The 112,909-nt window shown below is 66.8% G+C and carries 125 protein-coding genes and 1 riboswitch (1 of these 126 cut by a window edge); of the genes, 49 read left to right on the top strand and 76 right to left on the bottom strand.

The window, feature by feature from the left end:
- From H977_RS33965 to H977_RS0126340, 5 genes are all read right to left on the bottom strand, one after another.
- Positions 1-420, bottom strand: a 420-nt coding sequence (locus H977_RS33965; RefSeq protein ID WP_029110788.1) for a DUF222 domain-containing protein, incomplete at its 3' end; no start/stop codon positions are given.
- Positions 421-479: 59 nt separating this feature from the next.
- Positions 480-962: a pyridoxamine 5'-phosphate oxidase family protein gene (locus H977_RS0126325; protein WP_029110660.1), complete on the bottom strand. Its 483-nt coding sequence runs from the start codon at positions 960-962 to the stop codon at positions 480-482.
- Between the two features lie 54 nt (positions 963-1,016).
- Positions 1,017-1,208 (bottom strand): hypothetical protein, encoded by a 192-nt coding sequence (locus H977_RS0126330; protein WP_029110661.1) that lies wholly within the window; start codon positions 1,206-1,208, stop codon positions 1,017-1,019.
- A gap of 62 nt (positions 1,209-1,270) precedes the next feature.
- The gene (locus tag H977_RS0126335; protein ID WP_029110662.1) at positions 1,271-1,873 is read right to left on the bottom strand and encodes a TetR/AcrR family transcriptional regulator; all 603 of its coding nucleotides are present in this window, start codon (positions 1,871-1,873) and stop codon (positions 1,271-1,273) included.
- Entirely contained in the window at positions 1,860-2,714 is an 855-nt protein-coding gene (locus H977_RS0126340; RefSeq protein ID WP_029110663.1) for an oxygenase MpaB family protein, read from the bottom strand. Before H977_RS0126340 ends, H977_RS0126335 begins: the two co-directional genes overlap by 14 nt.
- Before the next feature lie 132 nt (positions 2,715-2,846).
- Here H977_RS0126340 and H977_RS0126345 point away from each other — a divergent pair, with 132 nt between their 5' ends.
- Positions 2,847-3,710, top strand: coding sequence for an alpha/beta hydrolase (locus tag H977_RS0126345; RefSeq protein ID WP_029110664.1), 864 nt, complete (start codon positions 2,847-2,849; stop codon positions 3,708-3,710).
- A gap of 16 nt (positions 3,711-3,726) precedes the next feature.
- On the opposite strand, the gene H977_RS0126350 is transcribed toward H977_RS0126345, so the two are convergent.
- The 10 genes from H977_RS0126350 to H977_RS0126395 all read right to left on the bottom strand — a co-directional run bounded on the left by H977_RS0126350 (position 3,727) and on the right by H977_RS0126395 (position 11,562).
- Complete coding sequence (locus H977_RS0126350; RefSeq protein WP_029110665.1) at positions 3,727-4,491, bottom strand: APH(3'') family aminoglycoside O-phosphotransferase; 765 nt, start codon at positions 4,489-4,491, stop codon at positions 3,727-3,729.
- Between the two features lie 3 nt (positions 4,492-4,494).
- A complete protein-coding gene (locus H977_RS0126355) occupies positions 4,495-4,722 on the bottom strand; it encodes a hypothetical protein (protein WP_029110666.1) in 228 nt (75 codons plus the stop codon).
- Positions 4,719-5,204: a transport-regulating membrane protein Mce1N gene (gene mce1N / locus H977_RS0126360; protein ID WP_036477319.1), complete on the bottom strand. Its 486-nt coding sequence runs from the start codon at positions 5,202-5,204 to the stop codon at positions 4,719-4,721. The genes H977_RS0126355 and mce1N overlap by 4 nt, the downstream gene beginning before the upstream one ends.
- A complete protein-coding gene (locus H977_RS0126365; RefSeq protein ID WP_029110668.1) occupies positions 5,194-5,595 on the bottom strand; it encodes a hypothetical protein in 402 nt (133 codons plus the stop codon). Before H977_RS0126365 ends, mce1N begins: the two co-directional genes overlap by 11 nt.
- A 156-nt stretch (positions 5,596-5,751) precedes the next feature.
- Complete coding sequence (locus H977_RS0126370) at positions 5,752-6,186, bottom strand: hypothetical protein (RefSeq protein ID WP_051289109.1); 435 nt, start codon at positions 6,184-6,186, stop codon at positions 5,752-5,754.
- A complete protein-coding gene (gene hemB, locus H977_RS0126375) occupies positions 6,183-7,163 on the bottom strand; it encodes a porphobilinogen synthase (protein ID WP_029110670.1) in 981 nt (326 codons plus the stop codon). The genes H977_RS0126370 and hemB overlap by 4 nt, the downstream gene beginning before the upstream one ends.
- Before the next feature lie 84 nt (positions 7,164-7,247).
- Positions 7,248-8,939 (bottom strand): bifunctional uroporphyrinogen-III C-methyltransferase/uroporphyrinogen-III synthase, encoded by a 1,692-nt coding sequence (locus H977_RS0126380; protein ID WP_029110671.1) that lies wholly within the window; start codon positions 8,937-8,939, stop codon positions 7,248-7,250.
- Positions 8,936-9,892 (bottom strand): hydroxymethylbilane synthase, encoded by a 957-nt coding sequence (gene hemC, locus H977_RS0126385; protein ID WP_029110672.1) that lies wholly within the window; start codon positions 9,890-9,892, stop codon positions 8,936-8,938. The genes H977_RS0126380 and hemC overlap by 4 nt, the downstream gene beginning before the upstream one ends.
- A gap of 3 nt (positions 9,893-9,895) precedes the next feature.
- The gene (locus H977_RS0126390; RefSeq protein ID WP_029110673.1) at positions 9,896-11,251 is read right to left on the bottom strand and encodes a glutamyl-tRNA reductase; all 1,356 of its coding nucleotides are present in this window, start codon (positions 11,249-11,251) and stop codon (positions 9,896-9,898) included.
- Between the two features lie 65 nt (positions 11,252-11,316).
- Positions 11,317-11,562, bottom strand: coding sequence for a glutaredoxin family protein (locus H977_RS0126395; RefSeq protein WP_029110674.1), 246 nt, complete (start codon positions 11,560-11,562; stop codon positions 11,317-11,319).
- A gap of 101 nt (positions 11,563-11,663) precedes the next feature.
- Between H977_RS0126395 and H977_RS0126400 the strand changes: the two genes are divergently transcribed.
- Complete coding sequence (locus tag H977_RS0126400; protein WP_029110675.1) at positions 11,664-12,557, top strand: HAD family hydrolase; 894 nt, start codon at positions 11,664-11,666, stop codon at positions 12,555-12,557.
- A 132-nt stretch (positions 12,558-12,689) separates the two neighbouring features.
- The gene (locus tag H977_RS0126405) at positions 12,690-13,217 is read left to right on the top strand and encodes an FAS1-like dehydratase domain-containing protein (RefSeq protein ID WP_029110676.1); all 528 of its coding nucleotides are present in this window, start codon (positions 12,690-12,692) and stop codon (positions 13,215-13,217) included.
- A gap of 88 nt (positions 13,218-13,305) precedes the next feature.
- On the opposite strand, the gene H977_RS0126410 is transcribed toward H977_RS0126405, so the two are convergent.
- From H977_RS0126410 to H977_RS0126445, 9 genes are all read right to left on the bottom strand, one after another.
- Positions 13,306-14,373 carry a lysophospholipid acyltransferase family protein gene (locus H977_RS0126410; protein WP_029110677.1) on the bottom strand — a complete coding sequence of 356 codons (1,068 nt, stop codon included), beginning with the start codon at positions 14,371-14,373 and terminating at the stop codon, positions 13,306-13,308.
- 35 nt (positions 14,374-14,408) lie between these two features.
- Entirely contained in the window at positions 14,409-15,497 is a 1,089-nt protein-coding gene (locus H977_RS0126415; protein WP_502691213.1) for an SDR family oxidoreductase, read from the bottom strand.
- A gap of 86 nt (positions 15,498-15,583) precedes the next feature.
- Complete coding sequence (locus tag H977_RS35025) at positions 15,584-15,685, bottom strand: 30S ribosomal protein bS22 (protein WP_003402602.1); 102 nt, start codon at positions 15,683-15,685, stop codon at positions 15,584-15,586.
- 116 nt (positions 15,686-15,801) lie between these two features.
- Complete coding sequence (locus H977_RS0126420; RefSeq protein WP_029110679.1) at positions 15,802-16,029, bottom strand: cell division/environmental response transcriptional regulator; 228 nt, start codon at positions 16,027-16,029, stop codon at positions 15,802-15,804.
- Between the two features lie 138 nt (positions 16,030-16,167).
- Positions 16,168-17,028: a pyrroline-5-carboxylate reductase gene (gene proC, locus H977_RS0126425; RefSeq protein ID WP_155946844.1), complete on the bottom strand. Its 861-nt coding sequence runs from the start codon at positions 17,026-17,028 to the stop codon at positions 16,168-16,170.
- A gap of 69 nt (positions 17,029-17,097) precedes the next feature.
- Entirely contained in the window at positions 17,098-17,910 is an 813-nt protein-coding gene (locus H977_RS0126430) for a thioesterase family protein (protein ID WP_029110681.1), read from the bottom strand.
- 35 nt (positions 17,911-17,945) lie between these two features.
- Positions 17,946-18,791 (bottom strand): sugar phosphate isomerase/epimerase family protein, encoded by an 846-nt coding sequence (locus H977_RS0126435; RefSeq protein WP_029110682.1) that lies wholly within the window; start codon positions 18,789-18,791, stop codon positions 17,946-17,948.
- A 69-nt stretch (positions 18,792-18,860) separates the two neighbouring features.
- Complete coding sequence (locus tag H977_RS0126440; RefSeq protein ID WP_029110683.1) at positions 18,861-19,994, bottom strand: Rv0497 family membrane protein; 1,134 nt, start codon at positions 19,992-19,994, stop codon at positions 18,861-18,863.
- A gap of 19 nt (positions 19,995-20,013) precedes the next feature.
- The gene (locus H977_RS0126445; protein ID WP_029110684.1) at positions 20,014-20,997 is read right to left on the bottom strand and encodes a Ppx/GppA family phosphatase; all 984 of its coding nucleotides are present in this window, start codon (positions 20,995-20,997) and stop codon (positions 20,014-20,016) included.
- A gap of 149 nt (positions 20,998-21,146) precedes the next feature.
- Between H977_RS0126445 and H977_RS33970 the strand changes: the two genes are divergently transcribed.
- Entirely contained in the window at positions 21,147-21,983 is an 837-nt protein-coding gene (locus tag H977_RS33970; RefSeq protein WP_081681862.1) for a DUF3109 family protein, read from the top strand.
- On the opposite strand, the gene regX is transcribed toward H977_RS33970, so the two are convergent.
- The 6 genes from regX to H977_RS0126480 all read right to left on the bottom strand — a co-directional run bounded on the left by regX (position 21,965) and on the right by H977_RS0126480 (position 28,005).
- Complete coding sequence (gene regX / locus H977_RS0126455; RefSeq protein ID WP_029110685.1) at positions 21,965-22,651, bottom strand: two-component sensory transduction protein RegX; 687 nt, start codon at positions 22,649-22,651, stop codon at positions 21,965-21,967. The genes H977_RS33970 and regX overlap by 19 nt on opposite strands.
- A gap of 8 nt (positions 22,652-22,659) precedes the next feature.
- Positions 22,660-23,847 (bottom strand): sensor histidine kinase, encoded by a 1,188-nt coding sequence (locus H977_RS0126460; protein ID WP_029110686.1) that lies wholly within the window; start codon positions 23,845-23,847, stop codon positions 22,660-22,662.
- 143 nt (positions 23,848-23,990) lie between these two features.
- Entirely contained in the window at positions 23,991-24,734 is a 744-nt protein-coding gene (locus H977_RS0126465) for a phosphoglyceromutase (RefSeq protein ID WP_029110687.1), read from the bottom strand.
- 51 nt (positions 24,735-24,785) lie between these two features.
- Positions 24,786-25,283, bottom strand: coding sequence for a type III secretion system chaperone family protein (locus H977_RS0126470; RefSeq protein ID WP_029110688.1), 498 nt, complete (start codon positions 25,281-25,283; stop codon positions 24,786-24,788).
- Between the two features lie 126 nt (positions 25,284-25,409).
- Entirely contained in the window at positions 25,410-26,714 is a 1,305-nt protein-coding gene (mshA, locus tag H977_RS0126475; protein ID WP_029110689.1) for a D-inositol-3-phosphate glycosyltransferase, read from the bottom strand.
- A 10-nt stretch (positions 26,715-26,724) separates the two neighbouring features.
- Entirely contained in the window at positions 26,725-28,005 is a 1,281-nt protein-coding gene (locus H977_RS0126480; protein WP_155946852.1) for an ROK family protein, read from the bottom strand.
- A 259-nt stretch (positions 28,006-28,264) separates the two neighbouring features.
- Between H977_RS0126480 and H977_RS0126485 the strand changes: the two genes are divergently transcribed.
- The gene (locus H977_RS0126485) at positions 28,265-29,014 is read left to right on the top strand and encodes an SDR family NAD(P)-dependent oxidoreductase (RefSeq protein WP_029110691.1); all 750 of its coding nucleotides are present in this window, start codon (positions 28,265-28,267) and stop codon (positions 29,012-29,014) included.
- Positions 29,015-29,111: 97 nt separating this feature from the next.
- Here the strand turns inward: H977_RS0126485 and H977_RS0126490 are convergent, their stop codons facing one another.
- Both H977_RS0126490 and H977_RS0126495 read right to left on the bottom strand, forming a co-directional pair.
- The gene (locus H977_RS0126490) at positions 29,112-30,440 is read right to left on the bottom strand and encodes a L,D-transpeptidase (protein ID WP_029110692.1); all 1,329 of its coding nucleotides are present in this window, start codon (positions 30,438-30,440) and stop codon (positions 29,112-29,114) included.
- Positions 30,441-30,446: 6 nt separating this feature from the next.
- Positions 30,447-31,553 carry a UDP-N-acetylmuramate dehydrogenase gene (locus H977_RS0126495; RefSeq protein ID WP_029110693.1) on the bottom strand — a complete coding sequence of 369 codons (1,107 nt, stop codon included), beginning with the start codon at positions 31,551-31,553 and terminating at the stop codon, positions 30,447-30,449.
- A gap of 26 nt (positions 31,554-31,579) precedes the next feature.
- Here H977_RS0126495 and H977_RS0126500 point away from each other — a divergent pair, with 26 nt between their 5' ends.
- The 5 genes from H977_RS0126500 to H977_RS0126520 are packed head-to-tail and all read left to right on the top strand — an operon-like array spanning position 31,580 to position 35,132.
- The gene (locus H977_RS0126500) at positions 31,580-32,086 is read left to right on the top strand and encodes a DUF2505 domain-containing protein (RefSeq protein ID WP_029110694.1); all 507 of its coding nucleotides are present in this window, start codon (positions 31,580-31,582) and stop codon (positions 32,084-32,086) included.
- A gap of 23 nt (positions 32,087-32,109) precedes the next feature.
- A complete protein-coding gene (locus tag H977_RS0126505) occupies positions 32,110-32,622 on the top strand; it encodes a DUF2505 domain-containing protein (protein WP_029110695.1) in 513 nt (170 codons plus the stop codon).
- Positions 32,597-33,403 carry a class I SAM-dependent methyltransferase gene (locus H977_RS0126510; RefSeq protein WP_029110696.1) on the top strand — a complete coding sequence of 269 codons (807 nt, stop codon included), beginning with the start codon at positions 32,597-32,599 and terminating at the stop codon, positions 33,401-33,403. The genes H977_RS0126505 and H977_RS0126510 overlap by 26 nt, the downstream gene beginning before the upstream one ends.
- 5 nt (positions 33,404-33,408) lie before the next feature.
- A complete protein-coding gene (locus tag H977_RS0126515; protein WP_029110697.1) occupies positions 33,409-34,224 on the top strand; it encodes a carbon-nitrogen hydrolase family protein in 816 nt (271 codons plus the stop codon).
- Complete coding sequence (locus tag H977_RS0126520) at positions 34,221-35,132, top strand: LmeA family phospholipid-binding protein (protein WP_029110698.1); 912 nt, start codon at positions 34,221-34,223, stop codon at positions 35,130-35,132. The genes H977_RS0126515 and H977_RS0126520 overlap by 4 nt, the downstream gene beginning before the upstream one ends.
- A gap of 19 nt (positions 35,133-35,151) precedes the next feature.
- On the opposite strand, the gene deoC is transcribed toward H977_RS0126520, so the two are convergent.
- The 6 genes from deoC to H977_RS0126550 all read right to left on the bottom strand — a co-directional run bounded on the left by deoC (position 35,152) and on the right by H977_RS0126550 (position 39,156).
- Positions 35,152-35,832, bottom strand: a complete 681-nt coding sequence (deoC, locus tag H977_RS0126525) for a deoxyribose-phosphate aldolase (protein ID WP_029110699.1) — start codon at positions 35,830-35,832, stop codon at positions 35,152-35,154.
- Positions 35,832-36,260, bottom strand: coding sequence for a DUF2599 domain-containing protein (locus tag H977_RS0126530; protein ID WP_029110700.1), 429 nt, complete (start codon positions 36,258-36,260; stop codon positions 35,832-35,834). The genes deoC and H977_RS0126530 overlap by 1 nt, the downstream gene beginning before the upstream one ends.
- 4 nt (positions 36,261-36,264) lie before the next feature.
- Positions 36,265-36,549: a DUF2516 family protein gene (locus tag H977_RS0126535; protein WP_029110701.1), complete on the bottom strand. Its 285-nt coding sequence runs from the start codon at positions 36,547-36,549 to the stop codon at positions 36,265-36,267.
- 72 nt (positions 36,550-36,621) lie between these two features.
- Positions 36,622-37,266, bottom strand: coding sequence for a hypothetical protein (locus tag H977_RS0126540; RefSeq protein ID WP_029110702.1), 645 nt, complete (start codon positions 37,264-37,266; stop codon positions 36,622-36,624).
- 61 nt (positions 37,267-37,327) lie between these two features.
- Entirely contained in the window at positions 37,328-37,723 is a 396-nt protein-coding gene (locus H977_RS0126545; RefSeq protein WP_029110703.1) for a helix-turn-helix domain-containing protein, read from the bottom strand.
- A gap of 89 nt (positions 37,724-37,812) precedes the next feature.
- The gene (locus H977_RS0126550) at positions 37,813-39,156 is read right to left on the bottom strand and encodes a DUF445 domain-containing protein (protein ID WP_029110704.1); all 1,344 of its coding nucleotides are present in this window, start codon (positions 39,154-39,156) and stop codon (positions 37,813-37,815) included.
- A gap of 107 nt (positions 39,157-39,263) precedes the next feature.
- Here H977_RS0126550 and H977_RS0126555 point away from each other — a divergent pair, with 107 nt between their 5' ends.
- Entirely contained in the window at positions 39,264-39,965 is a 702-nt protein-coding gene (locus H977_RS0126555; RefSeq protein WP_029110705.1) for a TetR/AcrR family transcriptional regulator, read from the top strand.
- A 4-nt stretch (positions 39,966-39,969) separates the two neighbouring features.
- On the top strand, positions 39,970-40,839 hold the full coding sequence (locus H977_RS0126560) for a polyphosphate kinase 2 family protein (protein ID WP_029110706.1): 870 nt from the start codon (positions 39,970-39,972) through the stop codon (positions 40,837-40,839).
- Between the two features lie 253 nt (positions 40,840-41,092).
- Here the strand turns inward: H977_RS0126560 and H977_RS0126565 are convergent, their stop codons facing one another.
- From H977_RS0126565 to H977_RS0126580, 4 genes are all read right to left on the bottom strand, one after another.
- Positions 41,093-41,968 (bottom strand): cyclopropane mycolic acid synthase family methyltransferase, encoded by an 876-nt coding sequence (locus H977_RS0126565; RefSeq protein WP_029110707.1) that lies wholly within the window; start codon positions 41,966-41,968, stop codon positions 41,093-41,095.
- A 150-nt stretch (positions 41,969-42,118) separates the two neighbouring features.
- Positions 42,119-42,979: a 3-hydroxybutyryl-CoA dehydrogenase gene (locus H977_RS0126570; RefSeq protein ID WP_029110708.1), complete on the bottom strand. Its 861-nt coding sequence runs from the start codon at positions 42,977-42,979 to the stop codon at positions 42,119-42,121.
- 158 nt (positions 42,980-43,137) lie between these two features.
- Positions 43,138-44,424, bottom strand: coding sequence for an isocitrate lyase (gene aceA, locus H977_RS0126575; protein WP_029110709.1), 1,287 nt, complete (start codon positions 44,422-44,424; stop codon positions 43,138-43,140).
- Between the two features lie 278 nt (positions 44,425-44,702).
- A complete protein-coding gene (locus tag H977_RS0126580) occupies positions 44,703-45,524 on the bottom strand; it encodes an acyl-[acyl-carrier-protein] thioesterase (protein ID WP_029110710.1) in 822 nt (273 codons plus the stop codon).
- Between the two features lie 120 nt (positions 45,525-45,644).
- On the opposite strand from H977_RS0126580, the gene ramB reads away from it, so the two are divergent.
- The 4 genes from ramB to H977_RS0126600 all read left to right on the top strand — a co-directional run bounded on the left by ramB (position 45,645) and on the right by H977_RS0126600 (position 49,199).
- Positions 45,645-47,060 (top strand): acetate metabolism transcriptional regulator RamB, encoded by a 1,416-nt coding sequence (gene ramB / locus H977_RS0126585; RefSeq protein WP_029110711.1) that lies wholly within the window; start codon positions 45,645-45,647, stop codon positions 47,058-47,060.
- Between the two features lie 94 nt (positions 47,061-47,154).
- Positions 47,155-47,772: a TetR/AcrR family transcriptional regulator gene (locus H977_RS0126590; RefSeq protein ID WP_029110712.1), complete on the top strand. Its 618-nt coding sequence runs from the start codon at positions 47,155-47,157 to the stop codon at positions 47,770-47,772.
- Positions 47,769-48,569, top strand: coding sequence for an NAD(P)H-dependent oxidoreductase (locus tag H977_RS0126595; protein WP_029110713.1), 801 nt, complete (start codon positions 47,769-47,771; stop codon positions 48,567-48,569). The genes H977_RS0126590 and H977_RS0126595 overlap by 4 nt, the downstream gene beginning before the upstream one ends.
- Positions 48,570-48,647: 78 nt before the next feature.
- Complete coding sequence (locus tag H977_RS0126600) at positions 48,648-49,199, top strand: carboxymuconolactone decarboxylase family protein (protein WP_029110714.1); 552 nt, start codon at positions 48,648-48,650, stop codon at positions 49,197-49,199.
- A gap of 54 nt (positions 49,200-49,253) precedes the next feature.
- Here the strand turns inward: H977_RS0126600 and H977_RS0126605 are convergent, their stop codons facing one another.
- Genes H977_RS0126605 through H977_RS0126625 form a run of 5 tightly spaced genes read right to left on the bottom strand, consistent with a single transcriptional unit; the run spans position 49,254 to position 52,249 of the window.
- The gene (locus H977_RS0126605) at positions 49,254-49,523 is read right to left on the bottom strand and encodes a flagellar basal body-associated FliL family protein (RefSeq protein ID WP_029110715.1); all 270 of its coding nucleotides are present in this window, start codon (positions 49,521-49,523) and stop codon (positions 49,254-49,256) included.
- Positions 49,520-50,920, bottom strand: a complete 1,401-nt coding sequence (gene lpdA, locus H977_RS0126610) for a dihydrolipoyl dehydrogenase (RefSeq protein WP_029110716.1) — start codon at positions 50,918-50,920, stop codon at positions 49,520-49,522. Before lpdA ends, H977_RS0126605 begins: the two co-directional genes overlap by 4 nt.
- A 30-nt stretch (positions 50,921-50,950) precedes the next feature.
- Positions 50,951-51,448 (bottom strand): hypothetical protein, encoded by a 498-nt coding sequence (locus H977_RS33975; protein WP_051289113.1) that lies wholly within the window; start codon positions 51,446-51,448, stop codon positions 50,951-50,953.
- Complete coding sequence (locus tag H977_RS0126620; protein WP_029110717.1) at positions 51,441-51,719, bottom strand: putative holin; 279 nt, start codon at positions 51,717-51,719, stop codon at positions 51,441-51,443. The genes H977_RS33975 and H977_RS0126620 overlap by 8 nt, the downstream gene beginning before the upstream one ends.
- Positions 51,720-51,754: 35 nt before the next feature.
- Complete coding sequence (locus tag H977_RS0126625; RefSeq protein ID WP_029110718.1) at positions 51,755-52,249, bottom strand: DUF779 domain-containing protein; 495 nt, start codon at positions 52,247-52,249, stop codon at positions 51,755-51,757.
- A gap of 26 nt (positions 52,250-52,275) precedes the next feature.
- Between H977_RS0126625 and H977_RS0126630 the strand changes: the two genes are divergently transcribed.
- Complete coding sequence (locus H977_RS0126630) at positions 52,276-54,354, top strand: prolyl oligopeptidase family serine peptidase (RefSeq protein ID WP_286162753.1); 2,079 nt, start codon at positions 52,276-52,278, stop codon at positions 54,352-54,354.
- Positions 54,355-54,443: 89 nt separating this feature from the next.
- Here H977_RS0126630 and H977_RS0126635 read toward each other — a convergent pair whose 3' ends face one another.
- On the bottom strand, positions 54,444-55,289 hold the full coding sequence (locus H977_RS0126635) for a hypothetical protein (RefSeq protein ID WP_029110720.1): 846 nt from the start codon (positions 55,287-55,289) through the stop codon (positions 54,444-54,446).
- A 34-nt stretch (positions 55,290-55,323) separates the two neighbouring features.
- Positions 55,324-56,181, bottom strand: a complete 858-nt coding sequence (gene ppk2, locus H977_RS0126640; RefSeq protein ID WP_029110721.1) for a polyphosphate kinase 2 — start codon at positions 56,179-56,181, stop codon at positions 55,324-55,326.
- A 151-nt stretch (positions 56,182-56,332) separates the two neighbouring features.
- Between ppk2 and H977_RS0126645 the strand changes: the two genes are divergently transcribed.
- Positions 56,333-56,959, top strand: a complete 627-nt coding sequence (locus tag H977_RS0126645) for a hypothetical protein (protein ID WP_029110722.1) — start codon at positions 56,333-56,335, stop codon at positions 56,957-56,959.
- Between the two features lie 14 nt (positions 56,960-56,973).
- Here the strand turns inward: H977_RS0126645 and H977_RS0126650 are convergent, their stop codons facing one another.
- The 4 genes from H977_RS0126650 to H977_RS0126665 form a co-directional block, all read right to left on the bottom strand.
- Positions 56,974-58,503: an aldehyde dehydrogenase family protein gene (locus tag H977_RS0126650; RefSeq protein ID WP_029110723.1), complete on the bottom strand. Its 1,530-nt coding sequence runs from the start codon at positions 58,501-58,503 to the stop codon at positions 56,974-56,976.
- A gap of 201 nt (positions 58,504-58,704) precedes the next feature.
- Positions 58,705-59,895: a hypothetical protein gene (locus H977_RS0126655; RefSeq protein ID WP_029110724.1), complete on the bottom strand. Its 1,191-nt coding sequence runs from the start codon at positions 59,893-59,895 to the stop codon at positions 58,705-58,707.
- A gap of 405 nt (positions 59,896-60,300) precedes the next feature.
- The gene (locus H977_RS0126660) at positions 60,301-60,876 is read right to left on the bottom strand and encodes a phosphatase PAP2 family protein (RefSeq protein WP_036477332.1); all 576 of its coding nucleotides are present in this window, start codon (positions 60,874-60,876) and stop codon (positions 60,301-60,303) included.
- Entirely contained in the window at positions 60,873-61,391 is a 519-nt protein-coding gene (locus H977_RS0126665) for a mycothiol transferase (RefSeq protein WP_029110726.1), read from the bottom strand. The genes H977_RS0126660 and H977_RS0126665 overlap by 4 nt, the downstream gene beginning before the upstream one ends.
- Before the next feature lie 55 nt (positions 61,392-61,446).
- On the opposite strand from H977_RS0126665, the gene H977_RS0126670 reads away from it, so the two are divergent.
- Both H977_RS0126670 and H977_RS33980 read left to right on the top strand, forming a co-directional pair.
- A complete protein-coding gene (locus H977_RS0126670) occupies positions 61,447-62,967 on the top strand; it encodes a serine/threonine-protein kinase (RefSeq protein WP_029110727.1) in 1,521 nt (506 codons plus the stop codon).
- The gene (locus tag H977_RS33980) at positions 62,967-63,479 is read left to right on the top strand and encodes a hypothetical protein (protein WP_051289118.1); all 513 of its coding nucleotides are present in this window, start codon (positions 62,967-62,969) and stop codon (positions 63,477-63,479) included. Before H977_RS0126670 ends, H977_RS33980 begins: the two co-directional genes overlap by 1 nt.
- A gap of 3 nt (positions 63,480-63,482) precedes the next feature.
- On the opposite strand, the gene H977_RS0126680 is transcribed toward H977_RS33980, so the two are convergent.
- Complete coding sequence (locus tag H977_RS0126680) at positions 63,483-63,875, bottom strand: VOC family protein (RefSeq protein WP_029110728.1); 393 nt, start codon at positions 63,873-63,875, stop codon at positions 63,483-63,485.
- A gap of 89 nt (positions 63,876-63,964) precedes the next feature.
- Between H977_RS0126680 and H977_RS0126685 the strand changes: the two genes are divergently transcribed.
- The 3 genes from H977_RS0126685 to H977_RS0126695 all read left to right on the top strand — a co-directional run bounded on the left by H977_RS0126685 (position 63,965) and on the right by H977_RS0126695 (position 66,730).
- Complete coding sequence (locus tag H977_RS0126685; RefSeq protein WP_029110729.1) at positions 63,965-65,698, top strand: N-acyl-D-amino-acid deacylase family protein; 1,734 nt, start codon at positions 63,965-63,967, stop codon at positions 65,696-65,698.
- A 43-nt stretch (positions 65,699-65,741) separates the two neighbouring features.
- Positions 65,742-66,119, top strand: coding sequence for a hypothetical protein (locus tag H977_RS0126690; protein WP_029110730.1), 378 nt, complete (start codon positions 65,742-65,744; stop codon positions 66,117-66,119).
- Between the two features lie 62 nt (positions 66,120-66,181).
- Positions 66,182-66,730: a carboxymuconolactone decarboxylase family protein gene (locus tag H977_RS0126695; protein WP_029110731.1), complete on the top strand. Its 549-nt coding sequence runs from the start codon at positions 66,182-66,184 to the stop codon at positions 66,728-66,730.
- Here H977_RS0126695 and H977_RS0126700 read toward each other — a convergent pair.
- The 5 genes from H977_RS0126700 to H977_RS0126720 form a co-directional block, all read right to left on the bottom strand.
- The gene (locus H977_RS0126700) at positions 66,727-67,545 is read right to left on the bottom strand and encodes an SDR family NAD(P)-dependent oxidoreductase (RefSeq protein ID WP_029110732.1); all 819 of its coding nucleotides are present in this window, start codon (positions 67,543-67,545) and stop codon (positions 66,727-66,729) included. The two genes, H977_RS0126695 and H977_RS0126700, sit on opposite strands and share 4 nt — an antisense overlap.
- Before the next feature lie 89 nt (positions 67,546-67,634).
- The gene (gene groL, locus H977_RS0126705) at positions 67,635-69,260 is read right to left on the bottom strand and encodes a chaperonin GroEL (protein ID WP_029110733.1); all 1,626 of its coding nucleotides are present in this window, start codon (positions 69,258-69,260) and stop codon (positions 67,635-67,637) included.
- Positions 69,261-69,549: 289 nt separating this feature from the next.
- Positions 69,550-70,350: a polysaccharide deacetylase family protein gene (locus tag H977_RS0126710; protein ID WP_029110734.1), complete on the bottom strand. Its 801-nt coding sequence runs from the start codon at positions 70,348-70,350 to the stop codon at positions 69,550-69,552.
- Between the two features lie 155 nt (positions 70,351-70,505).
- A complete protein-coding gene (locus tag H977_RS0126715) occupies positions 70,506-71,342 on the bottom strand; it encodes an LLM class F420-dependent oxidoreductase (protein WP_029110735.1) in 837 nt (278 codons plus the stop codon).
- A complete protein-coding gene (locus H977_RS0126720) occupies positions 71,339-71,896 on the bottom strand; it encodes a TetR/AcrR family transcriptional regulator (RefSeq protein WP_029110736.1) in 558 nt (185 codons plus the stop codon). The genes H977_RS0126715 and H977_RS0126720 overlap by 4 nt, the downstream gene beginning before the upstream one ends.
- A gap of 114 nt (positions 71,897-72,010) precedes the next feature.
- Between H977_RS0126720 and H977_RS0126725 the strand changes: the two genes are divergently transcribed.
- The 4 genes from H977_RS0126725 to H977_RS0126745 all read left to right on the top strand — a co-directional run bounded on the left by H977_RS0126725 (position 72,011) and on the right by H977_RS0126745 (position 77,726).
- Positions 72,011-72,934: an SDR family NAD(P)-dependent oxidoreductase gene (locus tag H977_RS0126725; protein WP_029110737.1), complete on the top strand. Its 924-nt coding sequence runs from the start codon at positions 72,011-72,013 to the stop codon at positions 72,932-72,934.
- A gap of 112 nt (positions 72,935-73,046) precedes the next feature.
- A complete protein-coding gene (locus H977_RS0126735; protein WP_029110738.1) occupies positions 73,047-73,553 on the top strand; it encodes a cupin domain-containing protein in 507 nt (168 codons plus the stop codon).
- 83 nt (positions 73,554-73,636) lie between these two features.
- Complete coding sequence (locus H977_RS0126740; protein ID WP_029110739.1) at positions 73,637-75,343, top strand: DEAD/DEAH box helicase; 1,707 nt, start codon at positions 73,637-73,639, stop codon at positions 75,341-75,343.
- Between the two features lie 127 nt (positions 75,344-75,470).
- Positions 75,471-77,726 (top strand): DUF1214 domain-containing protein, encoded by a 2,256-nt coding sequence (locus H977_RS0126745; protein ID WP_029110740.1) that lies wholly within the window; start codon positions 75,471-75,473, stop codon positions 77,724-77,726.
- 75 nt (positions 77,727-77,801) lie between these two features.
- On the opposite strand, the gene H977_RS0126750 is transcribed toward H977_RS0126745, so the two are convergent.
- The 4 genes from H977_RS0126750 to H977_RS0126765 form a co-directional block, all read right to left on the bottom strand.
- Positions 77,802-78,617 carry an HAD-IIA family hydrolase gene (locus tag H977_RS0126750; protein WP_029110741.1) on the bottom strand — a complete coding sequence of 272 codons (816 nt, stop codon included), beginning with the start codon at positions 78,615-78,617 and terminating at the stop codon, positions 77,802-77,804.
- A gap of 25 nt (positions 78,618-78,642) precedes the next feature.
- Complete coding sequence (locus tag H977_RS0126755) at positions 78,643-80,058, bottom strand: PH domain-containing protein (protein WP_051289135.1); 1,416 nt, start codon at positions 80,056-80,058, stop codon at positions 78,643-78,645.
- Positions 80,059-80,138: 80 nt separating this feature from the next.
- Positions 80,139-80,633 (bottom strand): PH domain-containing protein, encoded by a 495-nt coding sequence (locus H977_RS0126760; RefSeq protein WP_029110743.1) that lies wholly within the window; start codon positions 80,631-80,633, stop codon positions 80,139-80,141.
- Positions 80,630-81,625, bottom strand: coding sequence for an HAD family hydrolase (locus tag H977_RS0126765; protein WP_029110744.1), 996 nt, complete (start codon positions 81,623-81,625; stop codon positions 80,630-80,632). The genes H977_RS0126760 and H977_RS0126765 overlap by 4 nt, the downstream gene beginning before the upstream one ends.
- A 63-nt stretch (positions 81,626-81,688) precedes the next feature.
- Between H977_RS0126765 and H977_RS0126770 the strand changes: the two genes are divergently transcribed.
- From H977_RS0126770 to H977_RS0126790, 5 genes are read left to right on the top strand one after another with little or no spacing between them, the layout of a single operon-like run.
- The gene (locus H977_RS0126770) at positions 81,689-82,612 is read left to right on the top strand and encodes an SDR family NAD(P)-dependent oxidoreductase (protein WP_029110745.1); all 924 of its coding nucleotides are present in this window, start codon (positions 81,689-81,691) and stop codon (positions 82,610-82,612) included.
- Positions 82,613-82,614: 2 nt separating this feature from the next.
- Positions 82,615-83,802 (top strand): molybdopterin molybdotransferase MoeA, encoded by a 1,188-nt coding sequence (gene moeA / locus H977_RS0126775; RefSeq protein ID WP_029110746.1) that lies wholly within the window; start codon positions 82,615-82,617, stop codon positions 83,800-83,802.
- Between the two features lie 35 nt (positions 83,803-83,837).
- Positions 83,838-84,536: a phosphatidylserine decarboxylase gene (locus H977_RS0126780; RefSeq protein WP_029110747.1), complete on the top strand. Its 699-nt coding sequence runs from the start codon at positions 83,838-83,840 to the stop codon at positions 84,534-84,536.
- Entirely contained in the window at positions 84,533-85,414 is an 882-nt protein-coding gene (pssA, locus tag H977_RS0126785; protein ID WP_036477340.1) for a CDP-diacylglycerol--serine O-phosphatidyltransferase, read from the top strand. Before H977_RS0126780 ends, pssA begins: the two co-directional genes overlap by 4 nt.
- A gap of 1 nt (position 85,415) precedes the next feature.
- The gene (locus tag H977_RS0126790) at positions 85,416-87,626 is read left to right on the top strand and encodes an AAA family ATPase (protein ID WP_029110749.1); all 2,211 of its coding nucleotides are present in this window, start codon (positions 85,416-85,418) and stop codon (positions 87,624-87,626) included.
- A 456-nt stretch (positions 87,627-88,082) separates the two neighbouring features.
- Here H977_RS0126790 and H977_RS0126795 read toward each other — a convergent pair whose 3' ends face one another.
- Positions 88,083-88,535, bottom strand: coding sequence for an SRPBCC family protein (locus H977_RS0126795; RefSeq protein ID WP_029110750.1), 453 nt, complete (start codon positions 88,533-88,535; stop codon positions 88,083-88,085).
- Between the two features lie 48 nt (positions 88,536-88,583).
- Here H977_RS0126795 and H977_RS35470 point away from each other — a divergent pair, with 48 nt between their 5' ends.
- The 3 genes from H977_RS35470 to H977_RS35925 all read left to right on the top strand — a co-directional run bounded on the left by H977_RS35470 (position 88,584) and on the right by H977_RS35925 (position 90,551).
- Complete coding sequence (locus H977_RS35470; RefSeq protein WP_036477343.1) at positions 88,584-89,297, top strand: hypothetical protein; 714 nt, start codon at positions 88,584-88,586, stop codon at positions 89,295-89,297.
- A 105-nt stretch (positions 89,298-89,402) separates the two neighbouring features.
- A complete protein-coding gene (locus tag H977_RS33990; protein WP_029110751.1) occupies positions 89,403-90,191 on the top strand; it encodes an EspA/EspE family type VII secretion system effector in 789 nt (262 codons plus the stop codon).
- Positions 90,192-90,233: 42 nt separating this feature from the next.
- Positions 90,234-90,551, top strand: coding sequence for an ESX-1 secretion-associated protein (locus H977_RS35925; protein WP_051289122.1), 318 nt, complete (start codon positions 90,234-90,236; stop codon positions 90,549-90,551).
- A 95-nt stretch (positions 90,552-90,646) separates the two neighbouring features.
- Here the strand turns inward: H977_RS35925 and H977_RS0126815 are convergent, their stop codons facing one another.
- Positions 90,647-91,231: a TetR/AcrR family transcriptional regulator gene (locus tag H977_RS0126815; RefSeq protein ID WP_029110753.1), complete on the bottom strand. Its 585-nt coding sequence runs from the start codon at positions 91,229-91,231 to the stop codon at positions 90,647-90,649.
- Between the two features lie 21 nt (positions 91,232-91,252).
- Here H977_RS0126815 and H977_RS0126820 point away from each other — a divergent pair, with 21 nt between their 5' ends.
- Genes H977_RS0126820 through H977_RS0126830 form a run of 3 tightly spaced genes read left to right on the top strand, consistent with a single transcriptional unit; the run spans position 91,253 to position 92,673 of the window.
- The gene (locus H977_RS0126820) at positions 91,253-91,642 is read left to right on the top strand and encodes a hypothetical protein (RefSeq protein ID WP_029110754.1); all 390 of its coding nucleotides are present in this window, start codon (positions 91,253-91,255) and stop codon (positions 91,640-91,642) included.
- Positions 91,639-92,136 carry a hypothetical protein gene (locus H977_RS0126825; RefSeq protein ID WP_029110755.1) on the top strand — a complete coding sequence of 166 codons (498 nt, stop codon included), beginning with the start codon at positions 91,639-91,641 and terminating at the stop codon, positions 92,134-92,136. Before H977_RS0126820 ends, H977_RS0126825 begins: the two co-directional genes overlap by 4 nt.
- A 60-nt stretch (positions 92,137-92,196) precedes the next feature.
- Positions 92,197-92,673 (top strand): DUF1707 domain-containing protein, encoded by a 477-nt coding sequence (locus H977_RS0126830; RefSeq protein ID WP_029110756.1) that lies wholly within the window; start codon positions 92,197-92,199, stop codon positions 92,671-92,673.
- Here H977_RS0126830 and H977_RS0126835 read toward each other — a convergent pair.
- Positions 92,645-94,069, bottom strand: a complete 1,425-nt coding sequence (locus tag H977_RS0126835) for an FAD-dependent monooxygenase (RefSeq protein ID WP_029110757.1) — start codon at positions 94,067-94,069, stop codon at positions 92,645-92,647. The two genes, H977_RS0126830 and H977_RS0126835, sit on opposite strands and share 29 nt — an antisense overlap.
- 158 nt (positions 94,070-94,227) lie before the next feature.
- Here H977_RS0126835 and H977_RS0126840 point away from each other — a divergent pair, with 158 nt between their 5' ends.
- The 7 genes from H977_RS0126840 (at position 94,228) to H977_RS33995 (ending at position 101,355) form a co-directional block, all read left to right on the top strand.
- Positions 94,228-97,110 (top strand): Na+/H+ antiporter subunit A, encoded by a 2,883-nt coding sequence (locus H977_RS0126840; RefSeq protein ID WP_029110758.1) that lies wholly within the window; start codon positions 94,228-94,230, stop codon positions 97,108-97,110.
- A complete protein-coding gene (locus H977_RS0126845; RefSeq protein ID WP_029110759.1) occupies positions 97,107-97,583 on the top strand; it encodes a Na(+)/H(+) antiporter subunit C in 477 nt (158 codons plus the stop codon). Before H977_RS0126840 ends, H977_RS0126845 begins: the two co-directional genes overlap by 4 nt.
- Positions 97,580-99,178, top strand: a complete 1,599-nt coding sequence (locus H977_RS0126850; RefSeq protein ID WP_029110760.1) for a Na+/H+ antiporter subunit D — start codon at positions 97,580-97,582, stop codon at positions 99,176-99,178. The genes H977_RS0126845 and H977_RS0126850 overlap by 4 nt, the downstream gene beginning before the upstream one ends.
- A 96-nt stretch (positions 99,179-99,274) precedes the next feature.
- Positions 99,275-99,814: a Na+/H+ antiporter subunit E gene (locus H977_RS0126855; protein ID WP_029110761.1), complete on the top strand. Its 540-nt coding sequence runs from the start codon at positions 99,275-99,277 to the stop codon at positions 99,812-99,814.
- Positions 99,811-100,104, top strand: a complete 294-nt coding sequence (locus H977_RS0126860; protein ID WP_029110762.1) for a monovalent cation/H+ antiporter complex subunit F — start codon at positions 99,811-99,813, stop codon at positions 100,102-100,104. Before H977_RS0126855 ends, H977_RS0126860 begins: the two co-directional genes overlap by 4 nt.
- On the top strand, positions 100,101-100,454 hold the full coding sequence (gene mnhG, locus H977_RS0126865; protein ID WP_029110763.1) for a monovalent cation/H(+) antiporter subunit G: 354 nt from the start codon (positions 100,101-100,103) through the stop codon (positions 100,452-100,454). The genes H977_RS0126860 and mnhG overlap by 4 nt, the downstream gene beginning before the upstream one ends.
- The gene (locus H977_RS33995) at positions 100,441-101,355 is read left to right on the top strand and encodes an SAM-dependent methyltransferase (RefSeq protein ID WP_036477347.1); all 915 of its coding nucleotides are present in this window, start codon (positions 100,441-100,443) and stop codon (positions 101,353-101,355) included. The genes mnhG and H977_RS33995 overlap by 14 nt, the downstream gene beginning before the upstream one ends.
- Before the next feature lie 28 nt (positions 101,356-101,383).
- On the opposite strand, the gene H977_RS0126875 is transcribed toward H977_RS33995, so the two are convergent.
- The 7 genes from H977_RS0126875 to napA all read right to left on the bottom strand — a co-directional run bounded on the left by H977_RS0126875 (position 101,384) and on the right by napA (position 106,025).
- Complete coding sequence (locus tag H977_RS0126875; protein ID WP_029110764.1) at positions 101,384-102,187, bottom strand: alpha/beta fold hydrolase; 804 nt, start codon at positions 102,185-102,187, stop codon at positions 101,384-101,386.
- 18 nt (positions 102,188-102,205) lie between these two features.
- On the bottom strand, positions 102,206-102,832 hold the full coding sequence (locus tag H977_RS0126880) for an LON peptidase substrate-binding domain-containing protein (protein WP_029110765.1): 627 nt from the start codon (positions 102,830-102,832) through the stop codon (positions 102,206-102,208).
- 90 nt (positions 102,833-102,922) lie between these two features.
- Positions 102,923-103,351, bottom strand: a complete 429-nt coding sequence (locus tag H977_RS0126885) for a hypothetical protein (protein WP_036477350.1) — start codon at positions 103,349-103,351, stop codon at positions 102,923-102,925.
- Positions 103,352-103,362: 11 nt separating this feature from the next.
- Positions 103,363-104,517: a glutamate--cysteine ligase gene (locus H977_RS0126890; RefSeq protein WP_196808332.1), complete on the bottom strand. Its 1,155-nt coding sequence runs from the start codon at positions 104,515-104,517 to the stop codon at positions 103,363-103,365.
- Positions 104,474-105,184 carry a superoxide dismutase[Cu-Zn] gene (gene sodC / locus H977_RS0126895; RefSeq protein WP_029110768.1) on the bottom strand — a complete coding sequence of 237 codons (711 nt, stop codon included), beginning with the start codon at positions 105,182-105,184 and terminating at the stop codon, positions 104,474-104,476. The genes H977_RS0126890 and sodC overlap by 44 nt, the downstream gene beginning before the upstream one ends.
- A gap of 10 nt (positions 105,185-105,194) precedes the next feature.
- Positions 105,195-105,665, bottom strand: coding sequence for a LytR C-terminal domain-containing protein (locus H977_RS0126900; RefSeq protein ID WP_029110769.1), 471 nt, complete (start codon positions 105,663-105,665; stop codon positions 105,195-105,197).
- Positions 105,666-105,713: 48 nt separating this feature from the next.
- Positions 105,714-106,025, bottom strand: a complete 312-nt coding sequence (gene napA, locus H977_RS0126905; RefSeq protein ID WP_029110770.1) for a nucleoid-associated protein NapA — start codon at positions 106,023-106,025, stop codon at positions 105,714-105,716.
- A gap of 138 nt (positions 106,026-106,163) precedes the next feature.
- On the opposite strand from napA, the gene H977_RS0126910 reads away from it, so the two are divergent.
- The 3 genes from H977_RS0126910 to H977_RS0126920 are packed head-to-tail and all read left to right on the top strand — an operon-like array spanning position 106,164 to position 108,511.
- The gene (locus tag H977_RS0126910; RefSeq protein ID WP_029110771.1) at positions 106,164-106,757 is read left to right on the top strand and encodes a peptide deformylase; all 594 of its coding nucleotides are present in this window, start codon (positions 106,164-106,166) and stop codon (positions 106,755-106,757) included.
- A 12-nt stretch (positions 106,758-106,769) separates the two neighbouring features.
- On the top strand, positions 106,770-107,681 hold the full coding sequence (locus H977_RS0126915) for an N-acetylglutamate synthase, CG3035 family (protein ID WP_029110772.1): 912 nt from the start codon (positions 106,770-106,772) through the stop codon (positions 107,679-107,681).
- A 17-nt stretch (positions 107,682-107,698) separates the two neighbouring features.
- Positions 107,699-108,511 (top strand): exodeoxyribonuclease III, encoded by an 813-nt coding sequence (locus H977_RS0126920; protein ID WP_029110773.1) that lies wholly within the window; start codon positions 107,699-107,701, stop codon positions 108,509-108,511.
- 94 nt (positions 108,512-108,605) lie between these two features.
- Here the strand turns inward: H977_RS0126920 and H977_RS0126925 are convergent, their stop codons facing one another.
- The 3 genes from H977_RS0126925 to H977_RS0126935 all read right to left on the bottom strand — a co-directional run bounded on the left by H977_RS0126925 (position 108,606) and on the right by H977_RS0126935 (position 111,823).
- Positions 108,606-109,343, bottom strand: a complete 738-nt coding sequence (locus tag H977_RS0126925; RefSeq protein ID WP_029110774.1) for an LOG family protein — start codon at positions 109,341-109,343, stop codon at positions 108,606-108,608.
- Positions 109,340-109,981: a class I SAM-dependent methyltransferase gene (locus H977_RS0126930; RefSeq protein WP_029110775.1), complete on the bottom strand. Its 642-nt coding sequence runs from the start codon at positions 109,979-109,981 to the stop codon at positions 109,340-109,342. The genes H977_RS0126925 and H977_RS0126930 overlap by 4 nt, the downstream gene beginning before the upstream one ends.
- An 84-nt stretch (positions 109,982-110,065) precedes the next feature.
- Positions 110,066-111,823: an MFS transporter gene (locus H977_RS0126935; protein WP_029110776.1), complete on the bottom strand. Its 1,758-nt coding sequence runs from the start codon at positions 111,821-111,823 to the stop codon at positions 110,066-110,068.
- A 229-nt stretch (positions 111,824-112,052) separates the two neighbouring features.
- A riboswitch (TPP riboswitch) is annotated at positions 112,053-112,161 on the top strand.
- Between H977_RS0126935 and thiC the strand changes: the two genes are divergently transcribed.
- Positions 112,152-112,909 carry the 5' end (the start) of a phosphomethylpyrimidine synthase ThiC gene (gene thiC, locus H977_RS0126940; RefSeq protein ID WP_029110777.1) on the top strand. Its footprint extends 874 nt past the window's final position, so the window shows 758 of its 1,632 coding nt (coding positions 1-758); the start codon lies at positions 112,152-112,154; its stop codon lies off the right edge, out of view. It overlaps the preceding riboswitch by 10 nt.

Here is a 112,909-nt window from a genome sequence, read left to right on the forward strand (position 1 = left end):
CCCGGGCAGATCGTCCACCGCGTCGCGCAGCACTTTGACGTGATCACCAGTGAGCAACCCAGCATTTTGGGCGGCAGCCACCACCGGCAACACCGGCGCCAACGGTTCCCCGGTCAGCGCACGCCGCGGCCCCAACACCGCCGCCTCGGCCAGGCGCCGCCCGGCCTCAGCAGACGACAGCCGCCACCTAATCCGCAGCACCGCGTTCCACGATTTGGCACCCAACTCCCGCGGCGTGGTCTCGGCTTGCAGCTGGGCCAGCAGCCGATGCAACGGCCCCGGCAACTGACACATCAAGGTCTCGTACTCGTCGAGCACCGCCAGCACCTCAGCGCGGGTCAACGCCCCGACATCACAGGCGGCAAAGGCGTCGAACGCGGCCCGCAACCCCGCCACCGCCTCGCCCACACCCGCCTCCATGAATCGAACATACATTCGACCACCGACAAGTTAGGCCGCTCACATACGAGGCCGGGACCTCACGCCCGCCAGTTCAACACCTCACCGGACCCGGCCGTCATCACCGTGCCCGGCATGACCCGCAGCCGGTAGGGCGTCAGTCGCAACGCGGCGAACTGATCGGACGTCGGCCCGTCACTCCACTGCGGAATGATGCGCGGGTCGTAACCCACCGGCGCGGGGCCGTTGGCGAAGCGGTCCCACACCTGGGCGCAGGTTTCGTCGTCGGTGTACCACTCCACAAGGCAGTCCGCGGCGCAGGTGTCGTGGTTGGTGGTCCAGTAACTGACCGAGATATGGGGATGGACCGCCAGATGTGCCCGTTTGACCGGACTGGGCACGGTGGCGATCCAGCCGAAGAGATCCGTGCCGTCCCACTCCCAGATCGGGTGCAGGATGCGGCTACGCGGTTGACCGTCGGCGTCGACGGTGGCCACCGAGGCCCACACGATCTCGTGGGCCATCGTCACGAAGGCAGGGGCAATCCGTTCCAGCGGGGTCACCGTCACAACAGCCACAGTAGGCAACTCATGGCCCGCGACGGCGCGGGTTCGCGGTTACTCGTCGTGCTCGGGCCGGCCGTAGATCGGGTTACCGTCATCGTCGACCCAGTCATTGACCGCGGTGCCGGAGACGGTGCCTCCGCTGCCGGGCAGGGTGACAGTGGGCCTGTCGTCGTCATAGGACTGCATGACGCGTTCGGCTTGCTTGTGGTGCTCTTCCGTGACGCGCGGCTTTTCGGTGGTCATACCTCACGGCTGCCCGAAAGTGTGAGCCACCAAACACCAGGCCGCGGTTTACGCCCGGTGGATCAGGCCGAAACCGTGCGAAGCGACATCGGCAGGCTCGGGAGGAAATGCCGGGTGGCGAAGGCCCGGATGTCCTCGGCGGTGTCGAGGGGTTCCACACTGGGCAGCAGCAGCACCATTCCGGCATAACGCAGGATGGTGTCGGCCAGGTCGTTGACCGCCGGTTCGCCGATCCGCTCGGCAAACCCGGCCGGAAAGATCACCTTCAGTGCCGCGGCCATCCGCTCGATCGCCGCGCCGTAGTGGGCATGCAGCATCTCCATGACCAGAGCCGGTTCATCGGCGATCATCTGGTTGAGCACATGGTGCCGACGGAACCGCAAGATCGAGAGCGTGAATGCCTCGACGTAGTAATTCGATTGCGGCCCTGCACTTTTCAGTTCATTGGCGATATCGGAGAACAACGCCACGTTCTCCCGCTCGATCACCGCCGCCACCAGCTCGTCGCGGTTGGCGAACCTGCGGTAGATCGTGGTGCGGCTGACCCCGGCCCGACGCGCGACGTCATCGAGCGCGACCCGGCGCAGGCCGTGCCGCTCGAATTCGACGAGGGCCGCGTCCAGGATCGCCGTCACAGAATCGGGCACCGAATCACGCCCGGGCATAGCCCTTTTGCGCGAACTTGTTGTAGCGCACGCTCATCGGTAGATGATCCCACACCCAGTTCACCGGGCGGGATCGCCAGAACGCCGCGAACCGCTGGTAGTTGCGCTCCTGGCGGTCACTCCACGGCAGGTCCAGCAGGTCACGGGCGCGTGGTGGCAGGCCGCCCGCGGTCAGGAAAGCCGCGGCGGGGTTGAACACTGTGGCGACCACACGCCACACCGCCGGATGCACGGCCTTGGGGCACGGGAAGCCCTTGGTGACATAGCCGACGCCGTAGCGGGCGGACTTGTGGGGCACGGCCACGTCGTTCAGCATCCGATCCCAGTACTGCTCGAACTCGGCGTAGGTGGCCGGCATGGGCCGATCGCTGACGCCGTAGCGGCGGTACCACGTCTTGGACTCCAGATAGATCTGTTCCTTCTCGGCGTCGCTCAGCCGTTTGACGAAGGTGTCGGCGAAGTAGAGGACCTGCTCGACGAACGTCGCGTGCGCCCAGAAGTAGGTGTCGGGATCCAGCGCGTGGTAGCGCGATCCATCCGGCATATCGCCCTTGACGTGATGGTGGAAGTCGCGCACCTGGGTGCCCGCATTCTCGTCCTCGGTGCCGTAGACGGTCCGGAAGATCGGCGGGATTGTGCGCTTGAGCCGCTCGGCGGTGTCGGCGAAGAACGTGGAGTGGTCCAGCACGCCCTGGCCCAGCTCGGCCAGCATGTTCTGCAGCACTGCGGGCCGCGGCCCGATCAGGTACATCCGGTTGTCGCCGAAGTACTTCCACACCAGCGATTGCGGCCCCAGTGGCAGGGCGTCGGTCCGCTGCGGCTGCTCGGCCAATTCGGTCATGGACACAGTGTTACAGATTTTGTACTTTGTACCAAGAGGTTTGTGACCGGGGTCACGGACAGGTGGAGGGCGTTATCGCGCTGTTGCCGGACCGTGTCACCTGCTGAGACCCATGGTTGGAATGATGCGCAAGTGACCTCGCTGACCCGCCGCGACGCGCTGCGTCTAGGTCTCACCGGTGCGGGTGCCGCGGGAATGATGGCGTTGGGCAGCCTCCTCGATCCGCCCAAGTCCGGGGCGTCTCCGAACCCCAACCAACCGGGCCCCGGCCAACCGGCCTCGGCGGGCGCCCCGTTGCCGACCCGCGACTCGGGGTCGTTCATCTCCGCGGCCCGCGGCGGCGTCGAAACCAATTGGATCATCGCCCGCCCGCCTGGCCAGCACGGCCCACTACGTCCGGTGATCGCCCTGCACGGGATGGACAACGACGCCGCAGGCGTGATGAGCCTGGGCATCCCGGAAGCGCTGGCCCAGCTGACCGCGGCCGGCCGGCCGCCGTTCGCGGTGGTCAGTGTGGACGGCGGCAACTCGTTCTGGCGCCGTCGAGCCTCTGGTGGAGACTCCGGGGCGATGGTGCTCAACGAACTGATCCCGATGTTGACCACCAAGGGCATCGACACCTCACGAGTCGCCTTCATGGGCTGGTCGATGGGCGGCTACGGCGCCATGCTGTTGGGCGCCAGACTGGGCGCCGCGCGCACCGCGGCGGTCTGCGCCATCAGCCCGGCGCTCTACCTCACGTACTGGGGCGCGCCGCCCGACGCCTTCGACAGCCTCGAAGACTGGCAGCAGAACTCAGCGTTGAGACTGCCACCGGCGCTGGGGTCGATCCCGCTCCGCATCGACTGCGGCACCGGGGACGGGTTTTACTCCGCGACCCGAATGTTCGTCAACCAACTACCCCGGACCCCAGCTGTCGGCTTCTACCCCGGCGGCCACGATCAGGACTTCTGGCGCGCGCACCTGTCCGACGAGCTGGCCTGGCTCGATTCCTGAACCGCGCCTTGGGCTTTCACCCCCAGGTCAATGGATCCAGCGCCAGGTAGAACCGCAGCCGGTCCTCGTCTATCGCCGCCGGATAGCCCGCGGCCAGGCCCGCCGCGGCGTCGGTGGCGAATCCGGGGAAGCTGTCGGCGGTGTTGGCCAGCAACAACGCCAGATCGGCGTGGCGGTCCGCGACACCGAGCCGGCCCAGGTCGACGAAACCCTCCACGGTCAGCCGGTCGGGGTCGATGAGGATGTTGGGCAGACACAGGTCGCCGTGGCACACCACATGATCGGCGGCTTCTTGGCGGCGACGCCGGCCGGCGTCGCGTTCGACGCGCTTCAGCAGCTCGGCGGGTGAGACATCCCGGTCCTCGTCGGGCAGAAACTCGGTATTGACCGCGCCTGCGGCGACGACGGACCGGGCCCGTGCCAGCATGTCGTCGAGGCCGCGCTCATAGGGACAGTCGTCGACCGTGACGGCGTGCAGAGTGCGGACCGCCTCCACCACCGCGGGCCAGGCCGACCGTAGCGCGGCTTCAGCGAGCCGATCGGCCCCGATGCCACCGACGGCACTGCTGATCAGGCAGGCACCGCCGTCCCCGGTGGAGGCCCAGTCGATCACCGCCGGTACGGGCAGTCCGTGATCGTGCGCCCAGGACATCCGATCCCGCTCGGCAGCCAGCTCTGCGACGGCCACGGGACCGATCACCTTCAAGTACCGGGAACCGTCCGCACTGCGGAAGACCCCGGCACCGGATTCACCGCGCGAAACGGGCTGCCAATCGGCCACAGCTCAACGACGCAAGCGGGCGATGGCCAGCACGGTCAGCACACCCGCCACACCGGCGAGCACCAGCGCGAGCACCAGAAGCGGCGCCGAATAACTCACCGCCGTGGTGGCCGGCTCACCGTCGAGCACAGGCGCCACCTCCACCGTGCCCATCGCGGCGATCCAGCTCAGTACGCAACCCACGGCCGCGACTGCGGCGACGACGAACTCCAGCACGGCGCGGCGTTTCACGGCGTCCGCTCCTCGACCAGCGGCGTCAGCGCCTGCCGCAGCTTCCGGTGCTTGCGTGCCCAGGCCTGGACCGTGCGCGCACCGGTCAGTTTCAACCCGATGCCGGTCCGGCTCCGCGGCACTCCCGAGAGTTCCCCGAGAGCACGGGCAGATTGCCAATTCGGCGCCTCCGAGCCCGACGCCTCGGGGTAGATCAGGACGATCTCGTCGAGCTTCAATATCTCAGCGCCCTGCCGCAGGGTCTCGGCGGTCAATTCGACCGAGGTGTGGATGCGCGCGGCCTTGATCTGGATGGCCACGAACCCGGACACCAGCACCAGGAAAACGATCGGAATCCACAGATCGTGACCGTATCCGCCGGTGATCTGAAGAATCGCCATGCCGACTCCGGCGAAGGGCCCCAACAGCAGCCACGCCCAGCTGGCGCCCTGCTCGTAGAACAACACCTCGGAGGCGACTTTGTTCACCGGTTCACTCTCCATCGTCACCCTTCCGCAGTGGCAGCGCGCTCAGGCCGGTACCCGCGATGAGCGGGAGCAGCGCGACCAGCGTCAGGATATGGACCGGAGCCAGACTCAGCGCCGCGATCAACACGACCACCACCACTATCGCCATGGACAGCGCGATCGCGGCCCGGCGGTGCCGCGCATCGCCGGAACGACTACGACCGGCCAAGAATGCCATCCCGGCGCCGGCCAAGGCGGTGATCAGACCGACACCGCGGAACAGGGTGCTCTCGCTACTGGGCCAGGACGCCGAGGCGGCGATCAGGCCGCCCACGATCAACAACACGGCACCGGCCAACCAGCAGCCGAAGGCGATCGTCGCGCGGCGCGACCGAGGGGTCGGCGTCGGCGTCGTCGGTGAGGGCATCGGCAAAGCCTAGCGATCGACGTCCTCCCCACATCCGACGCCCGGGGTATTGCAACCTCTGGGCTCAGCGTCCGGCCGCAGACTGTGAAGGCGCCTTCGCGCAGTACCCACGCCGTGATACCTCTTGCCGCGCCCGGCCAGGGCGCCCGCGATCAATCAGCGCGTGAAGAAACCGTCGGCATCCTTGCGGTACAGCAGGTAGAGGCCGCCGGCGATCAGTACCGATCCGACGATCGCGGTGACGGCATAGCCCACTGCGGCCGCGTCTTCACGTTGCCCGGTCAGGAGGCTGCTGATCGCGTGCAGGACCGAGACGATCCCACCGCTGGTCAACAGGGTGCGAGCCCAGCGATAACCCTGGCGCATCAACATCAGGAACGCCGCCACGATCGAGGACAGCACCACAAGGAACATGATCGAGAAGACGACGGTCACCGACTGTTGCACACCGTTACCGGATCCGGTGAACGCGTCGATCAGGTACCCGACCACCATGAGCACCAGTGCGGCCGTCCACAACCAGAACCCGGTATCGACGTCCTCGGGACGACCGGTCGGACTCTGCTGCGGTTCGGTCACCTGTTCGGTCACGCGAGCCAGCCGGCCACATCGGCCGCCCAGTACGTCAGCACGATGTCGGCGCCCGCCCGCCGGATTCCGGTCAACGACTCCAACGCCGCCGCCTCCAGATCGATCCAGCCATTGGCCGCGGCAGCACAGATCATCGAGTACTCACCCGAAATCTGGTATGCCGCAACGGGTACCGGAGAAATATCGGCAGCTGCCCGCACCACGTCCAGGTAGCTCATCGCGGGCTTGACCATCACCATGTCGGCGCCCTCGTCGATGTCGAGTTCGACCTCGTGCACGGCCTCGCGGATGTTGCCCGGATCCTGTTGATACGTGCGCCTGTCCCCCACCAGGCTGGACGACACCGCTTCACGGAACGGGCCGTAGAACGCCGAGGCGAACTTGGCCGCGTAGGCCAGGATCGAGACCTCGGCGTGGCCGGCGGCGTCGAGCCCGTCGCGGATGGCGGCCACCTGGCCGTCCATCATGCCGCTGGGACCGACCACGTGCGCACCTAATTCCGCCTGCGCCACAGCAAGTTCCACGTAGCGCAGATTGGTCATGTCGTTATCTACCCGGCCCGCGGCATCCAGAACGCCACAGTGTCCGTGGTCGGTGAACTCATCAAGGCAGGTGTCGGCCATCAGTACCGTGGCATCACCGAGATCCTTCGCGAGATCACGCAGGGCCACGTTGAGGATGCCATCCGGATCGACGCCGACAGCGCCGGTCGGATCCTTGTCCTCGTCGCGCGGCACGCCGAAGAGCATCAGTCCGCCCACACCCGAGGCCACCGCGGCGGCGGCCGCCCGGCGTAACGAATCCCTGGTGTGTTGCACGACGCCGGGCATCGAGGAGATGGGCCGTGGTTCATCGATGCCGTCGGCGACGAACATCGGCAGCACGAGATGGCGTGGCTCCAAGGAGGTTTGGGCCACCAAACGGCGCATCGCCGGCGTGGAGCGCAGACGACGAGGACGATGTCTTGGGTAACCCATTACGCCTCCTATCCTCGAAACTGCATTCCAGCAGGAGAACTTCGAGTAAGGCCCTGCCGGAATGCCGTTTCGGCGAATGTCTGTCTAGCGCCTGCGGCTCTTCTTGCGCGGCGGAGGCAGCGCCCCCTCGGCCCGCAGACGCGCAGCGTGCTCGGCAAGCGCGTCGACCAGCGGTCCGACCGCGGCAGACTCGGGCTGCACATCAACCCGTAGGCCGAATTCCGCTGCGGTTTCAGCGGTTTTCGGTCCGATGCAGGCCACGATGGTCCGGGCGTGCGGCTTGCCGGCGATACCGACCAGGTTGCGCACCGTAGAGCTCGAGGTGAAGCAGACCGCGTCGAACCCACCGGTCTTGATCATCTCGCGCGTCTGCGCCGGCGGCGGAGCGGCCCGCACGGTGCGGTAGGCGGTGACGTCCTCGATCTCCCAGCCACGCTCGCGCAGGCCCTCGGCCAGCGTCTCGGTGGCAATGTCGGCCCGCGGCAACAGAACCCGGTTGACCGGATCGAAAACCTCGTCGAACGGCGGGAACTCGTCGAGCAGGCCGAGCGAGGACTGCTCACCCGACGGCACCAGCTCAGGATTGATGCCGAATGCCCGCACCTTGTCGGCGGTGGCCTGTCCGACACACGCGATCTTCACACCCGAGAACGCCCGCGCGTCCAAGCCGAACTCGTTGAACTTCTCCCACACCGCACGCACGGCGTTGGTCGAGGTGAACACGACCCACTGGAACCGGCCGTCGACCAGACCCTTGACGGCGCGCTCCATCTGCGCGGGGCTGCGCGGCGGCTCGACCGCGATGGTCGGCACCTCGATCGGCAGGGCACCGTGACCCACGAGCCGGTCACTCATCTCGCCGGCCTGATCCTTGGTGCGCGGCACCAGCACGGTCCAGCCGTACAGGGCACGGCTCTCCCACCAGTTCAGCTTGGCGCGGTTGGCCACGGTCTTGCCGATGGTGACGACCAGCGGACCGACCAGCGGCCCCGCCAGCTCACTTCCGGCCGGCTTCTCCAACACGGCCTTGTCGAGCAGGCCACCGAGCGTGGTCTCGACCGAACGCTGCTGGCAGGTGGTGCCGCTCGCGGTGACCACTGCCGGGGTGCTGTCGACCAGGCCCTGCTCGATCAGGGTGCGGGCGGCATCCGGCAGGTGCGACGCGGTCGCGTGCAGGATCAGCGGCCCGGGTGCGGCTGCCAGAGCCGCCCAGTCCACGTCACCGCGGACGTCGGCCACGGTGTGCGACGAACCGAGGGGCAGGCCCGCGTACGTGGGCACCGCACTCGTGGCGGGCAACCCGGGGACGATCTCGAAGTTCATGTGGGATTTGGCCAGCGCACCGATCTCGGTGATGACGGCGTCCACCGAGAGGGGGTCACCAGCCACCAGGCGCACCACGTCGTAGCCGTGGCGGGCCTCGGTGATCAGGGTCTTGGCCACCTCGGCGGGATCGCCGAGAGCCGGGCGGACCTCGGGCCCACCGGCGATGACGGCGGCTTGCGCAGCGTCGGGGGTGCCGGCGGCATCACCGCCTGCGGCGTCACCCGCGGCAGCGTCGGCCTTGACCGGCGCAGCTGGGGCCGGTCCGGACGCCGGCGGCAGTTCGGTGCCGATCAGGGCCAATACGGCCTCGGGGACGTCGGGATCGGTGAACACCAACTCGGCGTGCGCCAGCACGGTTTGCGCCCGTGCCGTCAACAGCCCCGGATCTCCCGGGCCTGAGCCCACAAATGTGATGCGGCCGGGCTTCGCCTTGCGACCTCGCATGGTCATTCTTCACTCCCGCGCTCTTCCAACAGCTCGCGTGCACCCAGCTCGAAAAGCTCCGCGGCCACCGAAAGACCCAAGTCGGCGGCCCGATCGGGAGTTCCGATACCGGACGCACGGATCACGTCGGATCCGTCCAGCGTCGCTACGCAGCCGCGCAACGACAGCTCTTCGAAGACATTGCCGTCCTCATCGATCGACTCGACCACTTCTGCGATCGCGCCCACCGGTGCGGAACAACCCGCCTCCAGTTCGGCGAGCAGGACCCGTTCGGCGGTGACCGCGGCGCGCGTGTCGGTGTCATCCAGCTCCGACAGCACCGAAATCAGCTCGGTGTCGCCGGCGCGACATTCCACCGCGAGCGCACCCTGAGCCGGCGCTGGCAACATCTGCACCGGTTCGAGCGACTCGGTGACCGCTTCGAGGCGTCCGATACGGGCCAGACCCGCACGGGCAACCACGATGGCGTCGAGATCACCGCTCGTAACCCTGTTCAACCTGGTATCTAGGTTGCCTCGTAGGGGGCGGATTTCCAAACCGAGACCCAGTGCTCTAAGCTGCGCGGCCCGTCGCGCGCTCGAGGTACCGATCACCGACCCCGCCGGCAACTCGCCGAGCACCAACCCGTCGCGCGCCACCAGCGCGTCACGAGGATCCTCGCGGCGCGGGATCGCGGCGATGACGAACCGATCGTCACGCGCGGTGGGCAAATCTTTGTAGGAGTGCACGGCCATGTCCACCCGGCCGTCGTCGATCGCCTCCCGCAGCGCCGCGGTGAAGACCCCGACGCCGATTTCGGCGATCGGTCCCTGGTTGCGGTCGCCCTCGGTCGAGATGATCACGAGCTCGCAGGCATGACCAGCAGCCAGCAAAGCGTCTCTGATGGTGCCGGCCTGCGTGGTCGCCAGCAGGCTACCCCGGGTGCCGATCCGGATTACCGTATCGCGCGTTTTTACCAAGCTCTACTCAGACTTATCGAGATCTGTTGTCATGAAGGGCAATTCACTGGCCGCCACAGCTTCGACGGCTTGCGGATCGAGTTCGAACAGCTCACGCAAAGCCTCTGCGTAGCTGTCCCCGCCAGGGGCGCTGGCGAGTTGTTTCACCCGCACCGTTGGTGCGTGCAAAAGCTTGTCGACGACGCGGCGGACAGTTTTGGCCACCTCGTCGCGGTGCGTCGCGTCCAGCCCGGGCAGCCGGTTGTCCAGCCGCAGCAGCTCGGCCTCGACCACGTCGGCGGCGCGCTGCCGCAACGCGGTGACGGTCGGCGTGACCTCGGCCATGCGCTGGCCGGCCAGGTAGTTGGCAACCTCGGTGGCCACGATCGTGCGGGCCGCGTCGGCATCGGTGGCCGCCGCGCGCGCCGACGGTTCCCGCTGGATCCGGTCCATGTCGACCACCCACACACCGGGCAGCCCGGACACCGCCGGATCCACGTCCCGCGGCATACCGAGATCACAGATCACCAGCTGCCGATCGCCGGCGCCGGCGTCACGCTGAGCCAGGGCGTGGTGCACGTCGGCCAGGGACACCACCGGGCGTACCGCCCCCGTGCTGCTGACCACGACGTCGGCGTCGGCGAGGGCCTCGGCCAGATGGTCCAGGGACATGGCCTGCGCCTGCACGCCCTGCTCGGTGAGGTTCTCGGCCAGGCGCTGGGCCCGCGGTAGTGAGCGGTTCACCACGTGAACCCGCTCGATTCCGGCGCGGACAAGGTGTGCGCCGGCCAGCGCGCCCATCGAGCCCGCGCCGATCACGGCCGCGGTGCGCCCGGCGAGCCCGCCGTTGAGCTTGGTCTCGGCCATGCCGAGGGCGACCGATACGACCGATGCGCCCGCGGCGTCGATCCCGGTCTCGGAGTGCACCCGCTTGCCGACGTTGAGGGCCCGCTGGGCCAGCTCGTGGAGGGTGCGCCCGACGGTCTGGTGCTCCTCGGCCGAGGCATAGGCGCGACGCACCTGCCCCAGCACCTGGGCTTCACCGATGACGGCCGAATCCAGGCCGCTGGTCACCGCGAACAGATGCTCGACGGCGGCCTCGGCGTAGCGCACATAGGCGTATTTGGTGAGATCGTTGAGCGACATGCCGGAGTGATCGGACAGCACCTGCCCGATGATCGACAGGCCTCCGTGGAAGGCCTCGACCACGGCGTATACCTCGACGCGGTTGCACGTAGACAGAACCATGGCCTCGGTGACCAACGAGGATCTGAGGACCTCGTCGATGATCTTGGCCTGATCGGATTCGTCAGTGCTCAACTGCTCGAGAACAGACACCGGCGCGCTGCGGTGCGAAACCCCGAATAGCAGCACACTCACGGCTTCATCACCACGTCACCAAGGTAATCGTTTCCCGCCCGGCCACCAAATTTCATCTGGCGATTTCATTTGGCGAGGAGGTCGGCCCGAAGCTGCTCCTCGTCCACATCCCAGTAACTGTGTTGGGCCCCATTCAGCAAAATCACGGGCAACAGGTCGCCGTACCGGGCCCGCAGCGAGGTGTCGCCGGCCGCGACGGCCTCATCCACGTCCCTGGTCACCAACTCGAAATCGAGCTCCTCGCGCAGCGCTGCCAACTGCCGGGCCGCCCGTTCGCACATGCTGCAACCGGCCCGGGTCAGCAACGTCACAGTGTTCCCCCCGCCGTCCCCCCCGCCGTCCCGGACGCCGCCACCCGCCTGCTCACGCTCCACACCGCCAGTATCCGGGCCGGGTGACTTAGGGTGAAAACGTGCCCGAATCCGGTAGTGCCGATGCGCTCGAACAGCAGCTCGGCGGCGAGGCCAGCGCCGAGCTCGCCGTCACCGAGCTCGAGTCCGACACCGACCCCGTCGGGACGCCCGCGCCGCCGCCCGATCTGACGGCCGCGGCGTTCTTCGACGTCGACAACACCCTGGTACACGGATCTTCTCTGGTGCACTTCGCCCGCGGTCTGGCCGCCCGCAAGTACTTCACCTACCGCGACATCCTGGGCATCGCCTACGCGCAGGCCAAGTTCCAGTTCACCGGCAAGGAGAACAGCGACGACGTCGCCGAGGGCAAGCAGAAAGCCCTGGCATTCATCGAGGGCCGCTCCACCGCCGAGCTCGTCGAACTCGGCGAGGACATCTACGACGAGATCATCGCCGACAAGATCTGGCCGGGAACGCGGGCGCTGGCCCAGATGCACCTGGACGCCGGTCAGCAGGTGTGGCTCGTCACGGCCACTCCCTACGAGCTGGCCGCCACGATCGCTCGGCGTCTCGGCCTGACGGGCGCGCTGGGCACCGTCGCCGAGTCGGTCGACGGGGTGTTCACCGGCCGGCTGGTCGGCGACATCCTGCACGGCACCGGCAAGGCCCATGCCGTGCGGTCACTGGCCATCCGGGAAGGGCTCAACCTGCGCCGCTGCACCGCCTATTCGGACAGTTTCAACGATGTGCCGATGCTGTCACTGGTCGGCACCGCGGTCGCGATCAACCCCGACGCCGCCCTGCGCGATGTGGCCAGGGAGCGGGGCTGGGAGATCCGCGACTTCCGCACCGCCCGCAAGGCGGCGCGCATCGGCGTGCCATCGGCTTTGGCGCTCGGCGCACTGGGCGGCGCACTGGCGGCCGCCGCCTCCCGTCGCCACGACATTCGCTGAGCGGAGCAGCCGCGCTGATAAGCATCCGCGGCGGGCCGCGCTGATAAGCTGCCGCGGCGGGCCGCGCCAACGGTCCCGCAGCCATGCACGTTTGTGCGCACCGCGCACCGCATACCGAACAGCGCAGGGAATATGAGCATCGCCGCAAACATCATCGGAACCCACTACCGGTACCCCGACTACTTCGAGGTCGGCCGGGAGAAGGTCCGCGAGTTCGCCAGCGCGGTCAAGGACGACCATCCGGCGCTCTATGACGCCGAGGCCGCCAAGGAGTACGGCCACGACTCGGTCGTGGCATCGGTGACGTTCCTCGCGGTCGCCGGCCGACGGGTCCAGCTGGAGCTGTTCGACAAGTTCGACATCCCGATCAATCTGGAGCGCGTGCTGCACCGCGACCAGAAGCTGATCTTCCACCGGCCGATCATGGTCGGCGACAAGCTGTGGTTCGACTCGTACCTGGACTCGGTCATCGAGTCGCACGGCACAGTGATCGCCGAGGTGCGCGCCGAGGTGTCCGACGACGACGGCAACCCGGTTGCCACGAGCATCGTGACGATGCTCGGCGAGGCGGCCAGGGACGAGGCCGACGAGATCAGTTCACAGATCGCCGCGGCACGCGACGCCGCGATCGCCAAGATGATTGCTGGGCAAAAGAGCTAGGTTCCCCGCGAGCAGCCATAGAACTGCCCCTTTCCGCGCGGAAAGGGGCAGTTTCATGTCTGGTCGCGGGAAAGGTCAGGCGAAAAACTCAGCCGAAGAACATATTTCGGCGTCCCGCCAGCAGCTGATAGAGCGTGTGCTGGATGGTCTCGCGGACCTGATCGGTCAGCTCGAATGTGATCATCGGATCGTCGGCGGCACCCTCGTCGTAATCGGCCGTCTCGATCGGCTCACCGAACCGGATGTGCCACTTCGACGGCAACGGCACCAGCCCGAGCGGCCCGGCCAACGGGAACAGCGGGGTCACCGGAAAGTACGGCAGACCGAGCAGGCGGGCCAGCAGCTTGACGTCGGCCATCATCGGATAGATCTCCTCCGACCCGACGATGGAGCACGGCACGATCGGCGCCTGCGCCCGCAGAGCTGCCGAAACGAAGCCGCCCCGGCCGAAGCGCTGCAGCTTGTAGCGGTCCTTGAAGTTCTTGCCCAACCCCTTGAAACCCTCGGGGAACACAGCCGTCAGCTCACCGTTGGCGAGCAGGCGGTGCGCATCGGTGGTGCAGGCCACGGTGTGCCCGGCCTTGCGTGCGGCCTGTCCGACCATCGGCATATCGAAGACCAGATCGGCGGCCAGCAGACGCAGATCCCGGTGCGCGGGGTGGTGGTCGTGCACAGCCACCTGAGTCATCAGCCCGTCGAAGGGCAGCACCCCGGCATGGTTGGCCACGACGAGCGCCGCACCGCTCTCGGGCAGGTTCTCGATGCCGGACACCTCAACCCGGAACCAGGACCGGAAAAACGTTCGCAGCAAAGGCAAAAAGATAGCGTTGGTGATGTGTGGATCGAACCCGAACTCGTCCACCGAGTACTCACCGGTCATGCGGGTGCGGACGAATTCCGAGACTGCCGCGATGCCCTTGACGAGTTCGCTGGGGCCTTCGTCGGCCGCCGAATGACCGGAGACGTTACTGCGCCTCTGATCGATCTCGCGGACTACCGCGGCGATCTGCTCGGCCGATGCCCGGCCACCCGGATCAGCAAGGACAGACGGATGCCTGCGGGCACTGTCAGACCGGGCGGCAGCCCGGCGCGCAGCAGAGGAACGGCTCGAATTCCCATGTAGCGGAATAACTTTCGCCTTGGATTCACCCGCCACGTCGATACCTTCTCCCACCCCGGACAGAGCCACTTCTAATATCCCAAACGCTGCGCCATCCCCACGGCGCGACTCTCCATTGAGCGTACCCATCGCGGATCGAGTATCGGTGTCAATCCACGACCACGGACATAGTCGTCGAATGCCTCGGCGGTCGTCCACTTGGGACTGTAGCCCAGATCCCTGTGCATGCGCGTAGTGTCCATCACCCGGCCGTAGCTCAGATAGTTCATCTGATCGCGGTCCAGTTCGGTGTAACTCGTTGCGCGACTGAGGGAATTGATCGCCGACAACGCCCCGCGCGGGACGGGAAGCCGGACACGTCCCGAACGCCGGATCGCCTGGCTCATCATGATGATGCCCGAAGCGCCGATGTTGAAGGTGCCTGCCTTGCCGGCCACGGTCGCACGCTCGAGTGCCCCGAGGGCATCTTGCTCGTGCAACAACTGCAGCCGTGCGTCCTGGCCGAACACCGACGGCACGACCGGCCCGGCCAGATACCGCGACAAGGCGGTGTCCATCGCGGGGCCGATCATGTTGGCCAGCCGAAGGATGGTCACGTCGATGTCCGGACGGCGCCGGGCCAGCCCGCGCGCATAGCCCTCGATATCCATGCTGTCGCGGGCGAAGCCCTCACCCGGCGGACGCCGGGCGCTGGTCTCCTCGGTGAACATCACCGGGTCACGCGGACTCGAGCCGTACACCTCCGAGGTGGACTTGAGCACGACCCGACGGACCGACGGCGTCTTCTGACATGCCGCGAACAGTTGGATCGCGCCCATCACGTTGAGTTCCTTCAACGTGGCCCGACCTCCGGACCGCGGCGCGTAGGACGCCGCCGCGGCATGCACGACGGTGTCCACGTTCTCGTTTCGGATCACCTTGGCGATAAACGGATTGCGGATGTCGGCCCGGACGAACTCGGCCCGCCCCATCCGACGCATGAGGTCCTTGCTCGGCACCACCGCATCGACGGCGATGACATGCTCGATCAACGGGTTCTGCGCCAGCCTGGCGGTCAGATAACCACCGAGGAACCGGCACGCACCCGTGACCAGAACCACTTTCGGAGAGGGCGCCGCACCTGTCTGCTGCCCGGACTGCGTTCCATTGGAAGAGTCCACACCAGACGACCCGGGGACTCCCGTCGGGCGTCCCCCCGAACGACCTTCAGAATCCATCGGCTCAGCCTAGCGGCCGCAGCGGTTGGCTACTTGCCGAGTTTTCTACGCTGCACCCGGGTACGGCGAAGCAGCTTGCGGTGCTTCTTCTTCGACATACGCTTACGCCGCTTCTTGATGACTGAGCCCATAAAACCCGGTGTCTCCGCTACTTAGCTGATGGTTGACCCGGTCACTTTACCCGGGCCGACCACCGAAACGGAAAACGCCAGCCTGCTCGGGCGGCTCAGCCCGACGCGGCGGGTGCCTAACCGGCGTCGAAGTACGAAGACTCCAGCAGATCATGGACCGCCTTGGCGTGAACCCGGAACGATCGGCCCACTCGAACCGCAGGCAATTCACCGTTGTGCACCAACCGGTACACCGTCATCTTCGAGACCCTCATCAAGTTCGCCACCTCGGCGACCGTCAGAAATTGAGCTCGAGGCTGACCGTCGCCAGCATCCCGCGCCGATGGCCCGTTCATAGACGTCATCGCAACCCAATCAATCAGGCACAGGCAGTTCCAGCGGCTTCCCCACCGCTGGCACCGACCCGCGCATACAAAGGGAGAATAGCGTGGCGGGTGGGGTTACTGCGACGGGTGTGGGCTAATCAGTTGGAATTAATCTAATTACTCAGATGTAATTCCGAGCTGCTCAGAGCGCGTTTTCGCGGCCTGAACGGCATTGGAAACCGCAGCCCGCAAGCCGCCACGCTCCAATTCCCGCAGCCCAGCGGCGGTGGTGCCGGCCGGCGAGGTCACCATCGCCCGCAATTGGGCCGGGGTGGTGTCCAACGCGGCGCCTCCGGACGCGTTCACCTCGTCGAGGCGCTCCAGCAGCATCGCCGCCGAACCGGCCATCGTCTGCACCACCAGATCGGTAGCCACCGCGCGCGACAGCCCCGATTCCACGGCCGCATCGACCATTGCCTCGACCATCAGGAAGAAGTACGCCGGTCCCGAGCCCGACACCGCGGTCACCGCGTCCAGTTGGGACTCCGCGACCGTGATCACGCCGCCGACCGCATCGAAGATCGACGAGACCGCCTTGAGCTGATCCGCCGTGGCGAACCGGCCCGGCGCCAGCGCGCTCACGCCGCCGCCGACCACGATCGGGGAGTTGGGCATCACCCGGATCACCGGAGACCCCGCCGGCAGCTTGTTCTCGTAGTACGACGTGCTCACGCCGGCCGCGATGGAGACGAACACCTGCTCGGCGGTATCGGTGTCGGCGCGCACCGCGGCATCGGCGATCTCGTCGATCACCTTCTCGACGTCGCCGGGCTTCACCGCGATGACGACGTAGGTGGCGTTCTCGGCGGCCGCGGCGACCGAGCTCACCTGCACCGAATACTTTTCCGACAGCTGTTTGGCCCGGTCTCCGAACTTCTCCGCGACCACCATGTCCTTGACCTGCCTGCCAGCCCGTAACAGCCCCGACAGCAGCGCCTCGCCCATGCTTCCGCCGCCGATTATCGCGATTCTCGACATGGGCGACAGCATCGCACGACGGGCGGCTCCCGACGCCCCTGGCGTCCGTGCTCCAGCGGAGTCGCGCCGTCAGGACTGCGCGGGCACCATCGCCAACTGACGCGTCTGCACGATGATCCGGCCCTCGCAGTCGACCACGATGTGGTCTTCGTCGAACCAGTCCTGGCCGATCTGGACCGAGGTGCACATCACCCGCAGCCATCCATCGGCCGGCAATGCCCGCAGATAGGCCGTCAGCTGGACCGTGGGCGCCCAACCGGTGCGCTCCACGGCAAAGGTGACCGGAGCCGACACATCGCCGCACAGAAGCGCGAACAGCACGTCGGGGGCGACTCCCTTGGGGCGCACCCAGTACTCGAAAACCGGTGGGCCGCCGTCACTGCGCGGACCCATGGTGTGCAGCGCGGGCCGGATGTCGCAGCCGTGCGCCAGGTGCACGACGTGTTCCATCGGATGCCCGGGCCCGATCGGCTCCAGGCCCGGCGGCGGCTCCGGCGTCATCAACGGCACCACCGGGTTGAACGACAGCAGCGGAGGCACGTGATGCTCGGGCTCGCCGAGGGTGACCGCCGCCGTCACGGCAGTGCGCTCCCCCTGCCTGAGCTCGACATCGACCAGGCTGATGCGGCGGCCCCGCTTATGCACGGTGGTGAGCAACTGCATGGGTCCTGGATCGGGTGCCCACAGGAAGTTTCCGGACACCGCCAGGGGTTGTGCCGACGTGCCCAGCTCGGTGCGTGCGGCATTGGCGCACAGCGCCAGCATCGCGCCGCCGTGCACCTTCGGTCCGATGGTCCAGTGCTCGTTGAGCTCACCGTGATAGACGCCGTCGCCGGCCGGCCTCAAGGTCATGGCATCGGTGAACAGGGTGGAGCCAGTCATCTGTGGGTCTTTCTGCAGGGGTTGCCGGGGGCGGTTCAGCGCATCAGGTGCGTACGGGCGAATTGCAGCGACTCGGTCAGCAGCGCCTCGCGCTCGGCTGCCGTCTTGGCCGCCGAGGTGGTGACCTCAAGGACGACGTGGCCGGAGAAATCGCTCGCGGCCAGCATCTGGCACACCTCGGCGGTGGGCTGGGTGCCGCGGCCCGGGACCAGATGCTCATCCGTGGAGGCGCCCTTGCCGTCGCACAGGTGCAGGTGGACCAGGCCGTCGCCCATGCGCCGGGCCATGTCCATGGCGTCGGTGCCCGCCGTCGCGGTGTGGCTCAGATCGAGCGTGTAATGGGCGTGGTTGCCGTCCAGCGGGTCGTAGGACGGCGCGAAAGCGGAGATGCCAGGACCCGGCTTGCCGCCGCGCTTGCGCATCCTCTCGACCGACGTGCCGCTCGCCCCGAAGAACCGGTCGGCCCGGAACGGGAACATGTTCTCCACCGCCACCAGGACCTCGCTGTCGGCCTCCAATTGCGCCACCTGCTCGCTGAATCCCTCGGCGTAACGTCGCTGCCACCGGAACGGCGGATGCACGACGACGGTCTGGGCGCCGAGCTCTTCGGCGGCGCGCACGCTGCGCTCCAGCTTCGGGATCGGGTTGGCGCCCCACACCCGCTGCGAGATCAACAGGCACGGCGCATGCACCGACAGCACCGGCACGCCGTAGTCAGCCGACAACCGCTGCACCGCTTTGATGTCCTGGCTGACGGACTCGGCCCACACCATCAGCTCCACACCGTCGTAGCCGAGCCGGGCGGCGTACTCGAAGGCGGCCTCCGTCCTCAGCGGATAGACCGAGGCGGTGGACAGGCCGATCTTGATGGCGGGGCGCACGGAACCAATTGTGTACCGAGACCGTTCCGCTCCTCTCGCGCGCAGGCCGGTTTCGCTCCCCGCGGGGCGCTAACTCGCCTGCAACAACGCCAGCGGCCCGAAGGTGACCAGCGCTCCGACCGCCACCGCGGTCAGCGTGCTGCCGATGTCCTCGGTCTTGCGGACCACCCGCACGCCACCGGCCAGGCCGAGGATCACCAGCACGCCGAGTACCAGCGCGACGATGGTGTTCCACTTCCACAGCTGATCGAACGCGATGAACAGACCGGCGCCGAAGCCCACCGCGACCACGCACTGACCGACGATCCACAGTGCGCGCACCAGCGGGGAGCTGGGCTGTTGGTCCTCGTCGAATTCGTCGTGCTCGTCGAAGGCGTCGGCGTCGCCGCCCTCGGACAGGCCCTCGTCGAACTCAAGGTCGGCCTCGTCGACGCCGGCACGGCCACGCGGACGGCGGGCGCGTTCGTCGGCGACCGACTCGCCGCCGAACAGCGGTCCGAGCGACGAGTAGGAGCTATCCCCGTACTCGTCGTCGTAGTCGTCGTATCCGGCGTCGGCGGTATCGACGTCGTCGAGGTCGCGGGCATCGGGTTCGGCCGAGGAGCCGGCCGGCTCTGCCGCACGGTCCTCGTCGAGGTCGTAGAGCGGATCAGGACTCATCCGCTCGGCACCGGTGCCCGACGGTTTGTAGTCGCGCGCCGGGGGCTTGTACTGCCCGCGGCGGGGACGCGGGCGGAATTCGACGGGTTCGGGATCGGCGTCGCGCGCAGCCAGGTGCGCGTCGTAGTCGTCCTCGGCGTCGGTGCGTACCTCGTCCGGTTCGACCTGCCTGGCGGTCGGCTTGACCCGAGGGGGCCGGGGAGCGCCGTTGCGGCTCCGGACCCGCGCCTCGTCACGGTCACGCGGTTGCGGTTGCTCGCGTGGCTCGCGTGGCTCATCCAGGATCGGTGCCACGACGGCGGTGTCGACCAGTGGATCAGGTGTGGGAACGGGAACCGGCTCATCGCGAGGTTCGAACTCGATGTCGTCGGTGATGATCGGGATCTCGCCGGTGAGTTCGGCGACCGTCACCGAGTCGCTGTTCCCGCGACGGCGCCGTCGGCGACCGCCGACCGGGGGTGCCCCGATGGTCCCGTTCTTTGCCAGCAACTCGGCGACCGAGATCGGTCGGGTGCCGGATGGGCTGTTCTCTGGTCCTGTCATACCTATGTTGCCTTTGGGGCTAGCTTTTCCTTAACGTCCGGGCGTCCCGCGCAGACGTCTCTACCAAGGCTGTGCCGTCGGCCTCGCTGTCGAGTTTCCGCAGAATCAACCCCTCCCGCAACGCCCAAGGGCAAATGTCGACGGAATCGATCTCCAGTGCTCGCATACTAGCTTCAGCTACCAACGCACCGGCCACGATCTGTGGTGCCCGCTCGGCACTCACCCCTTCCAGTTCGGCACGGTCAGCCGCTGTCATCCTAGAGATGAAAGCTATGAGCTGTCTTAATCCGGCAGCGGTGAGGGTTCGCTTGACCCGCGGGCCTGCGCCCGAAGGGGCCGCCCCGGTCAATCGAGCCAGCGACCGGAACGTCTTCGACGTCGCCACCGCCAGGTCCGGGTTTCCCGAGCGGCGCATGGTGGCACCGGCATCGGCGAGTTCATTGGCCAGCCAGTCCCGCAGCATCGCCACCCGGCGCCGCCCAGGTGGGTCTTCGGCGAGCCACTCCCTGGTCAGCCGGCCTGCCCCCAGCGGCAGGGAGAGCGCCACCTCGGGCTCTTCGTCGACCCCGCTCGACAGCTCGAGGGAGCCGCCGCCGATGTCGATGTTGATGATCCGACCTGCGCTCCAGCCGTACCAGCGACGCACCGCCAGAAACGTCAGCCGCGATTCGTCGACGCCGCTGAGGACACCGAGGGAAACACCCGTCTCCGCCCGAACTCTTGCCAGCACTTCCTCAGAGTTCGTAGCGTCGCGCACCGCGGAAGTGGCAAACGCCATCAATTCGGCGCAACCCGAACTGGTCGCGATCTTGGCGAACTCGTCGACGGTGGCCACCAGGCTGTCGGCACCCTTGCGGGTCAGCTTGCCCGAGCTGTCGATCGCCTCGGCGAGCCGCAGGGCGGCCTTCGTGGAACTCATCGGGGTCGGGTGCCCGCCACGGCGTGCATCCACCACGAGGAGATGAACCGTGTTACTTCCGACATCGAGCACGCCTAACCGCACCGCACCAACCTAACCGCAGCCGACCAGCGCTTCGTGGCCGGACCTCCCGCGACCTTCGGGATGAACGGGTGCGGCGTGTGGCGCGCCACACCCCGCGGCGTGGCGCGGTTGGGAAATGCGTTCAGGCATATGGGAGTACCGTTTGCGCCGTGGCAGATGTACATCCCGGCGAAGTCGAACTCGACTTTGCCCGTGAATGGGTGGAGTTCTATGACCCGGAGGACGCGACACATCTGATCGCGGCCGACATGACGTGGTTGTTGTCCCGCTGGACGTGTGTGTTCGGCACACCGGCCTGCAAGGGCACCGTCGAGGGTCGCCCCGATGACGGCTGCTGCTCGCATGGAGCGTTCCTCTCCGATGACGACGACCGGGCCCGGCTGGACGACGCGGTCACACAACTGACCGACGACGACTGGCAGTTCCGCGAGAAGGGCCTGGGCCGCAAGGGCTACCTCGAAGACGACGAGTACGACGGGAAGCCCAATCTGCGCACCCGTAAGTACAAGGGGGCGTGCATCTTCCTGAACCGGCCGGATTTTCCGGGCGGCATCGGATGTGCGCTGCACAGCAAGGCCCTCAAGCTGGGGGTCGAGCCGCTGACCATGAAGCCCGACGTGTGCTGGCAGTTGCCGATCCGGCGCAGCCAGGAGTGGATCACCCGGCCCGACGACACCCAGATCCTGCGGACCGTCATCACCGAATACGACCGGCGTGGCTGGGGCGAGGGCGGAGCAGACCTGCACTGGTACTGCACCGGTGATCCCAACGCCCATGTCGGTGCCCGCCCGGTCTTCGAGTCCTACGCCCCCGAGCTCACCGCGGTGCTCGGCGAGAAGGCCTATGCCGAGTTGGCCGCGATGTGCCGCCGGCGCAGCGCACTGGGACTGGTCGCCGTGCATCCGGCGACCAGCGTCGCCGAGCGTCGAGCGGACCAGGCTCCCAATGCCCGGACCTCCAACGGGGTTCAGCCCTCCAGCTTGTAACCGAGGCCGCGCACGGTGACGAGATGCACCGGGTTGGCCGGGTCGGACTCGATCTTGGACCGCAGCCGCTTCACGTGCACATCAAGGGTTTTGGTGTCACCGACATAGTCGGCGCCCCACACCCGGTCGATGAGCTGGCCGCGGGTGAGCACCCGGCCACTGTTGCGCATCAGGTACTCAAGGAGATCGAACTCCTTGAGCGGCAACGTGATCTGCTCCCCGTTGACGCTCACGACGTGCCGTTCGACATCCATCCGCACGGGGCCGGCCTCGAGCACCCCGTCGGCGATGGTGCCGTCGTCGGTGTCCGCGCCGCGGCGCAGCACCGCCCGGATCCGCGCGATGAGCTCGCGGGCCGAATACGGCTTGGTCACATAGTCGTCGGCGCCCAACTCGAGGCCGACGACCTTGTCGATCTCACTGTCGCGTGCGGTGACCATGATCACCGGCACGCTGGAGCGGGCACGCAGTTGCTTACAGACGTCGGTACCGCTCATCCCCGGCAGCATCAGGTCCAACAGGACGATGTCGGCGCCGGAGCGCTCGAATTCGGCCAGAGCAGAGGGACCATCGGCCACCACGGTGGCCTCGAAGCCTTCCTTGCGAAGCAGGAAGGCCAGGGGATCGGCCAGCGACTCCTCGTCCTCAACGATCAACACGCTGGTCATCGGTCTCGCTAATCCTCTCGGTCGTCTGAGTCACCTGTGGACTCATCGGTTTCGGGATAGGCCGGAATCGACAACGTGAATGTCGACCCGGTGCCCGGCTGACTCCACAGCCGGATGGTTCCGTTGTGGTTCGCGGCCACGTGTTTGACGATCGCCAGGCCCAGCCCGGTGCCGCCGGTGGCGCGCGACCGGGCCTTGTCGACCCGGAAGAACCGCTCGAAGACCCGTTCCTGATCGGCCTTGGCGATTCCGATACCGCGGTCGGTGACCGCGATCTCGACACTGCCGCCCCTTCGGCGCCGGCTGACTGAAATGCCGGAACCGTTGGGCGAGTAGGCAATTGCATTCGACACCAGATTGGCGATCGCCGTCACGAGCAAAGTCTGGTCGCCCAGCACCCGGAAGCCGGTCGGGGCGTCGGTGGTGATCGAGATGTCGGCCTTGTCGGCGGCCACCTTGTGCCGCGACAGCGCTTCGGACACCACGGTGTCGACGTCGACGGCGCCCAGATCGGGCAGCCGCTCGGCGCCCTGCAGCCGGGACAGCTCGATCAGCTCGCCGACCATGTCGGCCAGCCGCAGCGATTCGGCCACCATCTTGTCGGAGAAGCGGCGCACCATGTCGGGGTCGTCGGCGGAGGCCTGCAGCGCTTCGGCCAGCACCCGCATGGCACCGACCGGGGTCTTGAGCTCATGGCTGACGTTGGCGACGAAATCCCGCCGGGTGGCTTCCATCCTGGCGTGCTCGGACTGGTCGTCGGCGTAGACGACGGCGAACCGGCGGTCTTCACCGGACAGCAGCCGCACCCAGCCGCGCACCGAGATACCCGAACGTCCCGGATGCGGAAGCTTGCGCGGGGACAGGTCGACGTCGATGGCCTGACCGGTGGCGAACACCTGCTCGGCAGCGCGCCAGGCCCGGTCGTCGAGGAGCCGGTCACGCACCACGCCGAGTTCAGAGGCCCGGTCGTTGGCGTAGACGACGTCGTTGAAGGTGTCGACCACCACGATGCCGTTGGGCGATGCGGAGACGATGTGCTGCAGCATCTGCGACACCGTCAGCCCCGCCTCATCGGCTTCGCGACGCTGCCGCCTCACCACGAGGCGGGGTACGACTGCGGCGGCCACACCCGCACCGACGATCAGTGCGAGCAACGACACGACCACCGTCAGCAGTAACGCCGACACCAAGCTCACGCGAAAATCGTACGCACCCGGTGAACGTCATCCCAGCAGCGTGCGGCCAAAACGGGACAAGTCACATCGACAAATACAGGAGTTCGGCTTTCGTTAACCCTCGGTAACCTGCTGTTTGCCCGCATGCCCGAGTGCCCAGCGAACTACTTCTTGGCTCCCTGCGCGGCCACTGCGGCGGCCCCGGCGGCGGCTGCCTCGGGGTCGAGGTACTCACCGCCGGCGATCAGCGGCTTGAGGTTCTCGTCGAGCTCGTAGCGCAGCGGGATACCGGTCGGGATGTTCAGGCCGACCACCTCCTCGTCGGACATTCCGTCGAGGTATTTGACCAGCGCACGCAGCGAGTTGCCGTGCGCGGCGATCAGCACGGTCTTGCCGGCCGCCAGGTCGGGCACGATCGTGTTCTCGTAGTACGGCACGAACCGGGTCACCACGTCCTTGAGGCATTCGGTCAGCGGGCCGCCGCCGATGTCCGCGTAGCGCGGGTCGGTGTCCTGGCTGAACTCGCTGCCGCGCTCGATGGGCGGCGGTGGGGTGTCGTAGCTGCGCCGCCACGCCATGAACTGCTCTTCGCCGTACTTCTCCTTGGTGGCGGCCTTGTCCAGGCCCTGCAGGGCGCCGTAGTGGCGCTCGTTGAGGCGCCAGTCCCGGTGCACGGGGATCCAGTGCCGGTCGGCGGCGTCGAGGGCCAGGTTCGCGGTGGTGATCGCGCGGCGCAGCAGCGAGGTGTAGACCACGTCCGGCAGAACACCCTGCTCGACCATCAGCTCGCCGCCGCGGACGGCCTCGGTGCGGCCCTTGTCCGTGAGGTCGACATCGACCCATCCGGTGAACAGATTCTTCTGGTTCCAGTCGCTCTCACCGTGGCGGAGCAGGATCAGCGTCGGCATCTTTGGTTCGTCCTCCTCGCGTGCGGGTCCAGAGGATCTTCTCACGAGCGCTCAGTCGTCGATGAGGTGCTCGAACGCTTCGAGGTTCTTCAGCGACTCACCGCGCGAGACCCGCCATTCCCACTCTTTCTGAATGGATGACCGGAAGCCCAGTTCCAGCAGGGTGTTGAAGTCGGAGTCCACCGCTTCGAGCACTTGGCCGAGCACCCGGTCGATCTCGTCGGCGCTGACCGCTTCCAGCGACATCCGCCCGACGAGGTAGATGTCGCCGACATTGTCGAGGGTGTAGGCGACCCCGTAGAGCCTGCGGTTCCGCTTGAGCAGGAACCGGTAGACCCCTTCGAAGTTCTCGTCGGGCTTGCGGCACACGAACGCCTCGACGCGCACCGAATGCTCGCCGATGCTCAGGATGGTGTTGGTCTTGAGCTTCCGCTCCCCCGGTAGCTCGACGACGATGCCTGGCAGCCCGCCACGGGCGCCCTCGTGGTGTTTGTAGACCAGCTCGTGCTCGTCGAGGGTGTCGGTGATGACCTTTGCGACGTCGCTCATGCGGTTACCTCGCAGGCTCGGTTACCGCATTCAGCGCCGATGATTCGCTCGCAAGCTTCGCTCATGCGGTTCCCTCGCAGGCTCGGTTACCGCATTCAGCGCCGATGATTCGCTCGCAAGCTTCGCTCATGCCCGCACACCTCGGCGCAGCGCGAACCGCCGCACGGAACGACGACCGGAGGGCCTGCGGTGTCGGGACCGGTAGTCGCTCATGGCATGGGCATAGCTGTTCAGCAGGGCGTCGACGGTGTGCGCCCAGGAGAACTGTGCGGCGTGCGCGGCGGCCGCCACCCGCAACGGAGCCGGATCGCGCTGCAGCACGTCGTCGATGGCGGCCGCCCAGTCGTCGACGTCATGTCCGTCGACGAGGGCTCCGCTGACGCCGTCGGCCACCGCCACCGGCAGACCGCCGACCGCGGCCGCCACCACCGGCGTACCGCAGGCCTGGGCCTCGACGGCGACCAGGCCGAAGGATTCGGAGTAGCTCGGTACCGCGACCAGATCGGCCGCGCGGTACACGTTCACCAGCTCTTCGCGGGATTGCGGCGGCAGGAAGGTCACGCGGTCGGTGATACCCAGTTCGTCGGCCAGTCGAATCAGGGTGTCGGGTTCGGCCAGGCCACTGCCGGACGGGCCACCGGCAATCAGTACCCGGACCCCGGGCAGTTTGGCGGCCGCACGCAACAGCACGTCGGGTGCCTTGAGCGGCTGGATGCGGCCCACGAAGGCGACCACCTGTTCGTGGGGCGCGATGCCGAGCACTGCCCGGGCCGCGTCGCGATCCCCGGGGGTGAAGGCATCCAGATCGACGCCGGGATGCACCACATCGATGCGCTCGGGATCGGCATGGTGCAGTGAAATCAGTTGCTGCGCTTCATGTTCGGTGTTGACGATGAGGCGGTCGGCCTCGTCGACCACCTGCTGCTCCCCCACCGCGCGCAACGGCGGCTCAGGCGAGTCACCGGCGGCCAGGGAGGCGTTCTTCACCGCGGCCAGGGTGTGCGCGGTGTGCACCAGCGGCACCGCCCAGCGATCCCGGGCCAGCCAGCCGACCTGACCGGACAGCCAGTAGTGCGAATGCACGACGTCGTAGTAGCCGGGCTCATGGGTCGCCTCGGCGCGCAACACCCCTGCCGTGAACGCGCACAGCTGGGTGGGCAGGTCGTATTTGTCCAGCCCTTCGAACGGACCGGCCACCACGTTGCGCACCAGGACGCCTGGCGCCACGGGCACCACCGGGGCGTCCGACGACGAGGTGGCCCTGGTGAAAACCTCCACCTCGACACCGCGCCGGGCCAGCTGCAACGCCGTCTGCAGCACATAGACGTTCATCCCGCCGGCGTCACCGGTACCCGGCTGCGCGAGCGGCGAGGTGTGTACCGACAACACCGCAACGCGGCGCGGAATCTCGAGGTCCGTGGCTAGACGCACACACTCATGTCTACACCGCGGCGATGTTGGCCCCGCCCGCGGACCGGCGGGTTTGAGCGCGCCGCATGGCGCCGATCGGGTCGGCGTACAGGCCGCCCAGCGAAACGATGCCGGCACTGGCCTCTTGGACCCGGTTACCGAAGGCCGTCAGCCGGATATCACGGGGACCCAGCACCGACCGCCGCGCCACGGCGTCCTCCACGACGGGCATGCCCTCGGGGTATTCGGTGAAGGCCTGGCCGCCCAGCACCAGATCGTCGGGGTTGAGCAGATCACGCAGCAGTGCGACGGCCTCGCCGAGCACCCGGGCCCGGTCCGCCAGCAACTCGCGGGCCTTCTCCCCTGATTCCGAACCGCCCTGCCGGGCTGCGCGCAGCACCGCCGCCAGGGTGGACGACGGGCCCTCGGCCGGGATGATCCGCAGCCTGCGGGCCGCGTTGAGCACCGCCTCGTCACTCACCGTGGACTCCAATTGCCCTGAGCCACCGAGCAATTCAGACTGTGCCGGCAACCCCGCGATGGTGCCGGGTCCGCTGGCCGGGGAGTGCACGCGGCCGTCGATGGACAGTGCGTAGCCGACGGTCTCGCGGGCGTACACGTAGAGGCTGGTCCGGGCGGCGACGCCGACGGCCTCCGGCGAGGAGCGGCGTCCACCCAGCAGTAGTTCGGCACCGGCCATGGCGTCGACGTGGGAGGCCACCGACACCGGCAACCCGAGGGCTTCGGCGAGCACCGGACCCACCGGGGCATCGGCCCAGCCCAGCCGCGGGTGATCGAGATACCCGGTGCCGCTGTCGACCACGCCACCGGCGGCGACACCGACCCACAGTGGGCGACGGCGGTGCCAGCGGCTCAGGTAGCGGCGGGCGCTGGAGGCCAACGTGGCCAACGCCGCGGACTGGGATCCCGACGGCGTCGGCGTCTCGACCACGTCCAGGGTGCGACCGAAAAGGTCGGTGGCCACGATGCTGGTGGTACGTGCACCGATGTGGATGCCCAGCGTGAGGTACGGCTCGTGGTTGACCTCGACGGGAACGCGAGGCCGTCCGATGGCCCCCGATACCGCGAGATCCGCACGCTCACGCAGGATTCCGGCTTCGAGCAGCGCCGTTACCTGACGGTTGACGGTCGCGATGCTCAGATGGGTGAGTTGCGCGATGGCGTCCCGGGCGATCGGGCCGCGGGTGCGCACGGCGCTGAACACCGACGCCGAGGCGGCATCGGGCACCTTCAGCGACGGGGCGACGATGTGCAGGAGCCGCGATTGCGGATAGCGCGAGGCCGCCGACAGCGACCGGGCACCCGACGAAGATGCGGTGCGGGCAGAAGACCGGCGGGGAGCGGCGATGGCGGTGGTCACGTGAATTGTCCTTACTGGTTGTCGGCTGGTGGGAAAGACCACACCTGGCGACTCAGCAGGACGGGAAAACGGTGTCCGGGGTCTCCTCAGGCGCGGCGGGGTGCGCAACAACAACACGCACGCCGCGCGGAGCGGGACTCGAGATTTCCGGACACACGAAGAACTTAGCACGCCATCTAATGTTGGTCAGGTGACGACATCACATGCCGAGAAAAGGGTCGCAGTGGTTACCGGCGCCAGCGCCGGCATCGGTGCTGCGACCGCCAAAAACCTTGCTGCCCTGGGCTTTCACGTCATCTGTGCGGCCCGCCGAGCGGACCGCGTCCAGGCCCTGGCCGAGGAGATCGGCGGCACCGCGATTGTGGCGAACGTCACTGACCAGGCCGCGGTCGACGCCATGGCGGCTCAGCTGGACCGGGTTGACGTGCTGGTGAACAACGCCGGCGGAGCCCGAGGTCTTGAGCCCGTGCTGGACGCCGACCTCGAAAATTGGCGATGGATGTGGGAAACCAACGTCCTGGGCACCCTGCGCGTCTCGCGAGCGCTGCTGCCCAAGCTCATCGACTCCGGCGACGGCCTGATCGTGACGGTCACCTCGATCGCGGCGTTCGAAACCTACGACGGTGGCTCGGGCTACACCGCGGCCAAACATGCCCAGGGCGCACTGCACCGCACGCTGCGCGGTGAACTTCTCGGAAAACCGGTGCGGCTCACCGAGCTTGCGCCCGGCGCGGTGGAGACCGACTTCTCCCTGCTGCGCTTCGACGGCAATCAGGAACGCGCCGACAACGTGTACCGGGGCATCACCCCGCTGGTCGCCGAGGACGTCGCCGAGGTGATCGGGTTCGTCGCATCGCGGCCCTCACACGTCAACCTCGACCAGATCGTGATCCGCCCGCGCGACCAGGCCCCGCACGGAAGGTTCAACCGGAGGACGTGACGCGACGAGAGCATCTCGTCGCGTGCTGCTCGCCGATTTCGACATCACGGCCGCGCTTCCCAATTCTCGCGACCCTGGTGTCGAAAGCGGCGCTTGACTAACCGCCGGGCGCGGGCTTCGGCGGTGTGGTGGTCGTGGGCGTGCCGGACAACGTGGGTGCGTCCGTCGGTGTCGCCGGCGCACTCGCAGGCAGGTTCGACGGTGAATCCTCCGAGGACAGCGCCGACATGGACTTCCACTCGTTCCAGTCCACCGCCCAGTCCCAGAGGTCGCCGTCGGCGTAGGACAGCTCGATCCGGGTCCCGGTCACCTCGACCGGGTCGCCGTACATCGCGCTGTTGAAGTACTGCTGCGAGTTCTCCAGGTTCAGGTTGATGCAGCCGTTGGTGACGTTGGTGTTGCCCTGCGAGCCGATGCTGTTGGGGTTGCAGTGGATGAACTCGCCGTTGTTGGAGATCCGGACCGCGAACCGTTCGTGCACATTGCTGTAGCCGGCGGCCGGGTTGGTCATCCAGAAGTCCTCGTACTTCTCGGTGACGACGTGGATGCCACTGCGCGTCACGTTGCGGTCCAGATCGCCTTCGCCGTAGCTGCACGGGAAGTCCATGATCACTGCGCCGGATCCGTCGAGCACCTGGATGCGGTGGCTGGAGGCCTCGGCCTTGACCACCTGGCGTCGTCCGATCTCGAAGTCGAGCGTGGAGTCGGTCGCCCCGTAGGCGCCGTCACCGAAGCTGACGCCGTACAGCGGTGCCTTGACGCTGACCTTGGTTCCGGGCGGGTAGTACTCGCGGGTGCGCCAGTGCACACGAGAGCCCCCGGCTTCGTCGGGCAGCCAGGCCCAGCTGCCCTCGACTGCCGGCGTGGTGGTGACCTGGAGAGCCTTTTCGACGGCCGCGCGGTACTTGTCGTCGATGGCGGCGTCGAATTGCAGGATGATCGGTGCGGCCACCCCGACGATCTGGCCGTCGGCGAGCTGGAACTGACCGTTGACCTGTTTCTGCGGGGCGACCGTGGTGAATTTGCCCTCTACGGGCTGGGCCTTGCCGTCCTGTCCCACGACCGCGCCGGCCCACGTGTAGGTGGACTCGTAGCCAAGCGGTTCGATGACAGTGAATGCGGTGCGGTCACTGTTGAATTTGCCCGCGACCACCTTGCCGTTGGCGTTGGTCAGGCTGACGCGCTGGAACCGGCCATTGTCGACCTTGACTCCGACCGGCGCGGTCGGCAGCACATCTTCGGAGTCGGCGGCGGGCTCATACGTCACCGTCGGCGCCGGCGGCTCTTCGGCCTGAGGCGAGGAGATCGGAGATTTTCCCGAGCAGGCAGCCAGGAATCCGGCTCCCACTCCGACGGTCAACACCGTCAGGGCACGCCGCCGATTGAACAACGGCGCATCCGCCTCTATATCACCGCCAGGGCTCACGTGGATCTAGGGTACTGATAGATCGCACCCAATCAGAATCGGTTCGGGCGCCAAGGTGATCCCGAAGCGGTCCCGGACACCTGCCTGCACGGCTCTGGCCAGGGCAATCACGTCGGCAGTGTTCGCCTCGCCACGATTGGTCACAGCCAGCGCATGCTTGGTGGAAAGCCGAGCGGGCGCGCCGTCTCCCGGATAGCCCTTCCCGAAGCCGGCGTGCTCGACGAGCCAGCCCGCGGCCAGCTTCACCCCGTCCGGTGCGGGATAGTGCGGCACCGGTCCGGCGCCTGCCGTGCGGGCGTCGGCCCGGAAAACGGCCTGCACCCGCTCGAACTCGGCCTGTGACACCACCGGGTTGGTGAAGAACGATCCGACGCTCCAGGTGTCGTGGTCATTCTCGTCGAGCACCATGCCTTTGCCCGCACGCAACTGCAGCACCGTCTGGCGAACTCGCAGCGGGTCCGCGCGCTCCCCCTGTTCGACGCCCAGCGCGTTGGCCAGTTCGCGGTAACGCAGCGGGGCGCTCCGGCGCGCTGGGTCCTGCTCGGCAGTCAGCGCGAACTCGACTTCGAGCACGATGACGGCATCGGAGTGTTTGAGGATGCTGGTGCGGTAGCCGAACTTGAGTTCTTCCGGTGCGGCCCAACGGACTTCGCCCGTGCGCCGGTCGAGCAACCGTACCCGGGTGATGGTGTCGGCGACCTCGGCCCCGTACGCGCCGACGTTCTGCACCGGGGTGGCCCCGGCCGATCCCGGAATCCCGGACAGACATTCCAGCCCGCCCAGACCGTGCCGCAGTGAGGTGACGACCACGTCGTCGAACACAGCGCCGGCCTCTGCGCGCACCAGATTGCCCTCGACGGTGATGGCGGCGTTGGCCACCCGCACGACGGTGAGCTCGGGCATCGTGTCGGCCAGGTCGTCGGCCAGGACCACGTTCGATCCACCCGCCAGGACCAGGATCGGCTCGGCCACGGCACGCAACACATCGATGAGCTGATCGGTGGTGGTGCAGGTGAGCACGCGCGGCGCCACCGGACCGACCCGCAGTGTGGTCAGCGGCGCCAGCGCCACGTCCTCGGCGACAGCGACACCGGCAACATACGAACTGACCACGGGCCGTAACGGTAGCCTGACCAGCTATGCCGCGATCATTCGACATGGCCACCAACTACGAAGGCAGCGTCGAACAGGTCCACCGGGCATTCGCCGACGAACGATATTGGCGGGCCCGGCTCGACGATTCGGGGGCCGACGAAACCACGCTTGACGCCCTGACGGTGACCGGCGATGGCGACATCGAGGCGCTCACCACCCAGATCCTGCGAGCAGACCGACTGCCCGGGCTGGTGTCGCAGTTTCACCGCGGCGATCTGAGGATCCGCCGCGAGGAGCGCTGGCAGCCGATCCGGGACGGATCGGCCGACGGCACGGTCAAGGGCTCCATCGAGGGTGCGCCGGTATCCCTTTCCGGAACCACGACGCTGGCCCCGGCCGACGGCGGATCCCGGCTGTCGGTGCACATCACCGTCGAGGTGAGGGTGCCGCTGGTCGGCGGGAAAATCGAGAGTTTCATCGGCTCGCAGCTGGCCGACCTGCTGATCGCCGAGCAGCGTTTCACCTCGGTGTGGATCGCCGAGCGCGGCTGAGTCCGGCGGTACGGTCTGTAGCCATGAGCCGACGCCGGCAGTCGACGATGGTGTTCGACGCACCCGCACAAACGATCTATGCCGCGTACGCGAGCGGCGAGTACTGGCAGGCCTTGATGGACCGGTACGACGAGCTGACGCCCGGAAAATCCGACATCACGGAGTTCGGGGCCCACGAAGACGGCATCGAGGTCGTGTTCCGGCAGGTTCTGCCGCGCGAGGAGTTGCCGCCGATCCTGCGATCGGTGATACCGCTCGACATGGCCATCACCCGCAAGCAGTATTTCGGCCCCTTCGACCGGGACCGCGCGAACGGCCACTACTCAGCATCGGTTTCACACGTGCCGGGCCGGCTCGATGGCCGATATGTGCTCAGCGGGGCTTCCGCGGGCAGCCGGCTGCAGGCCGACAGCAAGTGCAAGGTGCCGATGCCCCTGCTCGGGGGCAAGCTCGAAGACATGGTCCTGCAGTCCGTCAACGACGTGTTCAGCATCGAGGGGGCGTTCACCGCTGAGTGGATCGCCGAGCACCTCTAGACCCGTCGGCGCGGTCACCCGGGGCACCACCGGGTACAACCGGCTGCGCCGCAGCGACCGCTGGCTGGTGCACTCGCCGCGGGTACGCACCGCGCTGCGGGTCGCAGCCGATCCGCTGGTGGTCGATCTCGGGTACGGCGCACTTCCGGTGACCACCCTCGAATTGGCGGCGCGGCTGCAGGCAGTCCGCCAGGACATCCGCGTGGTGGGCCTTGAGATTCACCCCGAGCGGGTGGCCACCGCGCGGAGCATGGCCGGGGGCACCGATGTGGAGTTCGCACTCGGCGGATTCGAGTTGGCTGGGCTGCGGCCGGTGCTGGTGCGGGCCTTCAACGTGTTGCGCCAGTACCCGGCCGAGGCTGTGCCGGACGCGTGGGCCACGATGTCGCGCCGGCTGGCGCCCGGCGGGCTGATCGTCGACGGCACCTGTGACGAGCTGGGCCGCCGGTGCTGCTGGGTGCTGCTGGACGAGGCCGGGCCGGTGAGCCTGACCCTGGCCTGCGACCCGTTCAGCATCGATCGGCCCTCGGATCTGGCCGAACGGCTGCCGAAGGTGCTGATCCACCACAACGTCGAAGGCCAGCCGATCCACACGCTGCTCAGCGCCGCCGATCGGGCGTGGGCCAGTGCCGCCGGGCACGGCGTCTTCGGGCCACGCGTGCGGTGGCGGGCCATGGTGGAGCTGCTGCGCGCCGAGGGGTATCCGATCGCCGCGCCGCGCCGACGGCTGCGTGACGGGGTGCTCACAGTGCCCTGGCCGACCATCGCCCCATTAAGCTGAGACGCATGCGAATTGCCCTGGCGCAGATCGCCACCGGCACCGACCCGTCGGCCAACCTGAAGCTGGTCGACGAGTTCACCCGGCGCGCCGCCGATGAGGGCGCCCGGTTGGTGCTGTTCCCCGAGGCCACGATGTGCCGGTTCGGCGTGCCCCTTGGCCCGGTCGCCGAGCGCCTGGACGGGCCGTGGGCGACGGGGCTGCGGGAGATCGCCGCGCAGGCCGGCGTCGTGGCGGTGGCCGGGATGTTCGCCCCCAGCGATGACGGCCGGGTCACCAACACCCTGATCGCTACCGGACCCGGGGTCGACGCGCACTACCACAAGATCCACCTCTACGACGCCTTCGGGTTCACCGAATCACGCACTGTCGCACCGGGTTTCGAGCCGGTGACGATCGGCGTCGACGGAGTCGCGGTGGGCCTGACCACTTGCTACGACGTCCGCTTCCCGGAGCTCTACGTGGAGCTGGCGCGTCGTGGCGCCCAGCTGATCACCGTGCACGCCTCATGGGGATCCGGGCCCGGCAAATTGGAGCAGTGGACCTTGCTGGCCAGGGCACGCGCACTGGACACCACGGGCTTCATCGCCGCGGTCGATCAGGCCTACCCGGGCGACGAGATCGCCAAGGCCGGCCCGACGGGCGTCGGCGGCAGCCTGGTGAGCTCCCCCACCGGCGAGGTTCTCACCGCGGCCGGCGCCGACCCGCAGTTGCTGACCTTCGACGTCGACGTCGACGCCGCCAACCAGGTCCGGGACACCATCGGGGTGCTGCAGAACCGCTCACGGTTCGCTCAGTCGGGTAAGGCACAATCGCTGGGGTGACCGATCCCTGGGCTCGCCCAACCGACCAGTCCCCGCCAGCCACCCAGGAGCTGCCTCCGCAGCCCCCCGCGCCCGATCAAGCGGGTCAGCCGGTGCAGCCCGGGCAGGTCGACCAGCCGACACCAGCGGCGTCCCAGCCGCAGGACCCCTCGGCACTGGCGAAGGTCAAGAAGCTGTTCTCGGACCCGCTGTCGGTGGTGCTGATCGCGGTGATCGTGGTGGCCCTGGTCGCCGCCGGTGTACTCGGTGGTGAGCTGTACGCCCGCAGCCGTGCCGACAAGATCGTCGCCTCGATCGTGGAATGCACCGTTCGCGACGGTGCGAAGGCGTCGTTCGATCCGCTGCCGCCGTTCCTCATGCAGCACGTGAGCGGGCACTACACCAACATCAACATCGAGACTGCCGGTAACCAGATCCGCGATGCCAAGGGCATGAAGCTAAAGCTGGACATCAAAGATGTGCGGATCCAGGAAACCGCTGACGCCAGCGGCACGGTGGGCTCGCTGGTCGCCGACATCTCGTGGAACACCGAAGGCATCCGCCAGACGGTGGCCGACATGGTGACGCTGCCCTTCATCGGCTCGGCCATCTCGGACGTGAAGACCAATCCGTCCAACGGGACGATCGAACTCAAGGGCCTGCTGGGCACCATCACCGCCAAGCCCACGGTGGTCAACAAGGGCATCTCACTGCAGATCGTCGATCTGAGCGCGATCGGCCTGTCCTGGCCGCGCGAGACCCTGCAGCCGATCCTGGACAAGTTCACCGCCCAGCTCACCGAGAACTACCCGATGGGCATCCACGCCGACAGCGTGCAGGTCACCGACGACGGCGTGGTGGCCAAGTTCTCCACCACCGACGCCTCGATGCCGAAGGCCACCGAGGACCCCTGCTTCGACAAGCTCTGATGTCTCGGCGCCGAGGCGCCTAACCGGTGAAGCCGTCGAGCACGGCGCGGGTGCCCGACAGGCCGAGCCGGGTGGCCCCGGCGTCGAGCATGGCCGCGGCGGCCTCGGCGGTGCGGATACCGCCGCTGGCCTTGACCCCGACATCGGCTCCGGCCGCGCGTGCCATCAGCTCGACGGCGCGGGCGGAGGCACCGCCACTGGGATGGAAACCGGTCGAGGTCTTGACGAAGTCGGCCCCGGCACCGACAGCGGCCCGGCACACGTCCTGCAACAGCACGTCGCCGGCGAACTCCAACAGCGCCGCGGACTCCACGATGACCTTGAGCGTGGCGCCGGGCACCGCCGCACGCACGGCGCTCACCTCGGCCGCCGTCGCGTCCAGGTCCCCGCTGAGCGCGAGGCCGACGTCGATCACCATGTCGATCTCGGCGGCGCCCGCGGCAACGGCCAGCTGTGACTCACGGGCCTTGATCTCGGCCAGGTGCTTGCCCGACGGGAATCCGGACACCGCGGCCACCGCCAGACCGGGCGGGGCGATCGCGGCCGCGGCGGATACCAGCGACGGCGACACGCATACCGAGAACACCCCGAGGTCGACGGCCTCTGCCACCAGTTTGTCGATGTCGGCCGCGGTGGCCTCGGGCTTGAGCAGGGTGTGGTCGACCAGGGCCGCCACCTGGGCGCGCGTATAGCTGCCCATCAGAACGGTTCCTCGCTGCCACCGGGATTGCATCCGGCGGCCAGCATCGCCTCGGGAGTGACCTCGGGCCGCCACGGCTCCAGGTTCCAGCTGGTCTTGCCCGGCTCGGCGAGCTCGGCGAACGTCCAGTGACACACGAACTGCTCGCGCATCCCGGGCAGGTCGGCATCCGGGGACAGCGCCAGCACCTCGGTCCAGGCCTGATCGGCCTGGGCCGCGCTACCGGGCTGTTGGGTCAGCGCGCGGGCGGCGTCGGTGGGATACACGCGCAGACTGGACAGGTCGCCCCATTTGGCCCATTCGACGTGGTCGACGTAGAGGTGATCACCGGCGCCTTGGCCGGGTTCGGCGGCGGCAGTGGCGGCCGAGGTCAGTACCGCGCCCAGCGCAATGCCTGCCGCGCCGAGCGCGGCCAGTGGTGAGCGCATCGGGTCAGCGCGACTTTCCCTGGATCTCCAGCAGTTTTGGCCGCACGTCGACGAGGTAGATGCCGGTGGCGCAGGCCGAGATGGCGGCGCCGAACGCGTCGCGCAGCAGTAGGGCGAGCAGCAGCGCCACTCCCAGGATCGCCAGCCACACCGGCTTGGTGAGCTTGCCGGTGGCCGTATAGGCGTCCGGACGCTGCATGGCGGCGTGGACGAGCGCGTAGACGCCCACGAAGAAGACTACGGCGACCAGTACAAAGACAATGACGCCCGCAAGGTTGGCGAGTTGCACCTCACCAGCCTATGCGGGCGTCATCACCAGCGTCGACCGACGGGGCTGTAGCCCCGGCCGGCGACACCGGAATTACTTCTGGGTGACCTTCTTGGCCGGAGCGGCCGCGGTCTTCTTGGCGGCCGGGGTGGTCTTCTTGGCCGCGGCCGGAGCAGCCTTCTTGGCGGGAGCGGCCTTCTTGGCGGGCGCGGAGGCCGGGGCGGCCTTGGTCACGGCCTGCTCCGTCTTTTTGGGCAGCTCGACGCCGACCAGCTTGGCGGCACGCTCGCCGACCGCGCGGGTCTGGGTCGCCACGGTGCCGAGGGCTTCCTGGGTCAGCTCGACGGCCTGGTCGGTGTATCCCTCGACCCGGCTGGCGGCTTCCTCGATGGCGGGCTGGTTGCGCAGGCGCTCCAGCGCCGCCTCGCCACGCTCGACCAGCTTGTTGTAGGTCGCGGTGGCCTGATCGGCGTAGCCCTCGGCGGCCTTGCGCAGCTCGTCGGAGGTGAACCGGTCGCGCAGCTCGTCGAACTGTGCCGGCAGGTCTTCCTGCAGCTTGGTCAGGCGGGCGCGGCCTTCCTCGACACGGGTCTCGGCGTCGGTGCGGGCACCCTCGGCACGCTCACGGAGGCTGGCGACGATCTCGTTGACCGTGGCCAGGGCCAGGTCGGCAGCGCCGACTGCGGCCAGCAGCGGGGCCTTGAGGTCTTCGATGGTGGGCTGAGTCTTCTCGGTCATGCGAATTCCTTTCTCAGGATGGGCTTTTCGTGCGAGTGGTTATCGGGCAGCTGGTGAGGCGTCAATCAGTTGTCGGCTCCTCACCTGCATCGGCTTCGTTCTGCGCTCGGAACGATGTGTAGATGTCGAGCAGCACCTGCTTTTGCCGCTCGGTGATCGCCACGTCGTTGACGATGGCGTCGCGGACCTCGCTGGGCTCGCTGGGCTCCAAGATCCCGGCGCGCACATAGAGGACTTCCGCCGACACCCGCAGTGCCTTCGCGATCTGGTTGAGCACGTCGGCGGAGGGTTTGCGCAATCCCCGTTCGATCTGGCTCAGGTAGGGATTGCTGACGCCGGCCTTCTCGGCCAACTGCCGCACCGATACCTGTGCCGCCTCACGCTGGGACCGGATGAAGCTCCCGATGTCCTGCGCAGCGTTGGAGACGACAGCCGCGAGATTTTCTTCTTGCGTCATGTCATTCCCCTCATAGCCCGGGTATCCGTTAACGACGGAATTCACGCTACGACGGGGTGCTAACTTTTGCAAGCACTAGTTAGCGCAGGTCAGAAGAGTAGTTGGGCTATCGAATAGATGATCAGGCCCGCCAGCGAGCCCACCACGGTGCCGTTGATCCGGATGAACTGCAGGTCACGGCCCACATGGAGCTCGATGCGGCGGCTCGCCTCGTCGGCGTCCCAGCGTTCGATGGTCTCGGTGATGATAGCTGTGATCTCGGTCCCATACTCGGCGACCAGGTGTTTTGCGCCTCGGATGATCCAGCCGTCGACCTTGTCGCGTAGCTCGGCGTCGTCACACAAGGACTCGCCGATCCGCATCACCGAGTCGGCGATCCGGGTCCGCAACGCCGAGGACGGGTCGTCCACGGACTCCAGGATGATCCGCTTGGCGGCCGCCCACGCCGTCTCGGCCGCCCGGGCCACCTCGTCGCGGCCCATGAGCTGTTCCTTGACGTTCTCGGCGCGCTGAATCGTCGCCTCGTCATTCTGCAGATCGTCGGCGAACTCGAACAGGAAGCGGGTCGCCGAACGCCGCAACTCATGGTCGGGGTTACGACGCACCTTGTCGGTGAAGTCCATCAACTCCCGGTGGATCCGCTCGCCGACCAGGTGATCGACCCACCGCGGCGACCAGGTCGGCGAATCCCGCTCGATGACGCGTTCGATGACCTCACCGGAGTTCAGCGACCACTGGAACGCCCGGTCGCACAGCAGCTGGATCAGCGCCTCCTGACGGCCCTCCTGCAGCAGCGTCGACAGCACCCGGCCGATCGGCGGGCCCCATTTCGGTTCGGCGATGCGTTTGACGATCATCCGGTCCAGCACATGCTGGACGTCCTCGTCGCGCAGCATCTCCACCCCGACGCGAAGCACCGTCGACGCCTCGGCGGCCACCCGCTCGGCATGGGAACGGTCCGACAGCCATTTGCCGAACCGGCCGGCCACCTGTGCGTCGTGCAGCTTGTTCGCGATCACCTCCGGGGACATGAAGTTCTCCCGGACGAACGCGCCGAGGCCCTCCCCCAGCTGGTCCTTCTTGCGCTTGATGATGGCCGTGTGCGGGATGGGCAGCCCGAGCGGATGCTTGAAAAGCGCCGTCACCGCGAACCAGTCGGCAAGCGCACCGACCATGCCCGCCTCGGCCGCGGCCCGCACATAACCGATCCATGGCGCCGCACCCAGCCCTGCCCCGCCCCGCGACTGTGCCCAGGTGCACATCAGGAAGATCACCGTGGCGCCGACCAGAAAGCTCAGCGCGACCAGCTTCATCCTCCGCAAACCCCGCAGCCGTTCGGCGTCGGCGGCGCTGTCCGCCCCGGCCAGCGTTTCGGCAAAACTCGGCCGTGGGTCCGCAAGCGCGCGGACTCCCGCGTCGGTTCGATGTGCCACGGTTTCCATCTTGCGCTATCGCCGCAACTGACGGTCCGACCCACAGGCCGGTATCCGCAGATTCGCCGTAGTATCAAGTGGAACTAGGGAATGGGACTACTGCGACTGTGGCACAGACTCCGCCGGTGACGGTGAAGACCGATGGACGCAAGCGGCGCTGGCACCAGCACAAGGTGGAGCGGCGCAATGAACTGGTAGACGGCACCCTCGAAGCCATCCGGAGCCGGGGTAGCAACGTCAGCATGGATGAGATCGCCGCCGAGATCGGCGTGTCCAAGACCGTGCTCTACCGCTACTTCGTCGACAAGAACGATCTCACCACCGCGGTGATGATGCGGTTCGCCCAGACCACACTGATCCCGAACATGGCTTCGGCCCTGTCCTCCAACCTCGACGGTTTCGACTTGACCCGCGAGATCATCAAGGTGTACGTGGAAACCGTTGCCGCCGAGCCGGAGATCTATCCGTTCGTGATGGCGAACAACTCGGCCAGCAAGAGCAAGGCCGTCGCCGATTCCGAACAGATCATCGCGCGCATGCTGGCCGTCATGCTGCGCCGCCGGATGGCCCAGGCCGGCATGGACACCCGCGGTGCCGAGGCGTGGGCCTTTCACACCGTCGGCGGCGTCCAGCTGGCCACCCACTCATGGATGTCGAACCCGCGGATGACAGCCGACGACCTGATCGACTACCTGACCATGCTGTCCTGGAACGCGCTGTGCGGCATCGTCGAAGTCGGCGGCTCGCTGGAAAAGTTCAACTCGCTGCCGCACCCGTCACCGGTTCTCCCGCCGCAAATGCTTGACTGAGCCGGTGAGCGACAACGACGACCTTCCCGCGCTGTGGACCCACGAACCGCATGACCTGCTGGCCTTCCGCCCGGGCGACAAGGTTGCCCACATCGACACCAATGGCACGCCCGGATTCCAGGGCAAGAAGAGCGATGCGCCGACGCTGCAGACCGAGCGCAACATGCGGCTCGCCTCACTGCAGGAGATGCTCTACGCCCGGTGCAAGAGCGGCGACGACAACCGTTCGGTGCTGCTGATACTGCAGGGCATGGACACCGCAGGCAAGGGCGGGATCGTCAAACATGTTGTGGGAGCGGCGAACCCACAGGGCATCCGATACACCAGCTTCGGCAAGCCGACGGAGGAGGAGCGGGCCCACCACTACCTGTGGCGGATCCGCAACGCCCTCCCGCCCGCCGGCCACGTCGGGGTGTTCGACCGCTCGCACTATGAGGACGTGCTGATCGTGCGCGTGCACAACCTGGTGCCGCCCGACGTCTGGGGCGCCCGCTACGACGAGATCAACGCCTTCGAACGCGAGTTGGTCGATGCCGGCACCACATTGGTGAAAGTGGCGATGTTCGTCTCCCTCACCGAGCAGAAGGAACGTCTGGCCGAGCGGTTGGAACGGCCCGACAAGTACTGGAAGTACAACCCCGCCGACATCGACGAGCGGCTGCTCTGGCCCAGATACCAGGAGGCCTACCAGGCCATGCTGGAGAAGACGTCGACCGACTACGCGCCCTGGCACATCGTGCCGTGTGACAAGAAGTGGTACAGCCGGCTCGCCATCACCGAGCTGCTCATCGAGGCGCTCAAAGGCCTCAACATGTCGTGGCCGCCGCCGGACTTCGATGTCGAGGCGGAGAAGAAGCGGCTGGCCGACGCTTGAGGTCGGGGGCCTGAGGTCGAGGGCTTGAGGTCAGGGGCCTGAGGTCGGGGGCCTGAGGTCGTCCCGCCCAGCCGTCCCGCCTAGTTGTCGCGCCTAGGCGTCCCGCCTAGTCGTCGCGCGCCGAGATTGAATCCAGGGACACCAATCGCGCTGATCCTGTCCCTGAGTGCAATTTCGCGATGCGACGGCGCGCTCCAAATACATCAGGCGCCTCGGATCCGGGATCCGAAGCGCCTGATGCGGAAGAGCGAAACTACTTGACCAGGGTGAACTGGCCGATGTTGGTGATGCCGCGGCGGAAGAAGTCGGCGCAACCGGTCAGGTACTTCATGTACCGGTCGTAGACCTCCTGGCCCTGCATGGCGATGGCCTCGTCCTTGGCCGCCTCCAGGTTGGCCGCCCACATGTCCAGCGTCCGCGCGTAGTGCGGGCGCAGCAGGTGGATGCGCTCCAGCTTGAAGCCCGAGCCGTCGGCCAGCTTCTCGATGTCCTCGACCGCCGGAAGCTGCCCACCGGGGAAGATCTCCTCGCCGATGAACTTCATGAACTTCAGGTCGCTGATCGTCAGCTTGATGCCGTTCTCGCGGAAGAACTGCTGGGTGTGCGCCAGGATCGTGTGCAGCAGCATGCGGCCGCCGTTCTCCGGCAGGATGCTGTAGGCCCGCTCGAAGAACACCGGGTAACGCTCGGCCTTGAAGGCCTCGAACGCGCCGATCGACACGATGCGGTCGACGGGCTCGTTGAACTCCTCCCAGCCCTGCAGCCGGATCTCGATGTTGCGCTCGGTGTCGATCTTGGACAGCCGCTCGCGGGCGTACTCCGACTGAGCCTTGCTCAGCGTGATGCCGATGACGTTGACGTCGAACTTGGTGACCGCACGCTCCAGCGCGCCGCCCCAGCCACAGCCGATGTCGAGCAGGGTCATGCCCGGCTTGAGGTCCAGCTTGCCCAGTGCGAGGTCGAACTTGGCGTTCTGCGACTCCTCGAGCGTCATGTCCTCGCGCTCGTAGTAACCGCAGGTGTAACCCATGGTCGGCCCGAGCCAGAGGGCGAAGAACTCATTCGAGATGTCGTAGATCGACTGCGACTCCTCGTAGTACGGAGCAAGATCGGACTCGACGTTAGACATACGAAAAATTACCTCTTTGCGTTTCTGCTGCTGTGACGACCGACGGGTTGGGCCGACGCGTGTTTTCACGCAGACTCTATAGAGCGAGCCAGCAGGCCCTACTGTGGGTAGACTAGCTAAGCCTCGGCCATAGTGCCAGCGCGGGTTGGTTCAGTACGTGTAGAAGCCCTGACCCGACTTTTTGCCCAGCTGTCCCGCCTCGACCATGCGCAACAGCAGCGGCGGCGCCGCATACAAAGGCTCTTTGAACTCGTCAAACATCTTGTCGGCGATGAGCTTCAGGGTGTCCAGGCCGACCAGGTCGGACAGGCGCAGCGGGCCCATGGGGTGGGAAAGGCCTGCCACCACGGCTTTGTCGACGTCTTCAATTGTGGCAAAGCCGCCTTCGACCATCCGGATGGCCGCCAGCAGGTAGGGCACCAGCAACGCGTTGACCACGAAACCGGACCGGTCAGAACAACGGACGACCTGTTTTCCGATGACTGTGCCGGCGAATTCCTCGACGCGCGCGGCGGCGGCATCCGAGGTCACCAGAGTGCTCACCAGTTCGACCAACGGCAACACCGGAACCGGGTTGAAAAAGTGCAGGCCCAGCACCCTGGCAGGATTCTGGGTAGCTGCTGCGAGTTTCATGATCGGAATGCTTGAGGTGTTGGAGGCCAGCACCGCGTCGGGGTCGGTGATCACGCGGTCCAGGTCGGCGAAGATCTTTGCCTTGACGTTCTCATCCTCGATCACGGCCTCGATGACCAGCTGACGGTCGGCCAGGTCCTCGATGGTGGTGGTGAACTTCAGCTTGCCGAGGGCGGCGTCCTTCTCCCGCTCCGTGACCTTGCCCGCGCTGACGCCGCGCTCGAGCGACTTGGTGATGCGGTTGCGCCCGGCGGTCACCAGTGCGTCGGTGGTCTCGAACACCAGGACGTCGACGCCGGCACGCGCGGACACCTCGGCGATACCCGCACCCATCTGGCCGGCACCGATCACACCTACTCGTTCAATTTGATTGCTCACTACTTCACTTTCGTCTCAATGTCCGGACACGCGACAGGCCCCGCCCAGGATTCTGAGCGGGGCCTGCGCTGTCAAGACAGTCGGTACCGCGAGCAGACGCAAACTCGTCCATTTCGGGACCGAAACGTGCGAGTTTGTGTCTGCTCAGCGGATGCGGCCTAGTGGAACTGACCCTCTTCGGTGGAACCGGCCAGCGCGGTGGTCGAGCTGGTCGGGTCCACGGTGGTGGCGATCCGGTCGAAGTAGCCGGCGCCGACCTCGCGCTGGTGCTTGGTGGCGGTGTAACCGCGCTCCTCGGCGGCGAACTCGCGCTCCTGCAGCTCGACGTAGGCCTTCATCTGCTCGCGGGCGTAGCCGTGGGCCAGATCGAACATCGAGTAGTTGAGGGCGTGGAAGCCTGCCAGCGTGATGAACTGGAACTTGAAGCCCATCGCGCCCAGCTCGCGCTGGAACTTGGCGATGGTGTCGTCGTCCAGGTGCTGCTTCCAGTTGAACGACGGCGAGCAGTTGTAGGACAGCATCTGGTCGGGGAACTCGCTCTTGACGCCCTCGGCGAACTTCTTGGCCAGCTCGAGGTCCGGGGTGCCGGTCTCCATCCAGATGAGGTCGGCGTACGGCGCGTAGGCCTTGGCGCGGGCGATGCAGGGCTCCAGGCCGTTCTGCACCCGGTAGAAGCCCTCGTTGGTGCGCTCACCGGTGATGAACGGGCGGTCGCGCTCGTCCACGTCGGAGGTGATCAGCGTGGCGGCCTCGGCGTCGGTACGGGCGATGACCAAGGTCGGCACGTCGGCGACGTCGGCGGCGAGACGGGCCGAGGTCAGGGTGCGGATGTGCTGCTGGGTCGGGATGAGCACCTTGCCACCGAGGTGGCCGCACTTCTTCTCCGAGGCCAGCTGGTCTTCCCAGTGCGAGCCGGCGACGCCTGCGGCGATCATGGCCTTCTGCAGCTCGTAGACGTTGAGCGCACCACCGAAGCCGGCCTCACCGTCGGCGACGATCGGGGCGAGCCAGTTCTCGACCGAGGTGTCGCCCTCGACCTTGGCGATCTGGTCGGCGCGCATCAGCGCGTTGTTGATGCGGCGGACGACCTGCGGCACCGAGTTGGCCGGGTAGAGGCTCTGGTCGGGGTAGGTGTGGCCGGACAGGTTGGCGTCACCGGCGACCTGCCAACCCGACAGGTAGATGGCCTTCAGGCCGGCGCGGACCTGCTGGACGGCCTGGTTGCCGGTCAGCGCGCCGAGCGCGTTGACGAAGTCCATGTCGTGCAGCTGCTCCCACAGCACCTCGGCGCCGCGGCGGGCCAGGGTGTTCTCCTCGACGACGGAGCCCTGCAGGGCGACCACGTCGGCCGGGGTGTAGGTACGGGTGATGCCCTTCCAGCGGGGGTTGTGATCCCAGTCGTGCTGGATCTGCTCCGGTGACTTGGGGGTGCCCACGGTCGACATAGGACTGCTCCTTCGGTTTGTTTCAGTCGCCTTGATCCACCGCCGCGTCGTTCGCCTTGTTAATTGCTAACGCCGTGACAGCTTCACTGTTGTGCTAATCCGACGATGGCACAGCACATATCCGCAGGTCCACCCGTTTCAGTTGCCAAGTTTCGCCAAAGCGCTTAGTTAACTTGCAAAGGTTGCGAAGAAATATGATGGCTGTACCGGTTCAGAAGCTACCGACGAGTAGCCCATAGGCGCAGGTCAGTACGCTCGTACTGTTAAACCGGGAGGGGTCAGAGCGAGAACAGTGCGGCGATCGCTTTTGTCTCGTCGCCGACTGCATATGTGAGCGTTCTAACAGTCCGGTCGGTGAGCTCTTCGCCGAATTTGTCGGTCGATCCGGCCGGGTGAACGTGCGACACGATCTCGAGCTTCTCCCCGAGAGCCACCGCGGCGTCGTGCTCGATGGTCACCCGCAGCGGCTTCTCCAGCAGCTCGGGATGGGAGTACAGGTAGTCCTCGATCACCGTCCAGTAGACCGAGTTGTTCATGTGGTCGAACAGGTCGATGTCGGACACCCGGACCGGATACTCACGGATCTCCGCCGCGTCCTCACGGCTGCCGGCCTTCAGGTAGGACTTCCAGCGCAGCCGCGCTTCGTCGGTGGTGCGGCGCAGGCCCGAGAGGAAGTCGTCGGAGATGCGGGCCGGGCCCTGCGTCTCCCGATTGATGTTGATCCAGAACGCCTCGGATTCCATCAGGCCGCCCTTGCGGCCGTCGATCCGCACGCGCATCTCGCACCACCGGTTCGAGGTGCCCGAACACCACCGCCGCATCCGCAGCATGTCCTGGAATTCGATGGGCCTGATGAGGTCGATCATGGTGCGCCGCACGATCCACAACGGGTGGGTCTCCTCGAAACCGAGTTCGCGGAGATGGTCCGATCCGATGTCCTGGATGTGGCGCGCGGCGGCATCGAAGCGCAGCCGGCCTGCCCGGTCGATATCGCCCACCCGCAGCGGCCATTCGCGGTCGAAGACGTCGGGATGCGGATCGGGTACCGGCATCATCACCTTGTTCAGTCCGGTGGTCGAAGTGTGCGCGGTTCCCGCCATGATCATCTCTCCAGTCGCTTTCGCCTGAGCCGATCATGCCAGGCAGCCCGATGATGCCAGTAGAGACCAAACTGCCAAGAATGCAAAGGGAATCTTCGCACCGTTGTTAGGCTGTTTGACGTGGCAAAAACGTTCGTCGGATCGCGGGTGCGTCAACTGCGGAGCGAGCGCGGTTTCAGCCAGGCGGCACTGGCCCAGATGCTGGACATCTCCCCCAGTTATCTCAACCAGATCGAGCACGACGTGCGCCCGCTGACCGTGGCCGTGCTGCTGCGTATCACCGAGGTGTTCGGGGTGGACGCCACGTTCTTCGCCTCCCACGACGACACGCGTCTGGTGGCCGAGATGCGTGAGGTCACGATGGACCGCGACCTCGGCGCGGAGATGGACGTCGCCGAAGTCGCCGACATGGTGGCGGCGTATCCGAATTTCGCCCGTGCCATGGTCAATCTGCACCGCCGTTACCGGCTGACCACCACCCAGCTGGCCGCCGCCACCGAGGACCGGTACTCCGACGGCAGCGGCAGCGGTTCGATCACCATGCCGCACGAGGAAGTCCGCGACTACTTCTATCAGCGGCAGAACTACCTGCACGAACTCGACACTGCCGCCGAGGATCTGACCACCACGATCCGCATGCACCGGGGTGATCTGGCCGGCGAGCTGGCCAACCGGATGACCACGGTGCACGGTGTGCGGATCGTCCGGCGGATCGACCTGGGCGACACCGTGCTGCACCGCTACGACCCGGCCACCAAGACCCTGGAGATGGGCAACCACCTCTCCAGCGGCCAGCAGGTGTTCAAGATGGCGGCCGAACTGGCCTTCCTGGAATTCGGCGAACTCATCGACAAGATGGTCGACGAGGGCATGTTCACCAGCGATGAATCCCGCACCCTGGCCCGGCTCGGGCTGGCCAACTACTTCGCCGCGGCGACCGTGCTCCCCTACCGCCAATTTCACGATGTGACAGAGAATTTCCGCTATGACGTGGAACGGCTGTCGGCGTTCTACTCGGTGAGCTACGAGACCATCGCACACCGGCTGTCGACGCTGCAGCGCCCGTCGATGCGCGGCGTCCCGTTCTCGTTCGTGCGGGTCGACCGCGCGGGCAACATGTCAAAGCGCCAGTCCGCCACCGGTTTCCACTTCTCCTCGTCGGGCGGTACGTGCCCACTGTGGAACGTCTACGAGACCTTCGGCAATCCGGGCAAGATCGGGGTGCAGATCGCCCAGATGCCGGACGGGCGCAACTACATGTGGGTGGCGCGCACCGTGGAGCGGCGCGCATCGCGCTACGGCCAGCCCGGCAAGACATTTGCCATCGGGCTGGGATGCGAGCTGCGCCACGCGCATCGGCTGGTGTACTCCGAAGGGCTCGACCTCTCCGGCGAGGTGGCCACGCCCATCGGCTCGGGCTGCCGGGTGTGCGAACGCGACAATTGCCCGCAACGCGCCTTCCCGGCGCTCGGCAAGGCTCTCGACCTCAATGAGCACCGCTCGACCGTGTCACCGTATTTGGTGCGGCAGCCCTGACCGCAGGGGAAATCCGCGTTGTCGCGGCAGCAAGTTACTCACGGTAGGCTACTATCAGTAAGTTACTGTTGGTAGGCACTGCCGAGGAGTCAAGATGGGCGACCAATCCGTCGCTGCCCCGAAACGACGCTTGTCGAAGCAGGATCGCCACGCTCAACTCCTCAGCGTGGCAAGGGAGTTGATCCGGGAGGCAGGCACGGAAGAGTTCACCCTCGGACGGCTGGCCGAGCGGGCCGGTGTGACCAAGCCCGTGGTCTACGACCACTTCGGCGACAAGGCCGGCGTGCTCGCCGAGCTCTATCGCGAGTTCGAGGAACGCCAGCGCGAGATGCTCGACGCGGCACTGGCCGGCGCCGAGCAAGAGGTGCGAGCAGTGGCGCGCGTGGTCGCGGGCGCATACATCGACTGCTGCCTCGCGGAGGGGCGGGAACTGGCCGACGTGGTCGCCGCACTCGCGGGCTCACCCACGCTGAGCCGGCTGCGCCAGGAGGCCGAGGACGCCTATCTCGCCATGTGCCGTGAGGCACTGGCACCGTTCCCTGGTCGCATAGACGCGACAGGCCTGCGCGCCGTCATCGGGGCCGGCGACGCCTTGGCCCGAGACGCGCTCGCCGACAGGATCAGCTCCGCCGATGCCCGCAGCACCCTGGCCCGTGTCATCACGGCCATCGCTGCTGACGACCAACACGACACGACACAGGTGACTTCATGACGATCGCACATCCACCGAAGCCCGGCACCGCCCTGTGGCTCTACGCGCACCCCCGCCGCGGCTCGCTGAACGACCGCCTCTTCCAGGCCGGAACCGAGGCACTGTCCGCGCAGTACGAGGTAATGATCTCGGACCTGCACGCCCAGGAGTTCGACCCGGTCCTCAGTGATCGCGACCTCGGAGAGCCGGCCGGCAAGCCGGGGAACATCGTCGAGCTGACAGGCGAGGCGTACTCCCGCGGCCAGCTGCCTGCCGATGTGCGCGAGGAACAGGCCAAGCTCGCCGCGGCGGAGCTGCTGATCGTGCAGTTCCCGCTGTGGTGGTACGGGCCGCCGGCAATCTTGAAAGGCTGGTTCGACCGGGTGCTCACGAACGGGTTCGCCTACGGCGATCTCGATCCCGAACTCGGGGTGCCCCGGCGCTACGGTGACGGCGGCCTGATCGGGCGCAAGGCCCTCATTGTGGTGACCGCAGGAGAGGATGCGCGCTCCATCGGACCGCGCGGCATCAGCGGGGACCTCGAATCGCTGCTCTTCCCTCTTATCCACGGCACGCTCTGGTACGTCGGAATCGAAGCACTTGACCTGCATGTGGTCCACGACGCCGACGGCTTGGAGGCGGCCGACGTCGACCTGGAGGCTCAGCGCCTGCAAGAAAGACTGCGGACAATCGGCACCGAGCGGGTCCGACGGTTTCGGCGTTTGCGCGATGGCGACTACCAGGAGACCCGTGCCCTGCGTGGGGACCTTCTCCCAGGGCGCACCGACCTTGGCATCCACCTCGCCGACCACGGATAGCACCGAGCTGAGTCGGTCTCGGGCGCCAACCGGCAGCTGGACCTTCTGAACCTCATCACCTGTGCCAGACTCGGCTGGGTGAGTGCAATCGAGCCCGCCCGTATCGCACCTGGCGGATTCCGCGAGCTGGGCCCCGTCAATTGGGCCATCGCCAAGCTGGGCGCCCGCGCCATCCGGGCACCGAGGTTCACCCTGATGAACGTCCTGGGTCAGCACAAGCTGCTGTTTTTGGCCTGGCTGCCCTATTCCGGGCTGCTGCTCGGCCCGCTCGGCAAGTTGCCGCGACAGGATGCGGAGTTGGTCATCCTGCGGGTCGGTCATCTGCGGGATTGCGAATACGAACTGCAGCAGCACCGCCGGCTCGCCCGCAGTCGCGGTGTGGACGCCGAGACACAGGCCCGTATCTTCAAGGGCCCCGACGCCGAGGGCCTGACCGACCGTCAGCGGGTGCTGATCACCGCGACCGACGAGTTCGTCGTCACCCGGTCCGTCTCGGCGGAAACCTGGGGCGCGCTCTCTGCGATCTTCACCAAGCAGCAGCTCATCGAATTCTGCATGCTGGCAAGCCAATACGATGGCCTGGCCGCCACCATGACGACGCTGCGGATCCCGCTGGACTTCCCCGACTGAGTGATTTCGGTGCAACGGGTAACGGCCGGCGTCACCGGATGCACCCAAATCGCATCAGAGGTACGTGACCCCGAGCAGCACGAGCGAGAAGATCACCGGCGAGACCGGCAGTGCCCACAGGAACGCCGCCCAGGTGTGGGATTTCTGCTGGTATTTGCGCCGGCCGAAGTAGGCGCCCGCGGCCCCACCGATGAATGACAGGGCGGCGACCAGCAACACCCAGATGTTGACTCGGGAGCCTTCGGTGGCCAACGTGATGGCGGCCAGCCACAGGATGTGGCCGACCACCAATCCGACTATGCCGGCGACGATTTCGTTTCTCAAAAGTTGATCATGTGGCCGGTCAGACCGTGGAAGCACTCCTGCAGCGCCTCCGACAGGGTCGGGTGGGTGTGCACGTTGCGGGCCAGCTCGTTGGCGGTCAGGTCCCACTTCTGGGCCAGCGTCAGCTCCGGCAGCAGTTCGGACACGTCGGGCCCGATCAGGTGCCCGCCGATGAGTTCGAGGTGCTTCTTGTCCGCGATGAGCTTCACGAAACCGGTCGGGTCGGCCAGGCCGTGGGCCTTGCCGTTGGCGGTGAACGGGAACTTGGCGACGACGACGTCGTAGCCCTCGGCTTTGGCCTGCTCCTCGGTGAGACCGAAGCTCGCCACCTGCGGCTGGCAGAAGGTGGCGCGCGGCATCATCCGGTAGTCACCCAGCGCCAGAGTCTCTGCGCCGCCGATGGTTTCGGCCGCGACAACGCCCTGCGCCTCGGCGACGTGGGCCAGCTGCAGCTTGCCGGTGACATCGCCGATGGCGTAGATGTTCGGCACATTGGTGCGCATGTAGTCGTCGATGCCGATGGCCTTGCGGTCGGTCAGCGCCACGCCGGCCGCCTCCAGGCCGAAGCCCTCGACGTTGGGTGCGAAGCCGATGGCCTGCAGTACCTTGTCGGCCTTGAGCTCTTCGGTCTTGCCGTCCTTGCTGACGGTGACAACAACGGACCCGTCGCCCCCCTTGTCCAAGATGCCCTCGACCTTGGTCCCCGTGAGGATCTTCACGCCCAGCTTCTTGTACTGCTTCTCGATCTCCTTGGAGACCTCGGCATCCTCGTTGGGCAGGGCGCGCGGCAGGAACTCGACGATGGTGACGTCGACGCCGTAGTTCTTGAGCACGTAGGCGAACTCCATGCCGATGGCACCGGCCCCGGCGATGATGATCGACCCCGGAAGATCGCGCGAGAGGATCTGGGTTTCGTAGGTGACGACGTTGTCGGACAACGAGGTGCCCGGCACCAGACGGGTCGACGACCCGGTGGCGATGATGGCGTTGTCGAAGGTGAGTTCCTCTGTCCCGCCTTCGTTGAGCTTCACCGACATCGCCTTGGGGCCGGTGAACGTGCCGTAGCCGTGCACCTCGGTGATCTTGTTCTTCTTCATCAGGAAGTGCACGCCGGCGACGCGACCGTCGGCGACCTTGCGGCTGCGGTCGAAGGCGGCACCGTAATCGAAGGTTGCCTCACCGCTGATACCGAAGGTCTTGGCTTCCTTGTTGAAGATGTGCGCGAGTTCCGCGTTGCGCAGCAGCGCCTTGGACGGGATACACCCGACATTGAGGCACACGCCGCCCCAGTATTTGGGTTCGACAATTGCGGTGTTCAGCCCCAGTTGGGCGGCACGAATGGCCGCGACGTATCCACCGGGACCAGCTCCGAGAACGACGACGTCAAAGTGGGTCACGACCCCACCCTAGTGGGCGACGCAATTCTCCTACCGGGCGATCCAGCCGAATACGTAGGCGCCGTAGAAAACCGCCGCCGCGGCCAGGGCCGCCATGGGCGCCGACATCAGGGCGATGGCCAGCGCCGAGACCAGCGGTTTGCGCTGGGCCGTCGACGCCACCAAGGCACCGAGCGTCGTGACGACGATGTAGGCGAGGACGACGAACACCGGCCACGTCTTGTCGGCTGACTGGTACCAGTAGTAGTACAGGCCGGCGCCCGCCGCGGCGGAGACGAACCACACGCCGGCCAGGACGCCGACGAACGTCCACCACTTCACGAACAGGTATGACCCCTCGACCACGATGGGCGGGGCCGGCGCGGGTAGAGGCGCCGAAGGCGCGTCGTCGTCGGAAACGGTCTCGTCCGGGGTCATGTCCTCGGCGGACGTGGTTTCCCGCGGCAAGTCCTGGTCGAGGACCTCGTTCTCCCCGGTGTCGAACAACGGCACGAAGTCCGCGGTGGAGGTGTCGACGTCCTCAGCCATGCGATGCCACCTGGACGATCGCCAGCGCGCCGAACCAACCGGGCGCGATGGCCAGGGTGCATGCGCCGAGCGTGGTCACCCATCGCCGCCCCGACACGAGCACCATCACGATCCCGAGGACGCCGGGCACCCCGAGGACGAGTCCGATCACCACATCGGGCCGGACGGTGACCGTGACCAGCAATGTCGTGGCGATACCCACCAACAGCCCGACCGCTACGCCGACCAACATCGCGCTGGTCAGCAGCCACGCCCGTGGCAGCGGAATCACTCTTCGACGATAACGCCGCAGGCCGCGACGGCCCGCTACATCCGCGCGGCGCGTCCGCTTGGGATCGGACAGGCGTCGGCGGCCTCGTCGACGATGTGGCTGCCGGTATCGGAAGGTCGGGCTCCGGCGCTGTACTGCGAGCCGGTCACCGGTGGAACTTCCGCCAACAGGTCGTTCTCGGCGTCGGTGAAGGCCCGGCCGCGGGACAGGAACCGCATGCCCTCGGGGGCCTCCAGGCTGAAACCGCCGCCGCGGCCGGGAACGACGTCGATGACCAGCTGGGTGTGCTTCCAGGCATCGAATTGCGGGCCGGAGATCCACACCGGCACTCCGGTTCCGACGTCCAGGATCGCCAGCAGGATGTCGCGATCGCCGACGATGAACTCTCCGTCGGGATAGCACATCGGCGAGGAACCGTCGCAGCATCCGCCGGACTGGTGGAACATCAACGCCCCGTGCCGTTCCTGCAACCGCGTCAGCAGTGCGGCGGCGGCCGCGGTGATCAGGGCCCGCGCGGGTGCCTGGCCCATCAGGTCCTCGCTTCCGTTCGACAGTGGTGTTGTTCAGCTCACATTACGCGCGCGGTCACAATGGACAGGTGGCAACGGACCCTTACCTGTGGCTTGAGGACATCGGCGGCGACGACGCGTTGGCGTGGGTGCGTGCGCACAACGAACCGACGATCGCCGAGTTGAGCGGCGAGCGTTTCGAGGCGATGCGCTCTGAGGTGTTGGAGATCCTCGACACCGATGCGCGGATTCCCTATCCGGGCCGGCGAGGCGAGTATCTGTACAACTTCTGGCGCGACGAGGCGAACCCGCGCGGCCTGTGGCGACGCACCACGCTCGAGAGCTACTGCGGTCGACGAGCCGGCGATGAGCCCTCGGGCGAAGAGCAGACGACACAGTGGGACGTGATCCTCGATCTGGACGAGCTGGCCCGGGCCGAGGACGAGAACTGGGTGTGGGCCGGGCCCGAGGTGATCGAGCCGGATCACACATTGGCCATGATCAGCCTGTCCCGCGGCGGCGCCGACGCCACCGTGGTGCGCGAGTTCGACATGCGGACAAGGGAATTCGTCCCCGGCGGGTTCGAGCTGGCCGAGGCCAAGTCCTCGGTGTCCTGGGAGGACGAGGACACCCTGCTGGTGTGCACCGACTTCGGCGAGGGCTCGATGACCGAGTCCGGTTACCCGCGCATCGCCAAGCGGTGGCGCCGCGGCGAGCCGCTGGCCGACGCCGAGACGGTCTACGAGGCCGAGCCGACCGATGTCCGGGTGATCGCCTCGATCGACCGGACACCGGGCTTCGAGCACACCCGCTTGGGCCGCTACACCGACTTCTACAACCGCATCCGCTACGAGGTACGCGACGGCGAGCTCATCGAACTCAAGGTGCCGACCGACTCGTCACTGGCTCTGCACCGCGAGTGGCTGCTCATCTCGCTGCGGACCGACTGGCAGGTGGGTGACGTCACCTACCCGGCAGGCGCGCTACTGGGCACCAACTTCGACGACTTCCTCGACGGCACAGCGCATCTCGCGATGATCTACGAGCCCGACGAGCACAGCAGCCTGTCGAGTGTGCAGTGGACCAAAGAGAAGCTGATCCTCATCACGTTGCGTGATGTCGCAAGCCACGTCGAGGTCGTCACTCCCGGGACGTGGGAGCGCCGGGACGCCCCGGATATCCCGCCGGCGACGGACACCGTCGTCGTCGACATCGACCCCTTCGGTGACGAAGTGTTCTACAACGCAAGCGGATTCACCACTCCGTCGCGGCTGCTGTACGGCACGGCCGGCGGGCCACTGGTCGAGGTCAAGTCCGCACCGGCGTTCTACGACGCCGACGGCATCGATGTCGAGCAGTTCTTCGCCACCTCGAAGGACGGCACGAAGGTTCCGTACTTCGTCGTCGGGCGGCGCGACGAACCGAGCCCGACCTACCTGTACGGCTATGGCGGATTCCAGAATTCGTTGACCCCGGGCTACATCGGCGGGATCGGGCGGGCCTGGCTGGCACGCGGCGGGACGTACGTGCAGGCCAACATCCGTGGCGGCGGGGAGTACGGCCCGCGCTGGCACAAGCAGGCGATGCGGGAGAACCGCCATCTGGTCTACGAGGATTTCGCCGCGATCGCCGCGGATCTGGTGCGCCGTGGCATCACCACGGTCGAGCAGCTCGGCGCTTCCGGCGGCAGCAACGGCGGGCTGCTCATGGGCGTCATGCTCACCCGCTATCCGGAACTGTTCGGGGCACTGGTGTGCAGTGTGCCGCTGCTGGACATGAAGCGTTTCCACCTGCTGCTCGCCGGTGCGTCATGGGTGGCCGAGTACGGCAATCCCGACGATCCGGCGGACTGGGAGTTCATGTCGAAATACTCGCCGTATCAGAATATTTCGGCCTCGGCCAAGTATCCGCCGATTCTGATCACCACCTCGACCCGCGATGACAGGGTCCACCCCGGGCACGCCAGGAAGATGACCGCGGCGCTGGAGGCCGCCGGGCACCGGGTGCTGTACTACGAGAACATCGAGGGCGGCCACGGCGGCGCGGCGGACAACAAGCAGGCCGCGTTCAAGGCAGCGCTGACCTACGAATTCCTGTGGCAGACATTGGGCGGCGCGGACGACTGATACCGGGGCATAGCTTCGCGAGATCTACACCAGGGTCGTGATTTTCGCGGTGAACGACCCTGGTGTAGATCTCGGTGAAACGAAAGCCGTTAATCCCGCTTGCGCAGACCACCCAGCAGCGCCACGACGATCCCGAACACCACCAGCCCGCCGCCGGCGACCAGTGTGAGATTGAGCCATTGGTGCAGGCTGGCGATCGCGTGGCCGGCCATGGCGTCGGCGATCTGCCGGATGTCCCCGCTGGTGTGATTGAGCGCCTCGTTGAGGTAACGCCGTCCCGCCTCCAACCCGGCCCAACCGGCCGCGCCCACCAGCAAGGCGGAAATCCCAAGGGCGGCAAGCGCTTTACCACGGGAGCGGGCGGCGGCCAAGGTGAACAGCGCCAAGACACCGGCGAGTACCGCCACCGCGATGCTGACCCAGGGCCCCCACACCGCCAGCGGACGCAAGATGCCGGGCCGCAAGCTGTCAGGCGCCGACGATGCGATGGGGACCGTAAGCGTTTGGGGCACTTCGATATTGAAACCCGACAGGGTTTCACGGAAGGAGGCATCTGAGAGCATCGGGGCCAGGTCGATCACCCAGCTGCCGTTCTCGTTCCGGGACAACCGGTCGGTGAACATCCAGGTGTGCGCGATCTGGTTGGCCAGGGCGAACTGGCCGGGGAACGCCGAGCCCGCGGTGTAGGCGCCCGCGACAGCCCGGATCTGCCGCGAATCCACGTCCGATCCGTTCTTGGCCGCCAGGGACTGCACCTGGGTGGTGAGTTCGCCGGCCACCGCCTGCTGCAGCTGCGGGTCGGTGGCCGCTGCTGCGGCGAACGCCGAATAGCCCTGCTGGTCGATGATGTTCTTCTGCACCCACGCCGACGGCACCGCGGCTGCCAGCAGGACCGTCGTCAGCACCCACAGGAACAGCGTCATGACGAATCGCACGCCGCCTCCTACTCTCGGGCGGCGGCCGGACTGCTCAGTCCGACAGGGCACGCCCCACGATCAGCGGATCGGCGTGGCCGACCACCTCAAAATCCTTGTTGTCGTAGTCGAACTTACCGAGCACGTACCGCATGGCGTTGATGCGGGCGCGTTTCTTGTCGTTGCTCTTGACCACGGTCCAGGGCGCCATCTCGGTGTCGGTCCAGGCGAACATGTCTTCCTTGGCCGCGGTGTAGTCGTCCCACTTGTCCAGCGACGCGAGGTCGGTGGGTGAGAGCTTCCACTGCCGCACCGGATCGACCTGGCGGATGGTGAACCGGGTGCGCTGCTCGGATTGCGTGACCGAGAACCACAGCTTGGTCAGGCTGATGCCGTCGTTGACCAGCATCTGCTCGAACAACGGGGCCTGACGGATGAATTCGGCGTGCTGCTTGGGCGAGCAGTAGCCCATCACGCGTTCCACGCCGGCCCGGTTGTACCAGGACCGGTCGAAAAGCACGATCTCACCGGCGGCCGGCAGGTGCTGCACATAGCGCTGGAAGTACCACTGGGTGCGCTCTTTCTCGGTGGGCTTCTCCAGAGCAACGACGCGGGCCCCGCGGGGGTTGAGGTGCTCCATGAACCGTTTGATGGTGCCGCCCTTGCCTGCGGCGTCACGCCCTTCGAACACGATGACGTGCCGCAGACCGTTGCTCTGGCTCCATTTCTGCAGCTTGAGCAGTTCGATCTGTAGCAGGCGCTTCTGCTCCTCGTACTCTTGCCGCGACATGCGGTCCTCGTACGGGTAGTTCTCCCGCCAGGTGTCGACGACCTCGCCGCTCGGTTCCAGCAGCAGCACTGGGTCGTCATCGTCGTCGTCACGGACCGCATACCCGGTGATGTCGAGAGTCACGGGCGCAACCTAGCGAACCGCGAGGACCAACTGGTGATGCTCGGGTGAACGTCCGGTGGCCACGTGCTGCTACGGCGTCCGCCGGCACAGGCGCCAAAGTGCAGTAGTGCATTACTCAGTCCGCCTGACCGGCTGGGCACCATCATCGCTGATGTCAATCACGCTCACCATCGTCGAGAAGAGGCATCCAGTGGTCATGGAACGTGTTGTTCGCAGGTTCTGGGTCGGCTCGGCGCTGGCCGTCGGAGTCGGAGCGGTGGCGATGATCGGAGCGGGCACGGCCGGCGCCGCGCCGGGGATCTCCTACGACCGCGGTCCAGGTGACCCGATCGGTATCGGGGACAACTCGGCCACCGGTGCTCGGGCCGACGCGTCCGGCGACAACCGGGCATTGGCCATCAGCGTGTTCCGGCCCTCCACTGCTACGGCCGTCGGTCAAAACCGCTCTGGGAACAAGGTGTTCGCACTCGACGGCACGGCAGGCTTCCAGAAGGACTACATCGACCCGTACACCGGCGACCACGACAACACCGTGGTGGCAATCAACGGCACGGCGATGGTGCACGGTGAGTGGACCAACGTGCTCGCCGTCGGCAGCAAGGTTTCGAACAGGCCCATCGCCACCTACTCAGACGGCTCGCAGGCGTTCGCACCGAGTATGGCGGTGTCGACCTTCCCCGTGATCGTTCCCAGCTCCGTCGTCGTGGTCTGCGGACAGCGGATCACGGGAAGCGACGACATCTTCGAGACGTCCGGACGCGCCGGCTGCCAGCCGTAGCAGCCGTAGGCCGGTTACTTGGCCGTACGGCGCGGACGAGCCAATGCCAGCTTGGTCATCAGCTTGTTCATCCGGGTGAGCGCCTTCTCCGAGTTGTTGTAGTAGCTGCCGCCGGCGCCAATGTTGGTGCGCGGAACCACCACGGTCTCCTGCTTGCAGAACTTGCGCACCCCGTCGACCCCGCCGAAGCGGGCTCCGATGCCCGAGGCCTTCCAGCCGCCCATCGGGGCCGTGGTGCACATCAGGTTGGAGATGACGTCGTTGACGTTGACCGCACCGCAATCGAGCTGCAGCGCAACCGCTTTGGCCCGCTCGACGTCCTTGGAGAACACCGATGCGCTGAGCCCGTACTGGCTGTCGTTGGCCAGCCGCACCGCCTCCTCGACGGAGGACACCTTCATGATCGGCAGGGTCGGCCCGAAGGTCTCCTCGGTCATGCAGGACATCGAATGGTCGACGTCGACGAGCACGGTCGGCTCGAAGAAGCTGCCCCCGCCCTCGGGGCGCTTGCCTCCGGTCAGCGCCTTGGCGCCGGCGGCAACGGCGTCCTTGACGTGGCGCTCGGTGATCGCCACCTGGCTCTCATCGATCTGGGAGCCGAAGTGGTAGCCCTCACCGGTGCCCATTTTGAGGTTTTCCACGGCACGCACGGTGGCGGCGACGAACTGGTCGTAGACCGACTCGAGCACATAGACCCGCTCGGTCGACACACAGGTCTGGCCGGCGTTGAACATGGCGCCCCATACCGCGGCATTGGCGGCCAGTTCGACGTCGGCGTCCTCCAGCACGATCATCGGGTCCTTGCCGCCGAGCTCCAGGCTGACCGGGGTGAGGCGGCGCGCAGCGCGCTCCATCACCTTGGCGCCGGTCGCGCTGGAGCCGGTGAACTGGATGTAGTCGGAGTTGTCGATGACGGCCTCGGACACCGCGCGGGCACCTTGCGCGAGGGCGAACACCTCGGGGGCGCCGGAATCGAGCCAACCGCGGAGCAGAACCTCGGCGGTCAGCGGGGTGCGCTCGGAGGGCTTGAGCAGCACCGCACATCCGGCGGCCAGGGCACCGATCGCGTCCATCATGGCGTTGGCCACGGGGTAGTTCCACGGCGCGATGATCCCGATGACCGGCCGCGGCCGGTAATGCACGGCGATCTTCTTGATGGACAGGAACGGCAACGGAGCAGGCCGGGTGTCGGGCGCCATCGCCTTCTCGACGACCTTGATGTAGTACGAGAGGATCATGATCAGCAGCGGGACCTCTTGCGCGGCGTCCATCGAGGACTTGCCGGTCTCGGCGATCAGGAGTTTCTCGATCTCGTCGCGGTGGTCGCCCAACCACACCGCGTAGCGGGCGAGCACTTTGGCGCGGCCCTTCGCGCCGCGTGCCTCCCACTCCTTCTGAGCTTCCCGCAGACCGGCCGCGATGCGCGGCACATCGGCCGCATCGGTCCAGGTCACCTGGCCGGCGACGGCACCGGTCGCGGGATTGTGAATGGTGCCGGAACCCGTGAACTCTCCGGTCAGATCAACATCTGGCGTCGCTGTCATGGGTCTATGTTAATCACCGTTTGTGACGCACGTCGCACCGGGGTTGACACCTGTCAAGTGCGTGGTGCCGAGGGCCGCGCCCAGATCGACGAAATGGTCGCCCCGCGGGTGCGCGGACGACCACTTCGTCGATTTCGAGGAGCAGAGCCGGCAGCGTGTGAGGACCCCCCAGTCGTCGCATGCTGCCGGCTCCGCCGGGTATCAGTCCTCTGATCCCTTCGAGGCCGCCTTCGTGGAGTCCTTCGAGGATTCGTTCGACGTGGCCTTCTTGGTCAGCTTCTTCGCGGCGGACTGGACCCGCGCCACGGCCCGGTTCACGTTCGCCTTGGCCTTCTCACGCCGCTGCTCGGCCCGGTCCCTGGCGTCGCTGAGCGACTTGTTCACCGAAGTGTTGAGGCGGGTGACATGCGGCTTGGGCTTGTCCGCCTTCGGTGAGTCGGCTTCGGGCTCGGGAGCGGCACTCAGAGTCGCAACCCGCGAGGTGGGAGCCACAGACGACTCGTCCGCCTCCTCGATCACATCTCCGTTGGCATTGACGTTGACCCCGAGCGCGTGGGCAATATTCACCCGCGTATTCCGCGTGGCCGTCCACAATTTCTCGTTGCGGAACCGCATGAGCGCCCCGTCCTCCGGGCCTTGCTCGGTAAATACGCCATCGGTGCCCCCACCGAGCGACTCCGGCAGAGCCTTCGCCAGACCCTCGATGGTCGGGTCGGCGACCCACAGTGGGGCGTCCGTGTACTCACGGACCGCCTTGTAGAGGGCGACGTTGTCCCCCTCGACGATTGCCTGCGCGATGGCGACGACGCCGACAGCCCCGAGCACGGCGCCGTTCATGCCTCTGGTCGCCGACTCCTTCAATCCCGCCGCGAGCTCGGCGGTGTAGTTCTCGTTCGGCCACGGCTTGTCGACTCCGAGCGCGTCGGCGAACTGACCGTTGATCGCGTCCCGAAGGCCCAGGAGCTCGTTGTTGCGGAACTGCATGAAGGCGCCGTCACCGGCGGTGGTATTGGTCACGTGGTCCGAGCCGCCACCGAATTCGTCCGGCAGCGTGATGGCGATCGCCTCGATCAGCGGATCGGCCACGTAGAGCGGCGAATCGACGATCTGCCGGATCTGCGAGAACAGCCTCTCCTTGTCGCCGCCCGCGATCTGCGCGGCGAGCACGAAGGGGGTGAGCGGTGCCTGCAAGAACTGATCGGCAAGCCGTTGCCCGGCCATGAAAACCAACCCGGCCTGATTCATGCCATCGAAGCTGGCCAACAACGATGCCGACGCATCCACGATGCGCGGCGGAGTGGGCGTCGACGCCACCACCGGAGTGATGGCGATGACGCCGGCGGTGGCCGCGGCGACGCAGGCTGTCAGACCGCTTGAGACACGACTTGTCATAGGTGATCCCCTCGGAAAACTGGCTGTTCGGCCGGGCTGATTGCCTGGTCCGGGCAGGAAATTACCCGTTACTCATCAAGATCTCAGCTTTTTCTCAGGTGGCGTCAGGCTGGTATTTGCGTATGCAAACATTGCCCCGTACAAGGCCATTGCCGCAAAGCACTCGGCGTAGCCATTCGCGCAGCTAGTGACGCTAAGGAAAATTTGCCAGCCACCCCCGGACCGAGCGAAAGTGTTGCCGGACGCAACCCTGTGGTTCAGCACGTCGACCCGAACAATCAAGTGGTACTTAAGAGTTGGACCCACCCCCAGGACCACCGCGCCTGCCGACGACGGCGTGGGATGAATCGAACCTCCGACATGAGTTGCCACCACCCGAAAAGGGTGAGGCGGGCACTCGACCGCTCAGCGAAGACCCGATGGACCGCTGCGCACCCCGCCGTAGTCGCCCTGGCGGACCACGATCGCGGAAATGCACACAAGCGAGGTTCCCAGCAACACCCCGCCGACGGTGTCGGTGAAGTAGTGGAAGGTCATCGACAGGCCGAAGATGCCGAGCAGGACGACGCACACGGCGATCGCCAGCGCCCATAAGCGCATGCACGCAACCAGCATGAGCAGGCCCGTCACCGTCACGAGGAACGTGGTGTGCCCACTCGGATAGGCCAGCGCGCCCTCCTTCTCCCTGCCGAAGACTGGCTTGACGAGCCGCACGATGGTGATGCCCAGCAACGGACTGACCACCATCGCCAGCGCCAACCGCTTGCGCTGTTGCCGCAGCGCCACGATGACCCCGATCACCAACGCGGCGGCCACCAGGGGCGGCTTGGTGAACACGAGGAAGACGGCCCTACGCGAACCCATGTCGCTGCCGAGGCCCTGAAACCAGTCGTCGATCGGAAGCGGTGCGCCACGGACCGCCCACCCCAACAGCACCATCGCGGTGAGAAGGCCGATCGGCACCCACCATCGATTGGTCAAGGGATGATGCCGCGCAGATACGCCGCCTGTCCGAGGTGCTGAGCGCAATCGTCGATGATGCTGACCAACCGTGCGCTCGCCGTCACCGGCGGATCCCACCGCGTGTCGACGATGCGGCCGAGGTCCTCGGAGGTCACTCCGGCGATGTAGGCCAGTGTCACCTTGTGCACCGCCAGGTAGTACCCCGCCAGCAGTTCGGCCGAGGCGTGCACCTTCGCGACATCGTCGGGACTGTGCCCGTACCCGATGTCGTCGGCAGGCAGGTCGAGCCCGAAACGGTCCTTCCAGCCATCGCGGGTCCACACCTGCTCGATCCCCGCGATGTCGCACAACTGCAGGTCCTGGCAGCGGGCGCTGTGCCAGAGCAACCAGGCGATGCTGTTGGCCTCTGGGGTGGGGCGATAACTCGAGACCTCCTCGGTCAGCCCCTCGGTCAGATCGTCGACGTGCTCGATGAGCCGGGTGAACGCGTCGCGCAGCAGTTCCCGGACGGCATCGGAATCAGCGGCAGCCATGACCTCGACGCTACTCGCGGACCGGCCCGGAGCCGTCCCGACTACCATCACCGCCATGCCGTTGAATGCCGGCGACGTGTTCGCCGGGTACACGATTCGACGTCTGCTCGGCTCGGGTGGCATGGGCGAGGTGTATCTGGCGCAGCATCCGCGCCTGCCCCGCCACGATGCGCTGAAAATCATGCCCGCCGCGCTCACCGGTGACGCCCAGTATCGCGACCGGTTCAACCGCGAGGCCGATATCGCCGCCTCGCTGTGGCATCCCCACATCGTCGGCCTGCACGATCGCGGCGAGTACGAGGGCCGCCTGTGGATCGCGATGGACTACGTCGACGGCACCGATGCCGCACGACACGTGCGCGAGCGGCACCCCGGCGGGATGCCGCTGCAGGAGGCGGCCGAGATCGTCACCGCCATCGCCGAGGCCCTCGATCACGCCCACGAGCGCAACCTGCTCCACCGCGACGTCAAACCCGCCAACATCCTGCTGACCGGGCCGGAAGCCGCTCGGCGCCGGATTCTGTTGGCCGACTTCGGTGTTGCCCGCCGGATAGACGACATCAGCGGAATCACCGCCACCAACATGGCGGTGGGCTCGATGGCGTACTCCGCCCCCGAGCAGTTGCTCGGGCAGCCGCTGGACGGAAGAGCCGATCAATACTCATTGGCGGCCAGCGCATTTCAGCTCCTGGCCGGGCACTCTCCGTTCCATCATTCCAACCCCGCGGTGGTCATCAGCAAGCAGCTCAACGAGCTCCCGCCGAGCTTGCGCATCGTTCGGCCTGAGCTGGCCGACCTGGACGCGGTGTTGCTCAAGGGCATGGCCAAGGAACCCGGCAGCCGGTTCCAGCGGTGCGGCGATTTCGCGAAGGCTCTCGCCGGCGAGAGCGCGACCGCCCCGGTCAGGCGGCGGCCCCTCACCCCGCAACGGTTGTCGCCGCCGCCGGTATCGGCCGAGCCCCCGCGGGTCATCGCGGCCCCGGCCTTCACCACACCCCCGGCGTTCACCACAACCCGCCCGTCGGCCGGCACGGCGCACCCCTCCCCTGCCTGGTCTGGCCCCAGCCCCCAACCTCGACAGCCCCAGAAGCGCGGTGCCGCAAGGTTTGTGATGCCGAGCATGCTGGCGGTGCTGCTGGTGTGCGCCGTCGGTTTCGCGATCAGTCAGTTCGGCCGCACCACGCCGGTGGCGCGCACCACGCCGTCGTGGCAGCCGTATGTCGAGGCCGCCCGGACCTTCGCGCTGCACACCGTCACGGTGAGCGCGGACACGGCCGACAGCGATCTCGAGGCGATCATGGACGGCGCCACCGATGAGTTCCGTGCCGACCTCAGGAGCCAGGCCCCGGCGATCAAACGCAAGGCCAGGGAACTGGGCGTCAAGACCGACGGAACGATCACCGGGGCCGGCGTCGAATCGTTGTTCTCCGATGAGGCGGTCGTGCTCGTCACCGTCGACACGAAGGTCACCGTGACGAGCAATCGGGTGGGCGTGGTCTCACTGCAGCGGATGCGGGTCACCGTGGAGCATGTCGACGGCGGCTACAAGGCCTCGAAGCTGGAGTTCGTCAACTGATGCAGGCACGCACACGAGGCTGGACGCTGCTGGTCGTCGTGCTCATCGTCGGGACCGTCGCGGCCGCCGGCCTGGGATTCTGGCAGCTCTCGGTCAAGGGCCGCCCGGCGCCCGCACCGATCGCCGACGACGACCGAGCGCGCGAGCAGGTCACCGACTTCGTGGCCACCAACGTGGTCAAGGTGCTGAGCTTCACCCCGACGACCAGCCGGGCGGACATTGACGCGGTGACCGAGCTGCTGACCGGCTCAGCGGCCGACGAGTACCGCAAGACGATCCGGGCGAAGGCGGACAACGTCACCCAGACCGCCACGGTCCGCAACACCGGCGTGGAGTCGCTGACGGCCGATGAGGCGACCGCGGTGGCGTTCGTCGACCAGACAACCGAGGCCGCGGGTGACAGTGCCCAATCGACCGACGGTGCCCAAACGACCAAGGATGCGCTGGCCTATCGGGTCAGCCTCACCCGCGTCGACGGCGACTGGCTGATCTCGGAATTGGAACAGCTGTAGCGGCTACGGCGCTGCCGGGGCCGCCCCGTGGAAGACCGCCTCAACGTTGTTGCCGTCGGGATCGCGGACGAAGGCACCGAAGTAGCCGGGGTGGTACTCGGGCCACAGCCGCGGTGCATGCAGCGACTCGGCGCCCAGTGTGAGCGCGGCCTCGTAGAACGCCGAGACCGCGTCCACGCCCGCGGCCTGGAACGCCACGTGGATTTCCCGGTTGGGGCCCTTGGCATCGCCCGCGCCGGCATCGGCGATCCAGAAGGCCGGGTGCCCTTCCGTGCCGTAGCCGATGGCCACGCCGTAATCGAGCTGCCGCGTGTAGCCCAGCACGCCCAGCACGGTGTCGTAGAACTCGGTGGCCTTGGGGAAATCGCAGCAGTTGATGCCGAAGTGATCGATCACGGGCCTGATCCTGGCACGGCGCACCGACAACCCCGCGAATTTCGGCCAACCCCATGGGCATACACAGCTGGGAGTCGTAGGTTAGTTAGATGAGCTACGACCTGTGCATCCGTGGCGGCACGATCATCGACGGCCTTGGCGGCGAACCGTATGTGGGCGATGTCGCGGTACGCGACGGCATCATCTGCCAAGTGGGTTCCGTGACCGGAACCGCCGAGCGCGAGATCGATGCGACCGGGCTGCTCGTCACCCCCGGATTCGTCGACCTGCACACCCATTACGACGGACAGGCCATCTGGTCGGACCGGCTCAACCCCTCCTCGGCCCACGGGGTCACCACGGCCGTGATGGGCAATTGCGGTGTCGGGTTCGCGCCGTGCCGGCCCGACGATCATGACGTGCTGGTCGACGTGATGGCCGGGGTGGAGGACATCCCCGGGGTCGTCATGGTCGACGGTCTGCCGTGGACGTGGGAGACGTTCCCCGAATTCCTCGACGCCGTAGGGGCTCGACAGCTCGATATCGATGTGGCGGCGTTCCTGCCGCATTCACCGCTGCGGGTGTACGTGATGGGTCAACGCGGCGTAGATCGCGAGCCGGCCACCACCGAGGACCTGGCGCTGATGCGCAAGCTCGCCGCCGAAGCAGTGCACTGCGGCGCGCTGGGATTCGCGTCGTCCAGACTGACCATCCACAAGACCGAGAGCGGCAAGCCGATCCCGAGTTACGACGCCGGCTATGCCGAGATCGAGGCGATCGCCCGGGGCGTCGACGACGCCGGTGGCGGCCTGATCCAGTTCGTGCCCGATCTGGTCGCGGGCGACTACGAGCCGGCACTACAGACGGTGTTCGACGTCGCGGCCGACGTCGGATTGCCGGTCACCTTCACCCTGGCCATCGGCAACGCGGGTCCCGCGTTCTTCGAAGACGCGCTGCGCATGGTGGAGAAGGCCAATCAAAATGCCGCTCCCGACGGTCCCTTCATCACCGCCCAGATCTTCCCGCGGCCCATCGGCCTGGTACTCGGCCTCGAGCTGTCGGGCAATCCGTTCGTCCTCTACCCGAGTTACCGGGAGATCGCCCACCTGCCGCTCGCGGAGCGCGTCGCCGAGATGCGTAAACCGGAAGTGCGCCAACGGATTCTGAGTGATTCCTCGGCCAGCGACGGGCATCCGCTGATGTTCGCGGTGCAGGCGTGGGACTACATGTACCCGCTCGGCGAGGTGCCCGATTACGAACCCGACCCGTCGAACTCCATCGGTGCCCGCGCCCGTGCCCGCGGCGTCGACCCGCTGGAGGAGGCCTACGACCGGCTGCTCGACGACGACGGGCACGCCATGCTGCTGGTGACGCTGGCCAACTTCCGCGACAACTCGCTCGACACCGTCGCACAGTTGCTGCGGCGCGACGACGTGGTGCTCGGCCTCGGCGACGGCGGCGCGCATTACGGCATGATCTGCGACGCCAGCTTCCCCACCTACCTGCTGACGCACTGGGTCCGCGACCGGGCCGGCGACAGGCTGTCGGTGGCCCAGGCCGTGCGGGAACTGACCTCGGTGCCCGCCCGCGTCGCCGGACTGGCCGACCGTGGCCGAATCGCGTTGGGCTACAAGGCCGATCTCAACGTCATCGACCACGCCGCGCTGCGGTTGCACCGGCCGGTCGTCGCCCACGATCTGCCCGGTGGTGGGCGCCGGTTGGACCAGACCGCCGACGGTTACGTCGCCACCGTGGTGTCCGGGCAGGTGATCGCCGAACACGGGGTGCCCACCGAGGCACGTCCCGGTCGATTGGTCCGAGGCAAACAGCCCGCACCCATGTGACAGGTCCGCCACGACGGCGCGTCAACAGAACTATTCTCACGTCATGAGCGTGAAAGTGGATCTCAACCAGCTGGCCGACAAGCTGACGGACTACACGTTCGCCTACCTCGTCACCGTCGACGACGACTACCACGCACACACGGTGGCGGTCGAGCCGCACTTCGTCGACGGCGTCATCGACGTCGGTAGCGTCGGCGACCATACCCGCAGAAATATCAGCCTGCACGACGCTGTGACCCTCATCTGGCCACCGCACAAGCCCGGCGGTTACTCGCTCATCGTCGACGGCCGCGGTAAACCGCCGGCCACCGATGACGACACCCCGCATGTCGTTCCCAGTCGCGCGGTTCTGCACCGCAGGCGGGCGGCTCAGTCGTCCAGCTCGGGGTCCAATGACTGCGTGGTGCTCTCCGAGAACTGAGACTGGCCACTCGCCGTACGAAAGTGCCCGCGTCGTACGTTTGTCGGGTGAACCATGACCGCATGACGCGCGTCGCGCCGCTGGCGCAGCCGTGGAGCGACGACGACGCTGCCGGCATCAACAGTTGGGGTCACCCCGATCGGACGTACGAACCGCTGCTGCTGGTGCGCTGCCTGCAACGGCACCCGGATCTGGCTGCGCGGCTGCGCAAATTGGGTGAGTCGCTCTACGTCGATGCGCGGCTTCCACCGCGGCTGCGAACCATCGCGATCCTGCGGATCTGTGCTCTGGTCGGCTGCGAGTACGAGTGGGGTGGGCAGGCCGCGTTCTGGGGACCGATCGCGGGGGTCAGTGAGCAGGAGTGCGACGCGCTGGTCACCGGCGCCGACGCGGGGTGGAGCGATTTCGAGGCCGTGCTGATCGGTGCCGTCGACGAACTGGAACGCACCGGGTCCTGGACGGGCGAGACGTGGGATGCGTTGGGACACAAGCTCGACGATGAACAACGGATGGAACTGCTCGTCGCGCTCGGCTGGTACCGCACCATCTGCACGCTGTGCAATGGCCTGGACCTGCCCGTCGAAGGGTGGATGCGACGGTGGCCGGGCTAACTAGCTGACCGTTCGCGGCGAAGCGCCGGGTGCTGGCGGGCCAGCATCGGCAACAGGATCCGTCGCGGAATCATCTGGGCCACAAGGGTTGTCAATCGGCTGGGCACTCCGGGGATCACCATGGCGCGGCCGTCGGCGAGGGCGTCGACACCGGCGCGCGCGACATCCTCGGACGGCATCCACAATACCTTCGGGAACGCCGCGGCGAACTTCCGCTCGTCCATGCCGGCGGTCCGGAGAAACTCGGTGCGCACCGGGCCCGGGCACAGCGTCGCGACCGTGACGCCGGTGCCTGCCAATTCGGCGCGCACGCCTTCGGTATAGCTGTGGACGAACGCCTTGGTGGCGGCGTAACCGGACTGTCCCGGGAACGGGTGGTAGCCGGCGGTGGAGCCGACGTTGAGGATCGCGCCCCGGCCGCGGGGAACCATCTGCTGCACCGCTCGGGTGGTCAGGTCGATCAGCGCTTCGACGTTCACCCGCACCTGGGCGATCTCGTCGGCGACCGAGGATTCCACCACCGAGCCCATGGTGCCGATTCCGGCGTTGTTGACCAGGATGTCGACGGTAAGGCCACGTTCGGCGATGGTGTCGAAAAGTGTTGCGCGGGAATCGGGATCAGCGATATCGCAGACAATCGTCTCCACCCTGGTGGTGAGTTCGGCAGCCAGCTCACGCAGCTTGTCTTCGCGGCGCGCGACCAACGTGACACCGTGACCGCGGCGGGCCAGTTCGCGGGCGATATCGGCGCCGATGCCCGAGGAGGCACCGGTCACGACGGCGGTGGTGGTCGGTGACGGCAGTGGTAGCGGCATGGCTTGACGGTACTTCGTCGCGAAGACATGACGAGCGCACGAAAAAGCCCGGCCCCGCGGACGGGACCGGGCTTCCTCGAAAAAAGGACTTAGAAGTCCATACCGCCCATGCCACCGGTCGGGTCGCCCGCGGGCGCCCCGGCCTTCTCCGGCTTGTCGGCGACGACAGCCTCGGTGGTGAGGAACAGCGCCGCGATGGACGCCGCGTTCTGCAGCGCCGAGCGGGTGACCTTGACCGGGTCGGCAACGCCGGCGGCCAGCAGGTCCTCGTACTCACCGGTCGCGGCGTTCAGGCCGTGACCCGCAGGCAGGTTCGACACCTTCTCGGCGACGACGCCCGGCTCCAGACCACCGTTGAAGGCGATCTGCTTCAGCGGGGCCGACAGCGAGACGCGCACGATGTTGGCGCCAGTGGCCTCATCACCGGTGAGCGACAGCTCGTCCAGCGACGGAGCCGACTGCAGCAGAGCCACGCCACCACCGGCGACGATGCCCTCTTCGACGGCAGCCTTGGCGTTACGCACGGCGTCCTCGATGCGGTGCTTGCGCTCCTTGAGCTCCACCTCGGTGGCAGCTCCGGCCTTGATCACCGCAACACCGCCGGCCAGCTTGGCCAGGCGCTCCTGCAGCTTCTCGCGGTCGTAGTCGGAGTCGCTGTTCTCGATCTCGGCGCGGATCTGGGCGACACGGCCCTGGATCGCGTCGGCATCGCCGGCACCCTCGATGACGGTGGTCTCGTCCTTGGTGACGACGACCTTGCGGGCCTGGCCCAGCAGCGCGACATCGGCGGTCTCCAGCGAGAGGCCGACCTCTTCGCTGATGACCTGGCCACCGGTGAGGATGGCGATGTCCTGCAGCATGGCCTTGCGGCGGTCACCGAAGCCCGGGGCCTTGACGGCGACGGACTTGAAGGTGCCACGGATCTTGTTGACCACCAGGGTCGACAGGGCTTCGCCCTCGACGTCCTCGGCGATGATCAGCAGCGGCTTGCCGGACTGGATGACCTTCTCCAGCAGGGGCAGCAGATCCTTGACGGTCGACACCTTGGAGCTGACCAGCAGGATGTAGGGATCCTCGAGGACGGCTTCCTGGCGCTCGGCGTCGGTCACGAAGTAACCCGAGATGTAGCCCTTGTCGAAGCGCATACCCTCGGTGAGCTCGAGCTGCAGGCCGAAGGTGTTGCTCTCCTCGACGGTGATGACACCCTCGTTGCCGACCTTGTCCATGGCCTCGGCGATCAGGTCACCGATGGACTGGTCACCGGCGGAGATACCGGCGGTGGCAGCGATCTGCTCCTTGGTCTCCACCTCCTTGGCGCTCTTCAGAAGCGTCTCGGTGACCTTCTCGACGGCCTTCTCGATGCCGCGCTTCAGACCGAGCGGGTTGGCGCCGGCAGCGACGTTGCGCAGACCTTCGCGAACCAGGGCCTGGGCCAGGACGGTGGCGGTGGTGGTGCCGTCGCCTGCGACGTCGTCGGTCTTCTTGGCGACCTCTTTGACCAGCTCAGCGCCGATCTTCTCGTACGGGTCCTCCAGCTCGATCTCCTTGGCGATGGACACACCATCGTTGGTGATCGTGGGGGCGCCCCACTTCTTCTCCAGGACGACGTTGCGACCCTTGGGGCCCAGCGTCACCTTTACCGCGTCGGCGAGGGCGTTCAGACCCCGCTCGAGGCCACGACGGGCCTCTTCGTCATACGCAATTGTCTTAGCCATTGCGAAGTGTTTCCTCCGGATTGGGGATGCACGTCTTGTTGGCCGGGCTCAGTGCCCGCGACGGACGACTGGGGTGTGCTCCCGCAGGTGCGGCCCCGGTCTCACCGTCCCGACCTAGCACTCACTGATCGAGAGTGCCAACTGCATTCTTAGCACTCGACCAGTGCGAGTGCAAGGTTTGGGACGCTTGCCCGGAGTTTCTGGGTCCGCCCCTGGCGAAAGTCGCCGATTTCCACCTCTTGGCTGTTCCCAGCGCGCTCTGGCGACCCCTGGGTAGAACTCGGTGACCTCACCGCACAGCGCGCCCCGTCGGGGACACGAACTGCCAGCCCGCGGCCTGCATGGCGGGGATCGCATCGGCGAACCCCGCATGGGTGCCCGATTGCGGATGGTTCATGTGGGCGATGACGATCGACCCTGGGGCCGCGTTCATGACGTTGGACCGCACGGCCGCGGCAGACGCCGTCGCACCGTTGTCGGCGTTGACGGTGAACCCCAACGGTTGCTCACCGAGTTCGTGCACGATCTGGACGGCCACGTCGTCATAGTGAGCGGTCCCGGGACGGAACCAGGCCGGGGCACGGCCGGTCAGTGCGGTCAGCCGCTGGTGATTGCCCCACACCTCATCGACCACTTCATCGGCCGAGCGGGTCCCGGCGATGCCGTACGCAGACCGGCCTGTCACTGACAGCGGCACATGCCGGGTGCCGTGATTGCCGATCTCGAACAACGGGTTGCCGGCCAACTGCCGCGCCCGGTCCGGGTTTCGGTCAAGCCACTTCGAGTTGAGCATGAGCACCGCGGGCACGCCGTTGCGTTGCAGGGTGTCGAGCAATGCCTCATCGCAGGCACCATCGCAGGCGTCGAAGGTCAACGCGATCTGGCGGCCGGTGGCTACGAATGACGTGGTGATCCCAGACAGGGCCATCCCCCACTGTGTGGGCGTGCGCCGCTTGTCGGTCACTGCGACCGACGGCGGCTCGATCGCGTTGGGGTCGGCGTATGCCGGCCCCGCCCCGCCACGCAAGGCGTAGCCGGCGGTGACCGATCCGACGACGCTCGCCGCCAGGAACGCGCGCCTGGTGATCACACGCCGGACGGTAGGCGCGAATCTTGACGCCAGCCCATCGATCAGCTGTGGATTGGCTGCGACCGTCGTCGCTTTCTACCTCATGGCCGTTCCGCGTGCGGACTAGCGACCCCGGCGTGGAAAGCGGTGCCGAGCCGTCGGCTATTTCCCCGCGCTCAACTCCCGGACTGGTACTTCTGCACCTGCGCGGCGTAGTCATCGAGCAGGCGCAGCGACTCATCCTTGCCGACGGACGGCAGGAACAGCCCCAGCTGGCCGAAGCCGAGTTCTTCAGCGGCGCGCCAATAGTCGGCTTTGATGGGTGCACCGAACATCATCAACGGCAGGTCCTGTGCACCGCCGTCACGCATCTGGGTGATCCGCTTGGCCAACACGTCCCTCGGCAGCGGGTTCGATATCCAGCCCGCGCCATGGCGAATCACGCGTTTGACCGTGGCGTCGGAGTTGCCGCCGACATAGATCGGCGGATGCGGCTTCTGGACCGGTTTGGGCCGGCAGTACGACGATTCGACGTTGACGTACTTGCCGTGATACTCGGCGGGTTCTTCGGTCCACAGCGCCTTGATCGCCTCGATGCTCTCATCGAGCCGTGCGCCACGGGTTTTCGGATCGGTGCCGTGGTCGCGCATCTCTTCGAGGTTCCAGCCGGCTCCGACACCGAACACGAACCGGCCGCCGGAGACGAGGTCGATGCTCGCGGACTCCTTGGCCGTGTGGATCGGGTCGCGTTGGATCAGTAGCGCGACGCCGGTGACGAGTTCGATGGTCGAGGTGACCGCGGCCGCCGCGGCGAGCGTGACGAACGGATCGAGGGTGTTGTAGTACCAGGGCGGCAGGTCGCCGCCGTTGGGATAAGGAGATTCCCGGCTCACCGGGATGTGGCTGTGTTCGGCGACGATCAGCGAGGCCAGTCCGCGCTCCTCGATCGCGCGGGCCAGCGAGACCGGGTCGATGCTGTCGTCGTCGACGAAAGTGGCGATACCGAACTTCATTTGGCCGACGCTACTCCGGCCCGTAACCCGTCGAACACCACCGAGGTGACCTTCTCGGCGACGTCGTCGTTGTAAGCCTGCACAGCTTGGCAGCCGACGAGGAGGGCTTTTACTTCCGGCACCGTGACATCGCGTCGCGCCGTGCCCGCATCTTGTGCGGCGGCCAGCAGATCCCCGAGGACTGCGAGGTATTCGTCCTCGGCTTCGGGCACCACGTTCTTGACGTCGATCCCCAAGCCTGCGAGAGCATCGACCAGCCCGCGGTCGGCCGCGCCCCACTGCAGAACCATCGACCGCAGGAAACTGAACAACGCGTCTGCCGGGTCCGCGTGGGCGAGTAGGTTACGACCCTCGTCGACAACGCTCTGGATCCGCTCGGCGATCACCGCCTGGAACAACGCCTCCTTGGTCGGGAAGTGCCGGTAGACGGTTCCCGCACCCACCCCGGCCCGCCGCGCGATCTCGTCGATGGGCACCGAAAGTCCATCCGCGGCAAACGTTTCGTACGCGACCTCCAGTACCCGGGCACGGTTTCGTGCCGCATCCGCACGCATTTTGCGATCACCTCACACAACCGTTGACCAACCATTGACAAAGCGGGGCGCACGTTCCGTATAGTCGAACACAACCGGAGCATGCACTCCGTTTAGCCCTCCTAGGAGTCTCTCATGACCAAGTGGACCGCCGCCGACATTCCCGACCAAACCGGCCGCACAGCCATCGTCACCGGGGCCAACACCGGCCTCGGGCTCGAAACCGCCAAGGCCCTGGCCGCCAAGGGAGCGCACGTCGTCCTGGCCGTTCGCAACCTCGAGAAGGGTGAGGCCGCCGTCGAGTGGATCTCGCGATCGGTACCGAATGCGGACCTCGAACTACAGCGCCTCGATCTGGGCTCGCTGGCATCGGTACGCACCGCCGCCGACGAGATCGGGGACAAACACGACCGCATCGACCTGCTGATCAACAACGCCGGGGTGATGACCCCGCCGAAGGAGACCACCACCGACGGGTTCGAGCTGCAGTTCGGCACCAACCACCTCGGCCACTTCGCCTTCACCGGCCTGCTGTTGGACCGCCTGCTGCCGGTGACCGGCTCCCGCATCGTGACCGTCAGCAGCGTCGGGCACCGCTTCTCACGCGGCATCCATTTCGATGATCTGCAGTGGGAGCGCAGCTACAACCGCCTTGTCGCCTACGGGCAATCCAAACTCGCCAACCTGATGTTCACCTATGAGCTGCAGCGCCGCCTGGCCGGACAACGCACCACGGCCCTGGCCGCCCACCCGGGCGGATCCGACACCGAGCTCGCGCGCCATCTGCCGCGCGCCATGCAGGTGGCGATCCCCGTGGCCCGCCTGCTGTTCCAGGAGGCCGCCATGGGTGCGCTGCCGACGCTACGAGCAGCGACCGACCCGAGCGCCCTGGGCGGTCAGTACTACGGCCCGGACGGACTCGGCGAACAGAAGGGCCATCCAAAGGTGGTCACGTCCAGCGAGCAGTCCTACGCCATCGACCAACAGCACCGGCTGTGGGCGGTGTCCGAGGAACTCACCGGTGTGACGTTCCCGGCGCTGCAAGACGCGCCCGCCTAATTCTCCTCCGAAATCGACACCAGGGCTGTGATCGTGCGGCCGTCCACGACCCTGGTGTCGATCTCGGCGTCGGACGGCAATCCGCAAGCCATCCGCGGCTAGGCTGGCACTCGTGTCGCTCTGGGACCCCAGGAATGTGCCGCCCTATCCCCCACCCCGCTACACCGAAGACGAGCCGGAGGTCAGCGCCTGGGTGAAACGCGCTGACGAGCCACCGGACTACGACTCGTTCGGCTTGGTGAAGTACCACTACCTCGCCAACCAGCAGCAGACCGACGGCGATTACGGCCTCTACCGCGTCGACATCAGCCCGCAGGGTGGCGGACCCGGCCCGCATTTCCACCGGGCCATGTCGGAGGCGTTCTTCGTCTTGTCAGGCACCGTCAAGCTCTATGACGGGAACGACTGGGTGGACGGCAACCAGGGCGATTTCCTGTATGTTCCTCCGGGCGGCATCCATGGTTTCCGTAACGAGGCCGACGCGCCGACGTCATTGTTGATGTTGTTTGCTCCCGGCGCGCCGCGGGAGGCCTATTTCGAAGGGTTCGCCCAGCTGGCCGACCTCACCGACGCCGAACGCGCCGAGTGGTTCGTCAAGAACGACAACTACTTCGTCTAGCGACACGCCCGACGCTTTCCTGCAGAGATGCGCCGGCGTAACGCGCTGGCCTAGACTGCTTTCCGACTGAGAGGAGTCCTCGGGTGCGGGCTGAAGCAGCGCCCAGCACCCAGGCACTTCGGGGCTGGCAGCGCAAAGCGCTGGTGCGGTATTTGACCGCCAAGCCGCGGGATTACCTGGCGGTCGCCACGCCGGGCGCAGGTAAGACGACGTTTGCGCTGCGGATCGCGGCGGAACTGCTCAACGACCGCACGGTCGACGCGATCACGGTGGTGGTGCCCACCGAGCACCTGAAGATCCAGTGGGCGCAGTCGGCCGCGCGTAACGGCATCGCGCTCGATCCGAAGTTCAGCAACTCCAACTCGCAGACGTCGGCGGAGTACCACGGGGTGGTGGTCACCTATGCCCAGGTCGCCAGCCATCCCACCCGGCACCGCGTGCGCACCGAGAACCGCAAGACACTGGTCATCTTCGACGAGATTCACCACGGCGGTGATTCGAAGAGCTGGGGCGACGCGATGCGCGAGGCCTTCGACGATGCGACGCGGCGGTTGTCACTCACCGGTACGCCGTTCCGCAGCGACGACAGCCCGATCCCGTTCGTCACCTACGAAACGGACGGCGCCGGTTTCCAGCAGTCGAAGGCCGACCACGTGTACGGCTATGCCGACGCGCTGGCCGACGGTGTGGTGCGGCCCGTCGTGTTCCTGGCCTATTCGGGTGAAGCGCGCTGGCGGGACAGCGCCGGCGAGGAGCATTCCGCGCGACTAGGCGAACCGCTGACCGCCGAGCAGACCGCACGGGCCTGGCGCACCGCGCTGAACCCGACCGGCGAGTGGATGCCCGCCGTCATCGCCGCCGCCGACAAGCGGCTGCAGCAGAAGCGTCAGCACGTGCCCGATGCCGGCGGCATGATCATCGCCACCAATCAGACCACCGCGCGCGCCTACGCCGACCTGCTGACCAAGATCACCGGCGAAGTTCCGACGGTGGTGCTCTCCGACGATCCGGGCGCCTCCGACCGGATCAGCCAGTTCTCGGAAGGCACCAGCCGGTGGCTGGTGGCGGTGCGCATGGTGTCCGAGGGCGTCGACGTGCCGCGGCTGTCGGTCGGCGTGTACGCCACGAGCGCCTCGACACCGTTGTTCTTCGCTCAGGCCATCGGCCGGTTCGTGCGCTCGCGCCGCGCCGGTGAGACCGCCAGCATCTTCCTGCCGTCGGTGCCGAACCTGCTGCTGCTGGCCAGCGAGATGGAGGCGCAGCGCAACCATGTGCTGGGCAAGCCGCACCGGGAATCCGACGGGCTCGACGACGAGGCGCTCGAAGCTGCCGAGAAACGCAAGGACGAGAAGAGTGAGCTGGAGAACGGCTTCGAGTCCCTTGGTGCGGACGCCGAGTTGGACCAGGTCATCTTCGACGGCTCCTCGTTCGGTACGGCGACACCCGCGGGCAGCGACGAGGAGGCCGACTACCTCGGCATCCCGGGCCTGCTCGACGCCACGCAGATGCGAGACCTGTTGCGCCGCAGGCAAGATGAGCAGCTCACCAAGCGGACGGCGGAAGCCGTGGTATCGGGTGGCCCCCCACCGCCACGCACCACACACGGCCAGATCCGGGAATTGCGCCGTGAACTCAACGCTCTGGTGACCATCGCGCACCACCGCACCGGCAAGCCGCACGGCTGGATTCACAACGAGCTACGACGCATCTGTGGCGGCCCTCCCGTGGCTGCCGCGACGACCGATCAGCTCAAGGCGCGCATCGAGGCCGTGCGCGACCTCAAGGCCTGACGACAGCCCCCACCGGGCACGGACCGAATAAATTCAGAGTCGGCCAAACTCGCCCGCGACCGAACTGGAACTTGTTACAGTCGGCCAATTGCGTTCTGTGACAGGCAGAACAGGTGGGGGAGGCCAAATGACGACGACGTCGGCTACTGCTGGAGGCGCACGATTCATCGGACGGGTGGGTGCTCTCGCCGTCGCGCTGGGCATCGGTGTGGCGGTTGCCAACGGCTCCGCGGTCGCTTCCGCCGGGACCGGCGGCTCGGACTCGTCGGGCACGTCCTCAGGTACGTCGTCAGGCGCGACCGACGGTCCGAAGACAGATGGCTCGACGCCGAAGCGGGGCCCTCGCAAGCCGACGTCGTCCGGCCCGGACAAGCTCGCCAAACGACTCGGTGAGGTGTCCGCGAAAGTCGAGTCGGCCCTTGGTGGCTCGAAGCTCGGTGAGCGTCGATCGCCGGCGGTATCGACCGGCCGCACATCTCAGGACGACGAAAAGGACGGCAAGGGCGGCAAGTCGGCCACCATCGCCGAGGGCGTGGAAACCGCCGTCGGCAGCGCCAGACACGCGGTGTCGCGGGCCATCGGCACGACAACTGACGTGCCCCGCAAGCGCCCGGCCGCGCCGGAGACCGAGCCCACGGTCACCGCTGCGCTCGACGCGCCCGCGCCGGCAGGACCGGTGACCTCGATCACCGTCCTGACGAAAGACATTGTGAACCAAGCCCTTCCGTCGTCGACACCCACGAGCGCCCCGGCGTCCGCCCGCGTCATCCCGCAACTGGTGGCAGATGTGACGGAGCGGCTCAAACCCCGCATCCCGGAAACCCCGGTGAACCCCCTCCACGACGTCGGGTTGGCGGCGCTGTTGGGCTGGTCGCGTCGAGATGGCGGGCAGGCGCCCTCGATCGATCTCTTCGGCCGGTCGCGGGAGACTCAACAGGTCGGAAACGCCGTCACCATCTCGGAGGTGACCGACATGGCATCCAGCACACTCGCCACCGAGGATCAGCTCGCGGCCGAGCAGCAGGTCGGCCAGATCGTCAACACGCCCATCGTTCAGCTGGCCAAGGTGGTCCTGATGGCGGCGTGGTACGTCGAGGCGGCGAAGAACTTCTCCGCTGTCGGCGGTCCTGACTTCACCAACCTCTCGCAGCTCAACCAGGCGGCGACCGAGTTCGCCAACCAGTCGGCAACCGAGTTCCTGCTGCTGAATTCGAATGATCCGAAGCTGCTGCTCCAGGTCAACCCGCCGCACAGTTGGAATGGGCAGGACGCCGGCGGTACCCGTATCTGGTACGACAACCCGGACACCGTCTACCGGTTCACGGGTATCAACGGCGCCTCGACGTACGAGATCAAGGGCACGGTCGCGGGTTACGACCCGAACGACCCGAGCACCCACCCCACCTCCGCCAACGCGAATTTCAGCGTGCTCACCGGAATCAACGGGGTCACGGCCGCCAACCTCGACGGCGAACACCTCAGCGTCAGGGACGACGGGACATTCACCATCGTGGTGAGCCCGGACGCCCCACCAGCCAACCCTGAGCAAGGCATGAACTACATCCAGGCGCCGTCGAACTCGACCATCCTGGCGACTCGAAACACCTTGGGAGACTGGAATACCGAGTCGCCGATGACGCTGACCATCGAGAAGACCGACGGGCCGCCCAGCAGCTTGTTCAGCCAGATCGGCGGGTTCGCCATCCCTGGCCTCGGGCAGGCGGTGATCCAGAATCCGGGATTGATGAATCTCGTGTCGGTGATCCCGGCGTTCGACAAGGTACCGCTGCTGCTGTCGTCCACCGAGACCGCACTGCTGATGCTGGTCACCGGAATCAGCGGCGAGAACACGTACATGTCCGTGGCGACGGCCACCGGCGCGCCCAACACGCTGTCGCAGCCACAGCACAACGCACAGTTCCTCTCCACGCAGTTGCAGAGTGCCGGCTACTTCCAGCTCAAGGACGATGAGGCGATGATCATCACCGTCGATCCGGGGGACGCGGAGTACTTCGTGGTGCCGGTGACCAACGACTGGACCATCTCCGACGACACGCGTAATCAGCAGACCAGCCTCAACAACAGCCAGGCCGTCAAGAATGCCGACGGCACCTACACCATCGTGGTGTCCAAGAACGATCCCGGCGTGGCCAACTGGGTGTCCACCGGCGGGCTGAACCAGGGCACCATCTCGATGCGGTTCCAGGGTGTCGACCCGGATTCCACCAACAACCCCACGGTGACGACGCAGGTGGTGAAGGTTTCGGAGGTCGCGGGCATCGTGGGAAGCGATCCGAACACCACGCCCGAGCAGCTCGACTACGACCGCGCGCAGCAGATCGCCGAGCGCCAGGCCGGATACGACAGGCGCTACACGGTTTAACGGCCGACGGCGTCTTCTACACCTGGGCGGTGCTCATCGAAAACCACGACCCAGGTGTAGAAAACCGCGCAATCCCTACAGCCCAAGAAGCTCGGGAAGGCCGGCGACAGAGTCGATGACGTAGTTGGGTTGCATCGCGAATTCATCTGCGGCCCAACGGTCCAATGTGTCCTGACGGAACTTGCCGGTACGCACCAGCACCCCGGCCATCCCCACCACCTGGGCGGCCAGTACATCGTTGTTGAGATCGTCGCCGATCATGTACATCTCTTCGGGGTCGACGCCGAGCCGGTTCGCCGCAGCCAAAAACCCTTCCGGGGCGGGCTTGCCGACGGCGGTGGCCTTGCGACCCGAGGTCTCCTCCATACCCGCCAGGTACATGCCGGTGTCCACCCGCAGTCCGTCGGTGGTGTTCCACGCGGTGCTGCGGTGCATCGCCACGACCGGCACGCCCTGAGCCATCCAGTCGTAGACCCAGCTCAGGGTCAGGTGGTTGTACTCCGGCCCGGCACCTCCGAGCAGCACGACGTCCGGGGTCTCCGGTGCGGCCGGTCCGGTGAAGTCGCTGGAATACACGACGTCGACGCCGGGCATGTCCTCACCGATCTGCCCACTGTTGACCAGGAAACATTGAGCACCCGGATAGCGGTCGCGCACGTACTCGGCGGTCAGTACCGCAGCGGTGATGACCTCGTCGGCCGCGACATCCATCCCGGCCGCGCTCAGCAGGTCGGCGATCTGCGCGCGCGTGCGGGTGGTGGTGTTGGTCAGGTAGGACCGGGCGATCTGATTTTCGGCCAGTATCCGCAACGTCTGAGCCGCGCCGTCGATGGGCTGCCAGGAGGTCACCAGCACACCATCGATGTCGAACAGCACTCCACCGATAGCCATGCAGCGACAGTAAACGCCGGTGAATTCAGCGCAAGTCGGGGCCTGCCGGATCGGCTGCCCAGACGTTGTCGGCCACCCATGGCGAGGCGGCCGCCGCAACCGACCACGCCTGTTCGGCGGGCACGTCGATCACCTCATACCGCTTCTCCCCCGCCGCGGTCGCGGCGATCAGGGTGGCGACCCCGGCGCGGCGCTGAAACAGCGTCTGCCGCACCGTCCATCCGATGATCCCGGCAGCGTCCAGGTGGTCGCGGCGACGCTCCACGCTGCCGGCGCGGGCCACCAACCACCCGTCGAGCACCAGGTGGCCCAGCGATCGTGCCCGGTCGGCGGCAAGCAGGCCGGCACATCCGATCAACAGTGCCCACAGGGCCCACGCCCACGGCGGCACCCCGACCACCAGCAGCACCGCACCCACGATGAGCGGCAGCGTCAGCGCGCGCGTCCAACGCCGGCGCGTCGCGGCCGGTCCGTGCGCCATCAGCTGTGCGTCGACGGCGCCGGGCTGGTCGATCAACTCGGCCAGCACTTCCCTGGCGGTGCCCGCAGGGCAGGGCGGCAACAGGAGCGACGCCTCACCCTCACCACCGACACCGGTCATGACCGCGTCCAGGCGCGCCCCTCCGAACGCGCGCACCAGGAGCGGCTCACGCAGTGAGCCGCCACGCATCCGGCGCATGTCATAGGTGTGTTCCCGCAGGCGAAGCAGGCCGTGCTGCAGGTGCAGCACGTCGGAATCTCTACGCAGCACCAAATTCCCGTAGGTGAGCAACGACCGCAGAACCGACAACACCACGGACGCGACCACCACTGTCCCGACTACCACCACCACGCTGAACAGCACGCCGAGGCGTTCGGCCACCGCGACGCCGGACTGCGCGAGCTCCGAATCCTCCAGCGCTGCACCGACGCCGGCTTGGTAGATCACTCCGACCGCGGCAGCGATCATGGCCAGGCCGGTGAAACTCAGCGGGCTGTAGCGCAGCCAGGACGGCTGCCAGCGGGCCAGCTCCCGGCCTGCCGGTGCGTCGGCGACCGGAACCGCGTCGGCCAGCAGGATCGCGCGCAGCCTCGGCACCTGCTCCGCCGGGACGGCATCGAGAGCGAACTCGGTGTCGCCCTTGGCCTCCTGGCCGGTGCTGATCCGCAGTACGGTCAGCCCGAGCAGCCGGTGCAGCAGCCGGGCATCGGTGGATACCGAGCGGATCCGGTTGCGCGGCACCGACAACACCTTGCGTTGCAACAGTCCGGTGCGTAGTCGCACCTCGTCGGCTTCGATGCGGTAGCTGGTGGTGAACCATCGCGCGAGGCCGACAGCGACGGTCAGGCCGATCGCCGCGAACGTCCACCCGGAGTTGCCGGTCGCCGAGCCCAGCACGACCGCGCCGATCAGCAGCGGAATCTGTTGGAGCACTTCATGGACCGGGTGGACCAGCAGCATCCGCGGGCTCAGCCTCTGCCACGGCGGCTCGAGGGCCGGCTCAGCCGGCTGCGGCCCGATGGCCGGCTCAGCCGGCGGCGTCACGTGGCATCCTGTTCGCCGATCGCCGCGATATCGGTCAGTTGCGCCACCACCCGCTCGGCCACATCGTCATCGAGCGCCACGATGCGCACGGCGCCAGCCGAGGACGCTGTCGTCACCGTCACGTTGGCCAGGCCGAACAGCCGATCCAGCGGGCCGCGATAGGTGTCCACGGTCTGCACCCGGGAGATCGGCGCGATGCGGCGTTCCTGCACCAGCCAACCCGTGCGGGTGTACACCGCGGGCGTGCCGGAGGCGACGTTGATGTCCCAGCGGTGCACGCGGTAGCGCCACATCGGGACGACCAAGACGAAAAGCGCCGCGCCCAGGAGAGTGACGGCCGCGGCCGCGGCGTGCAGCCACGGCATCCGCTGGTCGAACGCGAGCCAGATCAACTGGGCCACGGCCAGCACCGCCCACGGGATGGCCGCGCTCAACGCCCACACCAATGGCGCTTTACGGCTCGGCGGCTGCGCCGGATCGACCAATTTCATTGGGCGAACACCGTCTTCCAGTCGTTCTTCATGTCGACGACGGTCCAGCCGTTCGGCCCGGCGGCCTGCAGCGCGGTGACCAGTTTTCCCGAAGACGGTGGGTTGGAGTCGTAGGCATATTCGCGCTCGGCGTCGGTGTGGTGGATCAGCACGCCCAGGCTGGGCCGGGGGTTGTCCATCGTGGTGTACTCCAGCATCGCCTGGTCACCGTCACTGTTGCCGACGGCGAGGATCGGCCGCCTGCCGATGAATTCGTGGATGCCCGAAGGCTTGCCCGCCTTGTCGTCGACGAATACGTAATCCAGGGTCTTGACGAGCACCGGCTTACCGTCCCGCAGTTCGTATTTGGTGGTGCCGGTGGACCCGACCACCTGCCCGGGCGGGATGCCGTACACCCGCTGGGCGAATACCCGCATGAAGTCGGCTCCGCCACCGGAAACGATGTAGGTACGGAACCCGTTGTCCCGCAGATAGTTCAGAAGCTGTTGCTGCGGTTCGTAGGTCAGCTGATCGTAGGGCCGGTTGAAACGAGGATGGCGCGCGGTCGCCATCCAGTCGGTCACCCGCTTGGTGAACTCGTCGGTGGTCATCCCGGAATGGGTGAGCGCGAGCACGTGCAACAAGCCCTCATGCCTCTCGCCGGCGAGCAGGGCCGCCACATCACCCTTCAGCGCCGCCTGGACCATGGGGTCGGCGGCCAGCGCCGGCTCGCGCGGCGCCCTGCGCCTGAGCTCGTCGAAGACGAACGCCGCCTGGAACGGCAGCGGCGCTTCGGCCCACAACGTGCCGTCGTTGTCGAACACCGCGATGCGGTCCTCCGGCGCGACGAAATCGGGCGTGTCCGCGGTGGTGACGCGTGCGACGTACTCGGTGATCGAATTCTTCGCCGCCGTGTCGTTCCACGCGGACAACGGATCTGCGGCACGGTCGTTCGGTGAACAGCCGGTGATGCACAGCAAAATGGTGAGCAGGATCGCCGGCAGGTTGCGCATGACTCCCACACTGCTATGGCGCCGGGGTGCCGTCCAGCACCCACGTTCCGTATGTTCAACGCCATGAGCGCCAATTCCAAGTGGACCGAGGCCGACGTCCCCGATCAGTCCGGCCGGATCGCGATCGTCACCGGCTCCAACACCGGCCTGGGGTACGAGACCGCCCGTGCGCTCGCCGCCAAGGGCGCGCACGTCGTCGTCGCGGTACGCAACCTGGACAAGGGCCGTCAGGCCGTCGACCGGATCACCGCCGCTGCGCCGAAGGCGGACCTCACGCTGCAGCAGCTCGATGTGGGCTCGCTGGACTCGGTCCGCGCCGCTGCCGACGAGCTCAAGGCCGCGTATCCGCGTATCGACCTGCTGATCAACAACGCCGGGGTGATGTATCCGCCCAAGCAGACCACTGTCGACGGGTTCGAGCTGCAGTTCGGCACCAACCATCTGGGAGCGTTCGCACTGACCGGCCTGCTGCTGGATCACGTGCTCCCGGTCGAAGGGTCGCGCGTGGTCGCGGTCGCCAGCGTCGCGCACCGCATCCAGGCCGCCATCCACTTCGACGATCTGCAGTGGGAACGCAGCTACAACCGGGTCGCCGCGTACGGGCAGTCCAAGCTGTCGAATCTGCTGTTCACCTATGAGTTGCAGCGGCGCCTCGCGGCGAAGAACGAGCCCACCATCGCGGTGGCCGCCCACCCGGGCCTGTCGAACACCGAACTCATGCGCCACATCCCGGGTACCGGGCTGCCCGGCTACAACCAGCTCGCCGGCCTGTTCACCAACAGCCCCGCCAAGGGTGCGCTGGCCACCCTGCGGGCCGCCACCGACCCTGCCGTGCGCGGCGGTCAGTACTACGGCCCGTCCGGATTCCGAGAGATGGTCGGCCATCCGAAGCTCGTGGAATCCAGCAAGCAGTCACACGACGAGGAGCTGCAGCGCCGGCTCTGGACCGTGTCGGAAGAACTGACCGGCGTGAGCTTCCCGGTGTGATCATGCGGACCGTCGAAGAACATCAGGAGATCGTCGCCGGCCTGTTCAAAACCCGTGCATCACAAGATCTTCCACTGAACGACACACTCGGCCTGGTGCTCGGCGCCGATGTGGTCGCCCCGCTGTCCCTACCGGGCTTCGACAACTCCGCGATGGACGGATACGCCGTCGTCGCCGACGATGTCGCCACTGCCACCGAGGACACGCCCGTGCGGTTGCCGGTCGCCGAGGACATCCCGGCCGGCCGCACCGACCTGCTGACGCTGCGGCCCGGTACGGCGCACCGCATCATGACCGGAGCGCCGCTGCCGTCCGGTGCCACCGCGGTCGTTCCGGTCGAGGTCACCGACGGCGCGACGGACACTGTCACCATCCGGGCGGCCGCGCGCGAGGGCCAGCACGTCCGGCGGGCCGGTGAGGACGTCACCGCAGGCAGCACCGTGCTGCGCGCCGGTCAGGTGATCACGCCGGCCGCCCTCGGATTGGCCGCGGCGCTGGGGCTGGCCACGCTGCCCGTGTTACCGCCGCAGCGCGTCATGGTGATGTCCACCGGCACCGAGCTCGTGGCACCGGGCACCGAGCTGCAGCCGGGGCAGATCTACGAGTCGAATGCGGTGATGCTGGCCGCCGCAGTCCGTGACGCCGGCGCTCAGGCCACCATCGCGCCGATGTCCGCCGACGACGTCGACGCCTTCCGCGCCGCGCTGGCCGAGCACGCCGTGGATGCGGATCTGATCATCACCACCGGCGGGGTCAGCGCGGGCGCCTACGAGGTGGTCAAAGACTCGCTGTCGGATCAGGTGGAGTTCGTCAAGGTGGCGATGCAGCCCGGTATGCCTCAGGGCGCGGGCACCGTGAACGGCGTGCCGATCATCACGCTGCCGGGCAACCCGGTCAGCGCGCTGGTTTCTTTCGAGGTGTTCGTCCGCTCTCCCCTGCGTGCCGCAATGGGTCATGCCGAACCGGACCGGCCGCGGCGCACCGCGCAGCTGACCGAGGATCTGACCTCGCCGCGCGGAAAGAGGCAGTTCCGAAGGGGTGTGCTGACCGGGGACACCGTGAGTAGCTACGGTCCTCCGGCCTCACACCATCTGCGCTGGCTCGCCTCGGCGAACTGTCTGTTGGAGATCGCAGAGGACATCACCGAACTGACGGCGGGGTCGACGGTTCCCGTGTGGGACCTGACCTAGCTATTCCGATGCCCTGCGCACGTAGAATCCTCCCGATGGCCAGACGCCCCGACCTCCAGTCCGGACCAGAACGCCTTGTGGCGCTGGTGCGATCCAGTGTTCCGCCGATGCATTCGGCGGGCCTACCGTTTGTCGGCGCGAGCCTCGCCGTGGCGGCCTTCGGCCGCAAGCACCCCTGGGTGCGGCGGGCCGGCCTGCTGGCCGCCGGGGCGAACGCGGCGTTCTTCCGCCACCCGCCCCGCGTGGCGCCGACCCGGCCCGGCGTGGTCGTCGCGCCCGCCGACGGGCTGGTGTGCCTGATCGAGGACGCGGTGCCCCCGGCCGAGCTGGGCCTGCCCGCCGTCCCGCTGCCGCGGGTCAGCATCTTCCTGTCGATCCTCGACGCTCACGTGCAACGGGCTCCGATCGCCGGTGACGTGGTGGCCGTGCAGCACCGCCCCGGGCGCTTCCATTCGGCCGAGCTCGAGGCCGCGAGCGAGGACAACGAGCGCAACAGCGTCGTCATCCGCACGCCCGACGGCACCGAGGTCATCGCCGTGCAGATCGCCGGGCTCGTCGCCCGGCGCATCGTGTGCAACGCGCATGTCGGCGACAAGCTCGCGATCGGTGAGACCTACGGACTGATCCGGTTCGGCTCCCGGCTGGACACCTACCTCCCCGCCGGTTCGAAACTGCTCGTCAGCCGGGGCCAGCGGACACTGGCCGGAGAAACCGTTCTGGCGGAACTCCCATGATCAAGCCGCGCGTGAGGCCCCCGTCGTTGATCAAGGGCCGCATGAAGCCGCCGCCGTTCACGGTGCGGATGCTGCCGAGTGCCATGACGGTCGCCGCCATCTGCCTGGGCCTCTCGGCAGTCAAGATGGCGCTCGACGGCCGGCCCACCGAATCGATGGCGTTCTTGGCCGTTGCCGCGATCCTCGACGCGCTGGACGGCCGGGTGGCCCGCATGCTCAATGCGACCTCCAAGATGGGCGAGGAGATCGACTCGCTGGCCGATGCGGTGAATTTCGGTGTGGCACCGGCATTCATCATCTACGGCACGCTGCTGTCGCACTCGCGCATCGGGTGGATCGTGGTGCTGCTGTACGCGGTGTGCATCGTATTGAGGCTCGCCCGGTTCAACGCGCTGCTCGACGTGGACCAGCCTGCGTATGAAAAGGAGTACTTCGTCGGGATGCCCGCGCCCGCCGGCGCCATCGGTGCGATCGGCCTGCTGGCCGCCAAGATGCAGTTCGGCGAAGGCTGGTGGACCACCGAGTGGGCGGTGTCGATCTGGATGATCGGTGTCTCGCTTCTGGTGGTCAGCCGGATCCCGATGCGCAAGATCCACACGTTCTCGGTATCGCCGAACATGGTGGCGCCCTTGCTGGCGCTGGTCGCCATCGGCGTCGCCGCCTCGGTGTTCTACGGCTACATCGTGATCATGGTGATCATCGTGGCCTACGTGATCCACATCCCGTTCGCGGTCCGCACCAAGAAGTGGGTGGCCAGCCATCCCGAGTCGTGGGACGCCAAGCCGCAGCAGCGCCGCGCCGCCCGGCGTGCGATTCGGCGGGCACAGCCGCACCGGCGGTCGATGGCACGTCTGGGCCTGCGGAAGCCGGGCCGCTGACATGTCGCAGCTCGAGGTCGACGAGGATCACGCGCTCGGGCATCTGCGCCTGACGGCACGGCTGAACACCTCGGCCCTCGACTCCCGGCGTGGGGTCGTCCGGCTGCATCCCGAAGCCATCGCGGCGCTCGGGCTCCGTGAGTGGGATGCGGTCGCGCTGACCGGTTCCCGCACCACAGCCGCCGTCGTCGGCATCGCGCCCAGCGGCACCCCGACCGGAACAGCCCTGCTCGACGACGTCACGTTGTCCAACGCCGGGCTACGCGAGACCGCCACGGTAATTGTGGCGCCGGTGACGGTGTACGGCGCTCGCGCGGTCACCGTGACGGGATCCAGGCTGGCGACCGATTCGATTTCGTCGGCGACGCTGCGTCAGGCACTGCTGGGTAAGGTCATGACGGTCGGCGACACGGTGTCGCTGCTGCCCCGCGATCTGGGACCGGGCACGTCCACGTCGGCGGCCACCTCGGCGTTGGCGTCGTCGGTGGGCATCACGTGGACCTCGGAACTGCTGACGGTCACCGGCGTCGATCCCGCGGGACCCGTGAGCATTCAACCGAATTCGGTGGTGTCCTGGGGTTCAGGGCTCGAGCCGAGTACTTCCCATTCCACCGGCGCCCATACGATCAGCCCCGCACGTGCCGAACCGGCGGTCAGCTTCGACGATCTCAAGGGCTCCCACACCCAGGCCGGCAAGCTCACCGAATGGCTCAAGCTATCCCTCGACGAACCCCAGCTCCTCGAAACTCTTGGCGCCGCACCAAATCTCGGCGTTCTCGTGACCGGCCCGGCCGGCGTCGGCAAGGCCACGATGGTCCGGACGGTGTGCGCCGAACGGCGCCTGGTCGAACTCGACGGGCCGGAAGTGGGCGCACTGGCCGCCGATGACCGGTTGAGCCGCGTGTCCGACGCGGTCGCCACCGTGCGTGGCGGCGGTGGGGTGCTGCTGATCTCCGACGTCGACGCATTGCTGCCCGCCGGTACCGACCGGGCCCCTGAACCGGTCGCTGCCCTGATCATCTCCGAACTGCGCGAGGCCGTGGCCACCCGCGGCGTGGCGTTCATTGCGACGTCGGCCGTCCCCGTCGGCGTGGATCCCCGGCTGCGGGCGCCGGATCTGTGCGACCGCGAACTGGCCCTGACCCTGCCCGATGCCGCCACCCGCAAGGCCCTGCTGGAGGTGCTGTTGCGCGGTGTTCCGGCCGCAGAGTTGGATCTGGCGCAGATCGCCGACCGCACACCGGGTTTCGTGGTCGCCGATCTGGCGGCCCTGGTCCGTGAAGGCGCACTGAGGGCGGCATCGCGGGCCAGCGCCGATGGCAACGAGCCGGTGTTGTGGCAGGAGGACTTGACCGGCGCGCTGACGGTGATCCGGCCGCTGTCGAGATCGGCGTCCGAAGAGGTGTCGGTCGGCTCGGTGACCCTCGACGATGTCGGCGACATGGTCGAGACCAAACAGGCCCTCACCGAGGCGGTGTTGTGGCCGCTGCAGCATCCGGACACCTTCGAGCGCCTGGGCGTGCAACCGCCGCGCGGCGTGCTGCTGTACGGCCCGCCCGGGTGCGGTAAGACTTTCGTGGTGCGGGCCCTGGCCAGTTCCGGGAAGCTCTCGGTGCATGCCGTCAAAGGCGCTGAGCTGATGGACAAGTGGGTCGGCTCATCCGAGAAGGCCGTGCGCGAGTTGTTCGCCCGCGCGCGTGATTCGGCACCGTCGCTGGTGTTTCTCGACGAGATCGATGCGCTGGCTCCGCGACGCGGGCAGAGCTTCGATTCCGGGGTTACCGACCGGGTGGTGGCCGCCCTGCTGACCGAACTCGACGGCATAGAACCGATGCGCGACGTCGTCGTGCTGGGTGCGACTAACCGCCCCGACCTCATCGATCCCGCATTGCTACGGCCGGGCCGGCTGGAGAAGCTGGTGTTCGTCGAGCCGCCAGATACCGAGGCGCGCCGCGAAATACTGCGCACGGCAAGCCAATCCATCCCCCTCGCCTCCGATGTCGATCTCGATGCCCTGGCTTCCGAGCTGGACGGCTACAGCGCGGCCGATTGCGTGGCCCTGCTGCGCGAGGCGGCATTGACGGCGATGCGCCGGTCCATCGATGCCGCCGACGTCACCGCGGCCGATGTGGCGAAAGCCCGTGACGCCGTGCGGCCGTCCCTGGACGCGGCACAGGTGGAATCCTTGCGGGAGTTCGCGGCAGGACGTTGACGGTACCAACCCGAGCGTCGTCGTCACCTGCGCGAGCGTCGCTCCCTGCTGGGGCCGCCGGGTTGCGCGGCCCCGTCGCCAAGGCCTCACCGTATGAGCCCCATATGCCCCAACTGCCACGGCGGCGGGACGGGTACCCGACCTGCCCACCTACGCGCGACAATCGAGCGACAATCGCCTCCTGAACCACTCGCATAACACTGGGCCCTCATCTGGCGTCCTCATCTGCCACTGCGGACCACTGACACCCCAACAGACTCACCAGTCCAGTGCCCGACTACGAGCGACACTGTCGCTGATGGGTGGGCACGCCGAAATCTGTGGCGCACGAGGCAAAACAGTATCCATGCGATGGAAGTACACATCACGTTCGCGACCAAAGGTGCCACCGTGACCCGTGTGGTGATAGTCGCTCAATTGTCGCTGACAGGCGGGCACAACGGCACGTGCTATTGGCTACTCGGCAATCGACGCCAGTCGGTCGATCGATCCCTGCAGCTTGTCCGCGGTGGTCGCGCGTGCACGGACAAACCGCTTCTCGTCGTTCAACTGTGTCCAGTCATAAGTGTGGGCGACCAGAGTTCGGTTGTCGCCCAACGGTTCCAGCTCCCACCGCCACAGGTGACCGGGCGACTCCTTGCCGACCTCCGAAGGGCGCCACGCGATACGCCGGCCCTCCTCGAACTCGACGACGTGGTTCTCACGGTCTCCGCCCTGGCTGATCGTCATAACGAAGACGTCCCCGACTGCACGGACCCGCTGCCCCGAAGGCGCCTCGGCCAGATTCTCATTGCCGTCCCAGCGAGGCTGCTGCGACGGGTCGGCGATCAGCTCAAAGATGACTTCGGCCGGTGCGGCGATCTCGCGACTGGCTGTGACAACCCTTGAGGCTCCGGCCTTATCATCCATAGGCCAGGAGCTTACCGAGCATATCCACCGACGCACACAAAGGGCGAGATGTCGAAATTAGCGAGACGATTCGGGATTGCGATGACATTGGCCTTTATTGCATTGTTGGCGGTCTGGGGTTTTAACGCCGCAAAACAGTTGTCACTTGTAACAATTGTTGTGGCCCTTGGTTTAGCATTGACCTGCGTTTATTCCATCTTAATGATGACGCAATCGATGTCGGTGACATTTCAGGCATCATTCGGCACCGCCGGAACTCGACTACTACCCGACAAGAGAATAGAACGCAGCCTTCGACGACTCATCCTCACGGCGGGTATATCAACCTGGCTGATGTTCGTAGCATGGGTTATCGGCGTGCTATATCTGCCCCTTGGCAACGGCCGGCATGTGTTCCCAATTTGCGCCGGAGCCGGCGCGGCATTTCTGACATGGTGTTGGATCAAATTACTCAGACAGGGCAGCCTCAGCTATCTCGTTCTCGCTCCAGAGGGATTTGAATTTTCGACATTGCGAGAACCAAAAACTGGGAAATGGGACGAGGTCGAGAACATCGCAGACAAAGTACCCAATGAAGAGCGGTTCTGGAACCCGATGGTAATGACAATGGCCGGCGGCGAAACCCTGCTGATGGAGGCTCCCGGGACATACACACCCAAGGGCACGGCACTCGTGGAGCTGGTTCGGTTCTACTGGCAACATCCCGAACTGCGCGACGAACTCACCGACGGGCGTGCCGTTGAGAGACTGCGCGCACTCTAGGAGACGTATCCCACCTGCGGTTTTAGGCGAGGTTTGGCGCGCGCAGCCGCCCCGATGCAGTGTTAGGCTCGTCGGAGCGAAGCTCGTCGACGATCGGAATTCGGTATGGGCGTAGGAAGTTTCAGTTACCTGCAGGGCAATTACGTCTACGGCATCACCGATCATGCCAACGGCGCGAAATCGAGCGTGCCGTGGGCAATGGCCGGCATCGGAACCGACCTACTGTCAATGGGTCAGCTGGTCGCAACCGAGGGCGCGAGCGCAATGGCCAAATCGGCAGCCGCGAGTGGCGCGACATCGTCGGCTCAGACCCTCAAGAATTTCGCGAAAGGCGCCGGTACACCAATAATCAATGCGGGGTTGATTGCCCTGACCATGGAAAGCAACATGCTGGGATTCGGCCGGCCCGAGGATGGCGCGCGGTTCACCGAGGGAGCCAACCACTTCGTCGACGCGCACTCGACCCTATTAAAATCCGCACCACCTGGCGACTGGACGGGCGACGCCTCGAAGGCCTACGGCGACAGAAACAAGGAACAGCAAGTGCGCGCCGCCGACATGTCGTCAACCGACTCCGCGATTCAGAAAGTCGTCGCCGAGGAAGCCGACCAAGTCGGCGATACCCGCGATTTCGTTTCGCAGATGCAGACACTACTGAGTTTGAGCATTATTCCGGCGCTCGTCGCCAAAGCTATCCCAGTCATCGGTCCCGGCCTTTCGATTGCAATAGAGGTGGCAGCAGTTGCGGGCACCGTGCCCATTGCAACAGTTCGCTGCCACGAGATGGCCAGTCGTTCCGGGACTCACGCGAGGAAGATCAAAGACTTGGCCACGCAGTACGAGTCGATCGGTTCGAATGCCGAGATTCCGGGTGGCGGTTTTGGCCCCGCCTAGCACCCCACCTCCTCCTCCCTCCGAATCCGACGAGAGAGTCGCATGACCCAACCCGCGCTTACCGTTTCCGACAAGATTCGCTCGACCGCGACTGTGCAGGAAGACGCCGCGTCGTTAATCGAGTCAGCCAAGTCGGCGCCGGATGGCACTGCAGGCCACGTCTTCCAGACGCACGGTCTGGTGTGCTCACCCACAGCTATGGCGTTGAAGTCTGCAGAACTGTCACGCCGCGAAGCAGCGGGAAAGATGCACCTGATCTCGACGGACCTCGCCGTCAAGCTGAACCAGGCAGCCACCGACTACACCAGCACCGACCAGCATGGGGGCTCCAACCTCGACGGTCAGATGCACCCGCGTTGAGCACGTCGGTGACCGGCACCTGGGCCGGCTCGCGCCGTATTACCCTGTAGCGCACTGCGTCTCGCACACACCATCCCGACCCCAGAGCAACCAATTCACCCAATCGTCAACAACTTTCGCACCGCTGCGGCCAGGTCTTCCTCCATCCAGGCCGGCAGCTCGGCATCATTGGCGTGGCGGCGCACCACGGCATAGGGCAGGTCGACGACAGCGCGGGACATGGCGTCCATCGAGCGCGGATCATCATCGCCGAATATCGCCCGGGCCGACTCGCGCAGGCGTTCCACCAGCGGGGCGTTCATCGCGGCGAGCGTCGCGGTGAATTCTGCGTCAGGAGCGCCGTCGAGCAGATCGCGCGGCCGGATGGTCAGCAATAGGCGGGCGTCTTCGGGAGCCGAACGCGCGAAGTCCACGGCAGCGACTCCCATGGCCACCGCCGCCTCGACCGGGCTATCGCCATCGGCCGCCATCGCCCGGGATTGAAACCGCTTCAACGCCCGCAGCCACGCCGCGGTCAATACGCCGTTGCGGTTGCCGAACCGGTGATACAGCGTGCCCGCCGGAGCCCCACTGACCTTGGCAATGGCCGCAACGCTTGCAGCCCTTGGCCCTTCAGCGAGCACCAGTGCCCGCGTCGCATCCAAAATCGCGTCGGTTTCATGCTTCCGCGGAGGCGCCATAATCTAGTACAGTCCTTCTATATGGAACGTTTACCCTATATCGATGAGCATGCCACAACTGTCGACGCTGACGTCGCCACGACATGGGCCGCTGTCCTGCGCGCGATGTGCGGTAACTCCGCCGAGCCTCGCGCCCCGTTCGGCTTCGCGATCGGTGAGTGCACGCCGCGTCAACGCCTGGTCCTCAAAGGCCGCCACCCGTTCTCGGTCTACGAGTGGGTCTTCGAACTGGACGACCTGGGCCCGCACCGCACACGGGTGCGATCACAGACCTGGGCGGCGTTTCCGGGCCTCCACGGGAAGATCTACCGCGCGCTGGTGATCAGCTCGGGCGCCCACAAAGTTGCAGTGCGCCAGACGCTCAAACGCATTGCCGGACAATTACGTCCGCGTCCGGATGTGTTGGCGTGATCCTGAATTGGGGCGCCACGGCGCATGAACGTGCGGCCAGACTGCCGTGCGATGCGCTCGCGCCCGCCGCCGCGATATCGGCGGACCGGGCCATCAGCATCGACGCGCCCCTGGCCACCGTGTTCGGTTGGCTGTGTCAGCTTCGAGTCGCGCCGTACAGCTACGACCTGATCGACAACTTCGGCAGGCGCGGTCCGCGAACGCGAGATCCGGAACTGACCCACCTGCAGGCCGGCCAACGCTTCATGCAGATATTCACGCTGCGCTCGTTCGTCGATGACGAGCACGTGACACTGCAGTCCGGGAAAGTCGCGGTCACCTATGCCGTACAGACCCAGGCCGCAGGGAGCACCCGGTTGCACGTGCGAGTGCGCTTCGCCGGCCCCCGCCCCTTCGGCTGGACGCTCGCCCTGGGCGACCTCGTGATGATGCGCAAACAGCTGCTGACCTTGCGCGACCTCGCCGAACAGGAAGTCGCCACATCCAGATCTTGACGATGACAAGTTCCAGTGGGATAGTTCAACTAGTCACTGACTAGATCTATGGGAGCTGAGATGGCCGACACCGCCGTACCCACCGCCTCACCCACCGTCGAAATCGCCCGCGCCGGGGACCGGGAACGCGAACGGACCGCCGACGTCCTCGGCCAGGCCCTCAGCCAGGGCTATCTGACCATGCCCGAATACGAAGATCGCTTGACCTCGACCTTCCGAGCGCAGACCACCGGGGAACTGCGCCGCCTCGTCGCCGATCTCCCTGTCAGCCGGCTCCGGCGTCACGATCCCCGCCGTCACGCCGCCCAACAGCGCGCCGCCCGGCTCAGCATCAACATCCACCTGGCGGCCTACCTCGCGGGCGCCCTGCTGATGCTGGGCATCTGGCTGGCCGTGGGGTTCGGCGGCGGCGGCTGGTACTTCTGGCCGGTCTGGCCGATCATGGGTTGGGGCATCGGCGTTGCGTCACATGCCATTCCGGTGTTGGCGCACGGTGCGATGCGCCCGGTCAGCCGGCGGCCGACATCCAGTGCGTGATCGCCGCGCGCACCTCCGCGGCGTGCGGCAGCCGCTCACTGGCCCAGGCCACGTAGCCGTCGGGCCGGATCACCACCGCGTCGGGTAACTCAGGCCGATTGTCGATCGCCTGCACCACATCCACGTTGCCGACATCCACCGGAGCAGCGGTGACGAGGACGAACTTCCCGGCACGCAACAATTCGTAGAGCCGAGTCCCGCCGCAGTCCACATCGGCCATGCGGCGTCCCACCAACCGGTCCTCGTCCTTCGAACGCGGATAGGCGATTCCGATGCCGCTGAGCCGTTCGGCCACGAAACGTCGGGCCCGAGGGATACGCAACACCGTCCCCAATGCGAGCACCCGCAGCCGGCGCGACGCAGCCGAACTGAGCACGATCTGGTTGAACGTATCGGTCAACCGCAGCACGCCTGCGCCGACGGGATGGCGCTCACGCTCGTAACTGTCCAGCAGCCACGAAGGCGCCTGACCGCGTACCGACAACGCCAGCTTCCAGCCCAGGTTGAACGCGTCACCAAGCCCGGTGTTCATGCCCTGCCCACCCAAGGGCGAATGCACATGCGCGGCGTCACCGGCCAAGAAGACGCGGCCCGAACGGTAGTGCCGGGCCTGGCGCCGCTCGCTGAGAAAGCGTGAACTCCACCGCATGTCGCTCATGCCGAAGTCGTCGCCGGCGATGCGGTTGAATGCGTCGCGCATCTCGTCGAGCGTCACCGGCTCGTCCAGCGGCGCCTGTTCGCGCAGTCGGTCCCACGCGATCGCGCGGAACCAGCCATCGCCGAACGGCACGAACAACACCACGCCCTCGGTTCCGGTCCGGGCGAACAGGGTCTCCTCGGGCGGCGAGGCCAACCGGACGTCGGCCAGCAGGATGTGGGTCTCGTACTGTTTGCCGACGAAGTCGATCCCGACGAGACGTCGCACCGTGCTGTGAGCGCCGTCGCAGCCGACGACGTACTCAGCGCTCAAATTCTCCCCACCCGCCAGCTCCACGCTGACCCCGGCGCCATCCTGACTCAGGCCCACCACCTCGGCGCCCCGGCGCACCCGCACGCCCAGTTCGGCGGCCTTTGCTTCGAGCACGTGCTCGGTACCGCTCTGCGGAACGATCAACACCATCCCGAACCGGGTCGGCAGTTCCCGCAGATTCAGGGTGGCCCCGCCGGGCGGCGCCACCTCGTGCACCTCCACTCCGCGGCTCAGCAACTGCTCGACGAGCCCGCGGCCGTCGAGCAGTTCCAGGGTCCGCGCATGCACAGCAAAAGCCCGGGTGATGTTGGGCGTCGCTGTGCGTTCTTCGAGCACCGTGACCGATGCCCCGCCCAGCGCGAGCTCACACGCCAGCATCAATCCCGTCGGCCCGGCGCCGACAACCAGAACCTCATGTGTTGGCAACCGATTTCACCCCCGTAGTGCTCGGTGGCTCTGCAGGCTGATGGTAACGACAACGGCCCACGTAGAATGGGGTTACAGCTATAGCCACTCATGCCGATGCTCTTCGCGCAAGCGCTCATCGGTAGCCGACACCCCGACCCCAACCCGATCGGAGTGCCATGCTCGCCGTTTTGCTCGCCCACGCGGTCGCCACCGCGCTGGCGCCGCTTCTGGTGGCCAAATGGGGACGGATGGCGTTCTATCCACTCGCGCTGGTCCCCTTGGGTTCTCTGGGCTGGGTCGCGTCGAACTGGCCCAGCGATGACCGTGTTCCCACCCTGAACATCCCGTGGGTCGACGAGCTGTCGATGGACATCACGCTGCGGTTCGACTCTCTCGCGGCGATCATGAGCGTGCTGGTGCTGGCCATCGGCGCTTTGGTGTTGTTCTACTGCGCCGAGTACTTCCATCACCACGACGGAAAGATCGAGAAACGCCTGCCCAGCTTCGCCGCCGAGTTGGTGGCGTTCTCCGGCGCCATGTTCGGCTTGGTCATCAGCGACAACATGCTGGTGCTCTACATCTTCTGGGAAACCACGACGGTGCTGTCGTTCCTGCTGGTCGGCCACTACGCCGAGCGGGCCACCAGTCGCCGGGCCGCCACCCAGGCCCTGTTGGTGACCACGTTCGGCGGCCTGGCCATGCTGGTCGGCATCGTCGTGCTGGGCAATCTGGCCGGCACCTACCTGCTGTCGGAGTTGATCGCGGCGCCGCCCGGCGGGACGGCCGCCGCGGTCGGGGTGGCGCTGATCCTCGTCGGCGCCCTGTCGAAGTCGGCTATCGTGCCGCTGCACTTCTGGCTGCCGGGCGCGATGGCCGCCCCCACTCCGGTGAGCGCCTATCTGCACGCCGCGGCCATGGTGAAGGCCGGCGTCTACCTGGTGGCGCGGATGACGCCCGGGTTTGCCGACACCACGCTGTGGCGACCCATGGTGGTGGGCCTCGGGCTGGTCACCATGCTGTTGGCCGGTTGGCGCGCGGTCCGTGAGTACGACCTCAAACTGATCCTGGCGTTCGGCACGGTCAGCCAGCTGGGCCTGATCACCGTCATGGTCGGCGCGGGTGGCAGCGACATGATGCTGGCCGGGCTGGCCATGCTGTGTGCGCACGCGATGTTCAAGGCGGCGCTGTTCATGGTTGTCGGCGTCATCGACCACGCCACCGGTACCCGCGACATCCGGCGACTGGCCGGGCTGGGCCGCCGGCATCGACCGCTTTTCATCATCGCCATCGGAGCCACCGCCAGCATGGCGGCCCTACCGCCGTTCTTCGGGTTCGTCGCCAAGGAAGCCGACCTGGAAACCGTGGCCCACAGCCCCGCGCTCGGCGCCGCGGCGCCGTATGTGTTGGCCTGCATCGTGATCGGATCGGTGTTCACCACCATCTACAGCCTGCGGTTCATGTGGGGCGCCTTCGCCGGCAAGGGATTGCCGGACCCCAGCGCACGGGTGGCCGAAATGCACCGCCCCCCAGCGACTTTCCTGGTCGCGCCGGCGGTCCTGGCCGCTGCCGGTCTGCTGTTCGGCCTGTGGCCGGCCGGTTTGGATTCGGTGCTCGACGAGTATGCCGACACGATGCCCGGCGGGTCCGGCTATCACCTGGCGTTGTGGCACGGGTTGGGCGTGCCGCTGTTGTTGTCGGCGTTGGTCCTCGTCGCGGGCACCGTGGCGTTCCTGGTCCGCCGCCGATTGCCGCGGACCCGCTTCGCCTACCAACCGCTGGGCAACGCCGACCGCATGTACGACGCCACCATCCGTGGGCTGGACGTACTTTCGCTGCGCCTCACCGGTTCGACCCAGCGCGGCTCACTGCCGGCCACCCAGTCGGTGATCCTGTGCACGTTGGTGGCACTGCCGATTGCGACGCTGGCGCTCGGGACGCGGGACCGGCCCGATTTCGCCTTGTGGGACACGCCGCTTCAGGTGGTGGTCGGGTTGCTGATGCTGGCCGCCGCGATCGGTGCGATCGTGATGCGCAACCGCCTGGCCGCGGTGCTGCTGGTCGGCGTGACCGGTTACGGGTGCGGCGCCATCTTCGCCTTCCATGGCGCGCCTGACCTGGCGCTCACCCAATTCCTGGTCGAGACACTGGTTTTGGTGATCTTCGTGCTGGTACTCCGGATATTGCCGGCCGAGGCCGACGCCACCAACATCAAGCGCAACCGCCTGCCGCGCATCCTGCTGGCACTCTCCGTGGGCGCGGCCGTCACCACCCTGGCCGTGTACGCGATGGCGGCGCGCACCGGCGCGGGCATCGCCGAGCTGCTGCCGGACGCCGCCTACTACCGCGGCCAGGGCGCCAACACCGTCAATGTCCTGTTGGTCGACATCCGCGCCTGGGACACCATGGGCGAGATCATGGTGCTGCTGGTGGCCGCGACCGGTGTCGCCTCGTTGGTGTTCCGGAACCGCCGGTTCGGCGCGGCGCCGAGGGTCAGCACGGCCGCCGGGCAACCCGACATCGGACCGGTCGGCGCCTACAGCCCGGCCATCGGCGACGTGACGTGGTTGCGGGGTTCGGAGATGCGCGATCCGCGGTACCGGTCACTGGTGCTGGAAGTCGCGACGCGGGTGATCTTCCCGCTCATCATGGTGCTGTCCATCTACTTCTTCTTCGCCGGGCACAACACCCCGGGCGGTGGTTTCGCGGGCGGGCTGACCGCCGGTTTGGCGTTGGTGCTGCGGTATCTGGCCGGTGGCCGCTACGAGCTCGGTGAGACACTGCCGCTGGACGCGGGCAAGATCCTCGGCACCGGGCTGGGATTGTCGGCCGGCACGGCCGTCACCTCGATCCTGCTCGGCGCGCCGGCGCTGTCCTCGGCGGTGTTGCAGTTCGATCTTCCGGTATTCGGTCACGTCAAGCTCGTGACCGCGCTGTTCTTCGACCTCGGCGTGTATCTCATCGTGGTCGGCCTGGTGCTCGATGTGTTGCGCAGCCTCGGTGCGCGGGTGGACGTGGAGACGGCCACGGAACCCCGGACTTCGAAGGCGGTGGCGCGATGACGACCTTCCTGATCCCGCTGATCATCATCGGCGGCCTGACCAGTACCGGGGTGTATCTGCTGCTCGAGCGCACGCTCACACGAATGCTGTTGGGCCTCTTGCTGATCGGCAACGCGGTCAACCTGCTGATCCTCACGGTCGGCGGTGTGGGCGGCAATCCGCCTATCCGCGGGCGCACCAGCAACGGCTCCACCACCACGGCGGATCCACTGGCTCAGGGCATGATCCTGACGGCCATCGTCATCAGCATGGGCATCGCGGCGTTCGTCCTGGCCCTGGCCTACCGGTCCTATCGGCTGACCACAATCGAGGAGGTCAGCAACGACCCCGAGGACACGCGCGTCTCGCAGCAGGCCGGCGCCGAGGACCTCGAGTCCAGCTCAGACGAGGACATTCCCCAAGCCGACGTCCGCCTCGACACCGACGCCCCCGACGAACTCGACGCGCTGCCCGGATTCGAGGGTTCGAAATGACGGCCCAGGCGTTGATCCCGCTGCCCGTGCTCATCCCGGCGCTGGCTGCCGCGGCGACCCTCGTCGCGGGACGTCGGCCGCGGTTGCAGCGAGTGATCACCCAGATCGCCCTGGCGGCCGTCGTCGCGGTGTGCGCGGCGCTGGTGTACCTGGCCGATCGCGACGGCACGCTGGTGCTGCATGTCGGCGGCTGGGGTCAGAGCGTGCCGGGGATGGGCCCGTTGGGGATCAGTCTGGTGGTGGACCGGCTCTCGGCCCTGATGCTGCTGGTGTCCTCGATCGTGCTGCTGGCGGTGGTCGCCTACGCCATCGGGCAGGGTATCCGCGACGGCGACGAACGCCAGCCGGTGTCGATCTTCATGCCCACCTACCTGGTGCTGTCAGCCGGGGTGTGCACGGCGTTTTTGGCCGGGGACCTGTTCAACCTGTTCGTGGGTTTCGAGGTGCTGCTGTCCGCGAGCTTCGTGTTGCTGACCATCGGTGCCAGTGAGGAGCGGGTCCGGGCCGGCATCTCCTATGTGATGGTGTCGATGGTGTCGTCGCTGATATTCTTGATCGGCATCGCGCTGGTCTACGCGGCCACCGGGACGCTGAACCTGGCCGAGTTGGCCGTACGCCTCGACGATGTGCCCGCCGGTACCCGCAACGCGCTGTTCTCGGTGCTGCTGGTGGCGTTCGGCATCAAGGCCGCGGTGTTCCCGCTGTCGGCGTGGTTGCCCGACTCGTATCCGACGGCGCCGGCTCCGGTCACCGCTGTGTTCGCCGGCTTGCTGACGAAAGTCGGTGTGTACGCAATCATCCGGGCCCATGCGTTGCTGTTCCCCGGTGGCAGCCTGGATTCGGTGCTGCTGGTGGCCGGGCTGCTCACGATGGTGATCGGCATCCTGGGTGCCATCGCGCAGAGCGACATCAAGCGACTGCTGTCGTTCACGTTGGTCAGCCACATCGGCTACATGGTGTTCGGCGTCGCGCTGGGCAATCAGTTGGGCATGTCGGGTGCGATCTACTACGTCGCGCACCACATCGTCGTGCAGACGACGCTGTTCCTGGTGGTCGGGCTGATCGAGCGCCAGGCCGGCGCGTCCACCCTCAACAGGCTGGGCGGTCTGGCCGCGGCCAGCCCGGTACTGGCCTTCGTGTTCGTCGTCCCCGCCCTCAATCTTGGTGGTATCCCGCCATTTTCGGGCTTCATCGGAAAGGTGGCACTCATGGAGGCCGGTGCCGCGAACGGATCGGCCCTGGCCTGGACGCTGGTCGCCGGCGGCGTCGTCACCAGCCTGCTGACCCTGTACGTGGTGGCGCGGGTGTGGACCAAGGCGTTCTGGCGGGCCCGCGCCGACGCGCCCGAAGGGCATCTGGCCGCGGCGGCGCCGGCGGCCTTGCTCGACGACTCCGAGGACATCGAGTTCGCCGATCGTGACAGCGTGGGACGTATGCCGGTCGGGATGCTGATACCGACGGCCGCGCTGATCGCGGTGGGGTTGATGCTGACCATCGCGGCAGGCCCGATCTTCGGCTACGCCGAACGCTCGGCCGCCGAGGTGCTCGACCGCGGGGAGTACATCTCGGCCGTGTTGGGAGGTTCGTCCCGCTGATGAGCGCTTGCGCGAAGAGGAGACCGGCCCGATGATGAGCGCTTGCGCGAAGAGGAGACCGGCCCGATGAGCGCTTCGCCGGACAAGCGGCCACAGGTGCGGCACACGGCTCTGCGGATCTGGCTGCTGTGCTTCCTGATGATGGTCTGGGTTCTGCTGTGGGGCCACATCTCGGTGGCCAATATGGTCAGCGGCCTCGTGGTCGCCGTGGTCATCACGGTCCTGCTGCCACTGCCCTCGGTGCCGGTCGAAGGCAGGCTCCATCTGCTGTCATTGCTCAAACTTGTTGCGCTGGTGGGCTATTACCTGGTGCTGTCGTCCTTTCAGGTGGCCTGGATGGCGATCCGGCCGGGTCCGCCACCACTGGTCGCCGTGCTGCGCGCACACCTGGCGCTGAAGTCGGATCTGGTCCTGGCGCTCGCGGTGAACATCTTCAACCTGATCCCCGGCTCGATCGTGCTGGAGATCGACCAGGCCCGCCGGATTCTCTACATTCACCTCATCGACGTCGGCTCGGACAGCACGGTGCAGCGGTTCTACCGTCAGGTGGACCAGGTCGAACGGCTGCTGGTGGCGGCGTTCGAGCGGGACAGCGATTGGCAACCGTCGGCCGAGCGGGAGGCGGGAAACACATGACGACCATCTGGATCATCGCCGCGGTGATGCTGACCGCGGCAGCTGCGATCACCATGTTCCGTGTGCTTGCCGGGCCGAGTACGTTGGACCGCCTGGTCGCGCTGGACACCCTGATCGCGGTGACGATGTGCGGTATCGGCACGTGGGCGGCGTTCAGCCTCGATGCCACCGTCACCTACAGCTTGACCGCGCTGGCGTTGATCAGCTTCGTCGGCTCGGTGAGTGTGGCCCGCTTCCGGGTTCCCGACACCGATGATCCGCGGCCGCGATCCCGCCGGGGGCAGCGATGAACGTTCTCGACATCATCACGGCCGTACTGGTTCTCAGTGGGTCGACGCTGGCGTTGACGGCCGCGATCGGCGTGGTGCGTTTTCCCGACACGTTGTCGCGCATGCATGCGGCCACCAAGCCGCAGGTGCTCGGTCTGCTGCTGGTGCTGGCGGGCGCGGCGATCCGGCTGCGCGGTCACGCCGATGTCGGCATGGTGATCCTCACGGGGTTGTTCACGTTGATCACCGCACCGGTGGTGGCCAACCGGGTCGGGCAACTCGCCTATCGGGAGCAGACCATCCGCGATGATCTGCTGACCCGCGACGAGATGGCGGAGTTCGGGCAGACTGAGAACGATGGCCAGAACTGACGACGACAGCTGGGACATCACCGAGAGCGTGGGTGCCACCGCGCTCGCGGTGGCGATGGCCCGCGCGAACGAGACCGCCTCGGATTCCCCGTTGTTCACCGATCCGTGTGCACAGATGTTCCTGGATGCCGCGGCAGCACAGGGCTGGCGTCCGCCCACCGGCGCGATGGCCCAGCGGATTCGCGCCATTGGCAATTACGCCGCGTCGCGGACCAAGTGGTTCGACGAGTTCTTCGTGGCCGCAGGTGCCGCGGGTATCCGCCAGTCGGTGATCCTGGCGGCCGGGCTCGACGCCCGCGCCTGGCGGTTGCCGTGGATCCACGACAGCGTGGTGTTCGAGATCGACCAGCCGCAGGTGCTTCGGTTCAAGGAGGAGGTCCTGACCGCTCACCGGGTCGCGCCGAAGGCCCGGCATGTCGCCGTCGGCGTCGACCTGCGTCAGGATTGGCCGAAGGCGTTGCGGGAGGCAGGTTTCGACCCTGCCGAGCCGACAGCGTGGTCGGTCGAAGGCTTGCTGCCGTATCTGCCCGCCAACGCGCAGGATCTGTTGTTCGAGCGCATCACCGAGTTGTCGGCACGGGACAGCCGGATCGCGGTCGAGGCGTTCAGCGCCGGGTTCTTCTCAGAAGATCATCTGGCGCGCCGCCGTGAGCACATCGAGAAGATGCGGGCCCAGGCTGCCGAGACGGGCGATGACATGCCGGACCCGGAGCGCCTGTGGTTCATCGAGGACCGCGCCTACGTGCCCGATTGGCTGAGCGAACGCTGTTGGGATGTGGCGGCGCTGCCGTCCGACGACCTCATGGCTCGCTACCACCGGCCCCTGCCTGCCGACACCACCGAGGGCACCATGTCCACCGAGTTCGTCGAAGGTGTCTTCACCGAATCAGTTTCTGGGTGAAGCCCTGCACGTTCGCCGGTGCGACGCGTCACACGGTGGCAAAGAAGCTCTGCAGCGCCTCGGCAATACGTTCGGGCACCATGGCGGTGGCGAAGTGGGACTGGTCGGACCAAACGACTCGCTCAGCGTGTGAGAGTACCGCCGCGAGGCGGTCCATTCCTTCCGGAAGAGGTGGCCAACTCAGGCCGCCCTGCATGAGCAACACCGGCACGGTGATGGCCGCCCACCGGTCGACGTCACGTCCGTCATGGGCCATCGCTTCCATGTCTGCACCGGCAGACAGGGTGGTGATCCGGCCCGCCTCTTCGCTTTCGACGTCGAACGAGGCCGCCTCCACCAGTTCAGAAGGAACGCAGGCAACCTCGCGGGCGAAAAGCTCCAGCGCCTCCGAATAACGAGCTTCGGTACACAGCCGCCGGTAGCGGTCCAGGACCGGCAACAGGTGCGCGCCGGACAACAACAGGGGCGGCTCGAACAGCGCCAGAGAAGCGATGCGTTCGGAGTCGGCGACCGCAGCGTGAAGGGCGACTGTCGCCCCGAAGGATCCGCCGACGACGTGCGCGCCCGTTCCGGATGCATCGGTGACCGACCTCAGCACGCACTCCAGATCCGCGGCCTCCACCGCGAAACTGTTGGGCGTCGCGCCAACTGCGCTCGGTGGGTGGTTTCGGCGCGCATACCGCACGACCTGGTGACCGGACAGGCGTCGCCCGATGTCGGCCCAGGAATCCAGACCGCCGTTGGACCCGTGCACGAAGACCACCGGAGCTCCGGTTCCTGTCGTCTCCAAGGCCAGATCGGTGCCGTCCGAGGTTGTCAGCACAGAAGCCATACTCTGAGTATTCCGCGGTCAGTCCGAGAGCTGGAACTCCACCATCGCGGTGACGGAATCCACGGCCTCGCTGAGCACCTCGACACGGGCCGCGTCCGACGGCGCGGCCAACAATGAATAGCGGTCAGCCTGCCCCATGGGTAGCCGAGTGGCCAAGGCGTACAAGCGGTTCCCCGGGTCGACACCGGCGGATTCCACGATCTCGCGGCTGCGGATCGGCGTGCCGCGGGCCTCCCCGATCAGGTCGAGCAGCGCCACCATCCGGTCTTCGACGTCGCTGAGGCGGGCGGTATCCACCGGGTCGCCCGGTTCATCGGGCCACAGTTCGATCTCGGCGCGCGGATACGGATCGTCGTCGAGCCAGCGCTGAACCCGAATACGCTCACCCATCACACACAGCAGCCGGTACTTGCCGACCCCGATCTCCTGGCAGTCGACGATGTTGGCCAGCGCGCCGACGTCACACCGGCGGTCACCGCCGCCCACCTCGCGACCGGCCGAGATCAGAACCACCCCGAAAGACGGCTCCGACATGGCCATACAGTCGTTCACCATGGCCACATAGCGCGGTTCGAAGATCCGCAGCGGCAGTTCCTGACCTGGCAGCATCGCCACTTCGAGGGGAAACATCGGTGAGACCGTCATTCGGCCAGGATCGTCCTCGCCTCCGGTTTGGTCAATGAGCACGAGCCGGCAACCTCGCGGTGCACTACAAAGCAATTCATCCCAGGGATGTCAGCCCGGCACCTTTTTGTTGATCGCATCGACCACGGTGGCGTCCCGGTCGGCCAGTGTGCACATGGCTCCGATGAACGACGTCCAGATGTAGGGATTCTTCTTCATCCCCGCGTAGCCGTTCTTCACCAGCAACTCGACCATGCCGAGCTGGCCGTCCTCGTCCATCGACGAGTACTCGCGACACGTGGTCGACATCCCGTTGGGCGGTGGGGTGCCGGCTTTGCCGCTGGTGCCCGGAGACGGGAAAGCCGGGATCGACGGCGCCGCCGTACCACTGGGCCGGCGCGTGGTCGTCGGAGTGGAGGAGATCCCGGTCTGATCGGGATCGCCCATCGGCGTTCCGGCGGTGACGGAACTGCAGCCCGAGAGTGCGAAGCCCGCCACGACAAGCCCCGCCACGACAAGCCCCGCCCCGATCCGCCGCACAGCCCTCGTCCTCACAGTCGGAGCTCGCCGACCAGGGCGTCCACGACCTCGCGCAGGTCGCCGTCATTCTCCTCGGCCACCCGGCGCTGCCGTTGATACGAGCCGCCTCCGCGGTAGATGTCGATCACCGCGGCGAGCTCGTCGGAGCATCCCAGCGATTTGGCAACCGGCTCAAGGTGATTCAGCAATTCGTCGAGATCTTCGGTGACCAACCGCTCATTGCTGTCCGCATCCAGGATGATCACGGCGTCCAGGCCGTAGCGGGCCGCCCGCCACTTGTTCTCCTGCACATGCCATGGCGGCATGGTGGGCAACTGCTCACCCGCGTCGAGCCGACGATCCAGATCGACGATCAGGCAGTGGGTCAGCGCGACGAGCGCACCGAGCTCGCGCACATTCGACACCCCATCGAAGATCCGCACCTCGATGGTGCCCAGCTGAGGCGAAGGCCGGACGTCCCAACGAATCTCGTTGAGATGATCGATGATGCCAGTCTTCTTCTGATCGTGGACGAAACCCTCGAACTCTGGCCAGGTCTGGAATTGGAACGGCAGACCGGCGGTGGGCAACTGCTGGAACATCATCGCGCGGTTGCTGGCATATCCGGTGTCCTCACCATCCCAGAACGGTGAGGACGCCGACAGCGCAAGCAGATGCGGGTACTGGTTGAGCAGCGAGGAGATGATCGGCATCACCTTGTGCGCCGAGGAGATGCCGACGTGCACATGCACACCCCAGATCAGCATCTGCCGACCCCACCACTGGGTGCGCTTGATCAGCTCGGCATACCGCGGCGCGTCGGTCAGCTGTTGCGCCGACCATTTCGCGAACGGATGGGTGCCCGCGCAGAACAGTTCCATGCCGCGCTCGTGCACGATCTTGCGCACGGGCCCGAGCGTGCCGCGCAGGTCATCCATCGCCTCGCCGGTGTTCTCACAGATTCCGGTGACGATCTCGATGGTGTTGCGCAGCAATTCCTTGTGCACGTGCGGGCTCTCGCCGACCTCGGCGATCACCTCGGCGGCGCCGTTGCTCAGATCACGAGTGTCGGCGTCGACGAGAGCGAACTCCCATTCGACGCCGACAGTGGGCCGGGGCGACCCGGCGAAATCGATACGGCTGTCAGCCGGCGCCGATAACACCGCACGCCACCCGACTTCCGGCATCGCCGGTCGCCAAGGTCGCCTGATCGGGTCCGGGTGCACCGCCCACCACCTGCTGGTACTTCTCCGGCGGGATGTTGGCGAAGTTGTCGGCCTTCTCGTGGATGACGATCGCGGTCTTGGCGCCGCCCAACAGATCCGCGGCGGTGAACGCGTCGGTGGTGGTCACCAGCTTGCCCGAACCGTCGGCGCGGACCTGCAACGAACTCAGGTCGCCGCTGGAGGGATGTCCGCTGTGACCGGCGACCTGGAAATGGCCTCCGGCGGAGTTGAAGTCGCCGGGCGCGCCGCCGGTCGGGGCCACCGAGTTGGCCTCACACTTGCCGACCGAGTGGATGTGCAGACCGTGGAATCCCGGAGCCAGCTTGCCCGGAGCGGTGGTCTCGACGGTGACGGTGGCGAAGCCGTCGGCGAACTGGAAGTCGGCGGTTGCCACGGACGTCCCGTCGGCGGTCTTCAGCTCTGCTGTGAGGGTCTCTCCGCCGGTGGTGGCCGGAGCACCGTGCCCGCCGCCGTGCTCACCGGGAGCGGCCGAGGGCGAAGGCGATCCGGTCCAGATCGCCGGGGTGGTGCCGGGCGTGTCGGACGGCACCTGTCCGGGCGGACTGCAGGCGCTCAGCGCGACAACGGGGGCAGCGAACAGAGTGGCAACACTGACGGACTTCAGCATGGCCCAAAGCCTAGCCGGTTACTACCACGATCACGCCCGGTGGTTGCTCGAGAAGTTCTGGACGCCGGGGCTCGACGGGCGCCTGGATCGCCTTGCCCACGGCTTCGGCGGCTTCCTTCTCGCCCGACGTCTCACCGAAGAACACCGTGGTGCCGGCAACGCCTTCCAGCGTCAGGTTGCCGGTCTCGGTGACATTCCAGTGCGCCTCACGCAACCGGTTGGCCGTGGTCTCGGCCGCGCCGGGTACATCGGAGATGTTGTACACCCGCACGTCGGCCTTGGCCTCTGATGCGGGTGCGGCCTTCGCCGATGTCTTCGTGGTGGTGGTCGCAGACGTGGTGGCCACAGGCGACGACTGATCCGATGAGTCGTCGTCGGAGCCGAGCGCCTGGAAACCGACCAGCAGGAACACGACCCCGAGGAACAACAGCACCATCACCATGGCGCGCAGGGGTAGCCCGGAGGAGTCTCGCTGATTCATCGCCACCACTGTATCGAGCGAACCGCCCGATCCCTCACCGCGTGACCTTTAGGTAGTGATATCGAAGCCGAGCCGCCGCGCGGCCCGTGCCTTCTGACGGCTCGCGCGCATCCGACGCAGCCGCTTGACCAGCATCGGGTCGGCGGCCAACGCCTCAGGACGGTCGACCAGCGCGTTGAGCACCTGGTAGTACCGCGTGGCCGACATCGAGAACAGCTCTTTGATCGCGTCTTCCTTGCTGCCGGCGTACTTCCACCATTGGCGTTCGAAGGCCAAAATATCGTGCTCGCGCCGGGTGAGCCCATCGCTCAGGTCAGAGTCGTCCCCGGATTGCTCAGTCCGCGCCATGGCGCCGTCCATATTGCTCCCTGGACCCTTCCGACACTTGAGAAATTACATCGCTGTGGTTCGGCGCTTATTCAACCACGGCTTGCTGGCTCGACGTGACACATAAACCCGCGAGTCGGGTGAGAAGGCCTGCCCACTTAAGCTTCCCCCATGGCCGTCGTACCGATCTGCATCGTCGGAGATCCCGTTCTGCACACCCCGACCGAGCCGGTGCCGGTCGGCCCGGACGGGTCACTCCCGGCAGACCTGCCCGAACTCATCCAGACCATGTTCGACACCATGGACGCCGCCAACGGGGTTGGCTTGGCCGCCAACCAGATCGGCGTGGCCAAGCGGTTGTTCGTCTACGACTGCGCCCCGACGCGCGGCCAGACCACGCGCCGCCGCGGGGTCGTCATCAACCCCGTTTTGGAGACCTCCGAGATTCCCGAGACGATGCCGGACCCTGACGACGACGAGGAAGGCTGCCTGTCCGTACCGGGCGAGAATTTCCCGACCGGCCGGGCCGACTGGGCGCGGGTCACCGGGCTCGACGCCGACGGTTCACCGGTCGTTCTGGAGGGCACCGACTTGTTTGCCCGGATGCTGCAGCACGAGACCGGGCACCTCGACGGGTTCCTGTATATCGATCGGCTCGTGGGCCGGCACGCGCGCGCCGCCAAGAAGACCGTCAAGCGCAACGGCTGGGGCGTGCCCGGCCTGTCCTGGATGCCGGGCGAGGTTCCCGACCCGTTCGGCCACTGAGGCCAGGCACCGATGCCTGAGCTGCCCGCTCCAGGTGCCCGGGTCAGCCTGCGTTACCGGCTGCCGGCCGGCTCGCCCAAGCCACTCACCGACGTCATCGGGCACCTGGAGCGCCTGGAACCGGCGGTGCTGCTCCGCACCAAGGCCGGCGAACTCGTCGAGGTCGATCCGGCCGATGTCGTCAGCGTCCGCGAGTTGTCGCACGTCCCGGTGCGGGCCTCCGAGATCCGCACGCTGGAACACGCGGCGGCACTGGCGTGGCCCGGCGTCGAGCAGCAGTGGCTGGGCGGCTGGCTGCTGCGCGCCGGGCACGGAGTCACCAGTCGCGCCAATTCGGCCATCCCGCTGGATGTCTCGGCACAGCTCTCCGATTTGTCCGCGGTGCACGACTGGTATCGCGCACGCACTCTGCCGACCTGGCTGGCCCTGCCCGAGAGGCTGCTGCCGGTACGCAATCCCGGCATCAAGCCGGCCCGGGTGATGGTGCGCGAGTTACCCGCCGCGCCGGCGCAGCCCCCGGCCTCGAGCGTCACGCTGGCGCAGCAACCGGACACGCAATGGCTCGGGATCTACGAGCGCGAGGTCCCCGTCGATGTCCTGACCGCCGTGGTGGACGGGACGCTCATCTTCGCGACGGTGTCCGGTTGCGCGGTCGGCCGCGGCGCTGTGACGAGGGCCCCTGACGGCACGGCCTGGCTGGGCATCTCGTCGGTCCGGGTCTCGCCCGCTCATCGCAGGCAGGGCCATGCCCGTGCGGTGTGCGAGGCGCTGATGGCCTGGGGCGTGGGGGCCGGTGCCGGGCAGGCGTACGTCCAGGTGGAGGTCGACAACCACGCGGCCATCGCGCTGTACAGGTCGCTGGGTTTCCGGCTGCACCACCAAACCCGTTATGTCGCGGCCGAGGAAGTCCTCGGTTCGCGCTGACCGTAACCTCTAATCTCATGCGCCTGGCCACCTGGAACGTCAACTCGATCCGAACCCGAGCGGACCGCGTCGTCGACTGGCTCGAGCGTGCCGATGTCGACGTGCTGGCCATGCAGGAGACAAAGTGCACCGACGCGCAGTTCCCGATGATGCCGTTCGCGGCACTGGGCTACGAAGTCGCGCACATCGGGCTCAACCAGTGGAACGGCGTCGCCATCGCCTCACGCGTCGGCCTCGACGACATCGAGATCGGGTTTCCGGGGCAACCCACCTGGAGCAGCAAGCCTGAGGAGGAGGCCACCGCCGAGGCCCGCGCTCTGGGCGCGACCTGCGGCGGAGTACGCGTGTGGAGCCTGTACGTGCCCAACGGCCGGACCCTGGCGGATCCGCACTACACCTACAAGCTGGATTGGCTTGCCGCCCTGCGCGATACCGCTGAGAACTGGCTCAAGCAAGATCCGGAGCAGCCCATCGCGCTGGTCGGCGATTGGAACATCGCCCCCAAGGACGAAGATGTCTGGGACATGGCCGCGTTCAACGGCAGCACCCATGTGTCAGAACCCGAGCGCGCCGCCTTCCAGGCCATGCACGACGCCCAATTCACCGACGTGGTGCGGTCTTTCACGCCCGGCCCGGGAATTTACACGTATTGGGATTACACGCAGCTGGCATTCCAGAAGCGCCGCGGCATGCGCATCGACTTCATCCTCGGCTCCCCCGGCCTGGCCTCGCGCGTCACGAATGCCGAGATCGTGAAGGACGAACGCCGCCCCAAGAAGGGCACCACCGCACCCAGCGATCATGCGCCGGTTGTGGTCGAACTGAGCTGAGCTATCCGGCTGACTCTGCGCCCAAGGCGCGAAAGTGTGAGTAGGCCACGCCCTGGGCGCAGTATCAACGGCCTAACAGCAGCGACTCCTCCGGCTATGACGCAGACGCAGCGATGATGTCCACGGCTTCTGCCACGCTGTCGGTGCAGTGGAGCAGCGCCAACTCCGATTCGGAGATCTTTCCGCCGGGCAGCATGGTGTTGCGGATCCAGTCGATCAGCCCCGACCAGTAGTCGACGCCCAGCAGGATGATCGGAAACTCGGTGACCTTACGGGTCTGAACAAGGGTCAGCGCCTCGAACAGTTCGTCGAGGGTGCCGAATCCGCCCGGCAGGCAAACGAATGCCTGCGCATACTTGACGAACATGGTCTTGCGGACGAAGAAGTAGCGGAAGTTGATGCCGAGATCGACCCAGTGGTTCAAGTGCTGCTCGAAGGGCAGTTCGATACCGAGCCCCACGGAGTAGCCGCCGGACTCGCTGGCCCCGCGGTTGACCGCCTCCATCGAGCCCGGACCGCCCCCGGTGATCACCGCATAGCCCGCGCGCACCAGCGCGATGCCCAGTTCCTCGCCCAATCGGTACTCCGGCGAATGCGGAACCGTGCGGGCCGATCCGAAAACCGTGACAGCCTTCGGCATCTCGGCCAGAGCATCGAAACCGTCGACGAATTCGCCCTGGATGCGCATCACTCGCCACGGATCGCTGTGGACCCAATCGGTGGGGCCGCGCCGGCCCAGCAGGCGCTGGTCGGCGGTCGAGGTGGCGCAGCGGTCCCGGCGCAGTTGCACCGAACCGCGGATCTGGAGCGGAGTGTCGTCGTTCTCGGTCATGCGGGTTTGACGCCCACGGTGATGACGTCGGAGATCGGCGTCCACCCTTGCCGGCGCACCCGGTGTTGTTCGGCCACAGCAAATCCGGCCGCCTCGAAGAGCGCGCGCATCTCCTTCTCGGTGGGACTGTGCGCGGGCGCACCCAGGTCCGCCGACAAAGCGTGCAGCGGCAGGAAGGTCCGACGTGGGCTCATCGTCGTCACCGCCACCATGCCGCCGGGTGCCAGTGCCCGGTAGAACTCCGCGAGCGCGGCGGGTTGGTCGAAGAAGTGAAACGCGGAGGTGGTCACGACGGCGTCGAGAAAGCCGTCTTGGAAGGGCAGTTGTTCGGCCGGGGCCGACATCCACCGCACCCGGTCGGAACGCTTGCCGGCCTGGGCCAGCATGCCCTCGGACATGTCCAGGCCGTAGACCTCGTCGGGGCGCAGTTCCCGCTCGATGCGGTCGGCCAGGATGCCGGTGCCGCAGGCGATATCGGCGATCGCACGGGCACCGCGCTGCTGCAGTTGGTCGATCACCTCGTCCTGGGCGGGTCGGTACACCCACCGCTGAAGACAACCCTGGTCGTAGGCGGGCGCGGCGAAACTCCAGAAGCGCGTGATGGCGTCGTTGAACCCGCGGCGCTGTGTGGTGGTCACGAGCCCGAGTGTAGGTGGGACCTCCGCCCCTCAGGCCTCGTTGTCGGCTCCCGCCTCTCAGGCCTCGTTGTCGGCTCCCGCCTCTCAGGCCTCGTTGTCGGCTCCCGCCTCCGTCCCATAGCGGCCCGCGCTGAACATCGACGCCACCGCACCGATCACCATCATCACCGCCGCTGCGGTGAACACCACCGTCAGCCCGGAATGGAACGGTTCGGTGATGAGCTGTGGGAAGAACGTCTGCCCGGTGATGACGTCCGCGTTCACGCCGGGCTGGTGCAGCGCGTCGGACGGCGCGAGCAGTTCTGCCATCGGGTTGTAACCGAGGAAGGCCGCGAACAGACTGCCGACCGGGGGCAGGTTGGCCACATCGTTGGCCACCGATGCCGAAACACCTTGCTGAGTCAGGCCGGTGGTCAACGCCGCGGGCAGTGTGTTGGCCAGCCCGACGATCATCAGGGAGAAGAAGATGCCGATGGACAGCGAGTTCCCGGCGTTGAAGAAGGTGGACCGCACACCGGAGGCCGCACCGCGCTGATCGGCCGGAACGCTGGACATGATGGCGGCGGTGTTCGGTGCCGTGAAGATGCCGCCGCCCAGGCCGTTGAGGAACACCAGGATCGCGAACACCCAGTAGTCGAAGTTGACCGGGATGAGCAGGAGCGCCACGAAGGTGGCCGCCATCAGCAGCATGCCGCCCACGGTCAGCGGGCGTGCACCGATGCGATCGGAGAGCGATCCGGCGATCGGTGCGGCGACCAGGAATCCGACGGTGACCGGCAACAGGTAGATGCCGGCCCACAAGGGGGTGGACTCGAAGCTGTAGCCGTGCAGCGGAAGCCAGATGCCCTGCAACCAGATGATGAGCATGAACTGCAGCCCACCGCGGCCCACCGAGGACATCAGGCCGGCCAGGTTGCCCATCCCGAAGGCCGCCGATTTGAACAATCGGATGTCGACCATGGGCGACGACACCTTCGATTCGACGACGCAGAACGCCACCAGCAACAGCAGGCCGACGGCGATGGAGCCCAGCACCCACGGGCTGGTCCAGCCGGTGGTCGAGTCGCCGTAGGGCTGGATGCCGTAGGTGATGCCGATCAGCAGCACCGTCAGGCCCAGCCCGAAGGTCAGCGTGCCGGCCCAGTCGAGCCGTCCGGCGGTGCGGACACCGAGTTCCTTGAGTGAGCGGTAGCTCCAGATCGTGCCGATGACGCCGATCGGCACGCCCACCCAGAAGACGGCCTTCCAGTGCCACTCGGACAGGAAGCCGCCGATGAGCAACCCGAGGAACGACCCGGCGACCGCGGCCACCATGTTGGTGCCGAGCGCCATCCCGCGCTGGTTGGCGGGGAACGCGTCGGTGAGGATCGCCGACGACGACGCCATCAGCATCGCGCCGCCGACACCCTGAACGACGCGCCAGCCGATCAGCCAGATCGCGCCGCCACCGAGCTGGAACGGATCGAAAGACAGCGCGATCGCGGCCAGGGTGAAGACCACGAAGCCGAGGTTGTAGATGCGAACCCGGCCGTACATGTCGCCGAGACGCCCGAACGGCACGACGAGCACCGCGGTCACCACGAGGTAGCCCATCAGCATCCACAGCAGATAGCTGACGTTGCCGGGGGCCAGCGGGTTCAGGCCGATGCCGCGGAAGATCGCGGGCAGCGAGATCAGCACGATGGAGGCGTTGATCGAGGCCAGCAGGATGCCCAACGTGGTGTTGGACAGCACCACCCACTTGTAGAACGGGTGATCGTGATCCACCCGTTTGCGCCGGTCAGCGGTCTGGGCCTGGGCAGCGTCGACGCCGCCGGCCGCGTTCGTCATCTCAGTCGTCATACCGTCTTCGCTCTGGTCGAAATCGAGGGACCGACACGGCCCAACATGTTCAAAACACATATATTAGCTATACAAATCATGTGACGGCAATCCGAGTGGTCGTCGGATCGCGCGATCGCCGATATCCACGTCAGGGCCACAGACCGGCGCGGCCCTCCGCCCGGGTGTCGAAAACTGCGGGCTCCGGGGTTCCGAACCGCGCAACGTCTGCGCTAGGTTGGGCCCTGCAAACCACACACGCGGGAGTGCGCACGAGCGCGCTGAGAGGACGGGTACGCCCGTCGACCGTACGAACCTGACCGGGTAATGCCGGCGTAGGGAGATTTTCATGAGCAGTTCTGTCTTTGACGGCTTTACCGACGCATCTGTGACCACGGGTCCGATCACCGGTAGCACCAAGGTCTATCGCGAGATCGACCATGACGGCGCGGCGTTGCGGGTGCCGTTCCGCCGGGTGAACCTCACCAACTCCGAGCACCTCGACCTGCATGACACCTCGGGCCCGTACACCGACGACGATGCGACGATCGACCTGAACGCCGGCCTGGCGCCGCGTGCCGGAATTCACAAAGATCGCGGTACCCAGCTGCAAAGGGCCCGGGCCGGCGAAATCACCGCCGAGATGGCGTATATCGCTGAGCGCGAAGGTGTTTCGCCCGAACTCGTCCGTGATGAGGTCGCCCGCGGCCGGGCAGTCATCCCCGCCAACCACAACCATCCGGAGAGCGAGCCGATGATCATCGGCAAGGCGTTCGCCGTGAAAGTCAATGCCAACATCGGCAATTCGGCGGTCACCTCGTCGATCGGCGAGGAGGTCGACAAGATGGTGTGGGCCACCCGGTGGGGCGCCGACACCATCATGGACCTGTCCACCGGCAAGGACATCCACCAGACGCGGGAGTGGATCCTGCGCAACTCCCCGGTCCCGGTCGGCACCGTGCCGATCTACCAGGCGCTGGAGAAGGTCAACGGCGATCCCACCGAATTGACGTGGGAAATGTACCGCGACACCGTGATCGAGCAGTGCGAGCAGGGCGTCGACTACATGACCGTGCACGCCGGAGTGCTGCTGCGCTACATCCCGCT

It is taken from the genome of Mycobacterium sp. URHD0025 (assembly GCF_000426065.1).
Taxonomy (GTDB): Bacteria; Actinomycetota; Actinomycetes; order Mycobacteriales; family Mycobacteriaceae; genus Mycobacterium.

Coding starts and splice junctions, on each gene's coding strand:
- H977_RS0126330 (WP_029110661.1), bottom strand. CDS start 1,208: ATGACCACCGAAAAGCCGCGCGTCACGGAAGAGCACCACAAGCAAGCC.
- H977_RS0126335 (WP_029110662.1), bottom strand. CDS start 1,873: ATGCCCGGGCGTGATTCGGTGCCCGATTCTGTGACGGCGATCCTGGAC.
- H977_RS0126340 (WP_029110663.1), bottom strand. CDS start 2,714: ATGACCGAATTGGCCGAGCAGCCGCAGCGGACCGACGCCCTGCCACTG.
- mce1N (WP_036477319.1), bottom strand. CDS start 5,204: ATGGAGAGTGAACCGGTGAACAAAGTCGCCTCCGAGGTGTTGTTCTAC.
- H977_RS0126365 (WP_029110668.1), bottom strand. CDS start 5,595: ATGCCCTCACCGACGACGCCGACGCCGACCCCTCGGTCGCGCCGCGCG.
- hemB (WP_029110670.1), bottom strand. CDS start 7,163: ATGGGTTACCCAAGACATCGTCCTCGTCGTCTGCGCTCCACGCCGGCG.
- H977_RS0126380 (WP_029110671.1), bottom strand. CDS start 8,939: ATGACCATGCGAGGTCGCAAGGCGAAGCCCGGCCGCATCACATTTGTG.
- H977_RS0126405 (WP_029110676.1), top strand. CDS start 12,690: ATGAGCATCGCCGCAAACATCATCGGAACCCACTACCGGTACCCCGAC.
- H977_RS35025 (WP_003402602.1), bottom strand. CDS start 15,685: ATGGGCTCAGTCATCAAGAAGCGGCGTAAGCGTATGTCGAAGAAGAAG.
- H977_RS0126420 (WP_029110679.1), bottom strand. CDS start 16,029: ATGACGTCTATGAACGGGCCATCGGCGCGGGATGCTGGCGACGGTCAG.
- proC (WP_155946844.1), bottom strand. CDS start 17,028: ATGTCGAGAATCGCGATAATCGGCGGCGGAAGCATGGGCGAGGCGCTG.
- H977_RS0126430 (WP_029110681.1), bottom strand. CDS start 17,910: ATGACTGGCTCCACCCTGTTCACCGATGCCATGACCTTGAGGCCGGCC.
- H977_RS0126440 (WP_029110683.1), bottom strand. CDS start 19,994: ATGACAGGACCAGAGAACAGCCCATCCGGCACCCGACCGATCTCGGTC.
- regX (WP_029110685.1), bottom strand. CDS start 22,651: ATGACCAGCGTGTTGATCGTTGAGGACGAGGAGTCGCTGGCCGATCCC.
- H977_RS0126465 (WP_029110687.1), bottom strand. CDS start 24,734: ATGCCGACGCTGATCCTGCTCCGCCACGGTGAGAGCGACTGGAACCAG.
- H977_RS0126470 (WP_029110688.1), bottom strand. CDS start 25,283: ATGAGCGACGTCGCAAAGGTCATCACCGACACCCTCGACGAGCACGAG.
- H977_RS0126500 (WP_029110694.1), top strand. CDS start 31,580: ATGCCGCGATCATTCGACATGGCCACCAACTACGAAGGCAGCGTCGAA.
- H977_RS0126505 (WP_029110695.1), top strand. CDS start 32,110: ATGAGCCGACGCCGGCAGTCGACGATGGTGTTCGACGCACCCGCACAA.
- H977_RS0126515 (WP_029110697.1), top strand. CDS start 33,409: ATGCGAATTGCCCTGGCGCAGATCGCCACCGGCACCGACCCGTCGGCC.
- deoC (WP_029110699.1), bottom strand. CDS start 35,832: ATGGGCAGCTATACGCGCGCCCAGGTGGCGGCCCTGGTCGACCACACC.
- H977_RS0126530 (WP_029110700.1), bottom strand. CDS start 36,260: ATGCGCTCACCACTGGCCGCGCTCGGCGCGGCAGGCATTGCGCTGGGC.
- H977_RS0126540 (WP_029110702.1), bottom strand. CDS start 37,266: ATGACCGAGAAGACTCAGCCCACCATCGAAGACCTCAAGGCCCCGCTG.
- H977_RS0126545 (WP_029110703.1), bottom strand. CDS start 37,723: ATGACGCAAGAAGAAAATCTCGCGGCTGTCGTCTCCAACGCTGCGCAG.
- H977_RS0126565 (WP_029110707.1), bottom strand. CDS start 41,968: ATGTCTAACGTCGAGTCCGATCTTGCTCCGTACTACGAGGAGTCGCAG.
- aceA (WP_029110709.1), bottom strand. CDS start 44,424: ATGTCGACCGTGGGCACCCCCAAGTCACCGGAGCAGATCCAGCACGAC.
- H977_RS0126580 (WP_029110710.1), bottom strand. CDS start 45,524: ATGGCGGGAACCGCGCACACTTCGACCACCGGACTGAACAAGGTGATG.
- H977_RS0126590 (WP_029110712.1), top strand. CDS start 47,155: ATGGGCGACCAATCCGTCGCTGCCCCGAAACGACGCTTGTCGAAGCAG.
- H977_RS0126595 (WP_029110713.1), top strand. CDS start 47,769: ATGACGATCGCACATCCACCGAAGCCCGGCACCGCCCTGTGGCTCTAC.
- H977_RS33975 (WP_051289113.1), bottom strand. CDS start 51,448: ATGGCTGAGGACGTCGACACCTCCACCGCGGACTTCGTGCCGTTGTTC.
- H977_RS0126625 (WP_029110718.1), bottom strand. CDS start 52,249: ATGGGCCAGGCACCCGCGCGGGCCCTGATCACCGCGGCCGCCGCCGCA.
- H977_RS0126645 (WP_029110722.1), top strand. CDS start 56,333: ATGTCAATCACGCTCACCATCGTCGAGAAGAGGCATCCAGTGGTCATG.
- H977_RS0126650 (WP_029110723.1), bottom strand. CDS start 58,503: ATGACAGCGACGCCAGATGTTGATCTGACCGGAGAGTTCACGGGTTCC.
- H977_RS0126655 (WP_029110724.1), bottom strand. CDS start 59,895: ATGACAAGTCGTGTCTCAAGCGGTCTGACAGCCTGCGTCGCCGCGGCC.
- H977_RS0126665 (WP_029110726.1), bottom strand. CDS start 61,391: ATGGCTGCCGCTGATTCCGATGCCGTCCGGGAACTGCTGCGCGACGCG.
- H977_RS0126670 (WP_029110727.1), top strand. CDS start 61,447: ATGCCGTTGAATGCCGGCGACGTGTTCGCCGGGTACACGATTCGACGT.
- H977_RS33980 (WP_051289118.1), top strand. CDS start 62,967: ATGCAGGCACGCACACGAGGCTGGACGCTGCTGGTCGTCGTGCTCATC.
- H977_RS0126685 (WP_029110729.1), top strand. CDS start 63,965: ATGAGCTACGACCTGTGCATCCGTGGCGGCACGATCATCGACGGCCTT.
- H977_RS0126690 (WP_029110730.1), top strand. CDS start 65,742: ATGAGCGTGAAAGTGGATCTCAACCAGCTGGCCGACAAGCTGACGGAC.
- H977_RS0126695 (WP_029110731.1), top strand. CDS start 66,182: ATGACGCGCGTCGCGCCGCTGGCGCAGCCGTGGAGCGACGACGACGCT.
- H977_RS0126700 (WP_029110732.1), bottom strand. CDS start 67,545: ATGCCGCTACCACTGCCGTCACCGACCACCACCGCCGTCGTGACCGGT.
- groL (WP_029110733.1), bottom strand. CDS start 69,260: ATGGCTAAGACAATTGCGTATGACGAAGAGGCCCGTCGTGGCCTCGAG.
- H977_RS0126715 (WP_029110735.1), bottom strand. CDS start 71,342: ATGAAGTTCGGTATCGCCACTTTCGTCGACGACGACAGCATCGACCCG.
- H977_RS0126720 (WP_029110736.1), bottom strand. CDS start 71,896: ATGCGTGCGGATGCGGCACGAAACCGTGCCCGGGTACTGGAGGTCGCG.
- H977_RS0126725 (WP_029110737.1), top strand. CDS start 72,011: ATGACCAAGTGGACCGCCGCCGACATTCCCGACCAAACCGGCCGCACA.
- H977_RS0126745 (WP_029110740.1), top strand. CDS start 75,471: ATGACGACGACGTCGGCTACTGCTGGAGGCGCACGATTCATCGGACGG.
- H977_RS0126750 (WP_029110741.1), bottom strand. CDS start 78,617: ATGGCTATCGGTGGAGTGCTGTTCGACATCGATGGTGTGCTGGTGACC.
- H977_RS0126755 (WP_051289135.1), bottom strand. CDS start 80,058: ATGCTGCTGGTCCACCCGGTCCATGAAGTGCTCCAACAGATTCCGCTG.
- H977_RS0126760 (WP_029110743.1), bottom strand. CDS start 80,633: ATGAAATTGGTCGATCCGGCGCAGCCGCCGAGCCGTAAAGCGCCATTG.
- H977_RS0126765 (WP_029110744.1), bottom strand. CDS start 81,625: ATGCGCAACCTGCCGGCGATCCTGCTCACCATTTTGCTGTGCATCACC.
- H977_RS0126770 (WP_029110745.1), top strand. CDS start 81,689: ATGAGCGCCAATTCCAAGTGGACCGAGGCCGACGTCCCCGATCAGTCC.
- moeA (WP_029110746.1), top strand. CDS start 82,615: ATGCGGACCGTCGAAGAACATCAGGAGATCGTCGCCGGCCTGTTCAAA.
- H977_RS0126780 (WP_029110747.1), top strand. CDS start 83,838: ATGGCCAGACGCCCCGACCTCCAGTCCGGACCAGAACGCCTTGTGGCG.
- pssA (WP_036477340.1), top strand. CDS start 84,533: ATGATCAAGCCGCGCGTGAGGCCCCCGTCGTTGATCAAGGGCCGCATG.
- H977_RS0126790 (WP_029110749.1), top strand. CDS start 85,416: ATGTCGCAGCTCGAGGTCGACGAGGATCACGCGCTCGGGCATCTGCGC.
- H977_RS0126795 (WP_029110750.1), bottom strand. CDS start 88,535: ATGGATGATAAGGCCGGAGCCTCAAGGGTTGTCACAGCCAGTCGCGAG.
- H977_RS35470 (WP_036477343.1), top strand. CDS start 88,584: ATGTCGAAATTAGCGAGACGATTCGGGATTGCGATGACATTGGCCTTT.
- H977_RS33990 (WP_029110751.1), top strand. CDS start 89,403: ATGGGCGTAGGAAGTTTCAGTTACCTGCAGGGCAATTACGTCTACGGC.
- H977_RS35925 (WP_051289122.1), top strand. CDS start 90,234: ATGACCCAACCCGCGCTTACCGTTTCCGACAAGATTCGCTCGACCGCG.
- H977_RS0126815 (WP_029110753.1), bottom strand. CDS start 91,231: ATGGCGCCTCCGCGGAAGCATGAAACCGACGCGATTTTGGATGCGACG.
- H977_RS0126820 (WP_029110754.1), top strand. CDS start 91,253: ATGGAACGTTTACCCTATATCGATGAGCATGCCACAACTGTCGACGCT.
- H977_RS0126830 (WP_029110756.1), top strand. CDS start 92,197: ATGGCCGACACCGCCGTACCCACCGCCTCACCCACCGTCGAAATCGCC.
- H977_RS0126840 (WP_029110758.1), top strand. CDS start 94,228: ATGCTCGCCGTTTTGCTCGCCCACGCGGTCGCCACCGCGCTGGCGCCG.
- H977_RS0126845 (WP_029110759.1), top strand. CDS start 97,107: ATGACGACCTTCCTGATCCCGCTGATCATCATCGGCGGCCTGACCAGT.
- H977_RS0126850 (WP_029110760.1), top strand. CDS start 97,580: ATGACGGCCCAGGCGTTGATCCCGCTGCCCGTGCTCATCCCGGCGCTG.
- H977_RS0126860 (WP_029110762.1), top strand. CDS start 99,811: ATGACGACCATCTGGATCATCGCCGCGGTGATGCTGACCGCGGCAGCT.
- mnhG (WP_029110763.1), top strand. CDS start 100,101: ATGAACGTTCTCGACATCATCACGGCCGTACTGGTTCTCAGTGGGTCG.
- H977_RS33995 (WP_036477347.1), top strand. CDS start 100,441: ATGGCCAGAACTGACGACGACAGCTGGGACATCACCGAGAGCGTGGGT.
- H977_RS0126875 (WP_029110764.1), bottom strand. CDS start 102,187: ATGGCTTCTGTGCTGACAACCTCGGACGGCACCGATCTGGCCTTGGAG.
- H977_RS0126880 (WP_029110765.1), bottom strand. CDS start 102,832: ATGACGGTCTCACCGATGTTTCCCCTCGAAGTGGCGATGCTGCCAGGT.
- H977_RS0126890 (WP_196808332.1), bottom strand. CDS start 104,517: ATGCCGGAAGTCGGGTGGCGTGCGGTGTTATCGGCGCCGGCTGACAGC.
- sodC (WP_029110768.1), bottom strand. CDS start 105,184: ATGCTGAAGTCCGTCAGTGTTGCCACTCTGTTCGCTGCCCCCGTTGTC.
- H977_RS0126900 (WP_029110769.1), bottom strand. CDS start 105,665: ATGAATCAGCGAGACTCCTCCGGGCTACCCCTGCGCGCCATGGTGATG.
- napA (WP_029110770.1), bottom strand. CDS start 106,025: ATGGACGGCGCCATGGCGCGGACTGAGCAATCCGGGGACGACTCTGAC.
- H977_RS0126910 (WP_029110771.1), top strand. CDS start 106,164: ATGGCCGTCGTACCGATCTGCATCGTCGGAGATCCCGTTCTGCACACC.
- H977_RS0126915 (WP_029110772.1), top strand. CDS start 106,770: ATGCCTGAGCTGCCCGCTCCAGGTGCCCGGGTCAGCCTGCGTTACCGG.
- H977_RS0126920 (WP_029110773.1), top strand. CDS start 107,699: ATGCGCCTGGCCACCTGGAACGTCAACTCGATCCGAACCCGAGCGGAC.
- H977_RS0126925 (WP_029110774.1), bottom strand. CDS start 109,343: ATGACCGAGAACGACGACACTCCGCTCCAGATCCGCGGTTCGGTGCAA.
- H977_RS0126935 (WP_029110776.1), bottom strand. CDS start 111,823: ATGACGACTGAGATGACGAACGCGGCCGGCGGCGTCGACGCTGCCCAG.